This window comes from Collinsella sp. AM43-1 (genome assembly GCF_003467925.1).
Taxonomy (GTDB): Bacteria; Actinomycetota; Coriobacteriia; order Coriobacteriales; family Coriobacteriaceae; genus Collinsella.
This window is the reverse complement of the sequence record NZ_QSFR01000003.1, coordinates 63,024-160,419: the sequence shown is the minus strand read 5'-3', so window position 1 is coordinate 160,419 and position 97,396 is coordinate 63,024. Positions and strand designations below refer to the sequence as shown.

70 protein-coding genes and 2 tRNA genes (1 of these 72 running past the window's edge) are annotated in these 97,396 nt (G+C 61.2%); 52 read left to right on the top strand and 20 right to left on the bottom strand.

Translation table 11 applies throughout. The features are described from left to right. Positions 1–394: 394 nt before the first annotated feature. Complete coding sequence (locus DW925_RS02410; protein ID WP_117630078.1) at positions 395–2,215, top strand: adenine deaminase; 1,821 nt, start codon at positions 395–397, stop codon at positions 2,213–2,215. Between the two features lie 206 nt (positions 2,216–2,421). After that, on the top strand, positions 2,422–3,216 hold the full coding sequence (locus DW925_RS02405) for a Cof-type HAD-IIB family hydrolase (RefSeq protein ID WP_117630077.1): 795 nt from the start codon (positions 2,422–2,424) through the stop codon (positions 3,214–3,216). Between the two features lie 119 nt (positions 3,217–3,335). Here the strand turns inward: DW925_RS02405 and DW925_RS02400 are convergent, their stop codons facing one another. The 6 genes from DW925_RS02400 to DW925_RS02375 all read right to left on the bottom strand — a co-directional run bounded on the left by DW925_RS02400 (position 3,336) and on the right by DW925_RS02375 (position 7,941). Continuing rightward, a complete protein-coding gene (locus tag DW925_RS02400; RefSeq protein ID WP_117630076.1) occupies positions 3,336–4,178 on the bottom strand; it encodes a Cof-type HAD-IIB family hydrolase in 843 nt (280 codons plus the stop codon). A gap of 86 nt (positions 4,179–4,264) precedes the next feature. Further along, positions 4,265–5,683 carry a citrate synthase gene (locus tag DW925_RS02395; protein ID WP_117630075.1) on the bottom strand — a complete coding sequence of 473 codons (1,419 nt, stop codon included), beginning with the start codon at positions 5,681–5,683 and terminating at the stop codon, positions 4,265–4,267. 74 nt (positions 5,684–5,757) lie between these two features. Beyond that, entirely contained in the window at positions 5,758–6,045 is a 288-nt protein-coding gene (locus tag DW925_RS02390) for an ACT domain-containing protein (RefSeq protein WP_006235289.1), read from the bottom strand. A gap of 396 nt (positions 6,046–6,441) precedes the next feature. Continuing rightward, a complete protein-coding gene (locus tag DW925_RS02385; protein ID WP_255360342.1) occupies positions 6,442–7,149 on the bottom strand; it encodes a site-specific integrase in 708 nt (235 codons plus the stop codon). An 18-nt stretch (positions 7,150–7,167) separates the two neighbouring features. Further along, on the bottom strand, positions 7,168–7,419 hold the full coding sequence (locus DW925_RS02380; protein ID WP_006235292.1) for a helix-turn-helix transcriptional regulator: 252 nt from the start codon (positions 7,417–7,419) through the stop codon (positions 7,168–7,170). Between the two features lie 9 nt (positions 7,420–7,428). Next, the gene (locus DW925_RS02375) at positions 7,429–7,941 is read right to left on the bottom strand and encodes a DUF2975 domain-containing protein (protein ID WP_006235293.1); all 513 of its coding nucleotides are present in this window, start codon (positions 7,939–7,941) and stop codon (positions 7,429–7,431) included. Between the two features lie 552 nt (positions 7,942–8,493). Here DW925_RS02375 and DW925_RS02365 point away from each other — a divergent pair. The 16 genes from DW925_RS02365 (at position 8,494) to DW925_RS02290 (ending at position 28,711) form a co-directional block, all read left to right on the top strand. Further along, a complete protein-coding gene (locus DW925_RS02365) occupies positions 8,494–10,716 on the top strand; it encodes a hypothetical protein (protein ID WP_147349509.1) in 2,223 nt (740 codons plus the stop codon). 5 nt (positions 10,717–10,721) lie between these two features. Further along, a complete protein-coding gene (locus DW925_RS02360) occupies positions 10,722–11,462 on the top strand; it encodes an ATP-binding cassette domain-containing protein (protein ID WP_158565728.1) in 741 nt (246 codons plus the stop codon). A gap of 153 nt (positions 11,463–11,615) precedes the next feature. After that, positions 11,616–13,430: an ABC transporter ATP-binding protein gene (locus tag DW925_RS02355; protein WP_117790270.1), complete on the top strand. Its 1,815-nt coding sequence runs from the start codon at positions 11,616–11,618 to the stop codon at positions 13,428–13,430. A gap of 1 nt (position 13,431) precedes the next feature. After that, positions 13,432–13,776, top strand: coding sequence for a hypothetical protein (locus DW925_RS02350; protein WP_006235302.1), 345 nt, complete (start codon positions 13,432–13,434; stop codon positions 13,774–13,776). Between the two features lie 367 nt (positions 13,777–14,143). Continuing rightward, complete coding sequence (gene rpmE, locus DW925_RS02345) at positions 14,144–14,569, top strand: 50S ribosomal protein L31 (protein ID WP_006235303.1); 426 nt, start codon at positions 14,144–14,146, stop codon at positions 14,567–14,569. A 346-nt stretch (positions 14,570–14,915) separates the two neighbouring features. Further along, the gene (secA, locus tag DW925_RS02340) at positions 14,916–17,723 is read left to right on the top strand and encodes a preprotein translocase subunit SecA (protein ID WP_117790269.1); all 2,808 of its coding nucleotides are present in this window, start codon (positions 14,916–14,918) and stop codon (positions 17,721–17,723) included. Then, entirely contained in the window at positions 17,723–18,871 is a 1,149-nt protein-coding gene (gene prfB, locus DW925_RS02335) for a peptide chain release factor 2 (RefSeq protein ID WP_117790268.1), read from the top strand. Before secA ends, prfB begins: the two co-directional genes overlap by 1 nt. A 166-nt stretch (positions 18,872–19,037) precedes the next feature. Continuing rightward, positions 19,038–19,928, top strand: a complete 891-nt coding sequence (locus tag DW925_RS02330; protein ID WP_117790267.1) for a YitT family protein — start codon at positions 19,038–19,040, stop codon at positions 19,926–19,928. Positions 19,929–20,136: 208 nt separating this feature from the next. Further along, complete coding sequence (locus DW925_RS02325; RefSeq protein WP_099432020.1) at positions 20,137–20,967, top strand: transketolase; 831 nt, start codon at positions 20,137–20,139, stop codon at positions 20,965–20,967. 1 nt (position 20,968) lies between these two features. Beyond that, positions 20,969–21,910: a transketolase family protein gene (locus tag DW925_RS02320; RefSeq protein ID WP_117583024.1), complete on the top strand. Its 942-nt coding sequence runs from the start codon at positions 20,969–20,971 to the stop codon at positions 21,908–21,910. A gap of 451 nt (positions 21,911–22,361) precedes the next feature. Continuing rightward, a complete protein-coding gene (gene ftsE, locus DW925_RS02315; protein WP_117583023.1) occupies positions 22,362–23,582 on the top strand; it encodes a cell division ATP-binding protein FtsE in 1,221 nt (406 codons plus the stop codon). Continuing rightward, the gene (gene ftsX / locus DW925_RS02310; protein WP_117790266.1) at positions 23,569–24,489 is read left to right on the top strand and encodes a permease-like cell division protein FtsX; all 921 of its coding nucleotides are present in this window, start codon (positions 23,569–23,571) and stop codon (positions 24,487–24,489) included. Before ftsE ends, ftsX begins: the two co-directional genes overlap by 14 nt. Positions 24,490–24,624: 135 nt before the next feature. Beyond that, positions 24,625–26,760, top strand: coding sequence for a ribonuclease R family protein (locus tag DW925_RS02305; protein ID WP_117790265.1), 2,136 nt, complete (start codon positions 24,625–24,627; stop codon positions 26,758–26,760). A gap of 177 nt (positions 26,761–26,937) precedes the next feature. Further along, a complete protein-coding gene (locus tag DW925_RS02300) occupies positions 26,938–27,543 on the top strand; it encodes a recombinase family protein (protein WP_117790264.1) in 606 nt (201 codons plus the stop codon). 104 nt (positions 27,544–27,647) lie between these two features. Continuing rightward, positions 27,648–28,229, top strand: a complete 582-nt coding sequence (locus tag DW925_RS02295) for a VanZ family protein (RefSeq protein WP_158551657.1) — start codon at positions 27,648–27,650, stop codon at positions 28,227–28,229. Between the two features lie 122 nt (positions 28,230–28,351). Beyond that, on the top strand, positions 28,352–28,711 hold the full coding sequence (locus DW925_RS02290) for an arsenate reductase family protein (protein WP_117583016.1): 360 nt from the start codon (positions 28,352–28,354) through the stop codon (positions 28,709–28,711). A gap of 72 nt (positions 28,712–28,783) precedes the next feature. On the opposite strand, the gene DW925_RS02285 is transcribed toward DW925_RS02290, so the two are convergent. Continuing rightward, on the bottom strand, positions 28,784–29,194 hold the full coding sequence (locus DW925_RS02285; RefSeq protein WP_117629499.1) for a hypothetical protein: 411 nt from the start codon (positions 29,192–29,194) through the stop codon (positions 28,784–28,786). A 266-nt stretch (positions 29,195–29,460) separates the two neighbouring features. Between DW925_RS02285 and DW925_RS02280 the strand changes: the two genes are divergently transcribed. From DW925_RS02280 to DW925_RS02255, 6 genes are all read left to right on the top strand, one after another. Beyond that, a tRNA-Gln gene (locus tag DW925_RS02280) sits at positions 29,461–29,534 on the top strand. Between the two features lie 17 nt (positions 29,535–29,551). Then, positions 29,552–29,628, top strand: a tRNA-Glu gene (locus DW925_RS02275). 97 nt (positions 29,629–29,725) lie between these two features. Next, positions 29,726–30,643, top strand: a complete 918-nt coding sequence (locus tag DW925_RS02270; RefSeq protein ID WP_117790263.1) for a hypothetical protein — start codon at positions 29,726–29,728, stop codon at positions 30,641–30,643. Further along, a complete protein-coding gene (gene smpB, locus DW925_RS02265; RefSeq protein WP_006235325.1) occupies positions 30,633–31,103 on the top strand; it encodes an SsrA-binding protein SmpB in 471 nt (156 codons plus the stop codon). Before DW925_RS02270 ends, smpB begins: the two co-directional genes overlap by 11 nt. Before the next feature lie 208 nt (positions 31,104–31,311). Beyond that, complete coding sequence (locus tag DW925_RS02260; RefSeq protein WP_055251877.1) at positions 31,312–31,815, top strand: flavin reductase family protein; 504 nt, start codon at positions 31,312–31,314, stop codon at positions 31,813–31,815. Between the two features lie 89 nt (positions 31,816–31,904). Beyond that, positions 31,905–32,048: a rubredoxin-like domain-containing protein gene (locus DW925_RS02255; RefSeq protein ID WP_055251878.1), complete on the top strand. Its 144-nt coding sequence runs from the start codon at positions 31,905–31,907 to the stop codon at positions 32,046–32,048. Between the two features lie 307 nt (positions 32,049–32,355). On the opposite strand, the gene DW925_RS02250 is transcribed toward DW925_RS02255, so the two are convergent. After that, on the bottom strand, positions 32,356–33,612 hold the full coding sequence (locus DW925_RS02250; protein ID WP_117790262.1) for an Nramp family divalent metal transporter: 1,257 nt from the start codon (positions 33,610–33,612) through the stop codon (positions 32,356–32,358). Between the two features lie 75 nt (positions 33,613–33,687). Then, on the bottom strand, positions 33,688–34,434 hold the full coding sequence (gene gpmA / locus DW925_RS02245; protein WP_199577027.1) for a 2,3-diphosphoglycerate-dependent phosphoglycerate mutase: 747 nt from the start codon (positions 34,432–34,434) through the stop codon (positions 33,688–33,690). Between the two features lie 566 nt (positions 34,435–35,000). Here gpmA and gltB point away from each other — a divergent pair. From gltB to DW925_RS02220, 5 genes are all read left to right on the top strand, one after another. Beyond that, positions 35,001–39,698: a glutamate synthase large subunit gene (gltB, locus tag DW925_RS02240; RefSeq protein ID WP_117716909.1), complete on the top strand. Its 4,698-nt coding sequence runs from the start codon at positions 35,001–35,003 to the stop codon at positions 39,696–39,698. Positions 39,699–39,703: 5 nt separating this feature from the next. Then, positions 39,704–41,185 carry a glutamate synthase subunit beta gene (locus DW925_RS02235; protein ID WP_117716908.1) on the top strand — a complete coding sequence of 494 codons (1,482 nt, stop codon included), beginning with the start codon at positions 39,704–39,706 and terminating at the stop codon, positions 41,183–41,185. A gap of 426 nt (positions 41,186–41,611) precedes the next feature. Further along, the gene (locus tag DW925_RS02230) at positions 41,612–42,319 is read left to right on the top strand and encodes a hypothetical protein (protein WP_117716907.1); all 708 of its coding nucleotides are present in this window, start codon (positions 41,612–41,614) and stop codon (positions 42,317–42,319) included. A gap of 212 nt (positions 42,320–42,531) precedes the next feature. Then, on the top strand, positions 42,532–43,593 hold the full coding sequence (locus tag DW925_RS02225; protein ID WP_147349508.1) for a hypothetical protein: 1,062 nt from the start codon (positions 42,532–42,534) through the stop codon (positions 43,591–43,593). Positions 43,594–44,001: 408 nt separating this feature from the next. Continuing rightward, positions 44,002–45,372 (top strand): amidohydrolase family protein, encoded by a 1,371-nt coding sequence (locus DW925_RS02220; RefSeq protein WP_233509051.1) that lies wholly within the window; start codon positions 44,002–44,004, stop codon positions 45,370–45,372. A gap of 133 nt (positions 45,373–45,505) precedes the next feature. Here the strand turns inward: DW925_RS02220 and DW925_RS02215 are convergent, their stop codons facing one another. The 6 genes from DW925_RS02215 to DW925_RS02190 all read right to left on the bottom strand — a co-directional run bounded on the left by DW925_RS02215 (position 45,506) and on the right by DW925_RS02190 (position 52,943). Continuing rightward, positions 45,506–45,979: a hypothetical protein gene (locus tag DW925_RS02215; RefSeq protein ID WP_117716904.1), complete on the bottom strand. Its 474-nt coding sequence runs from the start codon at positions 45,977–45,979 to the stop codon at positions 45,506–45,508. A gap of 146 nt (positions 45,980–46,125) precedes the next feature. Beyond that, entirely contained in the window at positions 46,126–46,398 is a 273-nt protein-coding gene (locus DW925_RS02210; RefSeq protein WP_055285698.1) for a metal-sensing transcriptional repressor, read from the bottom strand. Positions 46,399–46,443: 45 nt separating this feature from the next. After that, positions 46,444–46,665, bottom strand: coding sequence for a heavy-metal-associated domain-containing protein (locus tag DW925_RS02205; protein ID WP_055310331.1), 222 nt, complete (start codon positions 46,663–46,665; stop codon positions 46,444–46,446). Positions 46,666–46,812: 147 nt separating this feature from the next. Next, on the bottom strand, positions 46,813–49,152 hold the full coding sequence (locus tag DW925_RS02200; RefSeq protein WP_117790259.1) for a cation-translocating P-type ATPase: 2,340 nt from the start codon (positions 49,150–49,152) through the stop codon (positions 46,813–46,815). A 572-nt stretch (positions 49,153–49,724) separates the two neighbouring features. Next, complete coding sequence (locus DW925_RS02195) at positions 49,725–51,809, bottom strand: DUF6273 domain-containing protein (RefSeq protein ID WP_158565727.1); 2,085 nt, start codon at positions 51,807–51,809, stop codon at positions 49,725–49,727. 171 nt (positions 51,810–51,980) lie between these two features. After that, entirely contained in the window at positions 51,981–52,943 is a 963-nt protein-coding gene (locus DW925_RS02190; RefSeq protein ID WP_117790257.1) for an FHA domain-containing protein, read from the bottom strand. A 507-nt stretch (positions 52,944–53,450) separates the two neighbouring features. On the opposite strand from DW925_RS02190, the gene DW925_RS02185 reads away from it, so the two are divergent. The 12 genes from DW925_RS02185 (at position 53,451) to DW925_RS02130 (ending at position 69,583) form a co-directional block, all read left to right on the top strand. Further along, complete coding sequence (locus tag DW925_RS02185) at positions 53,451–55,610, top strand: DEAD/DEAH box helicase (RefSeq protein WP_117790256.1); 2,160 nt, start codon at positions 53,451–53,453, stop codon at positions 55,608–55,610. 626 nt (positions 55,611–56,236) lie between these two features. Further along, positions 56,237–56,998, top strand: coding sequence for an EFR1 family ferrodoxin (locus DW925_RS02180; protein WP_117583954.1), 762 nt, complete (start codon positions 56,237–56,239; stop codon positions 56,996–56,998). Between the two features lie 343 nt (positions 56,999–57,341). After that, on the top strand, positions 57,342–57,854 hold the full coding sequence (locus tag DW925_RS02175) for a PTS glucose transporter subunit IIA (protein WP_158549076.1): 513 nt from the start codon (positions 57,342–57,344) through the stop codon (positions 57,852–57,854). A gap of 18 nt (positions 57,855–57,872) precedes the next feature. Continuing rightward, positions 57,873–58,727: a PRD domain-containing protein gene (locus DW925_RS02170; RefSeq protein ID WP_117629598.1), complete on the top strand. Its 855-nt coding sequence runs from the start codon at positions 57,873–57,875 to the stop codon at positions 58,725–58,727. Between the two features lie 99 nt (positions 58,728–58,826). Beyond that, positions 58,827–60,443 carry a PTS transporter subunit EIIC gene (locus tag DW925_RS02165; protein WP_117790255.1) on the top strand — a complete coding sequence of 539 codons (1,617 nt, stop codon included), beginning with the start codon at positions 58,827–58,829 and terminating at the stop codon, positions 60,441–60,443. Positions 60,444–60,446: 3 nt separating this feature from the next. After that, a complete protein-coding gene (locus DW925_RS02160) occupies positions 60,447–61,829 on the top strand; it encodes a 6-phospho-alpha-glucosidase (RefSeq protein WP_117629575.1) in 1,383 nt (460 codons plus the stop codon). A 256-nt stretch (positions 61,830–62,085) separates the two neighbouring features. Beyond that, positions 62,086–63,918 (top strand): NAD(P)-binding protein, encoded by a 1,833-nt coding sequence (locus tag DW925_RS02155; protein WP_117790254.1) that lies wholly within the window; start codon positions 62,086–62,088, stop codon positions 63,916–63,918. Positions 63,919–63,968: 50 nt separating this feature from the next. Further along, complete coding sequence (locus tag DW925_RS02150; RefSeq protein WP_117584000.1) at positions 63,969–65,723, top strand: [FeFe] hydrogenase, group A; 1,755 nt, start codon at positions 63,969–63,971, stop codon at positions 65,721–65,723. Between the two features lie 2 nt (positions 65,724–65,725). Beyond that, positions 65,726–66,784: an ABC transporter substrate-binding protein gene (locus DW925_RS02145; RefSeq protein ID WP_117629576.1), complete on the top strand. Its 1,059-nt coding sequence runs from the start codon at positions 65,726–65,728 to the stop codon at positions 66,782–66,784. A 36-nt stretch (positions 66,785–66,820) separates the two neighbouring features. Further along, the gene (locus DW925_RS02140; RefSeq protein WP_158565726.1) at positions 66,821–68,164 is read left to right on the top strand and encodes an ATP-binding cassette domain-containing protein; all 1,344 of its coding nucleotides are present in this window, start codon (positions 66,821–66,823) and stop codon (positions 68,162–68,164) included. Positions 68,165–68,379: 215 nt separating this feature from the next. Next, positions 68,380–68,580 carry a hypothetical protein gene (locus tag DW925_RS02135; protein ID WP_117583961.1) on the top strand — a complete coding sequence of 67 codons (201 nt, stop codon included), beginning with the start codon at positions 68,380–68,382 and terminating at the stop codon, positions 68,578–68,580. A gap of 91 nt (positions 68,581–68,671) precedes the next feature. Continuing rightward, on the top strand, positions 68,672–69,583 hold the full coding sequence (locus tag DW925_RS02130; protein ID WP_147329348.1) for a CPBP family intramembrane glutamic endopeptidase: 912 nt from the start codon (positions 68,672–68,674) through the stop codon (positions 69,581–69,583). Here the strand turns inward: DW925_RS02130 and DW925_RS02125 are convergent. Continuing rightward, a complete protein-coding gene (locus DW925_RS02125) occupies positions 69,580–71,712 on the bottom strand; it encodes a YgiQ family radical SAM protein (RefSeq protein WP_233503843.1) in 2,133 nt (710 codons plus the stop codon). The genes DW925_RS02130 and DW925_RS02125 overlap by 4 nt on opposite strands. Positions 71,713–71,962: 250 nt before the next feature. Here DW925_RS02125 and DW925_RS02120 point away from each other — a divergent pair, with 250 nt between their 5' ends. Continuing rightward, the gene (locus tag DW925_RS02120) at positions 71,963–72,679 is read left to right on the top strand and encodes a YoaK family protein (RefSeq protein WP_089572184.1); all 717 of its coding nucleotides are present in this window, start codon (positions 71,963–71,965) and stop codon (positions 72,677–72,679) included. A gap of 122 nt (positions 72,680–72,801) precedes the next feature. On the opposite strand, the gene DW925_RS02115 is transcribed toward DW925_RS02120, so the two are convergent. Beyond that, entirely contained in the window at positions 72,802–73,341 is a 540-nt protein-coding gene (locus DW925_RS02115; RefSeq protein WP_147329349.1) for a hypothetical protein, read from the bottom strand. Positions 73,342–73,753: 412 nt separating this feature from the next. Here DW925_RS02115 and fucO point away from each other — a divergent pair, with 412 nt between their 5' ends. Both fucO and DW925_RS02105 read left to right on the top strand, forming a co-directional pair. Further along, positions 73,754–74,920, top strand: a complete 1,167-nt coding sequence (gene fucO / locus DW925_RS02110; protein WP_022094861.1) for a lactaldehyde reductase — start codon at positions 73,754–73,756, stop codon at positions 74,918–74,920. A 274-nt stretch (positions 74,921–75,194) separates the two neighbouring features. Further along, a complete protein-coding gene (locus tag DW925_RS02105) occupies positions 75,195–76,214 on the top strand; it encodes a M42 family metallopeptidase (protein WP_117790274.1) in 1,020 nt (339 codons plus the stop codon). Between the two features lie 92 nt (positions 76,215–76,306). On the opposite strand, the gene mnmA is transcribed toward DW925_RS02105, so the two are convergent. Then, positions 76,307–77,530, bottom strand: coding sequence for a tRNA 2-thiouridine(34) synthase MnmA (mnmA, locus tag DW925_RS02100; protein WP_255413309.1), 1,224 nt, complete (start codon positions 77,528–77,530; stop codon positions 76,307–76,309). A 57-nt stretch (positions 77,531–77,587) separates the two neighbouring features. Continuing rightward, positions 77,588–78,526: a cysteine synthase A gene (gene cysK, locus DW925_RS02095; RefSeq protein WP_055250951.1), complete on the bottom strand. Its 939-nt coding sequence runs from the start codon at positions 78,524–78,526 to the stop codon at positions 77,588–77,590. 253 nt (positions 78,527–78,779) lie between these two features. Here cysK and DW925_RS02090 point away from each other — a divergent pair, with 253 nt between their 5' ends. Next, complete coding sequence (locus DW925_RS02090; protein ID WP_117583966.1) at positions 78,780–79,208, top strand: Rrf2 family transcriptional regulator; 429 nt, start codon at positions 78,780–78,782, stop codon at positions 79,206–79,208. A 137-nt stretch (positions 79,209–79,345) separates the two neighbouring features. Here DW925_RS02090 and DW925_RS02085 read toward each other — a convergent pair whose 3' ends face one another. Further along, on the bottom strand, positions 79,346–79,711 hold the full coding sequence (locus DW925_RS02085; RefSeq protein ID WP_117583967.1) for a phage holin family protein: 366 nt from the start codon (positions 79,709–79,711) through the stop codon (positions 79,346–79,348). 323 nt (positions 79,712–80,034) lie between these two features. Between DW925_RS02085 and DW925_RS02080 the strand changes: the two genes are divergently transcribed. From DW925_RS02080 to DW925_RS02050, 7 genes are all read left to right on the top strand, one after another. Next, positions 80,035–80,334, top strand: coding sequence for a YerC/YecD family TrpR-related protein (locus DW925_RS02080; RefSeq protein WP_022094855.1), 300 nt, complete (start codon positions 80,035–80,037; stop codon positions 80,332–80,334). A gap of 219 nt (positions 80,335–80,553) precedes the next feature. Beyond that, positions 80,554–83,724, top strand: a complete 3,171-nt coding sequence (locus tag DW925_RS02075) for a PD-(D/E)XK nuclease family protein (RefSeq protein WP_117583968.1) — start codon at positions 80,554–80,556, stop codon at positions 83,722–83,724. Positions 83,725–83,727: 3 nt separating this feature from the next. Then, positions 83,728–87,351 (top strand): UvrD-helicase domain-containing protein, encoded by a 3,624-nt coding sequence (locus DW925_RS02070; protein WP_117583969.1) that lies wholly within the window; start codon positions 83,728–83,730, stop codon positions 87,349–87,351. 175 nt (positions 87,352–87,526) lie between these two features. Further along, complete coding sequence (gene dnaE / locus DW925_RS02065; RefSeq protein ID WP_117716861.1) at positions 87,527–91,330, top strand: DNA polymerase III subunit alpha; 3,804 nt, start codon at positions 87,527–87,529, stop codon at positions 91,328–91,330. A 28-nt stretch (positions 91,331–91,358) separates the two neighbouring features. Continuing rightward, entirely contained in the window at positions 91,359–94,823 is a 3,465-nt protein-coding gene (locus tag DW925_RS02060; RefSeq protein ID WP_117716860.1) for an SNF2-related protein, read from the top strand. Between the two features lie 150 nt (positions 94,824–94,973). Beyond that, positions 94,974–95,336, top strand: a complete 363-nt coding sequence (locus tag DW925_RS02055; RefSeq protein ID WP_089572163.1) for a desulfoferrodoxin family protein — start codon at positions 94,974–94,976, stop codon at positions 95,334–95,336. A 117-nt stretch (positions 95,337–95,453) separates the two neighbouring features. Further along, on the top strand, positions 95,454–97,396 hold the 5' portion of the coding sequence (locus DW925_RS02050; RefSeq protein WP_117583972.1) for a hypothetical protein. Its footprint extends 43 nt past the window's final position; only the first 1,943 of its 1,986 coding nucleotides appear in the window; its start codon is at positions 95,454–95,456; the stop codon falls past the right edge of the window.

Genomic DNA, 97,396 nt, shown 5'->3' with positions numbered 1-97,396 from the left:
TCGGATTGGGTCATAGTGTCTGTCGTTGCCAAGACATCGGCGCTTCCGTTGTTGTAGGTGGCAGTTAGGTGCACTCATTGGGGACAGACTTAAATGAGTGCCCACAGAATGAGAGTGGATAATCTTCCGTTTTTGGCCTGCTTTGGGGTTCAAAGTGGGAGATTATCCACTCTCATCATTTTGCGGCACTTGGGGACGTTCCTTTTGTGCCGGCACTTTGGGACACTCCTTGTCATTGGTACAAAGCAGCCTGTCCCCATTGCGCCAAGCGGCGTGTGCCGTTAAGCGGAAGGGGTGTTAGCGGGACTTTCTTTTGGGCATACAATGGCTATTGGTTTGCTGCGGTGAAGGTCTGTCCGCCCCGCAGCTTTTTTCTACGGTTAAAGGAGTATGTATGTCCGTTGAGGTCATGAGGTCTGTGATCGACGCTGCCGAGGGTCGCGTGCCCGTCGACACGCTGTTTACCAATGCGCAGATTGTCGACGTATATGGCCAGCGCGTGGCGCCCGGTAGCGTTGCCGTCAAGGATGGCGTAATCGTCGGCGTGCTCTACGACGGTCGCGATGACGCTGCTGGCACCTACGAGGCGGCTGAAGTCATCGACTGCCAGGGCCGCTATCTTGCCCCCGGTTTTATCGACGGGCACTTGCATATCGAATCTTCGAACATCCGCCCTGCTGAGTATGCGCGCATGGCGGCGACGCGCGGCACCACCACTGCCATTGCCGACAGCCACGAGATTGCCAACGTTTCCGGCCTGGACGGCCTGCGCTTTATGATCGAGGACGGCCGTCGCGCGCCCATTTCCATCAAGTACATGATGCCCTCGTGCGTGCCCGCGCTGCCCGATGAGCAGGCCGGTGCCGTCATTACCGCCGCCGATATGCAGGCGTTTTTTGCCGAGTATCCGGGCGATGTCTTCGGTCTGGGTGAGATGATGAACCTGCCGGGCGTCTTTATGGGCGACCCCGAGACCTGTGCTCGCATCGATGCTGCCAACCAGACGCCGTCCAAGCAGGTTGACGGCCACGCGCCGCTCGTTGCCGGAAAGGACCTCAACGCCTATGCCGCGGCGGGCATTATCGCCGACCACGAGTCGACGATTCCCGAGGAGGCACTCGACAAGCTGTCCCGCGGCATGTATGTGATGCTGCGCGAGGGTACGTGCAGCCATGACCTGGCCAACTTGTCGCCGATGCTGCTGGAAAACCCCGCCCGTGCCCGCCGCTGCTGCTTTGCGACCGACGACCGTGCTCCCTCCGACGCGCTTTCGACCGGTATGATCGACAACGCCTGCCGTGTGGCTATCGAGGCCGGCATTGACCCCGTGGTTGCCATCTCTATGGCGTCCCTCTCCACGGCCGAGGCGTTTGGCCTGGATCACGGCTGCCGCGACCCGTACGAGCTACGCGGTGCGATTGCCCCGGGCAAGCGTGCCGACCTGCTGGTGCTCAATGATCTGACGTTTGCCACGGCTCCGCATCGCGTATATGCCGCCGGTGCCCTGGTGGCGCAGGACGGCACCTTTGTGGGCGAGATTGCACCCGAGATGGCCGAGGTTGCGGCCCTTGCCGATGAGCTGCGTGCCTCCGTTAAGCTGCCGAAGCTTTCGCTCGATGTGTTCGACTATGCCTTTAAGCCGGGCGAGGCCGTTATCGATGTGATCCCGGGCATGGCTATCACGGGCATGATTCGCCCCGAGACTGACGAGGACTTGCGCCGCATTATGCTGATTGAGCGCCATGGCCGTGGCGTGTCGTTGCAGGTCGAGGGTGTCGACGGCGACGGCCCCGCCGGTCTGGGCTTGGTCGGCAAGCATATCGGTCGCGGTTGGGTGCGCGGTTTCACCATCACCGGTGGTGCCATTGCCTCCACGATCGGCCACGATTCGCATAACGTGTGCGTGGTGGGCGACAATGCGGCGGATATGATGGCTGCCGTTGAGGCCGTGGGCCAGGGCGGCCACGTGCTGGTGCGCAACGGCGAGGTCGTGGCGCGCATTCCGCTGGCGCTCGGTGGCCTTATGAGCGAGGGTACGGCCGAGGACGTTGCCGCGCAGCACGACGACTTTATGGTCAAGGCGCGCGCCATGGGTATTGAGCCGCCGCTCGACCCCATCATGGGCATCATTTTCCTGCCCCTGCCGGTGATCCCGACGCTCCGCATCCGCCCCGAGGGCATGTTCGACGTTACAACCTTCACCTACGCCGACTAGTCATCGGGGACGTTCTTAAACGACTAGTCGTTGGGGACACTCTTTGGCGTGTCGCCTGACGCCGCGACCGTGAGACCTCTGGCATGTGTGAGCTATTTGCCAGGTCCTTGTAACGTTTACGCCCGCGGAGTCTTATTTGAGCTCCCTTTGGGTACGTTGGAATCGGATACACGTTCGATTCCAACAAGCCCGAAGGGAGCTTTTCTATGTTTAAACTGATTGCATCCGATATGGACGGCACGTTGCTTGACGAAAACGGCCAGGTGCCTCCCGAGACCTACGAACTGATTCTGGCGCTACGCGAGCATGGCGTGCATTTCGCCGCATCGTCAGGTCGTCGCTACGATCGCCTGTGCGAGTTCTTTGCGCCCGTTCGCGACAAGATGGACTTTGTCGCCGCTAACGGTGCCCAGGTCTTCGCCGACGGCAAGATGGTAGACCGTGAGGTGTATTCGCACCTGGCGATTCGAAGGCTCGCCCAAGCCGTCGCGACGTTTCCCAATCTGCATCTTGCGCTTTTTGACCGAACCAAGTCCTTCTTGCTCGATGACGAGTGCAAGTTCGTGCGTGAGGTCGATAAGGACCTTCCCAATGCCGAGCGTATTTGGGAGCTGCCCGATCCCAGCGTAAATATCATCAAGGCGAGTATCTTTTGCGATGACGGTGCCGTTATGGACAGCGCTTACGTACTGCAGCGTGAACTCGGTCAGCTCTTTACTTTTGCGCCTTCGGGCAACGCGTGGATCGATGCCATGCAGCCCGGTGTGTCGAAGGCCTCGGGCATCGCACAGCTCATGGAGCACTATGGCGTCGAACGCGACGAGGTCATGGCGTTTGGCGACTCGATGAACGACTACGAGATCATTCGCTTTGTCGGTACGGGCTGTGCGATGGGAAACGCGCGCCCCGCGCTCAAGGCGGTGGCCGATCGCGTGGTGGGTTGTAATCGCGACCACGCCGTCCAGCAGGAGCTCCGTCGCGTGCTGGAGAGTCTCGCTTAATCCGGCAGATGGGGACGTTCCTTTTCTGCCGGCAGTGGGGGACAGTCCTTGCAGCTTTTTCGCGAAGACTGTCCCCAACGACTAGTCATTCAAGAACGTCCCCAGTGACTGGCCAATGACTAGGCGAGGGCGGCCATGATGGTGCGGGCGACGCCGTCGTGGTCGTTGTCGAACTCGGTGATGGCGTCGGCGGCGTCGCGGTCTTCGGGCTCGCCGTTGACCATGGCCATGCCGTGGCCTGCTGCCTGCAGCATGGGAATGTCGTTGATGTTGTCGCCGAACGCCCAGGCGTCGGCGAGACGCTCGCCCAAGTGCTCGCATAGCCACGTGAGGGCCGTTCCCTTGGTGGCGCCCTCGCCCATGACCTCGATATTCATGGCGTACGAACGTGTGACCTCAATGCCTCCGAGCGTGTCGAGCTCCGCCGCGATGGCGTCGCGATCGGCCGGGTCGTGCCAGTACATGGCGATGCGTTCGAGCGTCTCGACCTCGTCGATCTTGCTGTCGATATTCATGTCGATCGGTGTTCGTGTGCGCTTGAGCGAAGCCGCGATGTGGGGGTCGCCGCCGCAGAATTCGTCCAGGCGCGTGTAGAGCGAGCGGGGGAGGAAGCACTGCCCGTCCGCGAAGATATCGAAGGTCACATCGTGGCCGGCGGCAATGCGATGGATGCGGTGGGCAATGCCACGGTCGAGCGGACGGCTCAAGATGCACGTGGCGCGCGAGGCGTCGGTGGGCGTATCCTCGTCGAGCTGCCAGACGCTGGCGCCGTTGGCACAGACCGCGTAGTGCACGGCGGGATGGGCGAGAATGGGCTCAAAGATGCCCGACAGTGGACGTCCCGTGCAGGGAACAAACTCGATGCCACGATGTGCGAGCTCGTCGAGCATCGCCCAGGTGGCATCGCTCATTTGCTTATCGCTCGTCAGCAGCGTCCCATCCATATCGGAAAACACAATCATTTGATGCGGTCCTTTCTACTGGCATAAAAAGCGTGGCCGAGGGCTTGGGTCCCTGGCCACGCTCGAGTTCTATAACGGTCCGCGTCCTAGCGGTCGGCGAGCGGCTTGTACTCCAGCGGCTCGATCACCGGACGATAGGCGGGGCGGATGATACGGTGCGCGCAGAAGAGCTCTTCCATGCGGTGTGCCGACCAGCCGGCCATGCGGGCGACGGCGAATAGCGGCGTAAAGAGCGTTTCGGGCACGCCGAGCATCTTGTAGATAAAGCCTGTGTACAGGTCGATGTTGGCGCAGATGGGCTTGGTCATGCCGTGGTCGCGCATCACCTGCGGTGCCAGGCGCTCGATGCGCTCGATGAGTGCGAACTCTTCGCCCAAGTCCTTCTTGGCTGCCAGTGAGCGCGCGTAACGGCGGCACACCTCGGCACGCGGGTCGCTCAGCGTGTAGACGGCGTGGCCCATACCGTAGATGAGACCCGTGCCGTCGAAGGCCTGCTTGTCGAGAATCTTGCCCAGGTAGGCTGCAACCTCGTCCTCGTCCTCCCAGTTGGAGACATGCGCGCGGATGTCCTCGTGCATAGACACGACCTTGGCATTGGCACCGCCGTGGCGCGGGCCCTTGAGCGAGCCGATAGCCGCGGCGTAAGCGGAATACGGGTCGGTTGCCGAAGAGGACAGCACGCGGCAGGCGAAGGTGGAGTTGTTGCCGCCGCCGTGCTCGGCATGCAGCATGAGCATAACGTCGAGCAGCATCGCCTCATCGCGGGTGAATGCCATGCCGCCGCGCAGGACCTGTAGGATGGTCTCGGCGGTGGAGAGACCGGGCGTGGGGTGCGGCACGTGAACCTCGGAGCCGCGAAGCTTGGCGATCGAGGCCATGTGTGCGAAGGCGGCGATGCGCGGGAGACGTGCGAGCATGGAAATGGCGACGTCGATTTCGTGCTCGGGCGTGATCACGTCTGGTTCGGCATCGAAGGCGTAGAGCAGCAGCACGGCGCGCTGGAGCACGTTCATGATGCTCGACGACACCGTGGTCATAGGGAACTCTTTGACGTACTCGTCGCTCAGATGTCTAAAGGCGCCCAGGCGCTCGCAAAAGCCGTCGAGCTCTTCCTTGTTGGGTAGCGAACCCGTGATAAGCAGATAGGCGACTTCCTCGTAGCCGTAGCGATTCTCGGCCTGGGCATTGTTGACCAGATCCTCGATGCTGTAGCCGCGAAGCGTGAGCTTGCCCTGATCGGGCACGACCTTTCCGTCGACCTTGTTGTAGCCGTGCACATCCGAGATGCGAGTGAGGCCCGCGACCACGCCCGAGCCGTCGGCATTGCGCAGGCCGCGCTTGACATTGTGCTCAACAAACAGGCCCTCGTCATAAGGGTCGGTCGGCAGGCCGTGGTAGAGGTTTTCGCTCTCAGACGAAATCTGGCGGCTTGCTTCGTAATCCAAGACCAGACGGCTCAGGTGGTCGTCGAAGCGGTAGTAGATTTTCTTGGCGTCGTAGGCCATGTGCGCTCCTCTCCGGGCCATGTGGTGACGTTGCGCCTGGGCGCACGTTGGGCCGTCTCCACGCAGCCTGTTCGCTACAGGCGGTACATAAAGTTAAAGACGTCCTCGCGCTGGATGGACACGTTGACGCCCGAAAGCTCGCCGGCCTCGGCCAGGGCCTTCTGCAGCTCGGCAAAGTCGAGCTTGGACTCGGCGGTGTCGGCCAGCATGGTCATGGTGAAGATGTCCTCGATAATGGACTGCGTGATGTCGCGGATGTCGACGTTGGCCTCGCCCAGAACGCGGGTGACGCCGGCGACGATGCCGGGGCGGTTCTTGCCAAGGACGGTGATGACGATACGGGAGGACGAGATCTCGGCCATGGGAAACCCTTTCGCGTGATTGCGGCGCGCGCGGGGCGCTCCGCTACGGTACAGTGTTCATCATTGTACCTGTCTGGCGCAAAAAAGGCGCGCTCGCTGCGGCGTTACATGCCTGCAACATGAGCGTAAGGGGGAAGGCCGCACGGGGAAGAGCCGTCTGGCGCGTGTCCGGCTCGTGTTGGGTTGATTTCCGATCTCAGCCGAACACATTGAGCGGACAGGCCGTTCCCGCAGTCAGCCGAACGCCTCCGACGGCTGATTCCGAACTGGAAGCGGAGGGCATCCCCGCCCTTCGGTAGGGGATACCGCTCCGCGGCGCATGCCGCGGGCGGCGCCCCTATCGGACCACCGTGACCTCAGTTGGGATGGGCCCAGCACTGCCGCGTACTCGGTGAGCTAGAGCCAACTGTTCGTCTTCACGTCGCGTATGGCGATATTTCGGTCGTCCGGCTCGGTGATGCCGTAGCCGAACGCCTGGAGCGTCTCGATGGACTCCTGGATCCTCTGTTGGAACATTGGACCCGGATCGACCCTCGGCCCGAGGTGCCCGCGCCAAAGGCACGGCGTGGCGCGCAGCATGTTATGGATTTTGGAGATGGGCTCGATGTCGGCGTAGACGTTGAGCGTCGCCATGGCGTCCTTGTGGCCGAGGATCGATTGGAGCGCCTTGATATCGCCGCCTTGGCGGATCCACTGCGTTGCGAACGTGTGGCGAAGGCCGTGGAACGTGATCAGCTCATCGTTGGTGCCCATGAGGCCGTTGGTCTCCGAGAACGTCTTGAACGCCCTGCGGATATAGCTTGTCGTCGCGAAGGTCGCGCCCGGCTCCGACAGGATGTAGCAGTCCCCGATCTCGACCGCCCCGGTAAGGCCGCGCAAGCGCAGCTTTCCGCAGTCGATCTCGTGGGTCTCCTTCAGGAAGGGGAGTAGGCCGACCGGGTCGATGGGGATACCCCTGGCGTCATGGGTCTTGGTGTCCTTGATGAACGAACCCATTCCCTTCGCGTACGCCACCGAGTGTCTGATCGAGATCAGGCCCGTCTCGAAATCCACATCGCACCACCGAAGGCCGCAGACCTCGCCGATTCGCATCCCCGTGTGCAGGGCGAGTACGACCGCCCTCTAATCCTCGGCGGACCAATCGAGTCCGAACTCCTTTCGGGCATCCTCTTCGCTCATGACTTCGAGAAGGTCTCCGGGTTGGCAACGAAGGGCGAGGCATAGCTGCTCGAGTGTGTTGAAGCGAATGCCGCGAATATGCCCTTTTTTAATACGGGACAGGTTCACGGGCGTGGTTCCAATCCTTTCGGCAAGTTCGTTCGAGGAAATCTTTCGCTCGGCCATGATCTTGTCGAGGCGAACAATTACGGGCATGGCGTTTCCTTACGCAATCTCGTCGGAGTCGAGGTACAGCTCTCGGGCGTACAAGAAGAGCTGGGAAAGCATGAACAGGACGATGCCGAGAACCAGAGAGGTCCAATCGAATGATGAAGCGATCTCTTGGGCGCCGACGGCCCCCTCGCCGCCAAACATCGAAACGGAGGTTTTGAGTGAGCCGGCGTAGAGGCTGGTGGCAGCTTGAACAACGAAGAGAATGCCGAGCACCTTCAAGCATGTCGCAGACCCTTTCTTGAAGGGGTCTCCGCTCTTGATCGTCCACACGAGAACGGCGCTGAGGATGGTCGTAGCGATACCGATGACGGCAGGGACCAATGTCGAGATCGCAAGGGCTGGATACGCGGGGGAGTCTGCAATTACAGGGTTGTCGAGCACTTCGATTGCTGGCTTTAAGGAGAACGCCACTTGTGCGATGGCGGTGGCGCAAAGGGTCGCAGAGGCTATCGCACATGCGATGCGGAAGGAATGAAGCCGGGGAGTGCGATTGTCGGAACTCATAATAACCTCCGAAGAATTTAAAAAACTCAGGTTACTTTTTAACAGTTTATGTTAAATTGACTTTGCCGGCAAGTAATCACAGCATACTGCAACCGAAACCCCTCTAGATTGGAGAGGATTATGTTCAGTACTGTTAAGTCGTGTAAGCTCTTGGTTTTCCTCGGCCTCGCTCTTTGTTTGTTGCTGCCGGGAGCCCCCGCTTTTGCGGATACCCCGATGCCTCCTTCCCATGAGAGCAGCCAGTGTGCCCTCGTTGAGCCCCTCGGGTATACGGACGACGTCGTCGATACCTACTGGAGCTACAGCTGTCCTCGCGGCGTAAGCGGGCACAGCATCTCGATGTTCAACATCTCTTACAAGACGATTTCCTACCGAAATGGCTATCGCCGATCCGCGCATCATAGGGAATCCCGCCTCGCTGCAATGTGCTCCTGTGGTGTTCTTGGCACAACTGATAAATGGCAATTTGTCTATAGCACCTACTAGATGCGAGGAAGGGCCGAGCATTTTGTTCGGCCCTTCTGTTCCGACTGGATGAGGTTAAGGTTGGCGATGAATATGCTCAAAATCTCGAAGGCGATCTTTAGGTCGCTTCTCTCCTCCAGGTCGCTCTGTGTTGTCGTTGTTGCGTTGATGGTTCTTTGTGCTCTGCCCGTCTTCAGGAGCGCGGCTGGCATCGACGGACGGGTCGAATACCTCGAGTCGGGAATAACCCGTGTTGAGCAGGAATTGTCAGCATCCTATGCGGATGCGCTTGTGAATGCGGGGGAGGACGGTGTCTATACCTCTTCATCAAGCATGCCCGCGCTTCTGTACCCTCTTGCCGCGGGACGTCTTATCTTGGCACCGCTCTCTCCCCTACTTCCGTTTCTGCAGATATCGGATGGAGAGTACACCTATTATGACGGATCGAAGGAGTACTTGCTATGGGTCGCAACGGCCGTTGCCGTCTCGTTCCTTGCCGCGCGTCTTAACAAACGTGAAAAGCTCATCATCCAGGCACCGATGGGCGAGCTGGGTAGACTTGTTGCATCGAGCGTATGGGCGAGTGTTTTTGCAATGCTTGCCGTCCTCGCCATCAATCTTCCAGGGATAATCGCCGCGCTTGTGAAGAATGGCCCGGGCTCGCCGTTCTATCCGATAGGCTACATTCAATATGCGACTCCGGTTATCAAACCGGCTTGGCTGGTGTTCGCGCAGACGGCCATCTTGCAATTCTTGGTGGCAGCGTTCATCTCGCTTGTCGTTCACCTTGCCGTGAAGATTGCCAATAACCCTACGCTTGGAATCGTGTTCGTATGTGCCCTGATGGGGGTGACGATGGTTCCCGGGTATTACGGAAGATCCATCGCTTTACGTGAGTTCGCCCTGTTGAATCCCCTTACGTATGCGAACACTGAGTTGACCGTCGGCGCCTATAGCCCGTACCCGACAACGCAGATAGTGAATCTGCCTGGACTTTGCTTCGAGCGTGGCGCGATTGCCCTCGTATGCGCAATCGGGATCGAGGTGCTGGCAATTAGCCTGCTTTGCGTTGCTGGAAAGAGCGGCTGCGCGTGCCCGATATCCCCGATTTGTCTTGAGAGAGGTTCCTTCACTGCATCGAGAACGGCAACTCGTTCGAGCGCTTGTGCCTCCGCCGTTGCATACGTAAGAACGATGGGGAAACTGCTCCTGCGTTCTCCTACCCTCGCCGTATGCGCGATTGCAATGTCGACGACGATGCTGGCCCCGGCTCTGGTCGAGATGTTTCCTGACGCTGATAACGTTTCCGCTGTTCGGTATAGGGATGGGGAGCTCCGTTCAATAGATCGGTATCTAGAGCAGAGCGCTGCGAATATGGACGTCGAGGGCAAAGCGGCCCTGGAAGACATGCGGGATGCTCTTTCGGGTTTCGTGTACGCGCCTATGCCTGCGGAGGGGTTTCGAAGCCTTGCGACGTACGAGCGCGCTCGAGGTGAGCTGGGCGCGGCAGATGCGACTCTCCTGCAATCGATCGGAATCGAGCCGGAGACTCCTTCTCGTGCGGAGGCGCGCGCCCTTCTGCTTGAGTCGATCGCGAGCTTGCCGGACCCCAAGGTTTACGAGTTAAGTACGAAGATGCCCCCATTAATCCTCCTTTCGTATCTCCAGGCAGCGCTTCCCTCCTTATTTTTGCTGTTGCCCGTGGTTGTCACATCGCTCGCGTGCACCCACCTGCAGTGTCGTTCCCTTCTGGTTCTCCAGATCCCCGCAACAGCGCATGTGCGTTTTCTGACGGCTGTTGCGCTGGCTCTCCTGCTTGGCTTGGTGCTGCTTTTGGTGTCGATGGTTCCCGCTGTCGTTGTGTCCGTGATTAAGAACGGTGCGGGTGGATCGGAGTATCCCGTCGCTCTCATTCGGGCGGGAGCTTCGACAACGTCCATGGTGGGGGAGGCGGTGTTGTGCAGTATTCCGTTGCTGGTCATGGCATACGGCGTGATTTCCGTCGTCGCTGCGTTGACAGCAGCGATTAGCCGCAACCCCGCTGTCACCGGAATGGTTTGCGCGGTTCTCTTGGTGTTGGGTTCGTTGAGCGCTCATGTTGAAAGCGTGGGCATGGGCGTCGCGCTGCTGGCTCCATTCGCCTCGTTTGATCCCGCTTCCCAGGTGGGGACGATTGGGTTCCTTGGGCGAGGGACGAACGCGATGCCTTTTGGAGAGGTCGTCGGCGCATCGGGCGCTCTGCTGGTGGTCTTGGGCGCCGTATCTCCGTTGATGGTGCGCCTGAGTGTTCCAAAGATCGAAAGGGGATGATCTCGATGATTGACCTTCAAACGCTGACGATCTCATATGGAAAGAAGGTGCTCGTAGATTCGGTGAACGCTGAGTTTGCCCCGGGTACGGTCTACGGTCTCGTCGCTCCGAACGGGCATGGAAAGACGACGTTGCTGCGTGCGATGGCAGGTTTGCCGGGTCCTCGCGTGGACGGGAGCATCGTTCTGGATGAGGTGCAGGGTACAGGTGCGAGAGAGGTCCGTTCTATGATCTTCTATGCACCTGGTGAGGGGACGCTGCTGTATCCCGGATTGCGTGCGGAAGATCACCTCAAGATGGTTTGCGATATGTGGCCGCATGCTCGCGATATCGAAGAGATAGTGGAACAAACGCAGATAGGCGAGTTCGCGAAGATGAGGATCCGCGCTCTGAGCCAGGGCATGAAGCAGCAGCTTACCCTGGCGATTGCGTATGCGACGGGCGCGCGGTACCTTCTATTAGATGAGCCCATGAACGCGCTCGACCCCAGCAGGGTGGACTTGCATTCCGAGATTCTCAGGAAGCTGGCCGATTCTGGTACGTGCATCATCATGTCATCCCACATCTTGGATTCGGTCGATAGGCTGTGCGATGAGATTCTGTTTTTGAAGGATGGGAGGCTCATTAGAAGCATTCCGCAAGATGATGCTGCGCCGAAGTCTCCTGGATCCCATTTCGCAAAGCCTGCCGGACGCGCCGAGGGTGCGCTAAGCACGTATCGGCGACTCTACGAAAAGGGCGGGTAGAAATGCAAGTTAAAAATCTATGTGGTCAATATAATACCGTTAAACCCGCATATCGATACCGCTCAGCCATTCGCCTCGCCCCCGTCGCACGTATCTTCATCCGGTCTGTTACTTTTAATCTAACGATTCTTTGAGGAACGTAGGTGTTTCTGAATGTACTGTCGACTTCTTCTCAAACTGATCCTAAGAGACAAGGCCGCATGGATTTGTACGCTCGTTCTCGCTGCAGCCTTTTCCGTCCCCATTGCGTTCAATTCACCCATCTACGGGCCCTTCTTTATGAAGCAGGGCATGCAGGGCTTTGTCGACGCATTCAATATGCGCGCACCCCAAGCCAGCGGCACAGACCTATCGCCAGAGCAGCAAGCTGACGCGGAGCTTGCAAGATACGCGAACGCCGCCCTTGCCGCTCAAACCGACGCCGCCTTTCTCGATTCTGCCGAGAGCTACTACGCGCTCATGGGCGAAGGCTTCCAATCCGGGTCCATCGTGGGAGACCGAGAGACCAATGACGCAGCGCTCGCATATTGCCGTGCCCTGAGCAGCTCCGGCATCACGGATATCCCGGCCTCCGCAAACGACCTGCCATTCCTTTCCTTCCTGCCTTACGCCATTGCCACGGCGCCGTCTTTCCTTCCCTTCATCCCCTTCCTTCTCTCGTCGATACTCGTGCTCGGCGCCACAAGGCCTGCGACCCTGGCGGCAAAGGCGCCCGCGCCCAAATTCCGGCGCCTTATCCAGATCGTGTTTTCGATAATCGTCGCGGGGACCGCGATGCTCCTCGCCGGCCTCGCACCCGGGGGCATTTACGCCTTGGTCCTAAACGGCTTCGGGCAAATTGGGTACCCGATCGCCTTCTTCCATGACGGCGCGCTTACCACCACGACCGCGGGAAACGTCTTCACAGCCCTGCTTCTCGCGCTGCTTGCGGGCGGAACCTTGATATCCGTTTGCTCCGCCGTCCTATCGACCGCAACGAGGCGCGTCCTCGCGGGCCCCCTTACCTCAGCGCTGCTTGTCGCGGCCCCGGCATTCCCGTTGCTGTCCGATTCGGCGCTGGGGCATAACGCCGCGCTCAATCTCCTGCCGCTGGCCGTGTTCTCGCCTATCGAGGCAACGGGCTACGTAGGATGCTTCCCGACAGAATTCATTGGCTCCGGTTCAGGCAGCGCATCGATGCTTGCCGTGGCCCTGGCATACGTCGCGGTCCTTTTTGCGGTCGGCGCCGTTGCGACACGTTCCCCCAAACAGCCTGGACCCGCGAAAAAGCACCATGGGCTCGAGCTTCTAGACGCGAGCGTGGGATACGGAAGCACGACGATACTTTCAATCGGGTCGCTTTTCCTGAGCCCGGGAACGGCGGCGGGCCTCGTTGCTCCCAACGGCTCGGGGAAAACCACCCTTCTTGAAGCGCTGTCGGGCCAATTTCCCACCCGCATCCGCTCGGGAAGCCTGGCGGCAGACGGAATCTGCCAACGTCGATCAGCCGAATTTGCAGAACTCGTCTACCTGAGCTCTTCGGGCGGCGCGGATCTCTATCCCACGCTATCGGCCATCGAGCACCTTGCTTTCGTTAGGGAGGCGTGGAAATCGGCCGCCGACATCGACTCGCTCTGCGACTCCCTCGGAATCTCCCCATATCTCGACAAGCCGACCCGTAAACTCTCGACAGGAATGAAGCAGCAGGTAAAGCTTGCCATGGCGATAGCGACCGATTGCCCGTACCTCATCCTCGATGAACCGCTGAACGGCCTCGATCCGGGAAAACGGAAAACCTCCTGCGACGCGATGCGCAGCGAAGTGGCGCGGGGACGCAGCGTGCTCATTTCAAGCCATCTGCTCGACGACCTGGCAGACCTCACCAACTCGTTCTACTTCATCGAGGCCGGCACGCTCGTGGAAAAGATCGAGTCGTCCTCGCAGACGCTCAAGCAGGAATACCTCGATACATACGAGGGAGATGAATGACATGAAACTATTTGAACAGCTGAAGTCCAATGCGTCGCGCATGGCTGTCTACGCCATCCTCGTGGCAACGGCTTTATGCGGAATCGCGGCACCCGTCTATGCGCTCAACGGAGAGAAAGGCGATGTCGAACCCGCGTACATGGCTTCGACGGTTAAAGACCGGTACAAAGCCTTCTCTGGAGACACGTTTTACGTAGCAGAGTACGACACGACCTACCGTCAGCTTCGCTACAACAAGGGCTACGACTATCTAGGCGCAGAGGCAATCAGCTATACGTCGGGTTGGTACCGCTCCAACTATGGACACATAACCCAGTTCAAGTGTAACTACCGTGTGTACAACTAAAGCAACCGGCCGGGACGAGGGGTGACGCAAAAGCGTCGCCCCTCGTTTTTAACCATGTCAACTGAACCTAGTTCAGTTTGGTTGATTTCCGATCTCAGCCGAACACATTGAGCGGAAAGGCCGTTCCCGCAGTCAGTCGAACGTCCCCGGGGCCCTTCTCAGGCCCCGGGGACGGCATTTTCCCAGTTGAAGGAACGGTGGAGATGTGTTTCGATGGGTCAGATTCGTGTCGTTCCGAAAAGACCGTGAACCTTTTGTGGGACGCGCGGCGCCGTGGTACCATAGCCGAGTTTGTTGTCTTGGTCGGAAACCAAGACGCCTTATGCGCTGATCGGTAACCAGCGCCTGACCAATAAGGAGTCCTACCATGAAGCAGGGTATCCATCCCCAGTATGTCGAGTGCACGGTGACGTGCTCCTGCGGCAACACCTTCAAGACGCACGCTACCGTGTCCGAGATGAAGGTCGAGCTTTGCAACGAGTGCCACCCGTTCTACACCGGCCAGCAGAAGTTCGTCGACACCGGTGGACGCGTCCAGCGCTTCGCCGACAAGTTCGGTGGCGCCGCTGCCGCCCAGCTCAAGAAGGCTGAGGAGGCCAAGGCTGCCAAGGCCGCCAAGGCTGCTGAGGCCGAGGCTGCTCGCAAGGCCGCCGCTGAGGCTAAGGCTGCCGAGAAGGCTAAGCGTGCCGCTAAGTTTGCCGAGGAGGCTGCCAAGCAGGCCGCCGAGGCTCCCGCAGAGGCTCCCGTCGAGGAGGCCGCTGCCGAGGCCGAGACCACCGAGGCTGCTGAGTAAATAGCTCGCCGCGGAATCGCTCGCATTCATGGCATAAGGGCCGTGCATCCGTTCGGGTGCGCGGCCCTTTTCTTTTTATTGGTGCAAGCTAGCTCGTCCCCATTGCACCAGATTGGTGCGAAGGGGACAGGTTGGTTTGCACCAAATGGCAGAGTGACGGCGTTTTCCCAGATAAAACCTGCCAAAATAAACCAGTCCCTTTTTGGCAGGTCGGTCGGGTCGTAGTTATTACGTGGCGGTCGAGGTCGACCGTATAGGCCGCGTCCTGTTTGGCTAAAGTACATTTATCTGTGTTTAACTCGCCCGAGGCTGCATGGCGTGGGCGATGGCCAAAAAGGAAAACCACATGGGATTCATGTCAAAGCTGCTGTCCTTTGGATCCGATAAGGACCTTAAGCGCTACTACAAGATCGTCGATCAGATCAACGGTCTTGAGCCCCAGTTTGAGAAGATGACCGAGGAAGAGCTCCGCGCCCAGACCGATAAGTTCCGTGAGCGTTACGCCAACGGCGAGTCGCTCGACGACATGCTCCCCGAGGCTTTTGCCACCGTGCGTGAGGCTTCCAAGCGCATCACGGGCATGCGTCACTTTGACGTGCAGCTCATTGGCGCCATGGCACTGCACGAGGGGCATATCGCCGAGATGAAGACCGGCGAAGGCAAGACCCTGGTCTCCACGCTGGCCGGCTACCTCAACGCTATTGCCGGCAAGGGTGTACACGTCGTTACCGTCAACGATTACCTGGCCAAGCGCGACTCCGAGTGGATGGGCCGCATCTACAAGTACCTGGGAATGACCGTCGGTCTGCTCCAGAACAACATGCCGCTCGAGCTCAAGCGTCCGGCCTACCAGGCAGACGTCACCTACGGCACCAACTCCGAGTTCGGTTTCGATTACCTGCGCGACAACATGGTCACTCGCCCCGAGCAGCGCGTGCAGCGCGGCCACCATTACGCCATCGTCGACGAGGTCGACTCCATCCTGATCGACGAGGCACGTACCCCGCTCATCATCTCGGGTGCCGGCACCAAGTCCGCCAGCACCTACAAGGACTTCGCGCGTGCCGTGCGCGGCCTTGAGCGCGGCGAGGACGTGTCGCACGACATGCTCACCGCCACCGAGGACGTTGAGCCCACGGGCGACTACGTCATGGACGAGGCCAAGCACACTATCGCCGCCACCGAGCGCGGCCTTAAGAAGATTGAGCGCCGCTTGGGTATCGATGACATCTATGCCGATCTCTCCGGTCAGCTGGTCAACCACCTGCAGCAGGCGCTGAAGGCCCAGTACATGTTCCACCGCGACAAGCAGTACGTGGTCACCAACGGCGAGGTCAAGATCGTCGACGAGTTCACCGGCCGCATCATGGAAGGCCGCCGCTACTCCGAGGGCCTGCATCAGGCCATCGAGGCCAAAGAGGGCGTGCTCGTGCGCGAGGAGAACCAGACGCTGGCCACCATCACCTTGCAGAACTACTTCCGTCTGTATGACAAGCTCTCCGGCATGACCGGTACGGCACTCACCGAGGATGCCGAGTTCCGCGAGATCTACAAGCTACCCGTCGAGGTCATCCCCTCCAACAAGCCCGTGCAGCGTGTTGACCACGAGGACCTGGTGTACCGCACCATCCAGGCCAAATACAACGCCGTTGCCGACGACGTCGAGCGACGTCACGCCAAGGGCCAGCCGGTCCTGGTGGGCACCGTCTCCATCGAAAGCTCCGAGAAACTGTCGGCCGCCCTTACCAAGCGCGGCATCGCGCACGAGGTCCTCAACGCTAAGCATCACGAGCGCGAGGCTCATATCGTTGCCCAGGCCGGACGCTACGGCGCCGTGACCATCGCTACTAACATGGCCGGTCGTGGTACCGACATCCTGCTGGGCGGCAACCCCGACGAGCTGGTGCGCGAGCGCCTTGAGTACGAGGGCCTGACCATGGAGGACGTGACACCCGAGCAGCTCGAGCAGTTTAACGCCGAGGCTAAGGAGACCTGCAAGGCCGAGCGCGAGCGCGTGCTTGCCGCCGGCGGCCTGACCGTCATCGGCACCGAGCGCCATGAGTCCCGTCGTATCGACAACCAGCTGCGCGGCCGCTCCGGTCGTCAGGGCGATCCGGGCGAGACTCAGTTCTATCTGTCGCTCGAGGACGACCTCATGCGCCTGTTCGGCGGCGACAAGATGGACCGTGTTTCCAAGATGATGGTCACCGCCGACATGGGCGACGACATGCCCATCCAGCACAAGATCATCTCCAAGGCCGTCGAGAATGCCCAGCACAAGGTCGAGAGCATCAACTTCTCCATGCGCAAGAGCGTCCTCGAGTACGATGACGTCATGAACAAGCAGCGCCAGGTCATCTACGCCGAGCGCAACAAGATTCTGGACGGCAAGGATCTGACCGACCACATCACCGAGGTCATGCACGACACCGTGTACCGCTGCGTGCAGGAGTTCTGCACCAAGGACAGCCACGATGGCGAGCGCGATCTCGAGGGCCTGCGCAAGTGGGTCGTGGAGCTCACCGGGCATATCGATACCCCTCAGTTCCCCGACGAGGACTTTGAGGCCCTGGCCGCCGATGTCCTGGCCTATGTTGAGAAGTGCTACAACATGAAGGCCGAGCGCCTGGGCGAGGACCTGATGCGCGAGCTCAATACCCAGGTCATGCTGCGCGTCATCGATACGCGCTGGATGAACTACCTGCAGGAGATGGACTACCTCAAGACCGGTATCGGCCTGCGCGGCTTTGGCCAGCGCGACCCGCTGGTTGAGTACAAGACCGAGGCCTACGGCGCGTTCCAGATACTCGTCGATACCATGTACGAGGATTACCTGCGCACTGTTCTGCGCATTGAGCTCAAAGCTGCCCCGCAGGCTGTGGAGCACAAGGAGGATCCCGCCCTTAAGGGTGCGCGCTTCTCTGGTCCCGCCGAGGTCGATGGCGACAACAGCGATTCGGTACTGCGCAAGCAGGCTCAGGTGCAGGCCCGCACCGCCGTCCAGGGTGGTCCGGCTGCCGTTAACAACGGTGGCAAGGTGACGACCTACCGCAAGTCCGAGAGCGATGACCCCTATGTCAACGTGGGCCGTAACGACCTGTGCCCTTGCGGTAGCGGTAAGAAGTTTAAGTACTGCCACGGCAGGAATCGTTAATGGCCGAGACTCTAGAGGTAACTCCCGCCGAGTTGGACGCGTTTGCGGACCGACTCGGCGAGGTCGAGTCGTATCTCCATTTGGACGAGAAGCGCACGCGCGTGACCGAGCTTGAGGCCAAAAGCGTGGCCCCCGGCTTTTGGGATGACGCCGATGCCGCTCGCGCCACCATGGAGGAGATCGCTCGCGCTAAGGAAGATATCGCTGCCGTGGATACCGCGCGCGGCGAGCTATCTGACGCCCGCGCGGCGCTGGAGCTTGCCGAGGAGATGGGCGACGACCCCGATGCCGCCGCATTGCGCGAGGAGGCTGCCGCTACGGCAGAACGCCTGGCCCGCGCTATCGACGAGCTCGAGCTTTCGAGTTGGTTTACCGGTGAGTTCGATCACGGCGACGCGATTGTGACCATCAAGCCCGGACAGGGCGGCCTGGAGGCGCAGGACTGGACCTTCATGCTCTTCAAGATGTACATGAAGTACTGCCAGCGTCGCGGCTGGAAGGTCACCATTAACGACTGCCCCGCAGCCGAGGTCATCGGCATCGACCGTGCGACCTTTACCGTCGAGGGTAAGGACGCGTTTGGCATGCTGCGCGCCGAGGCCGGCGTTCACCGCCTGGTACGCATCAGCCCCACCGATGATAAGAAGCGCCGCCAGACCACGTTTGCCGGCGTCGAGGTCATTCCCGTGTTGCCTGACGATATCGACATCGAGATCAGTCCCGACGATATCCGCGTGGACGTGTATCACGCGAGCGGCCCGGGCGGCCAGGGCGTCAACACCACCGACTCTGCCGTACGCGTGACGCATTTTCCCAGCGGCATCGTTGTCACTTGCCAAAACGAGCGCAGCCAGATTCAAAACAAGGCCGCGTGCATGCAGATTCTCAAGGCCCGTCTGTACGAGATCGAGCTCGAGAAGCGCGCCGAGGCCCTGGATGAGATTCGCGGGCCCAAGACCACGATCGGTTTTGGCAACCAGATTCGCAGCTACGTGCTCTACCCGTATCAGATGGTCAAGGACCTGCGCACGGGCGTGGAGACCAGCAACGTCGAGGCCGTTCTCGACGATGGCGATCTGGATCCGTTTGTGATCGGCTACCATCGCTGGGCCACTGGCAACGCTGACGCGGAGATCCCATCTGCATAAACCGCCCGGTTTATGTGGAAATGGATAAAACCCTCCGAGCAGGGTGGTTTTGTATCCAAAGCAAACCCTGCGCAGGGGTGGTTTTTGTTCGGCGAATCGGTAGAATCGAATACAGCAAGAAGTTCGAAGCGCATCCGTTTGGGTGCGCTTTTTTGAGGGAGGTAGCATGGCATATCGTCTGGACATCAAGCGCATTCTATCGATGAACTTCTTTCACGACCTGCCCCAGATTATGTTGGGGTGCGCTCTGGCCGCTATTGCGACCGACCTGTTTTTGATTCCCAACGGCCTTGCTGCCGGTGGTGTTACGGGCCTTGCCACCATTATCCAGGCGGTCGGCGCATCGCGCGGCATATCGCTTCCCGTTGGTATTCAGACGATCGTGATGAACGCCTTGCTGTTGCTGGTCGTTATGCGCGAGGGCGGCATGTTCTACGTGGTGCAGACCGCGACGGGCTTTGTGCTGCTGGGCTTCTTTACCGATCTGTTCGCCCCGTTTGTAGCACCTCTGGCGGATGCGGACCTGATGCTCCCTGCCATGTGGGGCGGCATTATTACAGGCATCGGTTACGGCATGGTGCTGCGCGCCGGCGCCAACACCGGCGGCTCGGACACGATTGGCCAAATCATCTCGCGTAATACCTCGCTGCCCGTGGGCTCGACCGTCATGGCGATCGATGTTGCCGTGTGCGCGCTGTCGGCCCCGGTCTTTTCGGTCGAAAACGCGCTGTATGCGGGCCTTTCGATGGTCATTAGCGGCTACGTGATCGATGCCGTGGTCGACGGTGGCAACAGGCGCCGTATGGTGCTCATCATCTCGGACAAGTTTCCCGATATCGCGGCCGACATCATGTATGGCCTGGGCCGCGGCTGCACCAAGTTTAGGGCGACCGGCATGTACTCGGGTGCCGAGAAGCCGGTGATCATGGTCATTGTGAGCCGCCGCGAGCTCAACACCCTCAAAACGATCGTGCGCGAGCGCGATCCTCACGCCATTGTGACGGTCGCCGACGTTACGGAAACCTTCGGTGAGGGATTCAAGGACATTAACGCGTAGGGCCGACTGCGTTCCATCCAAAAGACGTTCACATTGATAAACCGTTTCATCAGCGGTTCTGCCTGCTCAATTGTTCAAATAATGATAAATACTCTGGTAAAGCTTCCAGTTTCCAGCATAATGAATGACGTACGTGCATCGCGGCTGTGTTGGGACTACCTTTCCGTGCCGTGCGCATCTTGTCTTAAGAGGATGAAAGGAAGGCACAATGAGCGACGAAGAGCTCAAAAAGGTTGCCAACGAGGTAAGGAAGGGCATCGTCACCGGCGTGCACGCTGCCAAGTCCGGCCATCCGGGCGGTTCGCTCGGCGCTGCCGACATCATGACCTATCTGTACTTTGAGGAAATGAACGTCGACCCGGCCGACCCCCGCAAGGCCGACCGCGATCGCTTCGTGCTTTCCAAGGGTCATTGCGCGCCTGGTCTGTACGCTGTGCTCGCCGAGCGCGGATTCTTCCCCAAGGAGGATCTCGAGACGCTGCGCCACATCGGCAGCCACCTGCAGGGTCACCCCAACATGAACGACACCCCGGGCGTCGATATGTCCACCGGTTCGCTCGGCCAGGGCATCTCCGCCGCCGTGGGCATGGCCGTTGCCGCCAAGCACTGGGGCGACGACTATCGCACCTACGCCCTGCTGGGCGACGGCGAGAGCGAGGAGGGCCAGGTTTGGGAGGCCGCCATGTTTGCCGGCAACCAGCAGCTTGACAACCTCTGCGTGATCGTCGACCACAACGGCCTGCAGATCGACGGCCCCGTCGAGGAGGTCAACGACCCCATGCCGCTCGCCGACAAGTTCCGCGCCTTCAAGTTCCACGTGGTGGAGCTCGCCGACGGCAACGATTTCGATCAGATCCGCGCCGCCTTTGCCGAGGCCCGCGCCACCAAGGGTCAGCCGACCGCCATCATCGCCGAGACCACCAAGGGCAAGGGCGTTTCCTTTATGGAGAACCAGGTGGGTTGGCACGGCAAGGCCCCCAACGATGAACAGTTTGAGCAGGCCATGGCAGAGCTCACGGCCGCCGGAGAGGAGCTCTAGGATGGCAGACGTCAAGAAAATCGCCACGCGCGTAAGCTACGGTGAGGCCCTCGTCGAGCTCGCCAACGAGCACGATGACTTTGTGGTCCTCGATGCCGACCTGGCCGCCGCCACGCAGACCGGCAAGTTTAAGGCAGCCTGCCCCGACCGCTTCTTCGATGTGGGCATTGCCGAGAGCAATCTGATGGGTGTTGCCGCCGGTATCGCGACCACCGGCCGCGTTGCTTTTGCGAGCACCTTTGCCATGTTTGCCGCTGGCCGCGCCTTTGAGCAGGTCCGCAACTCCATCGGCTATCCGCACCTTAACGTTAAGATCGGTGCCACGCACGCCGGTATCTCGGTGGGCGAGGACGGCGCCACGCACCAGTGCTGCGAGGATATCGCCCTCATGCGCGTCATCCCCGGCATGACCGTTATCGTTCCCGCCGACGACGTGGAGGCTCGTGCCGTGACGTGCGCCGCCTACGAGTGCGACGGCCCCGTGTACATGCGCTTTGCCCGTCTGGCCTCGCCGGTCATCAACGACCCCGAGACCTACAAGTTCGAGGTAGGCAAGGGCATCGTCATGCGCGAGGGCACCGACGTCACCATCATCGCCTGCGGCCTAATGGTCGGCGAGGCCCTCGAGGCCGCCGAGCAGCTCGCTGCCGAGGGCATCGATGCCGAGGTCATCAACATGCACACCATCAAGCCCATCGACGCCGACCTGATCGTCAAGAGCGCCACCAAGACCGGTCACGTCGTGACCGTCGAGGAGCACTCCGTGATCGGTGGCCTGGGCAGCGCCGTTGCCGACGTTCTGTGTGAGCAGTGCCCGACGCCGCTCAAGAAGATTGGCGTCAACGACACCTTCGGCGAGTCCGGCCCGGGTGCCGAGCTCCTGCACAAGTACGGCCTGGACGCCGCCAACATCGTGGCGACCACCAAGGAGTTCTTGGCATAAGGCAAGACGAGGCAAAGTATCGCGTCGACAACCGCAAACAAGCCAGAACAGGGGCGTCCTCAAAGAGGGCGCCCCTGTTTATGCTGAATTTAAATTAGAGTCCTGCCAAGCAAAGTTCCCATGGGGAAACGAGCCCATCCCAGCAAAGTGCAATTCAGACCCTTCCAATTTTGTATGCGCAGCATCTCAAGTTGGTGCGTCGGCCCCATAGTAGCCGCAGGCCGGGCGCAGGGTTACCTCCCAAATCTTTCCGCAGCGCAGGCCGGCGTTTGTCCGCAGCTCCGCAGGAGCAGGACAAATGCCGGCCATGCGCGAGGACGATTTGGGAGGTAACCCTGCGCCCGGCCGGTGGGATCCCAAAGCCCGCCATGCTTCTTATGTGCAGCAAAGTTAATGCTGCTAAAATACAAAGCGCTCATGTAGTTTAAACGCACGACGATAAGGAGCACCAGTGGGTAACCACTTCCGTACCTCCGGTGCGGGCGATGATGCCCCCAAGACGCAGACGGGCGTCCAGGGCAGTCGTTTCGCCACTCCGGATTCAGAGGGCCAGCCTGTTGCTCAGGCCCCCGCTCAGCCGGCAGATCAGGCACAGCCGGCATCCGATCCCTTTGCCTACAATCCCACCAGCGATGTCGCGCTTTCCGGCACGGCGGGTTTTGAGCCCGTTCAGGCCGTGACCGCTCGCGTGGAGCAGCCTCAGGCTGGCGCCGCCACGCCGCAGCCTACCATGGCCGGCATTCCCGACCCCATGGCCCCTGCGACGCCGGTTCCTCAGCCTGCGCAGTCCGGTCTCTTTGCCGCTATTCCCGATCCCACGCAGCCTGCTGCCCCGGTGGTCGAGAGCGATCAGGCCGCCGAGGTCGCAAGCCTCGATAACGCGCTCAACAACCCCGATTTTACGTCGGTGTTTGCGCCCATCGATCCGCAAGCCAGCCGCAAGAAGATGGCCAAGCAGGCCGGTGTCGAGCCCGTCATCCTTATGGAGCATGTCACCAAGATCTATCCGGCACAGCCCAACAAGCCTGCACTCGACGACATCAACATCGAGATCTATCCGGGCGAGTTCGTCTTCCTGGTCGGTCATTCCGGCTCGGGTAAGACCACGCTGCTGTCGACGCTCAACCGCGACGTCAAGCCGACGAGCGGCCGCATCTTGGTTGCCGGTCAGGACCTCATGAAGATCAAGAACCGCAAGGTTCCGTTCCTGCGCCGCCAGATTGGCGCCGTGTTCCAGGACTTTAAGCTTCTGCCGCAAAAGACCGCCTACGAAAACGTGGCGTTTGCCCTGCAGTGCATCGGCAAGCCCAAGGGCGTCATTCGCAGCCAGGTGCCGGAGGTGCTGCGTCTGGTCGGTCTGGCCGATCAGATGGACTCGCTGCCCGACCAGCTTTCCGGTGGCGAGCAGCAGCGCGTCGCCGTCGCCCGCGCTATGGTCAACCGTCCGCCGCTGCTGATCTGCGACGAGCCCACGGGTAACCTCGACCCGGCGATCTCGCTGGGCATCATGAAGCTGCTCGAGCGTATTAACCGCACCGGCACCACCGTGATCGTCGCCACGCACGACCGCGAGATGGTCGATAGCATGCACCGTCGCGTGATCGCCCTCGAGGGCGGCCACGTTATCCGCGACCAGGAGAGGGGAGGTTACGGCAACTATGGCACCAACTAACGTGGGCTACTCCTTCAAAGAGGCAATCAGTCACTTCTTCCGTAACTGGACTACCTCGCTCGGCGCCGTCATCACGATCTTCCTTTCGCTGTTTATCATCGGCCTGTTCATCATGGGCTCCGCGATGCTGAACTCCGTGATCGGCACCGTCGAGGATCAGGTTGTCATCAACGCGTTCATTAGCGATGACGCCGATCAGGCCGATGTTCAGGCTTTTGAGGCCGAGCTTAAGACGTGGAATAACGTCAAGTCCGTGACCTATAAGGACAAGGACGACGCGCTGGCCGAGTATACGAGCAAGATGTCGGGCAACGCCGACGCCACCATGAGCGCGCTCGATGGCCAGAACCCGCTGCCGGCTTCGTTTGCAATTGAGATGGACGATCCGTCCAAGGTCGAGAGCACGGCAGAGAAGCTCAAGAAGAACACCGACTTCCAGAAGATCGCGGATGACGGCGACGTCAACGCGAGCGTGCTGTACGGCCAGGAGGAAGTGAGCCGCCTGTTCCAGGTGACCAACTACATCCGCATCGCCGCCGTGGTGCTCGTTGGCCTTCTGACCTTTATCGCATTCATCTTCATCAACAACACGATTCGCCTGTCCATCACGGCGCGTCGTCGTGAGATTGCGATTATGCGTCTGGTCGGCGCCAGCAACGGCTTCATTCGCGGCCCGTTTATCACCGAGGGCGTACTGCAGGCCATTTTGGGCTCGCTGCTTTCCATCGGCGTTCTGGAGCTGCTGCGCAATCTGATGATTCCGCGTTTGCAGGAGAGCATCGGCTGGATGTCGTTTGCCCTGCCGATGCAGTACTACCTGGTGACCTATGCTGCGCTGATTCTGGTCGGTGTGATTATCGGTCTCTTTGGTTCTGCCATAGCCATGCGCCGCTACCTGCGCGTGTAGGCATGCCTGGAATTCATCCCTTCCAACGGGTCGTCTCTTATGGGGCGGCCCGTTTTTTGATCCCAAGGGAACGGCAGGAAAGCGAATCATTTGGGTAGACTCTTTGGAGTTCGTCATCGATAGCAAGGAGGCGCCATGGGGCGCAATAACAAGCATAAGCGCGGTGCCCGCAATAAGCGTGGGCCGGTGCGCAGCGAACGCCGTCCGAGCCTGACCGGGCGCGTGCAGCTCCATGAGCATGGCGCCTATGTCATAACCGAGAGCGGCGACTACAAGGTTATGGGCCGCGGTAAGCGCGAGATCATGGATGGCGATACCGTTGCCGTGAGCATTAAGAACAGCCCGCACGGTGAGCGGCGCGCCGTGATCGAGGGCGTGGTTGAGCGCGCAGCCATAAGCGTGGTGGGTACGTACCAGGCCGCTGGTCCGCTCGGTGTGATCGAGCCGCTCGATTCGCGCCTGAAGGCCGACTTCTTCATTCTGCCCGAGGATACCTCGGCGGATCGTCTGGGCGTCCACCCGGGTGATGCCGTTGTCGCGCGCATTTTGACCTACCCGACGCGCCTGGAATCGGGCACCGTGACGATCGAACGCCGCATTGGCGGAGATGACGCGCCCGATTTGGGCGTTCAATACGTGATGGCGCGTTACGGCTATACCGATAGCTATCCCGAGGCCGCGCTGGACGAGGCCGAGGGACTTTCGCTCGATGTGTCCGCGGCGCTTAAGGACCCGCTCCGCCGCGATCTGCGCGACCGCTTTGTCATCACGATCGACCCGGTCGACGCGCGCGACTTTGACGATGCCATTTCGCTTGAGCGCACGCCCGAGGGTGGCTACAAGCTGGGTGTGCATATCGCTGACGTTTCTCACTATGTGGCTTGGGACGGGCATATCGATCTTGAGGCTCGCCATCGTACGACATCGGTGTATCTGGCCGATCGCGTGCTTCCCATGCTGCCCGAACGCCTGTCCTGTGACCTGTGTTCGCTTCGCCCTGACGAGGACCGTCTTGCGTTTACCGTTGACATTGAACTCGATGCGCAGGGTCGCGTGCGGCATTACGATCCGTACCCCAGCGTGATTCGCTCGCGTGTGCGTATGGACTATGACGGCGCCGAGGCGCTGCTGGTGCGTGCCGGCGCGGTGGAGTATGGGGTGCTGGAGGGTGCGGCCGAGGATGTTGCGGCTGCTGAGGCCTCGCGCGAGGAGGCGCTTGAGCGCGGTCTTGCGTGCGAGGAAACTGCTCGCGGCTATAACGTCGACCTCGGCGATTTCCTTGTCGCCGCCAACGAACTCGCCGAACTTCGCCGTCGTATTCGTCGTGCCCGCGGCTCAGTCGATTTTGACACGGCCGAGATTCGCGCTCTATTGGATGAGGACGGAGTACCCGTGCAGATTGTGGCGCGCGAGCGTTCGTGTGCCACGTCGCTTATCGAGGAAGCCATGCTACTCGCCAACGAGTGCGTTGCAGAGTGGCTGGCAGACCGTGATATCGAGGCCTGCTATCGCGTGCATGAGGATCCGAGCCCCGATAGCCTGCACGGTGCCGCCGTTGCGCTGGCGCAGCTGGGCATCATCGACGATCGCCGTGCTGCCGGTATCGCCCTGGGGAGTCCCGATGAGCTACAGGCTGCAGTTGATGCTGCCGCCGGTACGGCCAACGCACCGCTCGTCAACACGCTGCTTCTGCGCAGCATGCAGCGCGCACTGTACAAGCCGCGCAACGAGGGCCACTTTGCGCTCGCCGCGCCGTGCTACTGTCACTTTACGAGTCCCATCCGTCGCTACCCCGATCTGGTGGTGCACCGCGTGCTCAAACTGCAGTTGGCCTATGAGCAGCTCGGCGGCAAGGACGCCCTGGTCCGTACACCGCGGCTGATCGGCAAGGGGCGCGAGTCGCTGCCGCGCATTCTGCCGCAGATCTGCCGCGCATGCAGCGATGCCGAGCGCGCGGCAGATGCCGCTAGCCATGCGACGCAAAAGATCAAGATTGCCCAGTACTATGAGGATCGCCTGGGCGAGCGCTATGCCGGAACGGTCTCATGGGTCAGCAGCATGGGCCTCTTTGTGCGCTTGGACCTGACGCAGGTCGAAGGCTTGGTTTCGATCAAGAGTCTGGGCAACGAGTGGTTCGAGTTCGACGAGGATGCGCTTACGCTGACGGGCGCCGACACGGGGACTCGCTATGAACTGGGCCAGCGCGTGATTATCGAGGTTTCGCGCGTCAATACCACGCGTGGGCACTTGGACTTTAAGCTTATCCATTAGCCAAATCTCGACTCATGGCGGGAGAGCGGAGGGCGGTCTTTCGGGGCCGCCCTCCGCATTTGGATCATAGCTACCTTGCCGTCCGCTCGGCCGCCCGCTTACCTGCTATTCGAGAGGTAAAACCTACCAAAATAAACCTGTCCCTTTTTGGCAGGTTTACAAGAAAGCGGGGATGAGATGGCGACGGTGTATGGTTATGCGCGGGTGAGTTCGCGCGATCAGAATCTAAATCGGCAGCTGGATGCGCTGGGCGCCTATGGCGTGGGCTCGGCGAATATTTATGCCGACCATGCGAGCGGCAAGGACTTCGATCGCCCGCGGTATCGCGAGCTGCTGCACATCCTGGGAGACGGGGACGTGCTGGTGGTGCTTTCTATCGACCGGCTTGGCCGTAATTACTCCGAGATTCTTGAGGAATGGCGATGCATTACCAAGGAGCTCGGGGTTGCCATTGTGGTGTTGGACATGCCATTGCTTGACACGCGCGCCAGGGCCAGCGGCGCGCCGGATGTGACCAATACCCTGATTGCCGATATTGTGCTACAACTGCTGAGCTACGTGGCGCAGGTGGAGCGCGAGAATATTCATCGGCGCCAGGCGGAGGGGATTGCAGCGGCGCGGGCGCGAGGGGTCCGTTTCGGTCGACCTCGCAAGCCGTGCCCTCCTCAGTTTGAGCTGGTGCGCGATAGCTATGAGGCGGGCGATATTACCCGCAGCCAGGCGGCAAAGTGCCTGGGCGTGTGCGTGGGGACGTTCGATCGCTGGATGCGCGAGGCGGGGTAGGGGTTTGCGTCGCTTTGTCGCTTCCTGTTGCGATTCAAATTTTGATACGGTGACGATGCCATTTGGGGCTACACTCGCTGATATTCAAAAAAGGAGGTAGGCCCTTGGCGCGCGTAAAACAAATAATCGGATGGACCGCGATCATTCTGTTCGCTGCAACGCTGGCGGGCATCTGGGTGCTGACGGAGCAAAATGCGGTGGAGACGTCGTTGCTGAGCGAGTCCACCGCGCGCGTGGTGGAGGGTCAGGCTACGGGCGTTCAGGCTGCCGATGTCGCGGGTGAAGCTCAGACCGAGAACGGGATGACCGGGGGCACCGATTCGGCTGCTTCGAATGTCCGGTCTGGCCGACTTGCTTCCATTCGCATGTGGGTGGGCACGAACGTCCGTCGCGTTGCCCATACCGTAGAGTTTTTCTTCGTCGGATTGTTCGCCTCGGTGGTCGTGGTTTGCTTTTCCAGGCGTCCTTGGAGCGTATGCTCCCGTTGCGTGCCCGTGTTGCTCTTTTGCGCCGTCTGCTCCGTTGGCGATCAGGTACATAAGATCTTTGTTCCCGGCAGGCATTTCGACGTTATCGATTTAGGATTCGATGCTGCGGGCTATGTCACCGCCATGCTGTTGGTATTGCTGGCAGCGGCGTTGGTGCGCTATGCGACTCGGCCGATCGGCGCCCATGCGAGGCGCTAGCCTTAAGACGAGACATCGCGACTGCCTATGCTTCGACATTGGCTACAATAACGGCTGCAATCGCGAGTGGTCGTCGATGTGCAGTTTTCCGGACACCTGTTTTCTCTAAGAAAGGAAATCCCATGACCGTACTGTTTGTTGAATATCCCAAGTGCTCGACCTGTAAGAAGGCCAAGGCATGGCTGGACGAACACGGGGTAGAGTATATCGACCGCGATATCGTTTTGGACAATCCCACGGCTGATGAGCTTGCGACCTGGATTGCTCGTTCGGGACTGCCGGTGCGGCGCTTCTTTAATTCGTCGGGCATGAAATATCGAGAGCTGGGCCTGAAGGCGCGTCTAGATGCGGGCATGACGGATCGGGAGTGCTACGAGCTGCTGGCGACCGACGGCATGCTGGTCAAGCGTCCGCTGTTGGTGGGCGACGACTTTGCGATTCCCGGCTTTAGGGAAGCAGCTTGGACCGAGGCGCTGCTGTAGCGGCTGCGGAAAGTGCGACCCGTTTTGAGCGCTCGGGGTGGGACGTGTTTTCCATCGGAGGGCTCGCTCGGCTCAATCCTTGAGCTGTGCCCATTCGTGCGGACCGTAGACCTTTACGTGCTTGTTGGGCTTGCCGCTCCAGTACTCCTCGTCCATAAAGGGCAGATATGCCTGAACACCGGGGCAGATAAAGGGAATCCGCTGCTGTTGCAGTCGCTCGCGTTGGCGCTGCTCCAGGTGCGCCTCGGATATGACAGTCGGCATACCGGACAGCTCGACGAGGCTTGCCTGGATTCGCTTAAGGTCGGGGAGTCCCGCGTGCCATGACATCCGCATGATCAAAAAGGATGCACGGCGGTATTTTGCCTGCATCACCGTGATGGCGGGGCGCAGGGTGGGATGGATTTTGTCCCGTTCGGGCCAAAGGTCAGCAGTGATCTCGAGGCCCAGGGTCTCCCATAGGTAATCAAGCTCTTCGTCCATGGCGCCTCGATATCTACGTGATCATTGATACTTCGATTGTGTTGCCTGGTGCTATCGTTTTCGCGGTAGAATCTGCCAACGGTTGACGGCTACCGCTCGCGGCGTTTTGCCCTTCGTGTGCAGCGGTCGACTTCACAGGTCCTTCACGTGTTGGCCGTATTTGACTGAATTTCAAAAAAGTCAAAATTGGGGCTTGCGTCACGGCCGGACTTCCCGTATATTTCTTTCTTGCGCAAAGGCACAGCCGAGCGCAGCGATGCAGTCATTGGGATGTCGTCTAATGGCAGGACAGCGGATTCTGGTTCCGTCAATGGGGGTTCGACTCCCTCCATCCCAGCCATTGCATTTGCTACATATGGCCCGTTCGTCTAGCGGTTTAGGACGCCGCCCTCTCAAGGCGGAGATCACCAGTTCGAATCTGGTACGGGCTACCAAAATTGAACGCCCGGGCCTCGTAAGAGACCCGGGTTTTGTGTATTGACCGATATTTAAGGCGCGCGTTGAGTCTGCCGCCCGGACCGAGGAGTTGTCATGGACCTGCCTATCAGCTTGGAAGACATCACGTATGCCGAGAACTATCTGGCGCAGGGCGACCTGGCTACGGCGACGCCGCTGCTTGAGCGTCTGGTGGAGCTCGCCGAGGAGTATATCGACGCTGAGTGCAAGACGGAGGAGAAGCGCCAGTACTTTAGCTTCGACAGCAAGTTTGAGCGCCTGGCCTATCGCCGTGTGGAGAAGGATCCGCGCGAGCTGGTGCAGGTCGAGGTTCCCTTTGACCGCCTGTACTCCGACATGGCGTTTGCCTACATTCGCCAGCAGGATTATGTGAGTGCTCGGAATGCCCTGATGCAGGCCGTGCGTTGGGATCCCATGAACTGCAACTATCGCTTGGACTTGGCCGAGCTGTTCCGCGCGCTCGAGGACAAGCAGGAGTGGGCATCGCTCTCGTTCTCGGTGCTGGAGCGCGCGAGCGACGGTAAGTGCGCCGCACGCGCCTACACCAACTTGGGTCAGTACTTCTTGGAGCCCGAGACCGAGAACATTTCGGCTGCCGTGGGCTGCGCGCGTCTGGCGCTGCGCCTGGCGCCCAACGATGCGCATACGACGCGCCTGCTCAACAAGATCCATACCACCTATCCGGATGCCGCGGACGAGAGTGACGACCATGTGATGGGTGAGCTCGCCCTGCAGGGCGTGCCGACCTCGCCTTCGGCCGAGATTGCCATCTGCCTGATCATGTGTGCGACCGATGCTGCAAGCGACGGCGACAAGCAGGAGGCTACGCGCCTGACGGTGTGTGCTCGCGATTTGGTGGGCGAGGAGGCCTGCGCGGCGATTATCAAACTGGTGCGCGAGAGCGATGCCGAGCTTAATGCCGAGCGCAGGGCAAAGCGCGAGGCTGCGGGCTCAAACGCCGATGGCGCCAAGGAGGCCGGCGATGCCCAGTAAGCGCGAGCGCAAGCTCATTTCCAAGAATCGCTCGGCACATCACGAGTACTTTATCGATGAGACGTTTGAGTGCGGTATTGAGCTGAGCGGTACCGAGGTCAAGTCGATTCGCGAGCGCGCGTGCCAGATTACCGATACCTTCGCACTGATTCGTGGTGGGGAGTGCTGGCTCGTCGGCCTGCATATCCACCCTTATAGCCATGGTGGCGTGTGGAATCGCGATCCCGACCGTCGGCGCCGTCTGCTGCTGCACCGCAAGGAGATCGACTTTCTTGACGGCAAACTTCGCAACCGCGGCTATGCGCTGGTGCCGCTGGAGCTCTACTTTAATACCGACGGCCGCGTAAAGCTGCTGCTGGGCCTAGGCCGCGGCAAGAAGCTTTACGACAAGCGCGAGGATATGGCCAAGCGCGATGTCCAGCGCGAGATCGACCGCGCCCTCAAGGAACGCAACCGCTGACCGTCCTTCATAAGTTGCGGTGGAATACGGACTGTTTTGCCTGTTTGAGGGGCTATTCAGTCCTTATTTCACCGCAACTGCGGGCGTCTCATCTTGCTTATACTGTTTTGACACATATGTCTCAAAGGTGGTGTCCGTTGTGGGCGCCGCCTTTTTTGTGGGTACATACATCCATGAGGTTCCAACCCGGGTTAGGGGAGTGATTGTTATGGACAAAACTGCGTTCTTTACCATGCCGAGCGGTCTGTACGTGGTGAGCGCCGCGGCAGACGGGCTGCGCGCCGGCTGCGTCATCAACACTGCGGTGCAGGTGACGTCCATGCCGCCGCGCATTTCGGTTGCCGTGAACAAGGACAACGTCACCTCGGGCGTCATCGCTTCGGCCAAAGCGTTCGCGCTGACCGTGATCGATCAGACCGCCGATATGCTCTACATCGGTAACTTTGGGTTCCGCACTAGCAGCGATTATGACAAGTTTGCCAAATACGAGACCCGCGAGACGGCTCTGGGCATGCCCTATGTGCCCGAGCACGCGGCGGCCCTGTTTAGCTGCCATTTGATCGACACTGTGGATGTTGGCACGCATCTACTGTTTATCGGCGAGGTCGAGGATGCCGAGCGCTTGAGTGACGAGACGCCGCTCACCTACGATTACTACCATAAGGTCCTGAAGGGCAAGACGCCTCCGAAGGCGTCCTCGTATCAAGGCTAGAAATGTTTTAAAAATACTTGCATTATATTATTGAGAATCTATACTGATAAATGAAGTACATCACCAGTCGCGTTTGAGAGGAGAACATCATGGCTGAGGAGAAGAAGACGTATAAGTTCGTGTGCGTCGTTTGCGGTTACGAGGTTGAGGTCGATACGCCCGAGCTGCCCGAGGACTACGTGTGCCCGGTCTGCGGCGTCGGTCCCGATCAGTTTGAGCTCGTCGAGGAGTAGCTCGCAGACACACGGCGAAAGCCGAACATAGCTCTGTTCAAGGGCCTCGGTCGAATTCTCGGTCGGGGCCCTTTTCCTCCGCCCCCAAGGGATCACGGTTGCTGTTGGCCGATCCTGTCTGTTGTGAGTCCGGCCGACCTTTTGTCTCAATCTGTAACATCTAACGGTGGAAATTGGGCCCACTTGTTACATATCGAGACAAACCAAAACCGTCCGGCAGCAGATCTCAATCTGTAACATCTAGACATCAAAAGCGGCTCTAGATGTTACAGATCGAGACGTTTGCCTAGATAGGTGCCCCGCCCCATTACATCCCTGTCAACAACACGACATCGAGAATCGTCACGACGGCACCAATCCCTACGAGCAGCGCGTTGAGCGGGCGCGAATTGGCGTATTTGCCCATGACGCGGGGTGAACTGGTGAGCCGTATGAGCACAAAGACCGTAATCGGTAGCTGAAGCGACAGCAGTGCCTGACTCCAGATGAGACCTTCAAAAGGATTTGGGACGACCAGGCACGCCGTCACTGCGCCGACGAAACAGGCCGCCACCCCGATCGAGGAATGTCGGTCGTGGATATCGTATTCCTCGTCGAACATGCCCGCAGTGATGGTCCCCGCCGCCATGCCCGCTGTCACGCTGCTCGATAGTCCCGCGAACAGCAGCGCTACCGCAAAGATGGTCGAGCTCGCCGGGCCCAGAATGGGGGAGAGCGTGGCCGCTGCGACGGCGAGGTCGTCTACGACCATGCCGTGCGCAAAGAAGGTCGTTGCGGCCAGGATGACCATGGCCGAGTTGATTGCCCAGCCCACGCCCATCGAAAAGAGCGTGTCGAAGAGCTCGTAGCGCAGACGCTCTTCGATAACCTGCTCGCCTTGGCCTTCGAAGTGCATGGATTGGATGACCTCGGAGTGCAGAAAAAGGTTGTGTGGCATAACGACCGCACCCAGGACACTCACGATAATCGCGGCAGAGCCAGTGGGCATACTGGGCGTGATCCAGCTTGCGGCGGCTTGCGGCCAGTCGACCTTGACTAGTGCAAGCTCGGCCAAAAACGAGAGTCCTACCACGCCTACGAAGGCGATGATCCAGCGTTCGGCTCGCTTGTAGGAGTTCGTCATGAGCATCGCCATCGATACTGCCGCCACGATGACGCAGCCCGCACGCACGGGCAGCCCAAAGAGCATTTGAAGGGCAATCGCGCCGCCCAGGACTTCGGCCATGGCGGTGGCGATGGTCGCGAGATAGGCGCTGCCGAGCACCGCGCGTCCCACGATGCGGGGGAGAAAGCGGGTCGTGGCCTCGGCAAGGCAGGCGCCCGTGGCGATGCCCAAGTGCGCCGCGTTGTGCTGCAGCACGATGAGCATAATCGTGGACAGCGTGACGATCCACAGCAGCGCGTAGCCAAACTGCGAGCCCGCGGCCATATTGGAGGCCCAGTTGCCCGGGTCGATAAAGCCGACGGTCACGAGCAGCCCGGGGCCGATATGCCGCGCAATGTCTAGGCCTCCGTGACCACCGGTGCGTCGGGAGCCAAAGTGTTGTTTGAGATGGTTGAGCATGGTGCGCTCCTGCGTATGGGCGGCGTGACGTCGCATCTGGGTCGTGCGGCGCCACGCGTCGGATTTGGGTTGGGGCTACTTGTGCGCTTTGCCCTGATTGGCCACGGCGTCGATCTTGGCGGCGATGGTCGCCGGGTCGCCGACGTGGCGCTTGTCGAGGACATTGAAATCGGTATCGAAGGTGTAGACGAGCGGCACGCCGGTGGGGATGTTGACCTTGAGGATCTCCTCGGGCGTGAGGTGCTCGAGCTTCATGACGAGTGAGCGCAGGGAGTTGCCGTGTGCGGCGATGAGTACGCGCTTGCCGGCGAGCATCTGGGGGCGAATCTCGTCTTCGAAATAGGGCCAGGCGCGGGCGATCGTGTCCTTGAGGCATTCGGTATAGGGCAGCTGATCGGGCGCGACATCACGGTATTGCTCCTGGGTGTGGGGATCGCGCGCGTCGTTCGGCTCGAGTGCCGGCGGGCAGATATCGAAGGAGCGGCGCCAGATGAGCACCTGCTCGTCGCCGTGCTCCGCCGCGGCATCGGCCTTGTTGAGACCCTGCAACGCTCCGTAGTGGCGCTCGTTGAGCTTCCAGGATTTGATGACGGGCAGCCACTCGCGATCCATTTGGCCGAGCACGATGTTGAGGGTGTGGATCGCGCGCTTGAGGCGCGAAGTGTAGCAGACGTCAAAGTCGAAACCGGCTTCTTTGAGGGCTCGACCGCCTGCTGCGGCTTCTTCGCGGCCCGTGTCGGTGAGCTCAACATCGGTCCAGCCGGTGAACAGGTTGAGCTTGTTCCACTCGGACTCTCCGTGACGGATGAGGACGAGTTGCATCGTCTGCTGGTCTGCTTGGTGCGCCATAGGGGCCTCCTTGATCTGGCACGGTGTGCGTGCCGTTTGCTTGACGCCGCAAAGGATACCCGTTTTAAGCTTAAAAGTTAACCAAGACTAACAAAATTGTTGTATTTGAATGGGATGGTGAAAGGGGGCTGCCGAAATGTCTCGATCTGTAACAACGAGGGATGGAAATTGGGCCTAGGTGTTACAGATCGAGACAGGAAGAAATGGTCCTATGGAATGTCTCGATCTGTAACAGTTTGCCGCCAAAACCGGCCCTTTGTGTTACAGATCGAGACATTCGGAACTGTCTCTCGAAAACATCTCAATCTGTAACAGTTAGTCGTCGTAATTGGGCCTTCGTGTTACAGATTGAGATGTTTGAAGTGGTGAGCTAACAGGCCGAACTTGGGGCCTATGTTGTCGCCCTTGAGGTCGGCGGTGTCCACTCGTAGGGCGTGCGTTACGCGATTGTTTCGAAACGGGTGGGAAACACAACGGGTCGGCGATGCTCCTACTATGCCTATTCAACTGACTGTCTAAATATCTAGGGGAGGATCGCGATGCAGGCAGATTCCGCTCAACAGCAGGGCCTTTATCGCCCCGAATTCGACCACGATGCATGTGGCATCGGCGCACTTGCCGATATCAACGGTGAGCGCCATCACCAGATTCTGGACGACGCGCTGTCCATTCTGGTCAACTTGGAGCACCGCGGCGGCACGGGACTCGAGAAGAACACCGGCGACGGTGCCGGTATCCTGTTCCAGGTTCCGCATCACTTTTTTCGCAAAGAGGCTCAAAAGTGCGGCCAGATTCTGCCGGCAGAGGGCGACTATGGCGTGGCCATGCTGTTCTTTCCGCAGGACGACAAGGGCGTAGAGGATGCCCGTCGCGTGTTTGAGGAGGGCTGCGCCGAGGCCGGCGTGCCGCTGCTCTTTTGGCGCGAGGTGCCCGTCGACCCGCACGACCTGGGCGAGACGGCACGCGCCTGCATGCCCACCATTCTGCAAGCCTTTCTGGGCCGCCCCGACGATACGCCGGCGGGTGACGCCTTCGAGCGCCGCCTGTACGTGTGCCGTCGCACTATCGAGAAGAAGGCCGATGCCGAGTTTGCCCTGCGCGACAAGATCTTCTACGTCTGCTCCATGAGCTCGCGCACTATCGTGTACAAGGGCATGCTCGTCGCCACGCAGATGCGCCGCTTCTTCATCGATCTCAACGACGCCGCTGTCAAGACGGCCGTTGCGCTCGTCCACTCGCGCTACTCCACCAACACCACGCCCAGCTGGGAGCGTGCGCACCCCAACCGTTTTATCATCCACAACGGCGAGATCAACACCCTCAAGGGCAACGTCAACTGGATTCGCGCCCGCGAGCCCAACCTGTACAGCCCCGTGCTGCAGCACGATCTTGAGCGCGTGATGCCCATCATCAACCGCGAGGGTTCCGACTCGGCGATTTTGGACAACGTGCTCGAGTTTTTGGTTATGAACGGTCGCCCGCTTACGCGCGCTGCGTCCATGCTGCTGCCTGAGCCGTGGGACCACAACGACAGTCTGAGCGAGGAGCGCCGCGCCTACGACGCCTACCAGTCCATGCTCATGGAGCCCTGGGACGGCCCGGCGGCCATCGCCTTTACCGACGGTCGCACGCTGGGCGCCGCCCTCGACCGCAACGGCTTGCGCCCCGCCCGCTACTACGTGACGCGCGATGGCCGCTTTATGCTGGCAAGCGAGGTGGGCACCATCGAGGTGAGCCCCGAGAACATCCTGACGAGCGGCTGCCTGGGACCGGGCCAGATGCTCGAGGTCGATTTTGCCCGCGGCCGCGTGATCTACAACGACGAGCTGCGCGCCCGCTATGCCAAGGAGAAGCCCTACCGCGACTGGATTGCCGAGGAGACACTGACCGTCGACGCGCTCGATGAGCCCGCCGCGCCCGCGCCCGCCGAGGATGCCGAGGTGCCCGCCGCCGTGCGCATGGCCAAGCTCGGCTATCACTGGGATGATGTTGACGAGGTCGTGCGCCCCATGGCCCAGCAGGGCAAGGCCCCGCTCGCCTCGATGGGTATCGATGCGCCGTTGGCCTGCCTGTCCAAGAAGACGCGTTCGTTCTTTGACTACTTCTATCAGCTGTTCGCTCAGGTCACGAATCCTCCGATCGATGCCCTGCGCGAGCACATGGTGACTTCGACCACGCTCTACCTGGGCAACCACGGCAACCTGCTCGAGGATTCCCGCACGGCCTGTCAGCTGGTGCGCTTGGAGCGCCCATTGCTCAACGAGGAAGAGTTCGAGCATATCTGTGCCATCGACCGTGTTGGCTTTAAGACCCGTCGTTTCCGTGCCGTCTACCGCCGCGATGCCGGCGAGGGCGCGCTGCAGGCTGCGCTCAAACAGCTTGCCGAGGACGTTGAGGCTGCGGTCCGCGACGGCGTGAACATTGTGGTGTTGAGCGATCGTGCCGCTGCGGGCGAGGTGCCCGTGCCGTCGCTGCTCGCCGTGGGCTGCGTGCACAACCACCTGATCCGCGCCGGCGTTCGTACTTTTGCCGACATCGTGGTGGAGTGCGGTGACGCCGTGTCCCCGCACGACTTTGCGGCACTGGTGGGCTACTCCGCGAGCGGCATCTATCCGTACAACGCACATGCGTGCATCCGCGATCTGGCGGCACGCGGCGACCTGGACGTGACGGCCGAGCAGGGCATCGCCAACTACAACAAGGCTGCGACCGCCGGCATCGTCTCCATCATGTCCAAGATGGGCATCTCCACGGTGCAGAGCTACCATTCGGCGCAGATCTTCGAAGCCGTGGGCTTTACGCCGGAGTTCGTCAACGCGTACTTTGCCGGCACGGTGAGCCGTGTGGGCGGTATGGGTGTCGAGGACGTTGAACGCGAGCAAAACGAGCGCTACGACGCCGCGCTCGCTATCCTTAAGAGCCCGGCTCCCGATCAGCTGCCCACGCTGGGCCTGACCAAGTGGCGCCCGCTCGGCGGCGAGGAACACCTCATCGACCCCCAGACCGTCTACCTGCTGCAGACCGCCTGCCGTGAGGACAGCTACGACACCTTTAAGGAGTACAGCGCCCGCCTGCACCGCACCGGCCGTACCGTGCGTCTGCGCGACTTGCTCGACTTTGATGCCAGCGGCCGCACGCCGGTTTCGCTCGACGAGGTCGAGTCCGCGCTCAACATCGTCCGCCGCTTTAACACCGGCGCCATGTCGTACGGCTCCATCAGCAAGGAAGCACACGAGTGCATGGCCATCGCCATGAACCGCCTGCACGGCCGTTCCAACTCGGGCGAGGGCGGTGAGGATCCGCGTCGCGAGACCCCGCTGGCTAACGGTGACTCCAAGAACTCCGCGATCAAGCAGGTGGCAAGTGCGCGCTTTGGCGTGACGAGCCGCTACCTGTGCAGCGCCTTCGAGATTCAGATCAAGATGGCCCAGGGCGCCAAGCCCGGCGAGGGTGGCCACCTGCCCGGCAAGAAGGTCTACCCCTGGATTGCCGAGGTCCGTCAGTCCACGCCCGGCATCGGCCTGATCTCGCCTCCGCCGCATCACGACATCTACTCCATTGAGGACCTGGCCGAGCTGATCTTCGACCTTAAGAACGCCAACCCCGGTGCGCGCGTGTCGGTCAAGCTGGTCAGCGAGGCTGGTGTCGGCACCATCGCCACTGGTGTTGCCAAGGGTGCTGCCGACAAGATTTTGATCAGCGGCCACAATGGCGGCTCGGGTGCCGCTGCGCGCGATTCGATCTGGCACGCCGGTCTGCCGCTGGAGCTTGGCCTTGCCGAGGCTCAGCAGACGCTGCTGCAAAACGGCCTGCGCTCGCGCGTGGTGCTCGAGGCCGACGGCAAGCTCATGGACGGCACCGATGTTGCTGTCGCCTGCCTGTTGGGCGCCGAGGAGTTTGGCTTTGCGACCATGCCGCTCATCTCGATGGGCTGCCTCATGCAGCGCGACTGCCAGCAGGATACCTGCCCCGCCGGCATCGCTACGCAAAACTGCCGCCTGCGTCGCGGCTTCCGCGGCAAGCCAGAGCACGTCGAGCACTTTATGCTCTTTGTTGCCGAGCAACTGCGCGAGGTCATGGCGAGCCTGGGCTTCCGCACCGTCGACGAGATGGTCGGCCATCCCGAGTGCTTGCGCCAGATCGAGGTCCCGGGGAACCGCAAGGCTAACCTGCTGGATCTGTCGCCCGTGCTGGCGAGCGCGACCTGTGAGTTTGGTGCCCATATTCCGGGTGCCGACGGTCGTCACTTCCTGCCGCAGATGGCTGCCGACAGCGAGCTCGACAAGACGCTCGACTCCACGTTGTTTGTGCCCTATACGGCCGATGCCCGTGCGCACCTGCGTCCGATACGCTTCCGCGCCGATATCGCCAACGTCAACCGCTGCGTCGGCACCATCTTGGGCAACGCGGTGACCAAGGCGCATCCCGAGGGCCTGCCCGCCGGCTCCATTACCATCGATTGCGATGGTTCAGCCGGTCAGAGTTTTGGCGCGTTCCTGCCGCGCGGCATTACGCTCAACGTGTGCGGCGACGCCAACGACTACTTTGGCAAGGGCCTTTCGGGCGGCGAGGTGTCGGTGCGCCCCAATCCGCATGCGACCTACAAGTTCGACGAGAACATCATCGTGGGCAACGTTGCGTTCTTTGGCGCCACGAGCGGCCGTGGCTTCATCAACGGCCTGGCCGGCCAGCGCTTTGGCGTACGCAACTCCGGTGCCACCGTGGTGGTCGAGGGTTGCGGCAACCACGGTTGCGAGTACATGACGGGTGGCCTGGCGCTCATCCTGGGCGAGGTCGGGCAGAACTTCGCTGCCGGCATGACGGGTGGCGTGGCTTATGTTTTTGACCAGTACGGCACGCTCGATGCCCGCGTGAACCACGAGAGCGTTGAGCTCAAGGCCCCGACTGCCGGCGAGCTGGCGCAGATTCGCGAGCTCATCCAGGAGCACGTGGACGCGACGCAGAGCCCGCGCGGCATCAAGCTGCTCTACAGCTTTGAGACGATGAGCAAGCACTTTGTGAAGGTCATTCCGACCGAGTACGAGCGTGTGCTGGCGATTGTCGCTGCGAGCGAGGCTGCCGGTAAGACGCATGCGCAGGCAGAGGAGCTGGCGTTTGACATTGTGACCGGTCGCGCGAGCGCCGCGGATGTCGCTCGCTTCGATATTGCGGGCGGTGCTGCGGGTGCTGCGTCCGTGGCTGCCAGCCCTGTTGCTTCGACCAAGAAGGAGGCGTAAGTGCCATGGATAAGCCCGGTGCTTTTCTTGATATCGATCGCGTGACCCACGAGCTGCGTCCCGTGGAGGAGCGCAGTCATGATTTTGATCCCCTGTATGTGGAGCTCGATGACGACGCACGTCGCGCCCAGGCGAGCCGCTGCATGATGTGCGGCGTGGCGTTTTGCCAGATGGGCGCGAGCTTTGGCAAGGCACGTCCGAGCGGCTGCCCGCTGCACAACTTGATTCCCGAGTGGAACGAGCTGGTGTACCGCGGCCGCTGGGTTGAGGCTGCCGAGCGCCTGTCGCTCACCTCGCCCATGCCTGAGTTCACGAGCCGCGTGTGCCCGGCACTGTGCGAGGCCGCGTGCAACCTGGGCTCGGTCGACGGCCAACCCACGACGATTCACGATAACGAGCGTGCGATCAGCGACCATGAGTGGGCCAACGGCGGCCCACGTCGCTTTGAGCCGGCAGGGGAGGACGCGCCCTCGGTCGCCGTGGTTGGTTCCGGCCCGGCTGGCCTGGTGGCAGCATGGGAGCTTGCACGTCGCGGTGCCCGCGTGACGGTGTTTGAGCGCGACGACCGCCCCGGCGGCCTACTCATGTACGGCATTCCCAACATGAAGCTCGAGAAGTCTGTGGTTGAGCGTCGTGTGGCGCTCATGCGCGAGCTGGGTATTGTGTTCGAGCTGGGCGCCGACGTGAGCGATCCCAAGGTTACCGCCAGGCTCGACGACTTTGACGCCGCCGTGGTGGCTGCCGGCGCCCGTGCTCCGCGTGGACTTTCGGCTGCGAACATTGATGCCCCGGGCGTGGTGTATGCCGTGGACTACCTGACGGCTTCGACCGTCTCGGTGCTCGATGGCGGCAAGCCCGCGGTGAACGCACGCGGCCTGGACGTCGTGGTCATTGGCGGTGGCGATACCGGCAACGACTGCGTGGGTACCGCGGTGCGTCAGGGCGCGCGCAGCGTGCGCCAGTTTGAGTTCTTGCCGGCTGCGCCCGATAAGCGCGCGGCGAGCAACCCCTGGCCGCAGTGGCCCAACGTTAAGAAGACCGACTACGGCCAGCAGGAGGCTATCGCTGCGATGGGTGGTGAGATGCGTGCCTGGGGCGTGGATACGCTCGAGGTGCTGTTGGACAAGAAGGGTGCGGCTGCGGGTCTGCGCGTGGTCGATCTGGACTGGTCGGCGGGAAAGCCCGAGCGCATCGCGGGCTCCGAGCACGAGGTGCCGGCGCAGCTGGTGCTCATTGCCTGCGGCTTTACGGGTCCGGAGCACGGCGTGTTCGATGCGGTGAGCGTGCCTGTTGCCATCGCTGGTCGTCCGCTGCCGGTGATGGCTGCCGAGGGCTCGCATCTCGCGGCTCGCACGGAGGGCGTCGCCGCGGATGCCGCGCCGGTGTATGTTGCCGGTGACGCTCGCAACGGCAGCTCGCTCGTGGTGAACGCTATGGCCGACGCCTTGGCCTGCGCTGCCGAAGTCGCCGACGCGCTGGCGCTGTAAGGCTGCTGCCCACAGCTGAATCGTCAAGGGCTGTCCCCAACGGCCGGCACAAAAGGAACGTCCCTAAGTGCCGCCTAAGTGCCGGCAGTTAGGGACGTTCCTTTTCTGTCGGCACTCGGGGACACTCCTTGCGGATTTGCGAGCAGTTTGCTCGTTTGTCGACGTACGGATGTTCATTTGTCGACTTCTCGGGCTGTGGTCACCTGTTGTTTCTGTGGTGGCTGCGGGCATCTGGCTCAAAAGGGCGGGTTGGCCGTCTATGTCTACCTGCGGTTTTGTTGCGGTGCGCATTTTCGATCAAGCTTTTCGTCAAGTGTTTGGTCAGTATCTGGTTTGCAGTCGGAGGCCTATTTTGCCCGCGCTGGTCGTGGCTGCCCACCTTCCTCGTAAGCTCAAATTGAGGTCCATCAGTTTGAGGAGGATGCCATGACTGACCACGCTTTTGACAGAGCAGAGCTAGCCGAAGCCGTCGGCAACGATATTGCCGACATGGCCCATTTTTGGATGCTGCGGAAGTTCCAGTTTTTGGAGCCGGCGCGCGAACAGTTCGAGATCATTGTCGACCCGTGGCTCAGCTATTGCACCGAGCCTTCGCAAAACGAAATCATGGCCTACAACATGGCATTTACCGATTGGCTGCTCTTCGAGCGCCCCTATCGCCATGGCAAGACGCTGCTCGAGCTGTATGTTGACGAGCCGCCGGCATCGCTTTCGCCTGCCTCGCTCAAGCGGCTCGAGCAGGTACGCGACACGCAGTATTTCTCGCGCTTTGGCATTTTGGACAAGGATCCTGCGAACGGCATGGTTGCGCTGAAGGACACACGCACCGATCATCGCTTTGATGTCTACGATCCGCATATCGTGCAGAAGGAGCACTGGAGTGACGGCGCGATTGCGGTGCGCCTCGCCTGCGTCGACGATGTCTGGCTTACGGCGGGACAGCTCTACCTGTATGACATCGCGCGGCTGAGCGATACGGCGGTCGATGGGCCGGGTGCGGTGCATCCGGAGGACCTGCAGGACGGCTTTGACACCTCGTGCATCAGCTTCTTCTTGCGTCTGGTCCGCGACATCATGGGCGCCCAGGGGCGGTACGTAAAGTCGCTCAACATCTACGAACAGGAATGGGAGTAGGGGATGGACGGTTGTCGCCTGCCTTGCCTTCTGCCTTTATGTCTCGATCTGTAACGTTTAGGGACAAAAAACCGGTCTACCTGTTACAGATCGAGACGAATACCTGGGCGCCGCTGGTTTGTCTAAATCTGTAACGTTTAGGGGCCTGGAGAACGTCTAACTGTTACAGATCAAGACGTTTATCAGCGGAGGCAACGGTGACAATGGTCCATTTGTCCGATGTGGTGGTGATGGAAGTGTCTAATACCGTTCTCAAACACAAGCATACGGCTCGCAACACGTTGGCGCGGAATAGGATGCTTGCCAGGCTCACGGAGGCGGCTGAACTAGGCGTGCTGCTTGTGACGCACGACAATGCCGAGCTCATGTGGCTGCGGCGCCATGTGGGAACCGACGATATCGCGGAGCCTGAGTCGCACCTGTTCTGTTTTCAGCATGATTGGGATGCGTTGACGCCGACGGAGCGAGCGCTGCGGACCATCAAAGGGCTTGCGGAGTTTCATCCCGATTGGGCGTTTTGGGGTTACGACGCGGCACTTTTGTGGGGTCTGGAGGTGCCAAATGATCTGCTTGGGCCGCGATTTCTTGTTAAGACAGGTTGCTCGGTGCCGCTGAGTGCAGGATGCCGGCTGTTGCGTCCGCAGGCGGCGGGTGCGCTTGAGCGCGTCGACGGCGTGCGAGTGACGCCGTTTTGGCGCACGGTGAAGGACTGTCTGCTGCGTGCGCCGTTTTCGTATGGTCTGGCGATCGCCGATTCTGCGCTGCGGGCGAAGGGCATATCGCGCGACGACCTCTGCGAACGGCTCCAGGCCGATTGCGAGGGCAGACGCGGATATCGCAGAGCTCAGGTGATTGCGTCGCATGCGGACGGGCTGTCCGAAAACGGTGGCGAGTCTCGGTTCCGGGCATTCTTTATTGCATACGGTTTTCCGGTGCCAGAGTTGCAGGTGGAGTTTCGTGACCCGCTTGATTCGAGCCAAGTGTTTCGCGTTGATTATTTCTGGAGGCTCGAGGACGGGACGTGCGTGATTGGCGAGCTCGATGGAAAGGGAAAGTATGCCTTACAGAACGACGAGGGTCGGGAGTCGGTCGACCCGTTCGTGGCAGAACGTCAGCGAGAGTCTCATCTGACGATGCTCGGACATAAGGTGCTGAGGTTTACGTTTGATGAGCTCAAGAATCCGGGGAAGCTGGCTGAAAAGATGAGACTGGCGGGCATTCCGCAGTGGGCCGATTTGGCTGAGCAGTGGAGGCGGCAGTGGTATGGGCGCTGAGGGGTGTAACTGACGCGGATGTGGTTGTTCCTGCCGAGTTTGTCTCGATCTGTAACAACAAGGGGCCGTTTGGCCTCGCAACTGTTACAGATCGAGACAGAAGGTTGGCTGCCGCTAAAATATCTCGATCTGTAACATCTAGAGGCCGAAAACCTGTCTACTTGTTACAGATTGAGACAAAGGTTGGACGCGGTGCCGAAAGATCTCGATCTGTAACATCTGGCTGCTAAAACCCGGTCTACCAGTTACAGATCTAGACATTTCCCGGATGTCGCTGGGATGGGACTGCAATGCATTCCGTTCTCCGTGTCTCATCCTTTCTCCGTTAACCGATATGTCCGCAGCAACCCTGCCGCACTGGGTGATAATGGACAAATGTTCAAGTTGCTCGTGAGGGAGGAGCTCGATATGGCATCTGCCGATCGTCCCACATTGTTTATCAATGCGACCGTTCTGGATGGTTCGGAGCATATGGAGCCGCAGCCCGATATGGCCGTGGTCGTCGAGCGTGGCATCATCACCTGGATGGGACCGAGCGCTGTGGCCCAAGCTCCAGCGGGGGCCGAGGTCATCGACCTGGCAGGGGCGTATCTCATGCCGGGCCTCATCAATATGCACGTGCATCTGTGCGGTTCGGGCAAGCCGGTCTCGGCGGGTGATGCGGGCGCGCTGATGAAGAAGCTCGACAATCCCGTGGGCCGCGCCATCGTTCGCCACATCCTCAAAGGCAGCGCCCAACAGCAGCTGGCAAGCGGCGTGACTACGGTGCGCGGTGCGGGTGACCCGCTGTTTGCCGACATCGCCGTGCGCGATGCTATCGATGCCGGCAAGTATCAGGGTCCGCGTCTGGTAGCGCCGGGAACGGGCGTTACAGTGCCGGGTGGCCACGGCGCGGGGCTGTTCGCGCAGGTCGCCAATACGCCCGACGAGGCGGCCGAACAGGTGCGCGACTTGTACGCTCGTGGTGCCGACGTCATCAAGTTGTTCGTGACGGGTGGCGTGTTCGACGCGACCGAAGTTGGCGAGCCGGGCGTGCTGCGCATGCCGATCGATGTTGCCGCGGCGGCGTGCAAGGCGGCGCACGAGGTGGGCCTGCCGGTTATGGCTCATGTCGAGAGCACCGAGGGCGTGAAGGCCGCGCTTGAGGCCGGGGTCGACACGATCGAGCACGGTGCCCCGATGACGCCCGAGATCCTGGAGCTGTATCGCGGCGCCGCGGGCACACAGCTCGAGGGACGCGCGCCGAGCGTGACCTGCACGATCAGCCCGGCGCTGCCGTTTGTATTGCTCGACCCGGAAAAGACCCATTCGACCGATACACAAAAGAAGAACGGCGACATCGTGTGCTCGGGCATCATCGAGAGCGCCCGTGCCGCGCTGGAAGCTGGCATTAAGGTGGGCCTGGGCACGGACTCAAGCTGCCCGTTCGTGACGCAGTACGACATGTGGCGTGAGGTGGCCTATTTTGCCAAGTATGTCGGTGTGAGCAACGCCTTCGCGCTGCATACGGCTACGCAAGTCAACGCCGAGCTGCTGGGGCTGGGCGGCGAGACCGGTACGATCGAGTGCGGCAAGGCCGCCGATATCCTGGTGACGCGCAAGAATCCGCTCGATGACCTGTGCACTCTGCGTGAGCCGACGCATGTGATGTGTCGCGGTGATTTGGTACGCAAGCTCAAGGTGAAGCGTATTCCCGAGGTGGACGCCGAGCTCGACGCGATTATGGCCATGCCTGCCGAGGCGTTGGCCGAGGAGCTTGCCCGCGACGGTGTGGCGTAGATGTGACAAAGGGGCAGCTCCGTTGCCGCATGCAAAAAGCTGAGGTCTCAACACGAGGCCTCGGCTTTTTTATCGAACAAATACTTAAGATTTGGGACAAACAAACCTGATTAATTTGTCCCGCGTGCGGGCGTTAGGAGCGGGTTTCCATCTTGGCGTGGCACTTGGGGCAGGTGACGCGGATCTTGCCTTTGCCCTTGGGGACGGAGAGCATCTGGCCGCAGTTGGGGCACTTGAGGTATGCTGTGGTCTTGCGACCCTTCCACATCTTCTTGGCCGTGCGCTTGGCACGCTCAAAGTCTTCCTTGCTGGTACCGGCCGTGCGCGAGGCGTTGGCAGCCGCGGCGCCGCTACCCAAGCTCGCTACGAACTTGCCCAGGCCGGGGACGTTAGCGGTCGCGGCGACAAAGGCCGCGTTTTCCTTGCGACGTGCGTCGATGTTTTTGGACAGGCCGCGCAGCACGCCAATCACGATTACGGCGATGGCAATCCAGCTGAGCCACTGGATATGGGCTATCGATCCGATCATCGCGATGACGATGCCGACAAAGCCCATAACGATGGTGAGCTCATCGGCGCCATTGCGGCCCTTCATAAAGTCATTCATGCAAATTGCCTTTCGTTCGATATGCTGCACGCCTTTATACCCGATTTAGAGCAAGGGGGACAGGTCAATCTGTACCAAGGTGGTGCAAACATACCTGTCCCCGATGCACCAAGAAGGTGCAAAGCAGTCCGTCCCCAATGCCCCAATTACTTGGAGAGCTTGTCGACGACGCGTTCGATCTCGGCGAGCTTGGCGGCCTTGAGGTCTTCGTCGCCCGATTCGATTGCCGAAGTCACGCAGCCCTCGATATGCGCCTTGAGCACGTCGGCGTTGATGCGCGCAATGAGCGCCTGCGTTGCCATGAGCTGCGTGGAAATATCGACGCAGTAACGGTCCTCATCGACCATCCGCAAGATGCCGTCGATCTGGCCGCGTGCCGTCTTGAGCATGCGGGTTACCGATTTGTGGTCTGCCATCATGGCGGGTCCTCGTTTCTGGTCGGGGGGGGGGGTACCTGCGGGTCGTTACGCGGCGGTCACCGAAAGGGCGTGGAACTTCTCACCCGCGGCCTCGACAGCGGCGGCGAGCTGCTCGGCGGTCACGGTGTCGGCGCACTCCACCTGGACGGTCTGAGTCTCGTGATCGGCATCGGCGTCGGTCACGCCGGCAACGTTGAGCAACGCCGTCTCGACGGTGGCGTCGCAGTGGCCGCACATGAGGCCGGAAGTCTTGATTGTGTATCGCATCGGTATTCCTCTCTGTTGTGTCGGCTTTCCCAGACACCCGACCTTGACCTTCAAGCCGTCGCTCGCGTACCAAAGTACGCGTCGCTCCTCTTTCAGGTCAATCTCTGGCACCTGGAAAACCCGTTCTAAATGGACGTAATAGTGAGCCTATTTTGCCACTTTAGGCTTAAAGGTTCGCAGGCGCAGAGCATTGCTTACGACGCACACGCTCGACAGGCTCATGGCCGCGGCGCCAAACATCGGCGAGAGCTGCCATCCGGTGAGCGGGAAGAACACGCCCGCCGCCAGCGGAATGCCGATGCCGTTGTAGAACAGTGCCCAGAACAGGTCCTGCTTGATGTTGCGGATCGTGGCGCGTGAAAGCTCGATGGCTCGGGCGACGTCCATGAGGTCGCTGCGCATGAGTACCACGTCGGCGCCCTCCTTGGCGATGTCGGCGCCGGTGCCGATAGCAAGGCCCACGTCGGCGCGCGCCAGGGCGGGGGAGTCGTTGATGCCGTCGCCCACCATGGCGACCTTGCCGCCCGCATCCTGCAGTTCGCGCACGTGGCGTTCCTTGTCGGCGGGGAGGACGTCGGCGATGACCTGCTCGCTGCTCAGTCCCACGCGGCGGGCGATGGCCTCGGCCGTCACGCGGTTGTCGCCAGTGAGCATGCGCACATCGACGCCGAGCTTGCGGAGCGCGGCGATGGCCTCGGCGCTCGTCTCCTTGACCTCATCAGCCACGGCGATGGTGCCGACAAGCTCGCCGTTCTTGGCAAAGAACAGCGGCGTCTTGCCCTCGGCGGCAAATTGCTCGGCAAGGCCGGCGGGCACCTTCGCGCCCAGCTCGACCATCAGGCGCACGTTGCCGGCAGCGATGACGTTTTGTCCCTCGCGCGCCGTAACGCCTCGTCCAGGCACGGCGGCAAAGTCCTCGACCGTGCGCGCCACGATTCCGCGCGACTCGCACTCGGCCATGATCGCCTCGGCCAGCGGGTGCTCGCTCGAGCGCTCCAGCGCGGCAGCGAGCTTCAGTAACGCCTTTTCACTCATAGCGGGCGAGCCGTCGGCGCGCGCGACAACCACAATGTCGGTCACGGCCGGCTTGCCGCGGGTGACCGTGCCCGTCTTATCGAGCACCACGGTGCCCACGCTGCGCAGGTTCTCCAGCGCCTCAGCGCTCTTAAACAGAATGCCCATCTCGGCGCCCTTGCCGGTGCCCACCATAATGGCGACGGGCGTGGCCAGGCCGAGCGCGCACGGACAACTGATCACCAGCACGGCGACAGCGGAAGTGAGCGCCTCGTTGATGCTTCCGGTCAGCACCATCCACGCCACAAAAGTTACGGCAGAGATTACAAACACCACGGGCACGAACACGCCGGCGACTTTGTCGGCCATGCGGGCGATGGGCGCCTTGGTGGTGTTGGCGTCCTCGACGAGCTGGATAATCTTGGCGAGCGACGTGTCGGCGCCCACACGCGTGGCGCGGAAGGTAAACGAGCCCGTGCGGTTGACCGTGGCCGCGTTGACGGTGGCACCGGCGGTCTTTTCCACGGGGATGGACTCGCCGGTGAGCGCACTCTCGTCCACGGCCGAGCTGCCCTCGAGCACCACGCCATCGACGGGGATGGACTCTCCGGGGCGTACGCGCAGGACCTGGCCGGGAAGGATGCTGTCGACGTCGACGGTGGTCTCGGTGCCGTCCTCTGCCACGACGGTCGCGCTCTTGGGCGCCAGGTCGATGAGCGCCTCGATGGCGCCGCCGGTCTTGGATTTGCTGCGTGTCTCGAGGTATTTGCCCACGGTGACGAGCGACAGGATCGTGCCCGCACTCTCAAAATACAGGTTGCCCATGCTCGTCATCATGGCCTCGTGGATTTGCCCGGCGGCCAGCTGGTCGGCCATGATAAACATGGCATAGAACGACCAGGCGACGGAAGCGGTGGCGCCCACGGCAATAAGGGCGTCCATGGTGGGCGCGCCGTGCGCGAGCGATTTAAACCCGTTGATAAAGTACGCGTCGTTGACATAGACGATGGGGATAAGCAGGACGAGCTCGGTGAGGGCGAGCGTCATGCTGTGGGTATGGTCGGTGAAAATGCCGGGCAGCGGCCAGCCAAGCATGTGCCCCATGCCTATGTAGAACAGTGGGATGAGGAATACGATCGAGACGATGAGACGAGTGCGCATGGCAGAGGCGGCGGCCTCCAGTTTTTTGGTGGGCGACTCCATATGGGCGGCGCCGGACCTGGCTTGCGTACTGCCGCTTTGGGCGGCGTCGGTGCCCGTGCTGACGGGTGAGGCCGAGTAGCCAGCACGATCGACGGCGGTGCAGATGTCGTCGGGGGTGACCTGCGCGGGGTCATAGTCGACCATCATGGAGCCGGCGAGCAGATTGACCGCGACGCTCTCGACGCCATCGAGCTTGCTCACGGCACGGTCCACGTGCGCCTGGCAGGCGGCGCATGTCATGCCGCCCACGTCGAACTTATCTTGAGCCATGGTTTCTCCTTTCTGTGACGTAGTGTCGGAAATGTTAACCAACCGATACTATACACCCATACCCCCTGGGGGTGTCCAGTAATAGTTGGAATGTATGACTTTTCATTACAGATGAGGGTGGCTGCTCAATCGGTGGCCGTCTCTGCCAAACATCTCAATCTGTAACGTCTGGACCGGTTTTTGAACCATAGCTGTTACAGATTTAGACAAACATTTCAACCGAAAACTAACGTCTCGATCTGTAACAACTAGACCCCGTTTTACCGAGTATTTGTTACAGATCAAGACAAACAGTTGGCAGGAAACTCAATGTCTTAATCTGTAACATCTAGACTGGTTTTTTGGGTTCTAACTGTTACAGATCGAGACAGACTGTCCGCGGTCAACTCAAATGTCTTAATCTGTAACATCTAGAGAGGTTTTTAACCCCTTACTGTTACAGATTGAGATGTTGTCTCGCGGGGTTGAGGTTTGTCTCGTTCTGTAACATCTAGACCTGTATCTGCCGAGCTAGTGTTACAGATTGAGACAATTGCCGGGGAGGGGTCCCGTCACGGCAAGACGCCCGCCGCCTAGATGCAGAATCCGGGAATCACGCAGGTTCGCTTGTTGGGCTTGCTTGCAGGCGTTGCGTACGTAAAGACGTCGCCGTCGCGTCCCACGCGATTCATATAGAGTGTGCCTTCGCTCTCCGATGTGTCGGGGCTCACCGTGCGCTCCCACCAGCAGGTGTCCTTGCCCTTCCACTGGCGGACCATCGTCTCGTTCGTGGAATACGGGCTCACCTTGAGCTCGCGGAAGAGTTGGTACTCCTTGCCCTCGCCGTTATAGATGTCGGCCAGGTAGTGAAAGTCCTCGGTAAATGACTCGGGTGGCTGATTGCCGCACAGCTCGACCATGGCGGGCAGCCAAAGGGTTGCGGGCAACTTGCTCAGACACGATGCACTTCTGGCGGCGCCAATGTTATTCGAGATCTTTTTGACAGATTTGATGAGTGCGCGCAACTCGTTGGGCAGCAGCTTAAGGCCGTCGCCATCGAGCCATTCCCGCAGTTCGCAATCTGCCCAGCCGGCGCTCAACGGTTGGGCCGCGGCGTCGCGCTCGGCAATACCCGCATCGAACATAAACGTCAGTCCGGCCTTGCCCGTTCCGTCCAAAAGCTCGTCGTGGCGGATGCCCACGAGTTGTGCGCCGACCTCCAGCCCGTTGGTGAGCATGACGCGCTTGGTGCATGGATAGGGGATATGACCGTCATCGTCGAGCAGATGATAGTGCTTGGCGATCTCGCGTGCCTCACTACGGGTCTCGGCGGCCTTAATCTTGAGCGAAATCTCCTGCAGCTGATCCCAGGTGTAGTCGCCAAGCGTACCGCGGATGCCGTCCAGGTAGTCGGGGATGCCGAAGCCATGGGTTGCCGCCCCGATAACGCCGAGCCCCGCAACGGCCGCGACAACGCCACCGATAATAAAGCGGCGGCGGGTCATGGCATCGTGCCGGGCCTGCTCCAGGATCCCTCGCGCGCGCTCGCCGGCGACGTCGACCTTAAGGTGCGTGCCAGAATCGATATCAATCGCGGCCTCGTCTCCTGCGCCTTCGCGGCCTTCGGATTCGGAATCGGTGAGGTATGCCGAGAGCACCTCGAGCATCTGCTGCTCGGTGGGACGATCGCACTGCTCGACTGAGATGCCTTTCATGATGATCTGGACAAGCGCTTTGTCGCCCTCACGTCGCGGCTCGAGCGGTGCTGGCTTGGTCTTGGTCTTTATGAGGTAGAACGAGCCGGTTGCCGCGGCACCCGTCGACTCAACATCGAACGGCTTGCGACCGCTGTAGAGCTGGTACAGAATGCCCGAAAGCGCGTAGACGTCGATGGCGGGCGAACGGCGAAGGGCCGCGATGCCTTCGATATCCTGCGTGAGCATCTCGGGTGCGGCGTATGCGGGCGTGGCAAAGCGCCAGATGTCGGCGCGCCGGGTGATCGTGTCGTCGCCGAGGGCCACGGTCGCGGAGCCCATGTCGATGAGACAGGGGTCAAAGGAGCAATCGACGATCTGTTGCTCGAGCGTTCGACTGGTGGTGCGGAACATGATATTAGCGGGCGACAGGTCGCGATGGACGACCGGATTTACGAGTCCCTGGGTCATCAGGAGTGCGCGAAGCACGGCGTTTCCGACGGCGGCCACCATCTGGGTGGTTAGCCCGCCCGAGGCATCGTGCGGAAGCAAAGGCAGCGCCTGCTTGAGTGAGGTTCCCTCGACCCACTCCATGAGGATGAGCGGGTCGTCCTCGCATGAACCGTAGCCATAGACGCGCGGAAATCCGCGCAGGTGCGAGACGGTACACAGATGACGGTACTCCTCGAACAGCGCGGCGGTGTTAGCCAGGTGCGCAGCCGCTTGCTCGGCGGAGCGATCGGGCGTCTGGTCGGAAAGGACGGCGTTGTCCTTGAGTAGCTTGACGGCAAAGACCTCGCCGCTCGTGTTGGTCGCGCGCAGCACGTGCCCGATGTTGCCGTTGTCGCGGTGGGCCGTCTGGAGAATAAGCGTCATAAACCGACGCTTGGCGTCGTCCTCGGCGCTGGGGTCGACCGCCACGGCGGTGTCGAACGTGTCAAGACGGATGAGTTTGTCGCCATAGGCGCTATCGGTAGTATCCATGGCGTTCCTTTGTCTGGCATGGGTTGCCGCGCGTATACGTGGGCAGTGCGGATATCGGTAAAATACCATGATAGCCGCACTACCCACGTATACCGTTGAGTATTGTCGTTTACGACGCAGAAGGTGGAAGACGAAAGACGGACGGCGACCGTCTTTCGATCGCCGTCCGCGCTAGTCCACGATGACAAGGAATGTCGTGTAGAGACCCAGATGGAGCCTGTCGCTGTTTTCGATTTCCACCGGGGGATAGACTTTGCCGGGCTCTCGTTGGTCGCGGGGCGGCTCAATCACAATATCGCCGTCGCCCGCGCCCGATTCGAGCACTGTGCCGTTGGTCGATCCAAGGCCCTGGGCGTACCAGTGCCCACCCTCGAGCCAAATGCGGAGATGCTCACGCGATGCATCAGCGCCTACATCGGTGATGCTGGGCGAGGTTTTGGGCAAAGAACCAATCACGGTGCCGCGCGGATCGCGTGTGAGGGGATGGATTTGCATGTCGACGCAGTTGTCGGCATGTGTCCTGAGCAGACCGAGGTTGGGGGCGACGGCGCGCGGCTGCTCCAGGCTGCTCATAAAGCCACGCCCGACGGTAGTTTCGGTGGTGCCAAAGTGCCCGCCCGTCTTGCTGTTGCAAAAGCGCTCGACGGTGGCCACGCCCTGAACGGGATCGGCGAGCGCTCCCGTTGCCACAAAGAGCATAAGGTAAAGCGTACTCTTCTCGCGCACGGCATTGCCGTCAAAGTTGTCGATGTGATTGAGGGCATTTGCATATAGGCGGCTGTCCAGCTTGTAGCTGGCGAGAGCCGACATCATTTCGTTGGCGGCCGGGCCGCGATAGTGCTCGGCGATTGCCTGATAGGCGGACTCGCCGCCGCCGAGCTTGCTGCAGATTGCCGCGGAAAGATTGAGCGTGGTGACGGCAAAGTCGCTGTAGATGGCGGGCGCGCACTGGTCAGGCTCGCGATGGACGATGTAACGGGTGAGATACGAGCGGTTGGAAGAGCATTTCTCGAGCAGGGTACTGCCGAGATAAGAGTTTCCATTGATGAGCATTCGGGCGATCTCGAGATGTTTAAGACCGCCGAACGAGCGAATATCGTTATAGAGGACCGAGCAAGGCGTCTCTGCTGCCACGGATACCTCCTTTGATTGCTTCCTAGCCAATATGGCGATAGGAATTAATGGCCCCCGGTGGGCGACGTATTAAATGGCTGCGCAATATATAGCGTAACCAAAGCAACATTATAGGCCACATGTTCGAAATTGCAGGAAGACTGAGAGATTTGGTTTGGACTGGACGGAAATCCCCCTCTGTCTTGTTCTGTAACATTTAGGGCCGGTTTTGCTTCGCAGCCGTTACAGATTGAGACAATCAGCCGGGCCCGCCGCGTCCGCCTCGTCATCTGTGGTTTACGTGGGGGCATGCGAAGCACGGGTATACTAACCCGCGGCGAATCTGCTCCATCGCTTAGTGCTGCTGCGTCTGGACGGCGCGTGATAGGGCTGCCAAAGCGATCGCCAGCGTGCTGAGCAACGTCCTCTCTGTGCGCACCCGTTTTTGTATGTATTAGCGCACTACCAAGCACGCCCGCGCGGCCGCATGCCGTGCCCATTGCGCGTGCAGATAAGGAACAACAACATATGCGTAATTCTGTATCCGACGTCACCGACGCCGAGATTCTGGACGAGACCCGCGAGGCCATGACCCAGGCTGCCTTCGATGCTGCCGATGAGGCCAATGCCGCCCAAGCCGTCGAGTCCGCTACCGAGAGCCTGCCCGCCTTTGACGAGCTGGGGCTTTCGGACGAGATGCTCCGTGCTATCGAGAATCTGGGCTACACGGCGCCCACGCCCGTTCAGGCCGGCTCCATCCCCGTGGTACTCGAGGGTCGCGACCTGCTTGCCGCCGCCCAGACCGGCACCGGCAAGACGGCCGCCTTCTTGCTGCCGACCATGAACAACCTGGAGCACATCGCTCCTCCCAAACCCGTACGCGAGCGCGGCGGCCGCAACCGTCGTCGCGGCGCCAAGAAGCCCGAGGGCAACGGCCGCGGTCCCGTGATGCTCGTCATCACTCCCACGCGCGAGCTTGCCCAGCAGATCGACGAGGTCGCGAGCAAGATCGCCGACGTCACCGGCCACGTTGCCGTGACCGTCGTGGGTGGCGTGAGCTACAAGCCGCAGACCGCTGCCCTCAAGTACGGCTGCGACATCCTGGTCGCAACGCCGGGCCGTCTGGTCGATCTGATCGAGCAGGGAGCCTGCCATCTGAACGAGGTCAAGGTGCTGGTGCTCGACGAGGCCGATCGCATGCTCGATATGGGCTTTTTGCCCGCCGTTCGCCGTATTGTGCGCGAGACGCCGGCCGAGCGACAGACGCTGCTGTTCTCGGCCACGCTCGACGAGGAGGCCGTGGGCGAGATCACCGACCTGGTGAGCGACCCGGCCCGCGTGGAGATCGCGCCTGCCACGTCGACCGCCGACACTGTCGACCAGTTTGTGTTCCCGGTGTCCATCGAGGCCAAGAACAACCTGCTGCCCGAGTTCCTCAAGAAGGAGGGCCCGGAGCGCACCATCGTCTTTATGCGCACCAAGCACCGCGCCGACAGCTGCTGCCGTCGCCTCGAGCGCAAGGGCATCAAGGCCGCCGCGATTCACGGCAACCGCAGCCAGGCCCAGCGCGAGCGCGCGCTTTCTGCCTTCCGCGACGGCACCGTCGACGTGCTGGTGGCAACCGATGTTCTCGCCCGCGGCATCGACATTAGCGACGTGCGCTACGTCGTGAACTTTGACGTGCCGGCCGAGCCGACCGACTATATCCACCGCATTGGCCGTACGGGCCGCGCCGGCGAGCTGGGCTGGGCCATTACGTTTGTGACCGAGCAGGACGTCGACGAGTTCTACGAGATTGAGAAGCTCATGGACAAGACGGCCGATATTTACGAAGCGGGCGACCTGCACGTGGGTCCCAACCCGCCCGCCGTTGACCCCGAGCGCGATCCTGCCGCCTTTAAGGTGAAGAAGAAGACCAAGCGCGGCAAGTCCAAGAGCAAGAAGAAACTCGAGCAAGCGCGTCGCGACGGCAAGCGCAACGGCGACGATTACGGCGACGTGGCTGGTCGTTCCAACCGCGGTCGCGACGAGCGCCGCGGCGACGGCGAGCGTCCGAGCCGTCCCAAGCGCGGCGGCAAGACCCGCGTGCGCGAGGGCGTTCAGGCTCGCGTGGACGAGGCTGTGGAGAGCGTGGCCCGCGAGGTGGCTGCCGAGGAGCGCGGCGGTGCTGCCGCCGTCGAGCAGGCCCCGCGCGGTAACCGTGCCGAGCGTCGTGCCAAGCAGTTCCAGGGCGAGGCGCATCGCCGTCGCCGCGAGGACGAGGACCGCGGTGGCCGTCGTCGTGTCGAGCGCGAGGACGAGGGCCGTGGCTCGCGTGGCGGCAAGCGCGGCTCGGGCGACCGTCGTCGTTCCGGTCGCGATGACGAGCGCAGTGGCCGAGACGAGCGTCGCGGCGGCGAGGGCGCTCGTGGTAACGGCGGCCGCGGCGGTGCTGGTCGTTCTAACGAGTCGCGCGATCGTCGTGACCCGCGTGCCAGCCGCGATCGTCGCGATGACTGGCGCAACTACGACGATACCCGCGAAGAGCGTCGCGGCGGCTACCGTGGTGGTCGCGGCGGCAACCAGGCCGGTTCCCGTGGCGGTCGTGCCGGCGGTCGCGATAACCGTGGCAGCTATGGCAATAGTCGTGGTGGCAAGCGCGGTAGCAGCTCCCGTCGCCCCGGTGACGGCGGCGGCAAGCGCAAATAACGCACGCATCGCCCGCTAGAGCGAGGTGAACCAAGGGCCCCGAGCAACTACGCTCGGGGCCCTTTTTGTTTGCCGTATCCGATCGCTAGTTCAAATGTGATTTCCTCGGGAATGCATCTAGAGGATGCCGTGGGCCTGTTTCCTACCATGCGGCAATGGGTCCCATGGGGTGCGCCGTGCATTTTTTGGAGTATTCTGCAGTTCGAGTTGTCTGCATATGATTTGACGTCGCCAACGGTGGCCTTCGGATATCCCTAGCGAGCGTTCTGAGTCAGATTTCGTCGTTTTCCGGAGCAGGGGCGCGTCATTCTCGCCATGTCGGGACTTAAAAGGATGCGGCGCCCTACAGTTTTGCCCATCCGCGGCGGTGCTGGCGCGGTCACGTTGCAGAATACTCCGTTTTTTGCACGGGCCAGGATGGGGTACCTCAGGAGAACGCGGCGGTATCCCGTAAATATATACAATCTGTACCGTAATTTATACAAAACGAAGAGGCAGACAGCGTAGGGTGGGTGCATTGGGGTGCCTGGCGCACCGAAACGGGGAGCTCTCCCCATGCGCCGTATACTCTGTCTGAATGTGAAAACGGCTTGACGCGTTGCCAGGCGTAGGGAGAGGGTGCCTCGATGAGCGTATTCGAAATTGTGTTTAGTCCGACGGGTGGAACGCGGAAGGTGTCTGGCCTTGTGGCCGGGGCGCTGGACAATAATACCGTTACCGTCGATCTGACCGATAGCGGGCTAGATCTCAGCGCTGTCTCGATGACTGAGGACGACGTGGCCGTAATCTCTGTGCCGGCGTATGCCGGTAGAATTCCGGCTGTGGTGGCTGACCGGTTGGGCATGGTGCGCGGCAACGGGGCTCGGGCTGTTTTGGTTTGTGTATACGGAAACCGCGCGTTTGAGGACACGCTCGTAGAGCTGGAGGACGTTGCGAAGCATGCGGGATTCCGGGTAATCGCGGCAGTTGCAGCCATTGCAGAACATTCCATTGCGCGACAGTTTGCTGCCGGTCGTCCGGATGTGCAGGATGCGGCGCAGCTCGCAGAGTTTGCGCAGCAAATTCAGCAAAAGCTGTTGGCTGAGGATACATCCGAGCCCTCTATTCCCGGCAATCGTCCTTACAAACAAGCCAGAGGTCACCGCATGGCACCTGAGGCAACAGAGGATTGCGTCTCCTGCGGTGCATGCGCCGCGGCGTGCCCCGTTTGTGCTATCGACAAGGGTGACCCCAAACGAGCAGCTGGCGAGGCGTGCATCTCCTGCATGCGCTGCATTGCCGTATGCCCGCGAGGCGCTCGTAAGCTTGATCCCAACAAGCTATCCGCTGTTTCCCAGATGCTGAGCAAGGTTTGCGTCGTGCGGAAGGAATGCGAGCTCTTTGTCTAGCGCATACGAAATTGGTGCAATGGGGCCAGGTTAATCTGCACCAACCTGGTGCAAACAAACCTGTCCCCAATGCACCAGAGTGAGGAGTGTCCCCGAGTGCCGGCAGAAAAGGAACGTCCCCAAGTGCTGCCTAAATACCGTTTATCGAAGAAAAAATACCGCTCACCGGTCATAATGACTATTCTGGCTTTGGGCTTGTCTAAAATAACTCCCGTAAAAAGAAATGCGGAAGGTTACCGAGTCCCTCGGACGTGGGCCTAACCAAAGTCTTTGAACGAGTGTGTCTCTATGGATGCATTCGCTTGATTTTGGTTGGGCTATATTTATGAAGGGACATGCCACCATGGGTTTCTTTTCTCGCCTGATGGGCGGTTCGGATGAGCAGAAGACTGCAGCTTCCGAGTTCGAAATCCTCGCTCCCGTTTCCGGCGAGCTTGTTCATCTAGAAAATACCAATGACCCCGCTTTTAGCAGCCGTGCCGTGGGCGATGGCGTTGCCGTGGTTCCCCAAGAGGGAACGGTGTGCGCTCCTGTTTCCGGCACCGTCGCGGCGTTGTTTCCGACTGAGCACGCGCTGGGCATCATGTCCGACGACAGCTCTGCTCAGGTGATGCTGCATATCGGAATCGACACTGTTAAACTTGAGGGCAAGGGCTTCCATGCGCTTGTTGCCCAGGGTGACCATGTCGACGCGGGCCAGCCCCTCGTCGAGGTCGATTTCGACGCGGTCCGCGCCGCCGGCTTCGATCCCACGGTCTTCGTTATCGTGTGCGAGCGTTCGGAGAACTCGACTCTTCGTGAGCACGCTTCCGGCCCTGTTGCTGTTAAAGAGCCTGTCGTCTGGCTTTCCGAGTAAATTCTTGTGGTGGGTACCGTGGTTATCAAGCGAGTTTTCAACAACAACGTCGCAATGGTCACTTCGGACGATGGCTCCGAGCTCATTGTCATCGGTCGAGGCCTCTGCTTTGGCCGTCATGCCGGCGACGCTATCGATGAAGCATCGGTCGAAAAGACCTATGCGCTGCAGGAGGGCACTTCTCAGGATTCGCGTACGATTGACCGCTTGGCACATCTTTTGGAGTCCATCCCCACCGTCAACCTCGTGATTGCCGAGGACATTGTTCAGATGCTCCGTCGAGAGCTCAATGTTGATATCAACGACAAGATTCTCATTGCTCTCGCAGACCATATCAGTCTTGCTTTGGAGCGCGAGCGTAAGGGCGTCCCCTGCGAGAATCCGTTGCTGCTCGAGATCCAGCAGTTCTATCGCAAGGAGTATGCGCTTGCGGGCCGTGCGCTGCAGATTATCAAGGAGTATATGGGCATCCAGATGAGCGAAGAAGAGCAGGGTTTTATTACGCTGCATATCGTCAACGCCACCATGCCGCAGCGCTCTGACCGTCTGATTGTTTCGGTCCAGCTTGTTCGCGACGTGCTCGCGATTGTTTCCGAGCACTATGCCACGACCCTTGACGTCACCTCGTTGCCGTACGAGCGTTTCGTTCGCCATCTGCAGTTTTTTGCGCAGCGGGCGCTCGATCCCGCGGCGGGGCAGGTCAATGGCGACGCGCTGTTCCGTATCGATGAAACGGCGTATCCGAGGGCGTTCTCGTGTGCGGAGTCAATTGCCGACCACTTAGCGTCTACCTATAACGTTGTCGTTACCGATGCCGAGAAGAGTTATCTCGCATATCACATTGTTAACCTGCTTGGAGAACCTGGTCTCTAGGCATAACGTGCCCACACATCGATTGATATAAGGCAAGGCTCACGGTCTTGTCCAGGGCACATCTGTCTTAATTTGCGGAAAAGGAAGGGGAGTACCGCTATGACCGCAAAAAAGAAGTTCAATTTCAAAGCGCCGTTGGAGGTGTTCGCGAAGTCAATCGTTCAGCCGATGATGTATCTCTCGGTTGCCGGCATTCTGCTCATCGTGGGCATTATTCTGACCAACAAGACCATCTGCGCCGTGATCCCTGTGCTGGGCTCCGGTCCGTTCCAGCTTGTGGGCGCCGTTGTCTATCAGTCGCTGATGTTTATCATCAACAACCTCTCGATTCTGTTCTGCGTGGGCATCGCCGGCGCCATGGCAAAGAAGAACAAGGGCCATGCTTCGCTGATCGCCCTGATGTCGTTCTTCCTGTTCCTGCAGGCTAACAACATCGTGCTCAACGCCACCGGCTCTCTTGCCGAAGCGAGCGGCATGCTCGGCCTTACCGGAACCGGCCAGAGCACCGTTATGGGCATTCAGGTGCTCGATACCGGCGTGTTTGGCGGCATCATTCTTGGTTGCATCACCGGTGCCGTGTTCAACAAGTACTCGAACAAGCAGTTCCCCATTGCCCTTTCGATGTTCTCGGGCGTTCGTTTTCCGTTCCTGATCATGATCATCATTTCCTGGATCATGGGTGCTGGCTTCTGCATCGTTTGGCCTCCGGTTCAGGGTGCCATCTCCTCCGTTGCCGGCATCATTAAGGAGTCGGGCAACATCGGTCTGTTTATCTACGGCATGCTCAACAAGCTGCTCGTTCCTACCGGTCTGCATCACCTCATCTACACCCCGTTCCAGTTCTCCGATGTGGGCGGCACCCTGACGCTGGGCGATCAGGTTATCGCCGGCGCCTATCCCATCCGTGTCGCCGAGATGGCAATGACGGGCCAGCCCTTCTCCGATAGCACCTACTTCAACAGCTACACCTTCAACAACCTGTGGCCCTACATCGGTATCGGTCTCGCCTTTATCTTCACCGCTTACAAGGGGAACAAGGATAAGACCAAGGCCGTTATCATCCCGCTGATCATCACCGCCGTGCTCTCCTGTGTCACCGAGCCCATGGACTTCCTCTTTGTCTTTGCCGCTCCCGTGCTCTTTGTCGTTCACTCGGTTCTTTCCGGTATCTTCCTGGTCCTGCTCAAGGTCCTCTCCGTGCCCGCTTCGACTGCAGGCGGCATCATCAACATCGTGGTCTCCAACCTGGTCCTCGGTGTCGATAAGACCAACTGGCCGGTTATGCTGGTGCTTGGAGTCGTCAACGCCGCTCTGTACTTCTTCCTCTTCACCTTCCTTATTAAGAAGCTCAACCTCCACACGCCTGGTCGCGAGGAAGAGTCCGAGCTCGCCGAGTCCGTTGCCGAGGGCGAGGCCGCCGCGTCTGTCGCGGTGAAGCAGGGCGCTGTTGCCGCGGCTCCCGCAGAGGGCGTCGATGCAGGCATCGCCGACCTGGTCGCAGGTCTTGGTGGCAAGGACAACATCGAGGAGCTCGAGAACTGCTTTACGCGTCTCCGCGTGAACGTTAAGAACCCGGACCTCATCAATGAGGACCTCATCAACCACGTGCCCAACAGCGGCATCAACCGCAACGGCAATAATATCCAGATCATCTTTGGCATGAAGGTCGCCGAGATGCGTGACAAGGTCGAAAACGCAATTGAGAAGGAGCAGTAAACAATGATCATTACTCTGTGTGGTGGCGGATCCACCTTTACCCCCGGCATCGTCAAATCCATCGCCCTGCGCAAGGACGAGCTCGACGTTGACGAGATTCGTCTGTACGACATCAACGAGGAGCGCCAGCGCAAGATCGGCGTGCTCGTGGACTGGATTTTGCACGAGGACCTCGGCCTGGACATCAAGCTCATGGTGACCACCGACAAGGAGACTGCCTTTACGGACGCGAGCTTCGTGTTTGCCCAGATGCGCGTGGGCGGCTATGCCATGCGCGAGCAGGACGAGAAGATTCCGCTGCGTCACGGCTGCGTGGGCCAGGAGACCTGCGGCTGCGGCGGCCTTGCCTACGGCATGCGCACCATCTTCCCCATGGTCGAGCTGATCGATGACGTTGAGAAGTACGCTAAGAAGGACTACTGGATTCTCAACTACTCCAACCCTGCTGCCATCGTGTCCGAGGGCTGCCGCGTGCTGCGTCCCAACGCTCGCATCATCAACATCTGCGACATGCCGATCGCGATCATCGACGTGGTTTGCGCCGCACTCGATATCGACAAGAAGGATGTCGAGTACGATTACTTTGGCCTCAACCACTTTGGTTGGTTCACCTCGATCCGCCACAAGGGCGAGGAGGTGCTCCCGCAGCTGCGCGAGTACATCAAGGAGCATGAGATTCTGCTGCCCGACTCCTACCTCAAGGGCATGGGCTCGCTCATGGCAAAGAAGCCCGAGGAGGCCACTGACGAGCACCCCGAGCAGAACCGCCACACCAAGGGCAGCTGGTACTACGTCTGGAAGGGCGAGTACGAGATCATGGAGTGCTTCCCGGAGTACCTGCCCAACACGTATCTGAACTACTACCTGCAGCAGAAGGAGTTCGTCGAGCATTCCAACCCCGAGCGCACCCGTGCTAACGAGGTTGAGGAGACGCGTGAGAAGAACCTCTTCGACGGCATCGACCACTACGAGAAGACGGGCGAGATCGACGAGAGCACGTTCTATGCGGGCAGCCACGGCGACTGGATTGCCGATTTGGCTATCGCTCTGAAGAACGACACCAAGCAGCGCTTCCTGGTCATTTGCGAGAACAAGGGCGCTATCCCCAACATGCCCTACGACGCTATGGTCGAGCTGCCTGCCTACATTGGCAAGAATGGCCCCGAGGTCATCAGCCGCGACAACATTCCTCTGTTCCAGCAGGGCCTCATGATGCAGCAGCTGAACTCCGAGAAGCTCGTGGTCGAGGCTACGATCGAGGGTTCTTACGAGAAGGCGCTCAAGGCCTTTACGCTGAACAAGACCGTGCCTTCGATGAAGGTCGCCAAGGAGGTTCTCGACGACATGATCGAGGCCAACAAGGGTTACTGGCCCGAGCTTAAGTAAAAGCAACAGGGTCGCTGGCCGCATACCTGGAGCAATGCCCCGTCCACGTGATTGCGTGGGCGGGGCATTGTCATTTGGTAACGCGTTTTACCAAATATGGCATTTATCTGCGGTAATGTTCTATTTCACCGCCGAGGGTGACATTTCATACCGCCTGCCGAACTGCGTGGAGACCTAACAACTTTTTAGGTCAGTGTTGTGCGTGTAGCAACTTCGCCCGGCCTCGCCTCCGGGCTGCCATGTGAGAGGGGATCTTATGGCTCGACTGCACGTAATGGAACGCAGCCACGCTCAGGCCGTCATGGACGACCTGCACGATGCGCTCGGACGTCGTCTGGCGGTGAGTTCGCTCGCCCCGTGCCCCGTTGAGTTTACGGCAGCGCTCGTCAATCTGTGCTCCACCCAGAGCTGCGGCAAGTGCACGCCCTGCCGCGTGGGCCTGAGCGCGCTGAGCGACCTGCTCGCCGATGTGCTCGAAGGGCGCGCCGATGAGTCCACGCTCAACTTGATTGAGCGCACCGCCCGCACCATCTATCTTTCGAGCGATTGCGCCATCGGCTACGAAGCTGGCGCCATGGCACTCACGGCCATTCGCGGCTTCCGCGACGATTTTGAGCATCACATCCGCGAGCGCTCCTGCGGCTTTGACCGCGAGGCCCGCGTCCCGTGCGTTTCGGGCTGCCCGGCGCACGTCGACATTCCCGGGTACATTTCGCTGGTCGAGGCCGGCCGCTATGCCGACGCCGTCAAGGTCATCCGCAAGAACAATCCGCTGCCGCTCGTCTGCGGCCTGGTGTGCGAGCATCCCTGCGAGATGCACTGCCGCCGTGGCATGGTCGACGACCCCATGAACATCCTCGCCCTCAAGCGTTTTGCCGTCGAGCACGGTGAGCTCAACGACCACAAGCCGCATGTAGTGGACAATACCGGCAAGCGCGTCGCCGTGATCGGCGGCGGCCCGGCCGGCCTTTCCTGCGCCTACTACCTGGCCGTGATGGGCCATAAGGTGACCATCTTTGAGCAGCGCCACCACCTGGGCGGCATGCTGCGCTATGGCATCCCCAGCTATCGTCTGCCGCGCGAGCGCCTGCAGGCCGAGATCGACTGGATTTTGAGCGCCGGCATCGACGTTGAGCTCGATCACTCCGTCAACGGCGAGGAGCTTGCCCGCCTGCGCGACGAGTTCGATGTCGTCTACCTGGCCATTGGCGCCCACAGCGATAAGAAGCTCGGCCTTCCGGGCGAAGAGGCGCCCGGCGTGGAGTCGGCCGTCAAGATGCTGCGCGCCATCGGTGACGACGAGCTGCCCGACCTGAGCGGCCAGCGCGTGTGCGTCATCGGCGGCGGCAACGTGGCCATGGACGTGGCGCGCTCTGCCGTGCGCTGCGGTGCCGAAAAGGTGAGCATTGTCTACCGCCGCCGCATCTGCGATATGACGGCTCAGGACGCCGAGATTGCCGGTGCCCAGGCCGAGGGCTGCGAGGTTCTGGAGCTGACGGCGCCGCTCGCCATCGAGACGGGCGAGGACGGTCGCGTGAGCGGCCTGCGCGTGCAGCCGCAGATTATCGGCGAGCCCCGTCGCGGTCGTCCGGCCCCGCGTGCCGCCGCCACGCCCGAGCGCGTCATTCCCTGCGAGCGCGTGTTCGTGGCCATTGGCCAGGACATCGATTCCAAGCCGTTTGAGGACATGGGCATCGTCTGCAAGTGGGGTCGCGTCGTCACCGATTCGGATGGCGCCGTGCCCAACTTCGACGGCCTCTTTAGCGGCGGCGACTGCCAGACCGGTCCCGCCACCGTCATCCGGGCCATCAACGCCGGCCGCGTTGCTTCGGCAAATATCGACCGCTACCTGGGCTTCGACCACAAGATCAAGCTCGACGTTGAGCTGCCGACCGTGCAGTTTAAGGGCAAGCACGAGTGCGGCCGCTGCGAGCTGGGCGAGCGCGAGGCCGGCGAGCGCATCCGCGATTGGAATCTGGTCGAGCAGGGCCTTACCGAGGAAGAGGCACGCCAGGAGGCAAGCCGCTGCCTGCGTTGCGACCACTTTGGCTTTGGCGCGTTCCGCGGAGGGAGGAACCTGGAATTGTAGAGCCCAACAAAACCACTGTCAGCGACAACACCGAAAGCGGAGCACTCAACATGGTCAAGCTCACGATCGATAACTGCGAGGTCGTGGTGCCCGAGCACACCACGATCCTGGATGCGGCCAAGTCCGTCGGCATCCAGATTCCCACCCTGTGCTATCTGCGCGATCTGAACGAGATCGGCGGCTGCCGTGTGTGCGTGGTCGAGGTTGAGGGCTGCGACCAGCTGGTTGCCGCCTGCAACAACTACGTACTCGACGGCATGGTGGTCCACACCAACAGCCCCAAGGCCCGCGAGGCGCGTCGCACCAACGTGCAGCTGCTGCTGTCCCAGCACGACTCGCGCTGTACGAGCTGCGTGCGCAGTGGTAACTGCAACCTGCAGACCATCGCCAACGACCTGGGCATCTTCTATCTGCCGTACGAGCAGCACCTGGCGCGCGAGGGCTGGGACTTCGACTTTCCCATCATCCGCGACAACGACAAGTGCATCAAATGTATGCGCTGCATCAAGGTGTGCGAGAGCGTGCAGGGCTTAGGGATTTGGGACCTGACCAACCGCGCCACGCATACCGCCGTGGGCACCCGCGGGCGTGCGCCGATCGGCAAGACCGATTGCGTCGCGTGCGGTCAATGCATCACGCATTGCCCGACAGGCGCGCTGCGCGAGCGCGATGACACCGAGGCCGTGTTCGACGCTCTCGCTGATCCCGACAAGATCGTGTTGGTGCAGATCGCGCCGGCCGTGCGTAGCGCTTGGGGCGAGGAGCTCGGCATTCCGCGCGAGGAGGCCACCGTCGAGCGCCTGGCCTGCGCACTGCGCCGTGTGGGCTTTGAGTACGTGTTCGATACTGATTTCTCGGCCGACCTCACCATTATGGAGGAGGGCTCCGAGCTGCTCGAGCGCCTGGGTAAGGCCGCCAAGGGCGAGGGCGACAGCCGCGGCTGGCCCATGTTCACGAGCTGCTGCCCGGGCTGGGTACGCTTTGTGAAGGCGCGCTATCCGGAGTTTGTTGACAGCCTGTCCACGTCCAAGTCGCCGCAGCAGATGTTTGGCGCTGTCGCCAAGACTTATTACGCCAAGGTTCTGGGCGTGGAGCCCGAGCGCCTGTTTGTGGTGTCCGTGATGCCGTGCACGGCCAAAAAGGCCGAGTGTGCGCTGTCGAGCATGGTGGGCGAGGACGGCGCGCCCGACGTGGACGTTGCGCTGACGGTGCGCGAGATGGTACGCATGATCCGCGCAAGCCACGTGAGCGTCGGCACGCTGGTCGAGGAGCCGCTCGATACGCCGCTGGGCTTTGGCACGGGCGCGGGTGTGATCTTTGGCGCCACGGGCGGCGTGATGGAGGCCGCCGTGCGCTCGGCATATTACCTGGTGACGGGCGAGAACCCCGACGCCGACTTCTTTACCGACGTGCGCGGCCTGGACGGCTGGAAGGAAGCCGTGGCCGATATCGATGGCACCAAGGTGCGCGTCGCCGTGGCACACGGGCTGGGAAACGCTGCCCGTCTGCTCGACGCGATTCGCGACGGCCGCGTGAGTTATGACTTCGTTGAGGTTATGGCATGCCCGGGCGGCTGCGTCGGTGGCGGCGGTCAGCCCATCCATGACGGCTGTGAGCTGGCAGCCGAGCGCGGCCAGGTACTGTGGGGCCTCGATGCGAACGCCAAGATTCGCTTCTCGCACGAGAATCCCGATGTCCAGGCGTGCTATCGCGAGTTCTTGGGTGCGCCGCTGTCGCCTCTGGCCGAGGGATTGCTGCATACCGACCATCACGCATGGACGATGCCTAACGAGGGGACGTGCTAGCGATGCGCGCGTTTGATTTTGAAATGTCGCGCCGGGGATTTGCCTCGGCGCTTGCCGCGGGCGCGTTGTCGCTTGCGCTGGTTGGCTGTGGCGGCGGAGCTGCGGGGGCGAGGTCTTCTGCGGGTTCGGCTGCTGGGTCTGCGGCGAGTGGCGCTGCCGCTGAGTCGGTCGAGGTGCGCGTTGCCTCGCTCAAGGGACCGACGTCGATCGGTCTGGTGCAGTTTATGGACCAGGCTGCCGATGGCGAGACGGACAATGAGTTCGACTTTGCGATCAGCGCCGCGGCCGACGAGATTGTGCCCAAGGTCATTCAGGGCGATATCGACATTGCCCTGGTGCCGGCCAACTTGGCGAGCGTGCTCTACAACAAGACCGAGGGTGCGGTGCAGGTCATCGACATCAACACGCTGGGCGTGCTGAACGTTGTGACGGGCGACGCAGGCGTGGCCTCGTTTGGCGATCTGGCGGGTCGTACCGTCTACATGACGGGCAAGGGCACCACGCCGGAGTACGTCATGAACTACCTGCTGGAGCGCGCGGGCCTGACCGGTCAAGTGACGCTCGAGTTTAAGAGCGAACCCACCGAGGTGCTGTCGGCCCTGCTTGCCGACCCGTCCGCCGTGGGCGTGCTGCCGGAGCCATTCAAGACCGCTGCCATCGCCAAGAGCGAGGGCAAGCTGTCGGCACCGGTGAGCCTGACCGATGTGTGGGACGAGCTCGCGGGTGACACGGGCTCCCGTTTGCTGACGGGCGTGACCGTGGTGCGCCGTGCCTTTGCCGAGGAGCATCCCGAGGCCGTTGCGGAGTTCTTGAGCTGCCATGCGGCGAGCGTTAAGGCTGTCAATGCGGCGCCGGCAGACTGGGCGCAGGCCGTGGTCGATGCCGGCATCGTGGACAACGCCAAGATCGCCGAGAAGGCGATTCCCGGGTGCATGCTTGTCTGCCAGACGGGCAAGGATATGAAGGCGGCGCTCTGTGGGTACCTGCAGGTGCTGGCCGATGCGGACGCGAGCGCCGTGGGCGGTAAGCTCCCGGCCGATGATTTCTACTACATGGAGTAGCCCGTGCGTGCGTTTGCTCGACAAATGACAGAGCGTATGAAGGCGGTGTCGGCAGCAGGTGCCGTCGCCGCCTTTTGGCTTGCTGTGTGGGTGCTGGTGGCGGCGCTGGTGGCGCAGCCGCTGATTTTGCCGGGGCCGGGTGCTGTTGCCTTGGCGCTGCTGCGCCTGATATGCGATGCCGGCACGTGGGCGATTCTGGCGGGCTCGGGCGCGCGGATACTGGGCGGGCTGGCGCTTGCCGCGGTATGCGGCGGTTTGTTGGCCGGGATTTCTGTACGGTCGCGGGCGTTTGCCCGCTTGGTGGCGCCGGCGCTTTCGTTTGTTAAGGCGACGCCGGTTGCCTGCGTGGTGGTCCTGCTGCTTATTTGGTTGGGGTCGGCACGTGTGAGCATCGCGGCGGTCTTTTTGATGGCGCTGCCGGGCGTATATTTCTCACTGGTCGAAGGCTTGTCGCAGGTGGATAAGCCACTGGAGCAGATGTTCCGTCTGCATGGCGTGCGCGGCTGGCGACTGTTTTGCGCCCATACCTGGCGCGAAGTCCTGCCGTTTGTGCTTTCGTGTGCGCGTGCCGTGATCGGCATGAGCTGGAAGGCCGGTGTGGCAGCCGAGCTGATCGGCATGGCGGTGGGCACCGTGGGTGAGCGCATCTATCAGGCGAAGCTTTTGATTGAGACGGCTGATCTGCTGGCGTGGACCGTGCTGGTCGTTGCCGCCTCATGGGCGTGCGAGCGCGTGCTGGTGTGGCTGCTGCGGGTTTCGGGGCCCGTGGCGTGGGGTGCGGCCGTGCGGGCGCATGGGCATGGGCTGCGCGGGCGTGCGAGGGCTGCGGGCGATGGCGCTGCAGCGGAGCTTGCGCTTGCCGTGGGCGATCGCGCGCCCTGGGCGCCGGCGCTCGACGGGCTGGTGCTCAACGTGCCCGCGGGTGGGCGTATCTGTGTGATGGGCGCCTCGGGTGCGGGTAAGTCGACGCTCCTTGCCCTTGCGGCAGGGGAGTGCGCACCGTGCTCGATGGTGTTTCAGGATGCACGCTTGGTCGAGTCCGCCTCGGCGCTGGATAACGTGCTGGTGTGCGCCGATGCACGCGTGGACGCCTCGAGTGCTGCGGCCCTGTTGCGCTTGCTGGTGCCGGGGGTCGATGTGCATGCTCGCGTGGCCGAGCTTTCGGGCGGGCAGCGCCGTCGTGTCGAGATCGCTCGAGCCCTGCTGTGTCCGGGCGGCGCGGTGATTCTTGACGAGCCCTTTACCGGTTTAGATACCGCTGCGCGCGACGCATGCGCCGAGGTCGTGCTCGACTTGCTCGACGGCCGCATGCTCCTGCTTGCCACGCACGATGTCGCCGACGCTCAGGCCCTCGATATCTCGGATATCATCACGCTCTAAATACTAACTCAGCAACAAAATGATCCGTTTTCCTTCGTCCCCATGGGGTCGGGTGTGGTATTCTATCTGCGGGGTAATACTTAGGAATACCAAGTAATACCAACGCCGTAGAAACAAACTCCAGATGCGGGCCAATCGGGTTGCCTTCACAGCCCGTCGCCCAGCCGCGTGGCCCGCATCTATCCGCACTACCGTCGTTTCAAAAAGGAAGCGCCATGGCAGAACACATGACCCCCGTAGTCGCGAAGGTCTTGCCCGAGGAGAAGGCAGCCTTCGCGGCGGCAACCCAGCTCGTGGGCACCACGCCGTCCAACGCCATCCGCATGTTTATCGCCGCGTTCAATCGCTGCGGCACCTTCCCGTTTGACATCTCGCCCAACGGGGCTTTTGGCACTGCGCCCGATTCTCATCAATAATGACTGTCCCAAACTGCCGGCATTTGGGGACGTTCCTTTTCTGCCGGCAGTTAAGGAACGTCCCTAAGTGCCGGGTTTTGAGGAGGTTGGCATGCTCAATGCGATGATTTGGGCGCTTGCCTGTTTTGGCGTCGTCGCTGCCGATATCGCCCTGAGCGTGGTTTTGTTCTCCGCTCTGGGCGTCGCATCGGTGTTCATGGGCTTTTCGATTGACGGCCTCGATATTCAATTGCTTCAGGCTGTCGCGCAGACGGCATCGTTTTTAATGGCGCTGCTGTGGTGGCGTTATCTGTGGCCGCGTTCGTTTATGGCACGCCGGCAATGCGCGCATCCGCTCGGCGGGGGAGCGCGTGGGGCGTGGAAGCGCATCGCCTGCGTTATCGTGATCGGCCTTGCCCTGCAGGTGGTCGTTGGCTACGTGACCGACGCCGTGCTGTCGCTGTTGCCCGAGGCTGCGGCCGACTACAGCGAGCTTGTCGAGGAAACAGGCATGGGCGACACCAGCTATCTCGCCGTCCTGACTACGGTGCTCGGCGCCCCATTTTGTGAAGAGCTGCTGGTACGCGGCATTATTTTTGAGTTTTCGCTTCGAGCGTTTAATCCGCAGTGCCGCCCACTTTGGAAGCGCCGGCGTCGTGCGGGTGCGCAGGACGGCGCCATGGTGCCCTGGGCGGCCCCGAGCACGTGGGGTATCACCGCGGCGATTGTGCTGCAGGCGGCAATCTTCGGTTTTATGCACATGAATTGGGTGCAAGGTTGCTACGCGGGTGCCGCTGGCCTCATCTTTGGTTGGGTGCTCGTGACGACCGGAAAGCTCCGCTACACGATCCTGCTGCACTTCGCCTTTAATGCCGGGTCGTATCTCATGACGTTGCTCTGGTTTGTGAACACGCCGTTCGACGTGGCAATTACGGTCGCCATCGCCGGCGTCATCCTCGTTGAGGCAATGCGGTCGCTGCGCCGCGCGTGTGGGATGGATGCAGCGAGCGCACCGCTGCCCTAGTTGCGACGCCCGCCGCCGTTGGCGCCCTGTCGCCCCTGGGCCGCGCGATTGCGCCCGGCGGTGTTCTGCGCACGCGACATGCCACCGTGCCCCTTGCTGCCTTTGGGTCCCTTGCCAGCGCCGCCAACGCCACCGTGGGCCTTGCCGCCCTTCTTGCCGGTGCCATGCCCCCCGCCGGCAGATGTCTCGCCCGGGCGCGGCGGCACGGGGCGAATCAGGCAATGCTTGGTGTAGCCAATCAGATCGCGGCGGCCGGCTTTTTCCAGCGCCTCACGCACGAGCTTGTAGTTCTCGGGCTTGCGGTATTGGATGAGCGCACGCTGCATGGCCTTCTCGTGTGGGTCGCGTGCCACGTAGATCGGCTTCATGGTGCGTGGGTCCACGCCGGTGTAGTACATGCAGGTCGACATGGTGGACGGCGTGGGGTAGAAGTCCTGCACCTGCTCGGGCATGTAGCCCATGTCGCGCACGGCCTCGGCAAGGTCCACGGCTTCCTTCATCGTTGAACCGGGGTGGCTCGAGATTAGGTACGGCACCACATACTGCTTGAGTCCGTATTCGCGGTTCAGGCGTTCAAATTTACGGCAGAACGCGTCGTAGACGGCGCGGCTCGGCTTGCCCATCACGGAGAGCACCGCGTCGCTCACGTGCTCGGGCGCTACGCGTAGCTGGCCCGAGACATGGTGTTCCAGCAGCTCGCGCAAAAACTCGTCCGAGGCGTCGGCCATGGTGTAGTCAAAGCGGATGCCGCTGCGCACGAAGACCTTCTTGACGCCTGGCAGCTGGCGCAGGTCGCGCAACAGCTGCGTGTAGCCGCTCTCGTCGACCACCATGTTCTTGCACACGCTCGGCCACAGGCAGCGCTTGTTCTTGCACACGCCGTGCTTGAGCTGTTTGTCGCAGGCAGGACGGCTAAAGTTGGCCGTCGGTCCGCCCACGTCGTTGATGTAGCCCTTAAACTCGGGGTCGCGCGTGAGTAGCTCGGCCTCGCGCATAATCGAATCGTGGCTACGCATCTGCAGCACGCGGCCCTGGTGGAAGGTCAGCGCGCAAAACGAGCACTCACCAAAGCAGCCGCGGTTAGAGCTGATGGAAAACTTGATCTCGGCAAAGGCCGGCACGCCGCCTGCCGCGTCGTAATCGGGATGCCAATCGCGTGCGTAGGGGAGTTCGGCAACCTCGTCCATCTCATCGGTGGTGAGCGTCGCCGACGGCGGGTTCTGCACCACATAGACGCTGTTGGGGTAGGGCTCTACCAGGCGGTGTCCGGTGATGGGATCCATGTTCTGCTGCTGCACATTAAAGCTGCGCGCGTAGTTGAGCTTGTCGGCGGCAAGGTCGTCCCAGCTGGGCAGCAGGTCGTAGTCGTAGACCTCGTCGAGCGAGTTGGTACGGTAGACGGTGCCGTTGATATAGGTGATTTGGTCGACGGGCAGGCCCGCGTCGAGCGCGTCGGCGATCTCGACGATCGCGTGCTCGCCCATGCCGTAGATGAGGATGTCGGCGCCCGAGTCGAGCAGCACCGAGCGCTTGAGCTTATCCTGCCAGTAGTCGTAGTGGGCCAGACGACGCAGGCTCGCCTCGATGCCGCCGATGATGATGGGCGCGTCCTTGAACGTTTGGCGGATGAGGTTGCCGTAGACCGTGACGGCGCGGTTGGGGCGGTGCCCCTCTTTACCGCCAGGGGTGTAGGCATCGGTGTGGCGACGATGCTTGGTCACCGAGTAGTGATTGACCATGGAGTCCATGTTGCCGGCGGAGACCAGAAAGCCCAGGCGCGGCTCGCCGAGCACGGTGATACTGGCGGGATCGGTCCAGTCGGGCTGACAGATAATGCCCACTTTGTAGCCGTGTGCGTCGAGCACGCGGCTGACGATGGCCATGCCAAAGCTGGGATGGTCCACGTAGGCGTCGCCGCAGATGTAGACGAAGTCGCACTGGTCCCAGCCACGCGCATCCATGTCGGCGCGGCTGACGGGGAGGAACTTGTCGCGGCCCGGACGCCAGGGGCGGACGGGTGTCGCCTTGACGGTTGTGGCCTGTGCCTTACCGCCGCGCTTTTGCTGCTGGCCCTGTTTGCCCTGCTGACTGCGCTGGTTGTTCTGAGCGTGCTGAGGCTTTTTTGCCACGATCCCTCCCGGTGTTTGTATGCTGCACGTAATTGTAACCAGTCTTTTTAGGACGGGGCTAAAAAGACTGGTGGAGTACACGAGGTCTCGGGTGTCGGTGCCGCGCCCGCCGTTTGTTTCCAGACTGTGTATCTGCGCGTTGGAGAACCCGTCTCGCGCGTACGCCATGTTGTCAATGGGTTACAGTATGAACGGCGGCTATGTTTCCGCCAACGCACGAGAGAGTCGTCAACAAGGAGGATGCACGACGATGCAGCGTGCCAAACAGATATCGGAATCCATTGAGCTGGGCATCATCTTGGCGCTCGCCGGTGGCTTTATGGATGTGTATTCGTACATTGGGCGCGACCATGTTTTCGCCAACGCGCAGACGGGCAACATCCTGCTGGTGGGCGTGAGCATCTCGGAGGGCAATTGGGCACTTGCGGGGCGTTACTTCTTCCCTGTGGTTTCGTTTGCTGTGGGCATTATGCTTGCCGACCTGGTACACGAGCGTTTTGGCAGCGTGATCCACTGGCGTCAGGTGACGGTGTTCTTTGAAGCCGTCATCTTGCTGGGCGTGAGTTTTATTCCCGGTGGCGATTTCAACCTGCTCGCCAACTGCCTTACTTCGTTTGCCTGCGGTATGCAGGTCGAGAGCTTCCGCAAGATTCATGGACACGGCATCGCCACGACCATGTGTATCGGCAACCTCCGTAATGCCTTGCAAAACGTGGACGACTACATCATTACCCACAAGCGCGGCTTTTTGGAAAACGGCCTGCTGTACTTTGGCGTGATCTTTACCTTTGTGTTTGGCGCCGTGTTGGGCAACTGGTGTATTGAGCGCATGGGCCTGCACGCCATCGTCGTGGCGAGCGTGCTGCTGTTTGTCGCGTTTGCCATCATGTTTATCGACCGCGAGCGCGACTTGCGTTTTCGCTGGAAGGTTGCGGCCGAGGCTTGGAAAGAGGGCTGCCGAAAGTAACCGAATGCGGCAAAGAGACAGCCCCTTTGCCGCATTATTTTTCATCTCTATGTAGTACAGCTTCAGGAGCCAGAAAAAAACTATCTAGCTCCTGAATGTTGTTACGAACTGCTTTTTGCAATTTATTCGAGATGCTCTTCAATCCGAGCCCTCAGAAGGGCAATGGCTGTGGGTATTCCAATTGCGGCGGCTAATTCGGCTTTATCCAAAACCTGTATGTTAAAGCACGATTGTTTATCACATTGAAGGACGTTAACTGAAGATAGCTTCACTTCCCGTTGACTGAATATATCGTAATCTCCAAATAGGAAGTTACCTTTTATTGTGTAATTCGGTATGTTCGTTACGCACTTCATCTCAAGTCTGTTTAGGCCATAATCGAACACCGCAACTTCCTTGTGTTCGATGATGAGCGCAACCCTGGGCATGTTACTAAAACCACCGTCGACGACAGTAAAGAGCTTTTCATTTGCATCGTCATAAACGGTGTATTTAAGACTCAATAGCTGTCCTAGTGGACCCGTGAACCCATGTCTTTTGATGTTGAGGTTGTCTCCCGCTGGGTTGACGAGAGCCAGAGCATGCGGATAAGGGTTACCTTCAATTGAGATTCGATATTCGTTTGTAGCCGTCTTGCTCGATTTAGGACCAGTAGCCTTCACGCGTCATCGCCTCGATTGAATTGGAACCGTCTTCTGCTTCGTGCGGAGAATTACGCTGTATGTTGCAGTACATGCAGCTGCAATAACCGCATGGGCAATTTCTAACAAAATGAATGACACTATTTGCTGCATGCATATTAATTACTATAAAGTATCCTTTTATAAACGTATTGTCAAACATATATTGCTAAAACAGAAACAATTTATAGACTGAGTTGGTCGTATTCTTTGGGCAATTGCTCCTATAATCTAGCCTTCGCTGCAGTCGGGAGGGAAGGACTGGGGCTCCGTTATTATGTTGAAACGCTTTAACACTTTTGACGTTCTCATGCATTTTTTGTTTCAAAAGCGTTAGGATGGGACTCATAGCGTGGGGCGTAATGGGCGCCCCGCACACGATGGGAGGCTATCAATGGCTAATCGTTTCGTTCTCAACACCATTTCTTATCATGGTTCTGGCGCCATCAAGGAGATCCCCGGCGAGCTCCAGCGTCGTGGCTACAAGAAGATCTTCGTCTGCTCCGACCCCGATCTGGTCAAGTTTGGCGTTACCGCCAAGGTAACCGACGAGCTCGACGCCGCCGGTATTGCTTGGAGCCTCTACTCCGAGATTAAGCCCAACCCCACCATCCAGAACGTCAAGGACGGCGTCGAGGCCTTTAAGGCCGCCGAGGCTGACGCTATCGTGACCATCGGTGGTGGCTCCTCCATGGACACCGCCAAGGCTATCGGCATCATCATCAACAACCCCGAGTTCGCCGATGTCCGCAGCCTCGAGGGCGTTGCTCCGACTAAGAACCACGCTGTGTTCACCATCGCCGTGCCGACGACCGCCGGTACCGCTGCCGAGGTGACCATCAACTACGTTATCACCGACCCCGAGAAGGTCCGCAAGTTCGTGTGCGTCGATACCAACGACGCCCCCGAGGTCGCCGTCGTCGACCCCGACATGATGGCTTCCATGCCCGCCGGCCTGACCGCTTCCACCGGCATGGACGCTCTGACCCACGCTATCGAGGGCTACACCACCAAGGGCGCTTGGGAGCTCTCCGACATGTTCCACTTTGAGGCTATTAAGCTGATCAGCGAGAACCTGCGCGACTCCGTTGCCGAGGCCAAGTCCGGTCAGCCCGGCTCCGGCCGCGAGGGCATGGCTCTTGGCCAGTATGTCGCCGGCATGGGCTTCTCCAATGTCGGCCTGGGCATCGACCACGCCATGGCTCACACCCTGTCCGCTCACTACGATACCCCGCACGGCGTCGCTTGCGCCATGCTGCTGCCGATCGCTATGGAGTTCAACAAGCCGGTTTGCGCCGAGCGCCTGGCCAAGGTTGCCGTTGCCATGGGTGTTGACACCACGGGCATGAGCACCGACGAGGCTGCCGACGCCGCCATCGCCGCCGTCAAGCAGCTCTCCGCCGACGTGAACATCCCGCATGTCTGCGAGGCCATGAAGGCCGACGAGATCGAGGTCCTGGCCAAGGACGCCATGGCTGACGCCTGCTTCCCGGGCAACCCGCGCGAGGCGACGCTCGACGACGTCATCGAGCTCTTCAAGAAGATCTGCCCGGCTGCTTAACCTGGTTCGGCGGGCCCCGCCCGTTAGCCCCAGAATCGTCCTCGGACATGTCGGAGGCCCCGCTGCGCACTACGTGCGGCGGGGCCTCCTTCTGTCCTGCGGAAAGATTCTGGGGCTAACGGGCGGGGCCCGCCGGCTCGTTGTCGTGGCGGGCGCTGTTCGGAAGAGCTCGATGGGTCATCTCGCTGGGTAAATATTTGTGCGTGATGGTATCGTTGTTGGGGCTTTTACTGATTACGGGATGTTGACTTTGGAGTTGTGGATGGTGTCCCAAATGGATTCTACGCTTGGTTTTATTACTGACCAGCTTAAGACGCTGACTTCTATTGCCTCGCCTACGGGCTATACCCGTGCGGCTACTGACTATCTAATGGAAACGTTGCGCGATATGGGCTTTGGCCCCGAGCGCTCCAATAAGGGCAACGTGTTGGTTGAGCTTGGTGGTGAGGGCGAGCCGCTTGTCCTGGCGAGCCATGTCGATACCCTGGGCGCTATGGTGCGCTCCATCAAGGACAATGGTCGCCTGCGTCCCACGACGCTCGGCGGGCATCAGTGGTCTACGGCCGATGGCGAGAACTGCACCGTTTATACGCGCGATGGCAATAACTACACGGGTGTGGTCCTCAATACCGAGCCTTCGGCGCATGTGGCCGATGAGCCGGTCAAAACCATCGAGAAGAACATGGAGATCTTGCTCGACGAGAATGTCGACAGTAAGGACGACGTGCTTGAGCTGGGTATTCAGACGGGCGATATCATCGCTATGGATCCGCGTACCACGGTGACGGAGAGCGGCTACATTAAGAGTCGCTTCCTGGATGACAAACTGTCGGCGTCGATTCTACTGGGTCTGGCCCGCGCCGTTGCTGACGGCGAGGTGACCCTTTCGCGCAAGGTTTCGCTGCTCTTTACGGTGTACGAGGAGGTCGGCCACGGCGGTGCCTTTGTGCCGGCTGACACGCGCGAGATGATCAGCGTGGACATGGGCTGCGTGGGTGACGACCTGGGCTGCACCGAGCGCATGGTTTCGATTTGCGCTAAGGATTCGGGTGGCCCCTACAACTACGACCTGGTAACCACGCTGTCCAACATCGCGCGCGAGCTCGAGCTCGATTACGCCATCGACGTGTACCCGCATTACGGCTCGGACGTCGAGGCCACGCTCTCGGCCGGCTACGACATTCGCCATGGTCTGATCGGCCCCGGCGTGTACGCGAGCCACAACTACGAGCGCAGCCACATCGACGGCGTGCGCAATACCTACGAGCTGGTTCGTGCCTGCGTTCAGCGCTAGACGCATCGACAATGCTCATCGAGCCTGCCGCCCCGGTTGTTGCAGCGATGCCAGCCGGGGCGTCCTCTATAACTTGCGGTGGCGGGGAGCTGTTATTTGATGGCTGACGTAACGGTGCCGCCGCCCAGGACGATGTCGCCGCGGTAGACGACGACTGCCTGGCCGGGGGCGATGGCTCGCTGTGGCTCGTCAAAAGTTAGCAGCATTTGCCCGTCTTCGCCACGTGTAAGGGTTGCTGCCTGGTCCTTTTGACGGTAGCGGTACTTGGCGCCCACGCGGATGCCGCCGGCATCCAGCTCGGCCTCCATGCGGTCGGCAGGGGCGCTCCAGATCCAGTCGTTGGCCGTGAGCGCCGTGGCCGTCAGGTCCTCTGCCTCGCCCAGATGTACGGTGTTGTTGACGGCGTCGACACCCGTTACGTACACGGGATGCGCCATCGCGACGCCCAGGCCCTTGCGCTGGCCGATGGTGTAGCGCAGCGCGCCGTTGTGGCGCCCGACCACGCTGCCGTCGCGCCACACAATGTCGCCCGGTGCAGCGGGATGTTCGCAACGGCGCTCGATATAGCCCGCGTAGTCACCGTCTGGAATAAAGCAGATGTCCTCGCTTTCGGCCTTCTGGGCGTTGGTAAAGCCCTGCTCGGCGGCTATGCGGCGCACGTCGCGCTCTTTGTCTAGGCCTGCCAGCGGAAAGATCGTGTGCGCCAGGCGCTCCTGCGTGAGCGAATACAAAAAGTAACTCTGGTCCTTTTTGGGGTCCTCGCCGCGATGCAGCTGCCAGGTGCCGTCGGGCGCCTGGCTCGTTTTGGCATAGTGGCCTGTGGCGATGTAGTCGCAGCCCATATCCAGCGCCGCATCCAGCAACGCGCCAAACTTAATATGGCGGTTGCAGATGATGCACGGATTGGGCGTCAGCCCCTCCTGGTAGGCGTTCATAAAACGCTCGACAACGTTGCGGTCGAAGGTTTGCTGCAAGTCGAGCACGTGATGGGGTATCCCCAGGCGCTCGGCGACGGCCTTTGCATCGGCGATGTCGCGGTCGACCTTACTCATGCCCGTGGTGGGATCGGGCGCGGGGCAGGTGAGGCGCATGGTGGCACCGACACATTCGTAACCCTGACTTTTGAGCAGATACGCGGTCACGCTGGAATCGACGCCGCCGCTCATGGCGACGAGCACGCGCTTGTTGTGCATGGGGAGGTTCTCCTTGGTGGCATGTGGCCAAAAAAGAAAAGCGGCGCGGGAGGCTGGTTCCGCGCCGCAGACATTGTAGCAAGTTCGGGCGTCCTGTGGGACACCCTGTTGGGATGAGCTCAGGCTGCCAGAAGAGAGGGGAGACCGGCGTGCCTTGGACTCGTTCTAAGAACGAGAGCTCTAGTCCTGGAAGAGTGCCGTGGACAGGTAGCGCTCGCCGGTGTCGGCGAGCAGCGCCACGATGGTCTTGCCCTCGTTCTCGGGGCGCTTGGCCAGCTGCAGTGCGGCCCACACGGCGGCGCCGGACGAAATGCCCACGAGCACGCCCTCCTTGTGGCCCACGGCGCGGCCGGTGGCAAAGGCGTCGTCGTTCTCGACGGGGATGATCTCGTCGTAGACCTGGGTGTCGAGGACGTCGGGCACAAAGCCGGCACCGATACCCTGGATCTTGTGCGGGCCGGCCTGGCCCTTAGAGAGCACCGGGGAGGTGGCGGGCTCGACGGCGACGACCTGAATCTCGGGGTTTTGCTCCTTGAGGAACTCGCCCACGCCGGTCACGGTGCCGCCGGTGCCGACGCCGGCGACGAAGATGTCGACCTTGCCGTCGGTGTCGTCCCAGATCTCGGGGCCGGTCGTGGCCTTGTGAATGGCCGGGTTCGCGGGGTTCACAAACTGGCCGGCGATGATGCTGTTGGGGGTCTCCTTCTGCAACTCTTCGGCCTTGGCGATAGCGCCCTTCATGCCTTTGGAGCCGTCGGTGAGCACGAGCTGCGCACCGTATGCCTGCATCAGCTTGCGGCGCTCGACGGACATGGTCTCGGGCATGGTGATGATCACCTTGTAGCCGCGGGCGGCCGCCACCGAGGCGATGCCGACGCCGGTGTTGCCGCTCGTGGGCTCGATGATGGTGTAGTCGCCGCCACGCACGAGCTTGCCTGCCTTCTCGGCCTCGTCAATCATGTTCTTGGCGACGCGGTCTTTAACGGATCCGGCGGGGTTGAAGTATTCCAGCTTGACGAGCACGCGGGCCTTGAGGTCCTCATCGGCCTCAAAGTGGGTGAGCTCCAGAAGCGGAGTGTGGCCGATAAGCTGATCAATGGATGTGTACACATTGCTCATGGTGAACCTCCAAAGTGTTCAAATGACTGGATACCGTGTGGTTTTACGGTGTGTGTAGCAACGAAACCCACAAACCTTATGGGTTGTTCGTTTTGCTGTTGGCAAGCATAGTAGGCACTAAAGCCTAGTAATGCAATAGGAAATAGAAGATTATTACGAGTCGATTAACCATCTTGACGGGAATAGGTATTTTCAAAACCAATTTTTCGGCTAGAATTTCTACGAATTAAAAGACCGAAAGGCAGCAATATATATGTTGGTTTCCACAAAGGGCAGATATGCCCTGCGCGTTATGGTCGACTTGGCCGAGCATCAGGCGGCAGGCCGCATTCCCCTCAAAGAGATCGCCGCGCGTCAGGGGATTTCGGAGAAATATTTGGAGAACATTTTGGCTACGCTCGTGCGCGCCAATATGCTCTCGGGCATGCGCGGCAAGGGCGGCGGCTACGTGCTCACGCGCCCGCCCGAGCAGTACACGGTGGGCGAGATCCTGCGCCTGACCGAGGGTAGCCTAGCACCGGTCGCATGCCTGGACGGCGACTGCAAAGGTTGCTCGCGATCTGATGAGTGTCCTACACTCGATGTTTGGAAGAACCTGGACAAGCTCATCAACGACTACCTCGACGGCGTGACACTCGATACGCTCGTTGCCCCCAACGAGGGCTACGACTACGTCATCTAGCCCCACCTGCTATTGGGGGACGGGGCAGAAATGGTAGATTTTCTTGTCCTCTGAGGCTTGGCAAATGACAAGGCCGCCCATCGTTGCGATGGACGGCCTTCGTTTTGGCGTGTTGTGGCGGCCCGTATCCGGTCGCTTTAGTTCCTGGCGATGCTGTCGAGAATGCTGCGCATGATGGATACCAGGATGCTGCCCATAAACGCCGATCCAAAGCTGGCGATGGAGATACCCGCGCCCAGCAGATTGACCGACAGGTAGCTGGCCAGCTCGAGCATAAAGCTGTTGACCACAAGCTGAAAAATACCAAGCGTGATAATAGTGAGTGGCAGCGAGATGACCGTCAGGAACGGCTTAACGAGCGAGTCGACGATGTTGAGGAACAGTCCCACGAAGGCAAAGCAGACCCAGGCGTCGGCCATGCCGAAGGGCTGAATGCCGGGGACGAGAAACGTTGCGATCGCGATGGCGATTGAGGTCAAAAGCCAGTTGAGCATAAAGCGCATGGTGTGAATCCTTTCTTGCGCATGGCGTGGTGAGGGAGCGTGAGAGGCACATGCCTTTGCAACTCGGACAGATGCTCGGGCACGGCTCTGTTTGGGCGCCCATTGTCTCAGATATTCGTGGAGCTTGCGTGCGCATTCGGTTTCAAAACGGCGTTCGTCCTAGAAAACGCGCCGCTGGCAGAGAGTTTTGTCGCTTTAGTTTGGTGGTGTGCTAAACTGCTACGGGCAAAAGCCACAGGCGTTGCCCTATTGCATAGAACGGGCGAACGATGCCCGATGTCAGTATCAACTTCGATGCCTTTTGGCGGGTTTGGCGGTGATCGATGAATATCGAGAACATGTTTGACAAGCCTGATGTCAAGCAGCTGGTCCACGCATTTAGCCTTTTGGACGACGAGAAAGATATCCAAGCGTTTTTGACCGATATCTGCACGCCGCGCGAGATTTGCGATCTATCGCAGCGTCTGCAGGTCGCGCGTTATCTGGACGAGGGCGAGCCCTATGTTGAGGTTCAGGCGCGTACCGGCGCTTCGTCCACCACGGTGAGCCGTGTGTCCAAGGCGCTCAACGGCGAGTACGGTGGCTACCGCAAAATCCTCATTAAGCTGGAGGATGGCGAGTAGGCCGCGCCAAAAACGAATTGTGCAAAACCGCTCCTCCGGGGGCGGTTTTTTGATCCCTTAAGGACGGAGGAAAACGGATCACCGGGTTAGACTGACCCCTTCGGTGATCCGTTTTCCTCCGTCCCCAAGGGATCAAATCTGTTGGCGTGGGGCAAATCTGTCCGCGTGGGCGGGTAGGATGGATACATTGATTATTGCGAACAGTTTGAGCGGAGGACCATGCCTGTTCGAATCTATACCACCAATGCCGGCACGGATTTGAGCGATGCCGAGTCGGCGTTGCTTGCCGACCTTATTGCCCGCCATGGACGTGCCGTGCTTCTGGCGTCAACGTTTGCCGAGCTCGACCTGTGTCGCCATGATGCGGCGGAAGCCGGGATTTCGCTGGGTATTGACTACAAAACGCCTACATCGTGGCTTCGCTCGCTTTGGGAGCTTTTGGGCGACGGGCGCGGTTTCGTCGACAACCTGCAGCGTCAGATGCTGTTCTCGGACATGGTCACGCGTCTCGACGATGCCGACCTGCAGCCGCTTTCGCGCAGCCAGGGCACAGTGCGCATGCTTGCGCGCATGGCCCGCGACGTGTTGCCGGGCGTTGCGGGGACGACGGCCGAGCGATGCCGTGGCAACAATTGCCAGCCTGAGCCAAAAAGCGATGCCGAGGCTCGTGTGTTCGAGCTTTTGCGTGCCTACGCGGGTGGTTTGGACCGTCGAGATATGGTCGAGCCCTGCGAGGCGGCTGACATTATGGCCGATGCCCTGGCCGATAACCTGCCGGCGTGCACCCGCGCCGTATGCGTGCGCGGTATCACGTCGATTACGCACGGCCTGCTCGAGCTGCTGTCTGCCGTGGCGAACAATGGGGGGGAGGTCGTCGTACTGCTTGCCTGCGAGCAGGCGGCGATGCGCGAGGAGCTTGCCGCGGCATTTGATGCCCGCGGTGTGCTGTTCGAGGCCGCGCCGCTGAGGGAGGACGCCGTCGCGTCTGATGCCGCTTGCGGGACCGCCGCTCAGCCTGCCTTTATTGAGGTCGCCGGCCCCCATGCCCGTGCCCATGCTTATGCGGACGCCATCGATACGTTGGTGAAAACGCACAAGGAGTCCAAGGACGATAAAGCTACTGCAACGCCCGCTGACCCCGTGCGCGTGCTCGTTGTTTCTGCCCGGGCACCCCAGCTGTTCGGTGAGCTCGCCTCTCGTCTGGCGGCCCGTCATATCGCTGCCGAGACAGTTGAGTTCACGGCGTTTTCTCAATCCATTGCGGGCAGGCAGTTCACGGCGCTCGCCAACCTGATCGAGCGTATGAAGGCCGCCGACGAAGGGGCAGCTTCTAAGACTGAGTGGTGGCCCGCGCCGGAGCTTACCGACTGGATTTACAGTCCGCTTTCGGGCGCTGATGCCGTCAATGCCCGTACCTTCGATAAGAATATGCGTCTCTCGCGCAGCAAGACTACCGCGGGCGTTAAGAGCCTGCTGCAGAGCGTCCAAGGCCAGGTGAGGGGCGCGCGCAAGGCGGCGAGCGACGAGAACTGGTTTAAGAACGTGCCGTGCGTGGTCTCGGACGTGTTCCAGGCGCTGTGGCGTGACAAGCCCGTGACGGCGCTCAAGGCCATGCTTGCCGTTGCCGAGGCACTGCCCGATCGCGCGCTTGGTGGTCTCGACGGCCAGGCCCGTCGCCAGGCGGAGGTGGCCCTGCTGCGCCACGCGATCGACATCCTTATGAACGATGCTCGCGCGCTCGACGTGTCGCAGGCCGCGACCGTGCCCGTGCTCGATGGCATTCGCACCAAGGTGGACAAGCGTAGCACCGCCTACGATTACGAGACCTACGAGGTTGACCGTGCGCCACGTGCCCAGGTTCGCTTTACTTCGCTTGCCGATGCGGCGGCCCTGCGCCCCGATAGCTACGATGCCGTGCTGTTTGCCGACGTCGACCTGGACAGTTATCCGCTCTCACATGAGGAGGGCCCGCTGGCAACGCTGACGGCGAGCCTCGGTCGCGAGGGCGTGACGCTTGAGCCTGCGGCCTTGCTGCGCGCACGCTTTGGCCGCGCGATACAAGCGTCGCGTGGTCCGGTTACGCTCGCCCGTGTGACCCACGATCGTCAGGCGCGCGAGTGCTATCCGGCGGCCGTGTGGACCGAGTTGCGGGCGCATGCCGAGGCCGCTAACGATGCTAAGGCCGCTGACGCCGACAAGGCCGCTGACGCCGACAAGGCCGCTGACGACGCTAAGGCCGTTGGCGCCGACAAGGCGAAGTGTGTGGGTGAGGGCGATATCGTAAGGGACTTCGATCCCGCGGCAGGCGAAGGTCTTAGGCGCGAGCGCGTGACCTGCGAAGCTCCTCAGCACCTGAGCGATGAAGCCATTCCGTATTTGGTCCTGCGTCGTCGCGATGGCGAGGGCGAGGATGCGCCGCTGGTGCCGCGCCTGACGTCTGCCTCGCAGATCGAGGCCTATTCGACCTGCCCGCTATGCTGGTTCGTCTCGTACCGCGTGAAGCCCCAGTCGATCGACGCTGGCTTTGGCAATATGGAGAAGGGCAACTTTGTCCACGACGTGCTGGAACACTTGCATGCCCGTCTGCCCCAGGAGGGCATGGAGCGCGTGACACCCATGAATCTGCCACGCGCGAAGGAGCTGCTGCGCGAGGTCTTTGACGAGACCTTGGCCGAGCATGCGGGCAAGCGCGGTACCGAGGGCCCGCTCGTGCCGCTCTCCCCGGTGGAGGAGCGCCAGGTGGCCGAGATTTTGCCGCAGCTGGAGGGCGTTCTTGCCTACGAGTCCGAGGCGCTCGCGCCCTTCGCGCCGCGCTACCTGGAGTTTGCGTTCAACGAGCTCCAGGTCGAGTATGCCGGCTGGCCGCTCGGCGGGCGCATCGACCGCGTGGATGTGGATGCCGAGAATCGCGCCGTGGTAATCGACTACAAGCATCGCACGGGCGTTGAGGAGTTTAAACTCGCCGACCCCACGGTGCGCGACGAGGAATCGGGCGAGGCCGCCATCGACGACCCGCGGTGGCTGCCGCCCCATACCCAGACGCTTATCTATGCGCAGGCCATGCGCCGGGCGCTGGATCTGGATGCCCGTGCGGCGCTCTATTTTTCGACCAAGGGCGGCAAACCGGCGCTGCGCGGCGCCGCGAGTGCCGAGCTGCTCGAGGAAGAGCGCGGCGACGGCCGCATCCCGGGGCTTAAGAAGGGCTTTCCCGGCGAGGGTGGCAGCATGGACTTCGACGCCCTGCTCGATCGCGTGGAGGCCGGCATCGCCGAGCGCCTGCACGAACTCGAGGCAGGCGACGTTGCCGCCGTCGACCCGACGTCGGCTCAGGCCGCGCATGCGCGCTGCTCGTATAACCACGAAGGAACGTTTGTAAGAAGGGACGTGTAGACCATGGATCTTTCGACTTTGATGCCGCAACAGCTGCAGATCGTCAAAACGCTCGACCGTCCGCTGTTTGTCTCGGCGGGTGCCGGTTCGGGCAAGACCTTTACCCTCACGCGCCGCATCGTCTACGCGCTCTCGCCCGAATCCGGTCCGTTCGTTGAGCATCTGGACCAGGTGCTCGCCATTACCTTTACCAAAGACGCCGCGGCCGAGATCCGTGACCGTGTGCGCCGCACGCTCATCGACGAGGGCATGGACGAGGAAGCCCTGACCGTCGACGATGCGTGGATCTCGACCATTCACGGCATGTGCTCGCGTATCCTGCGCGCACATGCGTTGGAGCTGGGCATCGATCCCGAGTTCACGGTGCTCACCGATACCGACGAGCTTATGGACCAGGCTGTTGAGCATGTGCTGGCCCGCGCGACGGCGCCCGATGCCGCCCCCGAGCTCGCCGCTTCGCTTAAGGCCCTCTACGCTTGGTATCCCATGGCGGGCGAGGGTGGGCCGTTTGGCGCCGGTACCACCATTAAAGGGCTGGTGCGTGAGCTGCTGGAGCTCTCGAGCCAGCTGCCGGGCGGTATGGACGACGTGTGCGTGGCGCGCGGCCAGGCCGATACCTCGGCACTCGCCGATGCCTATCGTGCGGCGCTGGGCGCAAGCAAGGCCGCGACCGAGAAAGCGCAGGTGGCACTCGATGCCATCGACGCGTTTGAGGCGAGCGGCAAAACCATGGAGGATGCGGCGCGACTCATGATGTCGTGCAGCATGCCTCGGGCGAGCAAGGCGTTTTCTAAGGAGCAGGTGGAGCTACTCAAGGCCGAGGCTGCCGATGCGTTTATCAATATCGTGCTGGCCTGCGGTGGTCCCGCGCTCGATGCGCTGGCGGGGCTTGCTCGTGCTGTGGAGGCGGAATACCGCGCGCTCAAGGCTGACCAGTCCGCGCTTGATAACAACGACCTGCTGCGCATGGCGTACGAGGCGCTGCGCGATTATCCCGCCATCCGAGCGGCCTATGAGGGTCGCTTTAAGATGGTCATGATCGATGAGTTCCAGGATACCGACCAGATGCAGGTCGATTTGATCCGTCACCTGACGGGCGCGGGGGAGCGCGCACTGTGCACCGTAGGCGATGCGCAGCAGTCGATCTACCGCTTCCGTGGTGCCGAGGTCGAGGTATTCCGTCGCCAGGAGCGCAAGGTGGGTTCGACGACGGCGTCCGAGACGGTCGCCACGTCCGATGCCCCCGCCGGCGAGCTCGTCAAGCTTGTACGCAACTTCCGCAGCCACGACGAGGTGCTGCGCTATGTGGCGCGCGTCTTTGACGGCGACACCGGTGGTTTGATGCAGGGGTTCTTGGATCTTGAACCGAGCGACGAACGCGAGGACAAGCTCAAGGCGAAGGCATCGCGCCGCCAGGCGATTTTCGTTGCCGGTGGCAGTACGCAGGAGCGAACGCAGGCGAAAGCTCGTGCGATTGCGGAGCGATTCCAAGCACTCGTTAAAGCGGGCCAGCCCCAGGGCAGCATGGTCCTGCTGCTGGGCCGCATGACCAACGCCGATGTCTATGCGCAGGCCTTCCGCGACCAGGGGCTCGACTGCGTGATCGCAGGCGGCTCGGTCTTTGCCCAGGCAGCCGAGGTGCAGACGGTGCGTGCCCTGGTGTGCGCGCTTGCTAACCCGGCCGATACGGCGCAGGGTCTTATGCCGCTGCTGGCCTCGCCGATGTTTGCGCTCGGCGCTCAGGAGTTCCTGGCGCTGGCGACCAAGCTGGACGACCAGACGGGGGAAACCTCGCGCCGCAACATCGACGTGGGCATCATGAGCGATTCCGATGTGCCGGGTTTGCAAGACTTGCCGCTCGTGACGCGCGCCCGCGAGGTGCTGCGGTATGCGCTCCGTCGCGTGGGCCGCGATTCGTTCGCCGCCATCGCGCGCGACGTGGTCAACGCCTCCGGCTGGTTTGTACGTCTGGCACAGCGTGGTCCCGAGGGCAAGGCCATTGCCGCCAACGTGCTCAAGGCGCTCGACGCCGTGGCCGAGGCAGAGGCCGAGCTCGGCAACTCGCCGCGCTCCATTGCGCTCGCCTTCGACCGCTTCTTGGCGGGCAAGGAGGCCCCGGGCGCGCTCAACGAGGAGGGCGACGGCGCGGTACGCATCATGACGGTGCATGCGTCCAAGGGTCTGGAGTATCCGGTCGTAGCGGTTGCCGAGTGTTTTGGCGTGCGTAAGTCCTCGGGTGCGGCACAGATGGGTCGCGTCGAGGGCGGAGCGCAGATCGTGGCGCTGCCGGCACGCTTCGACGGCGTTAAGCTCGCCGACGGAACCTTTGTGAAGGGCGACGACGTCAAAAAGCAGTTTGAGCATGCGTTTAAGGGCAAGGGCACGTCGTTGTGGCTGCCGCCAGAGCTCATGGAGGACGTCTGTGCGACGGGCTCTCCCGCCGAGGCATTTGCCCGCCTGCGCGACGACGACCTGCAGCTTTCGCTCGAGGAGCGGGCCCGCTTGCTCTATGTTGCCATGACGCGTGCGCGAGAGCTGGTGATCTTGGCGATGGATGCCGGCGTGAGCCGCGGCAAGCTGTGCGCGCCGACCTTCGACGTCGAGACCGATCTGACCTATGACGTGCTGCGTCGTATTCTGCCTACCGACGCTCTGGACATGCCGCAGCTCGATGCCGACCGCCTGGTGTTCGACAACTCCCAGCCGGGCGACTACGAGCTCATTTCGCTCGCGGACTTTTCCTTTGGCGAGCAGGCGTTTGAGGCCAACGCTTCACTGGATGCCGAGGGCAGGCTTGTTCGCGGCGATGTCGATACAGATACTGCCGACGATTCGGCCAGTACAATCGTCCCCGGTCCTGCCGACCCCGAACCCGATGCGTTCGAGCTCGTGCATCCCCAAGCGGTGGGCGTACGCATGGGCATCTGCCCGTATCCGGTGCGCGATTCGTACAGCTACTCGTCAATTGCCGCGGCGCTGCATGCCGAGTCCGAGGACCGTGCCACCGAGGCGCATGTGCCCATGGACGAGGCTGGCGATGATGCGGAGTCTGATGGTTCCGAGATGGCGGATGCAGACGTGGCCGCTGTCGAGCCCGCCGGCAATCCCATGGCGCTGGGCTCGGCCTTCCACGCCGCCTGCCAGTGGCTGATCGAGATGGGTGCCGATGCGCTGCCCGCCGAGCGTGCCGACGCCCTGGCTCGCCTGTGGCGCCTGACGCCGGAACAGCGCGAACGCTTCGACGTTGCCCTGGATCGCTGGCTCAAGTCGGCGGTCCGTGCCGAGCTGCTTGCCTGGCCGTGCGTTCGCGCCGAGGTGCCGTTCTTTTCGCTGGGCTGCGAGGACGAGGACATCGCTCGCTACGGTGCATATGCCGAGGGCGCCATCGATGCTTTGGCGACGAACCCGGCGGATTCGTCACGCGCGCTGGTCATCGACTACAAGACGGGCGGCACACCGGACGAGACGCCGGAACAGCTGCAGGAGAAGCACGCCCTGCAGGCGCGCGTTTACGCTGATGTTCTGCACAAGGCGGGCTTTGAGGCCGTGACCGTCAAGTTCGTCCGCGTGGAGCAAGTCGACCCCGCCAACCCGTGCGAGCCTCAGGTGGTCACCTACAGCCTCTAGCCCTCAATAACTTGCGGTGGAATACGGACTGTTTTGGCCAAAAAAGCCGCCAAACAGTCCGCATTTCACCGCAACTGCGTGAGGAGCCGTGTGGGTTTGGCTAGGTTCGGGTGCCGTCCGCGCCGTGCGGTAAAATCGTTCAGTCAGAACACGAACCCGCATCGGAGCTCATCACATGGCATTCGTCCATCTGCACAATCACACTGTTTTCTCCATGCTCGACGGCGCAACCCGTATCCAGGATATGGTCAACCGTGCCGTTGAGCTTGGCATGCCTGCCGTGGCCATTACCGATCACGGCTACATGTATGGCGTGCCCGACTTGGCGCTGGCCTGCGACGCCGTTAACCACAACACGCCCGAGTACAAAACCTGGAGCCACGACAAGGCCTTCTTGGAAAAGGACCGCCGCGACGAGCTGGTGGAGCCCGACCCCGAGGAAAACCCGCGCGAGCATGCCCAGTACGTTAAGGACATGGCTATGTGGGACGAGAAGGGCAATATCGACGAGCTCAAGCCGCCCCTGGTCATCAAGCCCATCTTTGGCTGCGAGGTCTACTTTACGCCGGACGAGACCCTTGCCCGCGACCATAAGCCCGAGCTCTACCACATGATCCTCCTGGCCAAGGACCAGGAGGGCTACGTCAACCTGATGCAGACGGTTTCCGAGGCCGCCGTGCAGGGCTTTTACTACAAGCCCCGCGTGACGCTCGACAACCTGCGCCGCCATGCCAAGGGCATGATCTGCACGAGCGCCTGCATCGCGGGCATCATTCCCAAATACATCGACCGCGGTGACATGGAGGGCGCCATCAAGTGGGCCGAGACCTTCCGCGATACCTTCGAACCCGGCGACTTTTATATCGAGATCCAGGAACACGGCATCACCACCGACAACGGCCTGACCGATGAGCAGATGGACCGCACGCTCATCGACATCGCCAAGCAGGTAGGCGTCAAGGTCATCGCCACCAACGACTTCCACTACCTGCGCCGCGAGGACGCTCCCGTGCAGGACGTCATCATGTGCATCGGCATGAACGCCAAGGTCGACGACCCCAACCGCATGCGCATGACTGGCTCGGAGTTTTACATGAAGACCGAGGAGGAGATGCGGGCGATGTTCCCGTATTGCCCCGAGGCCTGCGACAACACGCTCGAGATCGCCGACAAGTGCTACGTCGAGCTGGACTGGGACTCCATCATCCTGCCGCGCTTCCCGTTGCTCGACCCCGGCGAGACGCACGAGAGTCAGTTCCGCCGCGAGTGCGAGAAGGGCCTGCGCCAGCACTACGGTGACGACTGGGCCACGCGCGAGATCGGTGGCGTCAACATCAAAGAGCGCTTTGAGTACGAATACAAAGTCATCTGCGACAAGGGCTTTGCCGCCTACTTTTTGATTGTTGCCGAGTACGTGCAATGGGCCAAAGACAACGGCATCGGCGTCGGCCCCGGCCGTGGCTCGGCTGCCGGCGCTATCGTCGCCTACGCCATGAACATCACCGCGTTCGATCCGCTCGAGAACGGCCTGATGTTCGAGAGGTTCCTGTCCCCGCAGCGTACCGAGATGCCCGATATCGATATGGACTTCGACGATGAGCGGCGCCTCGAGGTCGTGGAGCACGTTCGCCAGCTCTACGGCCCCGAGAAGGTCACCCACGTCATCACCTACTCGACCATTAAGGCCAAGCAGGCCATCAACGACGCCGCTCGCGTCCTGGACTACCCGGTCTACATGGGCCAGCGTCTGTCCAAGATGGTCTCGAGCGACCCCAAGGTCAAGCTCAAGCAGGTGCTCGAAAAGCAACCCGGCAAAGAGGACCTGTTTAACCCCGATTTTGCCGAGGCATATAAAAAGGACGACGACGCCCGCCGCATCATCGACACGGCGCTCTCAATCGAGGGCCTCACCCGTGGCGAGGGCGTGCACGCGTGCGCCGTTCTGATCTGCCGCGACCCCGTCAACGAGCACGTGCCCACCAAGCTCGACACCAAGGGCGGCGTCGAGATTACCCAGTACGAGGGCCATACCGTTGCCGACATGGGCCTGCTCAAGATGGACTTCTTGGGCCTGCGCACGCTGACTGTTATCTCCAAGGCCAAGGCAAACATCAAAAAGAACTTCGGCATCGACATCAAAGAGGAAGAGATTCCCTTTGACGACCCCGAGATCTTTAAGCTCATGGGTTCCGGCCACACCGCCGGCGTCTTCCAGGTCGAGTCCGCCGGCATGACGGCCACGATCAAGAACATGAAGCCCACCGAGTACAAGCACGTCGTGGCATTGATCGCTCTGTACCGCCCGGGCCCGCTGGGCGCCGGCATGGTCTCGTCTTACATCAACCGTATGAACGGCAAGGAGCCGGCGGTCTCCTACGACGACCGCCTGGACGACATCCTGGGCGAAACCTACGGCACCATGGTCTACCAGGAGCAGGTTATGCTCATCTCCGTCGAGATGTGCGGCTTCTCCAAGGGCGAATCGGACTCGCGTATCCGTAAGCCCGTGGCTAAGAAAAAGATCAAGCTGCTCACGTCGACGGTGCTTCACTGGGAGGATGGCTCGGACGAGACCACCTACGACCACTGGATGAACGGCGCTATCAAAAATAACTACACGCGCGAGGTCGCCCAGAAGATTTGGGACGATGTTCTCGAGTTCGCGTCCTACGCCTTCAACAAGTCGCACTCCGCCGGCTATGCCATTCTGGTTATGCAGACGGCGTGGCTCAAGGCGCACTATCCGCACGAGTACATGGCGGCCGTTCTGACGTCCTATACGGGCAAGACCGACAAGATCGTGCACTACGTCTCGGCATGCCGTCACGACGGCATCCCCGTGCTGTCGCCAGATGTCAACGAGTCCGGTACCGAGTTCACGGCTACCAAGGAGGGCGTGCGCTTTGGTCTGGCCGGCATCCGCGGCGTGGGCACCGGCGTGGCGCAGGCGATTATCGCCGAGCGCGAGGCGGGCGGCCCGTTTAAGACGCTGCACGACTTTGTCGAGCGCGTGGACTCGAGCCAGGCCAACCGCCGCGTGATCGAATCGCTCATCAAGGCAGGCGCCTTCGACTCCACGGGGTATCCGCGTCGCCAGATGATGCACTTTGTGGATAAGAACAACCCCGAGAACATCATCGATGCCGCGGTGAAGCGCCAGAAGGATCGCGCGAGCGGCCAGACGTCGTTCTTCGACATGTTTGGCGACGTTGAGGGCTCGGGCTTTGAGGTGAGCGTGCCCGATCCGGATGGCCAGGAATGGGACCGCCACCTTAAGCTGAGCCAGGAGAAGGAAGTTCTGGGCATCTATGTCTCGGACCACCCGCTGCGCCCGTTTGAGTATGCACTAGCCAAGGCGCGCGACTTCTCGTTCTCGCAGATCGACACCGGCTACGAGGTTCAGAATCCTACGGGCGGCACCATCAACCAGGAGATTCCCGAGGGCAAGGCGCTGTGGTGGGCCGGTATGGTCTCGAGCGTGTCCAAGCGCGTGACCAAAAACGGTGACCCCATGGGCATCGTGCAGCTCGAGGACATGGAAGGCGAGGCCACCGTCGTCGTGTTCCCCAAGACCTATAAAGAGGCCGAGGGGTACCTGTACGGCGAGGTCGATCCCGAGACCGGCGCGCAGCTGTCCGATGCCTTTGTGCGCATTAAGGGCAAGCTCGAGCGCTCTGACCGCGGCGACCAGATCATCGCGCAGGAGATCGTGCCGCTCGAGCTTAACGAGGAGAACAACAAGCCCAAGGTGTTTGAGGTCATGGTGCCCAACAGCCGCTTTAGCCAGGGCAATATGGCGCGTCTTGCCACGGTGCTTACCGCCAACCCGGGCGGCGATCGCGTGGAGATCTTTATCGAGCAGGTGGACGGGCGCGTGCTACGTGCCGAGGTGCCGGCCAAGGTCAACGCGCGCTCGATTCCGCTGCTGGCCGAGGCCAAGGCCATTGTGGGTAACCAGGGTCGCGTGACGGTGATCTAAGCTACCCCGGGTGAGATTGGAGGAAGTGATGGCGCAGGGGACGTTTGTGCAGGCGCTTCGCAAAGAGGCGGCGTTGAGCGGCACCTTTATGAAGGGCCGCTCGCTCATGCTCAACGGCGCCGTGCTGTCGATTGAGGACAGCGGCTCGCGCTTCTCCAAAAACGTGACGGTTGAGGGCTCGGTGCGCGGCTCGCGCGGCGACCTGTACAAGACGCACGTGGCGCTCGATATGGACGAGCACGAGGTGGTCGACTACGACTGCGACTGCCCCGCCGCATACCGCTATCCCGGTATGTGCAAGCACGCCATCGCCACAGCGCTGGCGTACCTGGACACCAGCGGCATTGAGCCTGTTGAGGGGCTGCGCACGCCGGTTCGCACGTTTACGGCGCAGCCGAAACAGCCCGCGCGTGCCGCGTCCGCCGCGCCGGCCGTCAACCCCAACTTTCCCTTCCCGGCGCCCGTCCCCACGAGCCCGAGCCTTGTGGCGGCGCTTTCCGATCTTTCGGACGCGCGCATGGATGAGCTGGCGAGCATGCGCCGCAAACTTGCCGGTGCCGTTGATCCCGACGCCCCCAAAGCGGCGTTGGAGCCCTCGTTGGTGCCGTACTACAATCCGCTGTTCGCTGACCGCTTTAGCTGGGCGCTCGAGTTCCGCATTCGCTGTGGATCGGTCTCCTACGTGGTCAAGGACATCGACGGCATGGCCGATGCCTACGTGCGCGGCGGCACGTTCTCCTATGGCAAGAAGCTCACGTTTGTCCATTCACCTGAGGCCTTTGACGAAACATCGGCAAAGCTGCTCAACCTTGTTGTGACGACAGTTGCCTATCTCGATGACATCACAAGCTCGCGTTCGGCGTCGTACGACTTTGCCCGCAGCGGTTTTGTTGCCGAGCGTCAGTTGCCGCTGTCCGAGCATAGCATCGTATATGTGCTGGACCTGCTGCGCGGCCAGACCATCTCCTTTGAGCCCGCCTGGTCGCGGGGGACGACGACGCGTCGCACCTACGACGTGGCGGTTGAGCCGTCTCCGCAAGGGGAGGACGAGGCGTCCGCTAAGCGCCCACCACTTCTTGCCGCCAAAATCGCGCCGGCGGCTGGTGGTAGCTATGACCTGCGCCTGCCCGCCGATATGTACTGCTTTGCGTCGGGCGATGCCGCCTACTTGGTTGACACGCGCCGCGCGCGCCGTACCGACGCTGCATTTGCTCAGCATGCCGCACCTTTTTTGTCGCGCTTGCTGCCGTGCCGCACGCCCGCCCATATTGCCGCCGAGCAGGTGGGTGAGTTCTGCCGTATGGCGCTGCCCATTTTGCGCGACTATACCGACCTCACCGCGCCCGCCGCGCTCGATACCGTGGCGCCCGAGCCGAGCTTTGCCATGGCAATCGGCGTCGACGATGGGCTCGTGACCTGCAAGATTACGGTTACCTACGGCGACTGGTCGGCGGATCTCTTTAGCCTGGGCGCTCCGGGCAGTCCCTTTGAAGAGCAGCGCCCCGGCGTGCCGCCCCGCGACGAGGTGGCGGAGTTTCGCGTTATGGATACGGCGGCCCTGTACTTCGATTTCTACGAGGGCGGTCTGGCGTTTGAGGAGCGCGATGATGAGAGCTTGTTCTGCCTGCTGACCGAGGGCCTGTCCGCCCTGTCCGAACTGGGTGAGGTCATGCTCAGCGACCGTCTGCGCCAGATCTCGGTCCGCCCCGCGCCCAAGCTCTCGGTTCGTGCGACCGTTAAGAGCAATCTGCTCGATGTCGAGCTGGGCGCGAGCGGGCTTTCGGCCGCGGACCTTGCCGTCTATCTCGATTCGTACAAGCGCCATCAAACGTTTGCGCGCCTTACGTCCGGCGACATCATTCGCCTGGACGAGGGGGCGCGCGCCGCGTTTGGCCTTGCCGAGGACCTGGGTGTCGATGCCGTCGACCTGCTCGACGGCGTGTCGCTTCCCGCGTCGAGCACCCTGTTCGTCGACAGCATGCTCGCACGCACGCCGGCGCTCGAGGCCGATCGCGACGCTGCGTTCCGCCGTACCGTCGAGCGCCTGGACACGCTCGGCAAGATGGACTTTACGGTGCCGGCATCGCTCAAGGCAACGATGCGCGGCTACCAGGTCGACGGATACCAGTGGCTCGGCTCGCTCGAACACCTGGGCCTTGGCGGCATCTTGGCCGACGACATGGGCCTGGGCAAAACGCTCCAGATGATTGCGCATATTCTGGCGCGCGTGGAGGCGGGGGACACCAAGCCCACGCTCGTGGTATGCCCGGCCTCACTCGTGTACAACTGGACTGCCGAGCTGGAGCGCTTTGCCCCGTCGCTCGATGTGTGCGCCATTGTGGGCGCCAAGGCTCAACGCCGCGTGCAGATCGCCGGCGTGGCCGAGCATAGCGTGGTCGTGACGTCGTATGACCTTATGCGGCGCGATATCGACGAGTACGTCGAGCAGGATTTTGCCCGCGTGGTGCTCGATGAGGCACAGTACATTAAAAATCCGCTCACGCAGGTGGCGCGCGCTGCCAAGCGCCTGCCTGCCGGCGTGCGCTTTGCCCTGACGGGCACGCCCATCGAAAACCGCCTGTCCGAGCTCTGGAGCATCTTCGACTTTTTGATGCCGGGCCTTTTGGGGACACGCGAGTCGTTTGCCAAGCGCTTTGAGAGCCCCGTCGAGCATGCCGAGGGCGATAGCGCCGCTCGCCTGCAGGCGCTCGTGTCGCCGTTTGTGCTGCGCCGTGTTAAGGAAGACGTGGTGGCCGACCTGCCCGAGAAGATCGAAGACACCGTCATGGCACAGCTTACCGGCGAGCAACGCAAGCTCTACCTGGCCAACCAGGACCGCATCGCCCAGCAGGTGCAGCACCGCGAGGCTGGGGAGTTTAAGAAAGACAAGCTCAAGGTGCTCGCCGAGCTCACCAAGCTGCGCCAGATCTGCTGCGACCCGCGTCTACACTACGAGGATTACAAGGCGGGGAGCGCCAAGCTCGATACGTGTATGGAGCTCGTGCACGGCGCACTCGACGGCGGGCATCGCATCCTGTTGTTCAGCCAGTTTACGGGTATGCTCGATATCATCGGTAAGCGCTTGGCCAAGGAGGACATCGCCTTCCTTAAGCTCACGGGCGCTTCGTCTAAGGAGAGCCGCGCCAAGATGGTCGCGCAGTTCCAAGCGGGCGAGGTTCCGGTCTTTTTGATTTCGCTCAAGGCGGGCGGCGTGGGCCTTAACCTGACGGCGGCCGACGTGGTCATCCACTACGACCCGTGGTGGAACGTGGCAGCGCAGGACCAGGCGACCGACCGCGCGCACCGTATTGGCCAGCAACATACCGTGACCGTGTACAAGCTCATCGCCAAGGACACGATCGAGGAGCGCATTATGCAGATGCAGGAGTCCAAGCGCGACCTGGTCAACAGCGTGCTCGGCGGCGACGGCATCTCGTCGGCGCTGTTTACCCGCGAAGATGTTCTGGCGCTGCTGGGCGGCGACGGGCGCTAACCCGCTCGGGTGGGGCCGCCAGGGCGGATAGCGCACGCTGCCCCATCGTCCCCGCCCGTTATGTGTTCGTTTGCAATGCCGTGGATGGTTTGTCTGCCTTTGGGCATAAGAACCATCAAGAACATTGGCACGTCAGCAAAGGAGAACATCATGGCGAAATTCTTTAAGGACCCCGACGGTAAGCTCATTGCCGCCCTTGGCAACGACGTTGCAACCCCTGCCGGTTGCACGGAACTGACCGCAAACACTGAGGACGCGGCGCACGAGAAGCACGTGCCTGTTGTCGAGACCGAGCGCGACGGTCACGTGATTCGCGCACGCGTTGGCTCGGTCGAGCACCCCAGCCTGCCCGAGCACTATATCGAGTGGATCGCCCTTGAGGCCGAGGGCCGCTTAGAGGTCCATTACCTTGAGCCCGGCATGAAGCCCGCGACGTTTTTTGCCGGCGGTTCCAAGACCGGTACCGTCTATGCCTACTGCAACCTGCACGGGCTGTGGTCCGCGACGTTCTAGGAGCGCGCCCCCGCTCGGGGTATCATAGCTAGCATATGCACATGCGAGCGCCGACTGCATCATGCGGCCGGCGCTTTTACTACGATTTCGATGGTTTACGACGGAAAGGGCTGAGCCATGAAGCTCGCGCTTGCACAGATCGATATGCGCCTGGGTGATATTGAGGGCATTTGCGGCCGCATCGAGGACCAGGCTCGTCTGGCCCACGAGCGCGGGGCGCGCGTGCTGTGCGTTCCGGCTCCGCTCTTTATGGGCGCCATGCCCGGTGGCCTGGTGGGCGCTGCCGACTTTGAGCACGACATGCTTGCCGGCTTGACTGGTGTCGCCGAGCGCATCCAGGAGCTTGACATGATCTGCATCGTGCCCGCGGCGGTTTCGTTTGAGGGTCAGCCGCTGCTCGACTACATGATGCTCAAGGACGGTCATGTGGTGCCGGCGCGTTCGAGCATTGCCCTGCAGCGTGGCGAGAACAACGACACGCGTTGGGCGCCGCCGGTGTTCGACGTGGACGGCGTGCGCATCGCCGTGATTTTTGACTTGGACCGCGAACTCGAGATGTTGCCGACCGGTGTTGACCTCATTGCGTATTTCCAATTCAATGCGTTTGACATGACCGACCGCGAGACTGCCGCCATTGCCGCCGTTCGCAGCGGCGCCTACCGCAAGATCGCATCCAAGCGCAGCGTGTGGTTTGCCTGTATGGCGCCGGTCGGTGCCTATGACGAGTCGGTGTATACCGGCGGTTCGTTTGTGCTCGACGACTGCGGTCGCGTGGTGGCCCAAGCGCCGTGTTTTGAGGAGAGCCTGCTGGTTCAGGAGATTCAGCGCGGCGTGATGCTCGATGCCCTGGAAGATCACGAACTGCCCGAGTTCCGTTCCGAGGAGTGGCTGTGGCAGGCGCTGGTGCTCGCCGTGCGCGACAACGCCCGGGCCCACGGTGCGTCGCGCGCCGTGGTGGCACTCGAGGGCGACTTGCCGTCGTCCCTGCTGGCGGCGCTGGCCGTCGACGCTCTGGGCCCACGTAATGTGATTGGCCTGGTGCTGGGGCGCAACCGCATCTTTACGCCGGCGCAGGAGGAGGCCGAGGCTGCTCGCTGTGCCGCCGTTCGCGCCATTGCCGAGCGCCTGCATATTCGCACGGTTGAGCGCGATGCGCCGGATGCCGCGCGCGTGCTCGACCGCGATGTGTCGGCGGGCGACGCCGAGCGCCTGCGCTCTCGCACGCTGGGCCTCATGCTGGAGGATACGGCGCTCGAGCTGGGTGCGATGGCGTTGAGTCCGCTGTCCAAAACCGAGTACGCGCTGGCGGCGCCGGCGCTTTGCGGCGGCTACCAGGGCGATTACGCGCCCTTTGGCGATGTGTACCTGTCGACGCTTGAGTTTGTGGCGCGTGTGCGCAACCGCGCGTCTGCCGTGGTGCCCCAAGAGCTCGTGACGCTCAACGCGGTAGAGGATTGCATGGATCGCGTGCTGTCGCAGGCGCTCGCGACGCTCGCCGGCCCGGTTGATATGCTCGATCGCGCGGCGCAGCTGCTTGGCGGGCTTGAGCCGGGCGAGGTCGATGGTGCGCTCGAGTCGCACGTGGACCGCAACCGTCCCTTTGACGACATCCCGATGGCCGCTGCCAAGCCTGAGGCCTGCTCGCTGCTGCTGATGCTCGTTCGACAGGGTGAGGCTGCCCGCCGCATGTTGCCGACGGCGCCGATCGTTTCGTCCCGTTCGTTTGCCGAGCGCTCCTGGCCGTACATGCTCGCGTGGTCCGACCTGGGGCTTAACGGCAAGGAGCGTATGACGGTCGATTCGCTGGCGCGCGCCGAGGTGCGCCGTTTTGCTGACGAGGATACGAGTGAGCGCGTGCGAAACGAGATGATGGGCGTGCTGGGCGAGCTACTGGGTATTTCGCCCGAACAAATGGAGGAGTTGCGCTCTGAAGACGGTCAGCGTCGTTTACACGAGGGAATGAAAAAGTTCGAGGGCGAGGTTCAGGACGCCATCGATAAGATGATGGGCGGCCAGGGTGGCCCGCAGGGTGGGCCCCAGGGTGGCCCGATGCCGCATCC

Bases quoted from the DNA above. Each gene is read 5' to 3' on its own strand.
- DW925_RS02410 (WP_117630078.1), top strand. From the start codon at position 395: ATGTCCGTTGAGGTCATGAGGTCTGTGATCGACGCTGCCGAGGGTCGC.
- DW925_RS02405 (WP_117630077.1), top strand. From the start codon at position 2,422: ATGTTTAAACTGATTGCATCCGATATGGACGGCACGTTGCTTGACGAA.
- DW925_RS02400 (WP_117630076.1), bottom strand. From the start codon at position 4,178: ATGATTGTGTTTTCCGATATGGATGGGACGCTGCTGACGAGCGATAAG.
- DW925_RS02395 (WP_117630075.1), bottom strand. From the start codon at position 5,683: ATGGCCTACGACGCCAAGAAAATCTACTACCGCTTCGACGACCACCTG.
- DW925_RS02390 (WP_006235289.1), bottom strand. From the start codon at position 6,045: ATGGCCGAGATCTCGTCCTCCCGTATCGTCATCACCGTCCTTGGCAAG.
- DW925_RS02380 (WP_006235292.1), bottom strand. From the start codon at position 7,419: ATGCCCGTAATTGTTCGCCTCGACAAGATCATGGCCGAGCGAAAGATT.
- DW925_RS02375 (WP_006235293.1), bottom strand. From the start codon at position 7,941: ATGAGTTCCGACAATCGCACTCCCCGGCTTCATTCCTTCCGCATCGCA.
- DW925_RS02365 (WP_147349509.1), top strand. From the start codon at position 8,494: ATGAATATGCTCAAAATCTCGAAGGCGATCTTTAGGTCGCTTCTCTCC.
- DW925_RS02360 (WP_158565728.1), top strand. From the start codon at position 10,722: ATGATTGACCTTCAAACGCTGACGATCTCATATGGAAAGAAGGTGCTC.
- DW925_RS02355 (WP_117790270.1), top strand. From the start codon at position 11,616: ATGTACTGTCGACTTCTTCTCAAACTGATCCTAAGAGACAAGGCCGCA.
- DW925_RS02350 (WP_006235302.1), top strand. From the start codon at position 13,432: ATGAAACTATTTGAACAGCTGAAGTCCAATGCGTCGCGCATGGCTGTC.
- rpmE (WP_006235303.1), top strand. From the start codon at position 14,144: ATGAAGCAGGGTATCCATCCCCAGTATGTCGAGTGCACGGTGACGTGC.
- secA (WP_117790269.1), top strand. From the start codon at position 14,916: ATGGGATTCATGTCAAAGCTGCTGTCCTTTGGATCCGATAAGGACCTT.
- prfB (WP_117790268.1), top strand. From the start codon at position 17,723: ATGGCCGAGACTCTAGAGGTAACTCCCGCCGAGTTGGACGCGTTTGCG.
- DW925_RS02330 (WP_117790267.1), top strand. From the start codon at position 19,038: ATGGCATATCGTCTGGACATCAAGCGCATTCTATCGATGAACTTCTTT.
- DW925_RS02325 (WP_099432020.1), top strand. From the start codon at position 20,137: ATGAGCGACGAAGAGCTCAAAAAGGTTGCCAACGAGGTAAGGAAGGGC.
- DW925_RS02320 (WP_117583024.1), top strand. From the start codon at position 20,969: ATGGCAGACGTCAAGAAAATCGCCACGCGCGTAAGCTACGGTGAGGCC.
- ftsX (WP_117790266.1), top strand. From the start codon at position 23,569: ATGGCACCAACTAACGTGGGCTACTCCTTCAAAGAGGCAATCAGTCAC.
- DW925_RS02305 (WP_117790265.1), top strand. From the start codon at position 24,625: ATGGGGCGCAATAACAAGCATAAGCGCGGTGCCCGCAATAAGCGTGGG.
- DW925_RS02300 (WP_117790264.1), top strand. From the start codon at position 26,938: ATGGCGACGGTGTATGGTTATGCGCGGGTGAGTTCGCGCGATCAGAAT.
- DW925_RS02290 (WP_117583016.1), top strand. From the start codon at position 28,352: ATGACCGTACTGTTTGTTGAATATCCCAAGTGCTCGACCTGTAAGAAG.
- DW925_RS02285 (WP_117629499.1), bottom strand. From the start codon at position 29,194: ATGGACGAAGAGCTTGATTACCTATGGGAGACCCTGGGCCTCGAGATC.
- DW925_RS02270 (WP_117790263.1), top strand. From the start codon at position 29,726: ATGGACCTGCCTATCAGCTTGGAAGACATCACGTATGCCGAGAACTAT.
- smpB (WP_006235325.1), top strand. From the start codon at position 30,633: ATGCCCAGTAAGCGCGAGCGCAAGCTCATTTCCAAGAATCGCTCGGCA.
- DW925_RS02260 (WP_055251877.1), top strand. From the start codon at position 31,312: ATGGACAAAACTGCGTTCTTTACCATGCCGAGCGGTCTGTACGTGGTG.
- DW925_RS02255 (WP_055251878.1), top strand. From the start codon at position 31,905: ATGGCTGAGGAGAAGAAGACGTATAAGTTCGTGTGCGTCGTTTGCGGT.
- DW925_RS02250 (WP_117790262.1), bottom strand. From the start codon at position 33,612: ATGCTCAACCATCTCAAACAACACTTTGGCTCCCGACGCACCGGTGGT.
- gpmA (WP_199577027.1), bottom strand. From the start codon at position 34,434: ATGCAACTCGTCCTCATCCGTCACGGAGAGTCCGAGTGGAACAAGCTC.
- gltB (WP_117716909.1), top strand. From the start codon at position 35,001: ATGCAGGCAGATTCCGCTCAACAGCAGGGCCTTTATCGCCCCGAATTC.
- DW925_RS02235 (WP_117716908.1), top strand. From the start codon at position 39,704: ATGGATAAGCCCGGTGCTTTTCTTGATATCGATCGCGTGACCCACGAG.
- DW925_RS02230 (WP_117716907.1), top strand. From the start codon at position 41,612: ATGACTGACCACGCTTTTGACAGAGCAGAGCTAGCCGAAGCCGTCGGC.
- DW925_RS02220 (WP_233509051.1), top strand. From the start codon at position 44,002: ATGGCATCTGCCGATCGTCCCACATTGTTTATCAATGCGACCGTTCTG.
- DW925_RS02215 (WP_117716904.1), bottom strand. From the start codon at position 45,979: ATGAATGACTTTATGAAGGGCCGCAATGGCGCCGATGAGCTCACCATC.
- DW925_RS02210 (WP_055285698.1), bottom strand. From the start codon at position 46,398: ATGATGGCAGACCACAAATCGGTAACCCGCATGCTCAAGACGGCACGC.
- DW925_RS02205 (WP_055310331.1), bottom strand. From the start codon at position 46,665: ATGCGATACACAATCAAGACTTCCGGCCTCATGTGCGGCCACTGCGAC.
- DW925_RS02200 (WP_117790259.1), bottom strand. From the start codon at position 49,152: ATGGCTCAAGATAAGTTCGACGTGGGCGGCATGACATGCGCCGCCTGC.
- DW925_RS02195 (WP_158565727.1), bottom strand. From the start codon at position 51,809: ATGGATACTACCGATAGCGCCTATGGCGACAAACTCATCCGTCTTGAC.
- DW925_RS02185 (WP_117790256.1), top strand. From the start codon at position 53,451: ATGCGTAATTCTGTATCCGACGTCACCGACGCCGAGATTCTGGACGAG.
- DW925_RS02180 (WP_117583954.1), top strand. From the start codon at position 56,237: ATGAGCGTATTCGAAATTGTGTTTAGTCCGACGGGTGGAACGCGGAAG.
- DW925_RS02175 (WP_158549076.1), top strand. From the start codon at position 57,342: ATGGGTTTCTTTTCTCGCCTGATGGGCGGTTCGGATGAGCAGAAGACT.
- DW925_RS02165 (WP_117790255.1), top strand. From the start codon at position 58,827: ATGACCGCAAAAAAGAAGTTCAATTTCAAAGCGCCGTTGGAGGTGTTC.
- DW925_RS02160 (WP_117629575.1), top strand. From the start codon at position 60,447: ATGATCATTACTCTGTGTGGTGGCGGATCCACCTTTACCCCCGGCATC.
- DW925_RS02155 (WP_117790254.1), top strand. From the start codon at position 62,086: ATGGCTCGACTGCACGTAATGGAACGCAGCCACGCTCAGGCCGTCATG.
- DW925_RS02150 (WP_117584000.1), top strand. From the start codon at position 63,969: ATGGTCAAGCTCACGATCGATAACTGCGAGGTCGTGGTGCCCGAGCAC.
- DW925_RS02145 (WP_117629576.1), top strand. From the start codon at position 65,726: ATGCGCGCGTTTGATTTTGAAATGTCGCGCCGGGGATTTGCCTCGGCG.
- DW925_RS02140 (WP_158565726.1), top strand. From the start codon at position 66,821: ATGAAGGCGGTGTCGGCAGCAGGTGCCGTCGCCGCCTTTTGGCTTGCT.
- DW925_RS02135 (WP_117583961.1), top strand. From the start codon at position 68,380: ATGGCAGAACACATGACCCCCGTAGTCGCGAAGGTCTTGCCCGAGGAG.
- DW925_RS02130 (WP_147329348.1), top strand. From the start codon at position 68,672: ATGCTCAATGCGATGATTTGGGCGCTTGCCTGTTTTGGCGTCGTCGCT.
- DW925_RS02120 (WP_089572184.1), top strand. From the start codon at position 71,963: ATGCAGCGTGCCAAACAGATATCGGAATCCATTGAGCTGGGCATCATC.
- fucO (WP_022094861.1), top strand. From the start codon at position 73,754: ATGGCTAATCGTTTCGTTCTCAACACCATTTCTTATCATGGTTCTGGC.
- DW925_RS02105 (WP_117790274.1), top strand. From the start codon at position 75,195: ATGGATTCTACGCTTGGTTTTATTACTGACCAGCTTAAGACGCTGACT.
- cysK (WP_055250951.1), bottom strand. From the start codon at position 78,526: ATGAGCAATGTGTACACATCCATTGATCAGCTTATCGGCCACACTCCG.
- DW925_RS02090 (WP_117583966.1), top strand. From the start codon at position 78,780: ATGTTGGTTTCCACAAAGGGCAGATATGCCCTGCGCGTTATGGTCGAC.
- DW925_RS02085 (WP_117583967.1), bottom strand. From the start codon at position 79,711: ATGCGCTTTATGCTCAACTGGCTTTTGACCTCAATCGCCATCGCGATC.
- DW925_RS02080 (WP_022094855.1), top strand. From the start codon at position 80,035: ATGAATATCGAGAACATGTTTGACAAGCCTGATGTCAAGCAGCTGGTC.
- DW925_RS02075 (WP_117583968.1), top strand. From the start codon at position 80,554: ATGCCTGTTCGAATCTATACCACCAATGCCGGCACGGATTTGAGCGAT.
- DW925_RS02070 (WP_117583969.1), top strand. From the start codon at position 83,728: ATGGATCTTTCGACTTTGATGCCGCAACAGCTGCAGATCGTCAAAACG.
- dnaE (WP_117716861.1), top strand. From the start codon at position 87,527: ATGGCATTCGTCCATCTGCACAATCACACTGTTTTCTCCATGCTCGAC.
- DW925_RS02060 (WP_117716860.1), top strand. From the start codon at position 91,359: ATGGCGCAGGGGACGTTTGTGCAGGCGCTTCGCAAAGAGGCGGCGTTG.
- DW925_RS02055 (WP_089572163.1), top strand. From the start codon at position 94,974: ATGGCGAAATTCTTTAAGGACCCCGACGGTAAGCTCATTGCCGCCCTT.